84 protein-coding genes (2 of these 84 cut by a window edge) are annotated in these 115343 nt (G+C 36.9%); 35 read left to right on the top strand and 49 right to left on the bottom strand.

What is annotated here, in order from left to right; all coding sequences use genetic code 11:
• The 3 genes from ACRDEC_RS00725 to ACRDEC_RS00715 all read right to left on the bottom strand — a co-directional run.
• Positions 1–580, bottom strand: the 5' end (the start) of a protein-coding gene (locus tag ACRDEC_RS00725) for a PH domain-containing protein (protein WP_431496417.1). The gene continues 941 nt to the left of window position 1, outside the view; only the first 580 of its 1521 coding nucleotides appear in the window; the start codon lies at positions 578–580; its stop codon lies beyond the left edge, outside the window.
• The gene (locus tag ACRDEC_RS00720) at positions 580–1095 is read right to left on the bottom strand and encodes a PH domain-containing protein (RefSeq protein ID WP_431496416.1); all 516 of its coding nucleotides are present in this window, start codon (positions 1093–1095) and stop codon (positions 580–582) included. Before ACRDEC_RS00720 ends, ACRDEC_RS00725 begins: the two co-directional genes overlap by 1 nt.
• Positions 1096–1183: 88 nt before the next feature.
• Entirely contained in the window at positions 1184–2023 is an 840-nt protein-coding gene (locus tag ACRDEC_RS00715; RefSeq protein WP_431496415.1) for a 1,4-dihydroxy-2-naphthoyl-CoA synthase, read from the bottom strand.
• Positions 2024–2093: 70 nt separating this feature from the next.
• Between ACRDEC_RS00715 and ACRDEC_RS00710 the strand changes: the two genes are divergently transcribed.
• Together ACRDEC_RS00710 and ACRDEC_RS00705 are read left to right on the top strand one after the other, a co-directional pair.
• A complete protein-coding gene (locus ACRDEC_RS00710; RefSeq protein ID WP_431496414.1) occupies positions 2094–3212 on the top strand; it encodes a C1 family peptidase in 1119 nt (372 codons plus the stop codon).
• Positions 3213–3418: 206 nt separating this feature from the next.
• Positions 3419–3613, top strand: coding sequence for a hypothetical protein (locus tag ACRDEC_RS00705; protein WP_431496413.1), 195 nt, complete (start codon positions 3419–3421; stop codon positions 3611–3613).
• Positions 3614–3921: 308 nt separating this feature from the next.
• Here ACRDEC_RS00705 and ACRDEC_RS00700 read toward each other — a convergent pair whose 3' ends face one another.
• From ACRDEC_RS00700 to ACRDEC_RS00685, 4 genes are all read right to left on the bottom strand, one after another.
• A complete protein-coding gene (locus tag ACRDEC_RS00700) occupies positions 3922–4770 on the bottom strand; it encodes a CvfB family protein (protein ID WP_431496412.1) in 849 nt (282 codons plus the stop codon).
• A 102-nt stretch (positions 4771–4872) separates the two neighbouring features.
• Positions 4873–5214 carry a DUF2853 family protein gene (locus ACRDEC_RS00695; protein WP_431496411.1) on the bottom strand — a complete coding sequence of 114 codons (342 nt, stop codon included), beginning with the start codon at positions 5212–5214 and terminating at the stop codon, positions 4873–4875.
• Positions 5215–5306: 92 nt separating this feature from the next.
• Complete coding sequence (gene menD / locus ACRDEC_RS00690; RefSeq protein WP_431496410.1) at positions 5307–6959, bottom strand: 2-succinyl-5-enolpyruvyl-6-hydroxy-3-cyclohexene-1-carboxylic-acid synthase; 1653 nt, start codon at positions 6957–6959, stop codon at positions 5307–5309.
• Positions 6960–7050: 91 nt separating this feature from the next.
• On the bottom strand, positions 7051–7737 hold the full coding sequence (locus ACRDEC_RS00685) for a hypothetical protein (protein WP_431496409.1): 687 nt from the start codon (positions 7735–7737) through the stop codon (positions 7051–7053).
• A gap of 150 nt (positions 7738–7887) precedes the next feature.
• Here ACRDEC_RS00685 and ACRDEC_RS00680 point away from each other — a divergent pair, with 150 nt between their 5' ends.
• On the top strand, positions 7888–8385 hold the full coding sequence (locus tag ACRDEC_RS00680; RefSeq protein WP_431496408.1) for an N-acetyltransferase family protein: 498 nt from the start codon (positions 7888–7890) through the stop codon (positions 8383–8385).
• A 117-nt stretch (positions 8386–8502) separates the two neighbouring features.
• Positions 8503–10659: a choice-of-anchor I family protein gene (locus ACRDEC_RS00675; protein ID WP_431496407.1), complete on the top strand. Its 2157-nt coding sequence runs from the start codon at positions 8503–8505 to the stop codon at positions 10657–10659.
• Positions 10660–10735: 76 nt separating this feature from the next.
• Here ACRDEC_RS00675 and ACRDEC_RS00670 read toward each other — a convergent pair whose 3' ends face one another.
• Positions 10736–11953 (bottom strand): porin, encoded by a 1218-nt coding sequence (locus ACRDEC_RS00670; RefSeq protein ID WP_431496406.1) that lies wholly within the window; start codon positions 11951–11953, stop codon positions 10736–10738.
• Between the two features lie 99 nt (positions 11954–12052).
• Here ACRDEC_RS00670 and prmA point away from each other — a divergent pair, with 99 nt between their 5' ends.
• The 4 genes from prmA (at position 12053) to ACRDEC_RS00650 (ending at position 15213) form a co-directional block, all read left to right on the top strand.
• Positions 12053–12886 (top strand): 50S ribosomal protein L11 methyltransferase, encoded by an 834-nt coding sequence (prmA, locus tag ACRDEC_RS00665; protein WP_431496405.1) that lies wholly within the window; start codon positions 12053–12055, stop codon positions 12884–12886.
• Positions 12887–12957: 71 nt separating this feature from the next.
• Positions 12958–13233, top strand: a complete 276-nt coding sequence (locus tag ACRDEC_RS00660) for an ATP-dependent Clp protease adaptor ClpS (protein WP_431496404.1) — start codon at positions 12958–12960, stop codon at positions 13231–13233.
• Positions 13234–13241: 8 nt separating this feature from the next.
• On the top strand, positions 13242–14540 hold the full coding sequence (locus tag ACRDEC_RS00655; protein ID WP_431496403.1) for a sterol desaturase family protein: 1299 nt from the start codon (positions 13242–13244) through the stop codon (positions 14538–14540).
• Entirely contained in the window at positions 14533–15213 is a 681-nt protein-coding gene (locus ACRDEC_RS00650; protein ID WP_431496402.1) for a lysoplasmalogenase, read from the top strand. Before ACRDEC_RS00655 ends, ACRDEC_RS00650 begins: the two co-directional genes overlap by 8 nt.
• Positions 15214–15248: 35 nt before the next feature.
• Here the strand turns inward: ACRDEC_RS00650 and ACRDEC_RS00645 are convergent, their stop codons facing one another.
• Both ACRDEC_RS00645 and ACRDEC_RS00640 read right to left on the bottom strand, forming a co-directional pair.
• Positions 15249–15662, bottom strand: coding sequence for a DUF6691 family protein (locus ACRDEC_RS00645; RefSeq protein WP_431496401.1), 414 nt, complete (start codon positions 15660–15662; stop codon positions 15249–15251).
• A gap of 10 nt (positions 15663–15672) precedes the next feature.
• A complete protein-coding gene (locus ACRDEC_RS00640) occupies positions 15673–16230 on the bottom strand; it encodes a YeeE/YedE family protein (RefSeq protein ID WP_431496400.1) in 558 nt (185 codons plus the stop codon).
• Positions 16231–16298: 68 nt separating this feature from the next.
• Between ACRDEC_RS00640 and ACRDEC_RS00635 the strand changes: the two genes are divergently transcribed.
• Positions 16299–16751, top strand: a complete 453-nt coding sequence (locus tag ACRDEC_RS00635) for a 2-dehydro-3-deoxyphosphooctonate aldolase (protein WP_431496399.1) — start codon at positions 16299–16301, stop codon at positions 16749–16751.
• Positions 16752–16798: 47 nt separating this feature from the next.
• On the opposite strand, the gene ACRDEC_RS00630 is transcribed toward ACRDEC_RS00635, so the two are convergent.
• The 5 genes from ACRDEC_RS00630 to ACRDEC_RS00610 form a co-directional block, all read right to left on the bottom strand.
• Positions 16799–17101, bottom strand: a complete 303-nt coding sequence (locus tag ACRDEC_RS00630) for a c-type cytochrome (protein ID WP_431496398.1) — start codon at positions 17099–17101, stop codon at positions 16799–16801.
• A gap of 74 nt (positions 17102–17175) precedes the next feature.
• On the bottom strand, positions 17176–18201 hold the full coding sequence (locus ACRDEC_RS00625) for an MvdC/MvdD family ATP grasp protein (protein ID WP_431496397.1): 1026 nt from the start codon (positions 18199–18201) through the stop codon (positions 17176–17178).
• Positions 18202–18289: 88 nt separating this feature from the next.
• On the bottom strand, positions 18290–19264 hold the full coding sequence (locus ACRDEC_RS00620) for an MvdC/MvdD family ATP grasp protein (RefSeq protein WP_431496396.1): 975 nt from the start codon (positions 19262–19264) through the stop codon (positions 18290–18292).
• 51 nt (positions 19265–19315) lie between these two features.
• The gene (locus tag ACRDEC_RS00615; RefSeq protein WP_431496395.1) at positions 19316–19540 is read right to left on the bottom strand and encodes a microviridin/marinostatin family tricyclic proteinase inhibitor; all 225 of its coding nucleotides are present in this window, start codon (positions 19538–19540) and stop codon (positions 19316–19318) included.
• Positions 19541–19795: 255 nt separating this feature from the next.
• A complete protein-coding gene (locus tag ACRDEC_RS00610) occupies positions 19796–20728 on the bottom strand; it encodes a peptidylprolyl isomerase (RefSeq protein WP_431496394.1) in 933 nt (310 codons plus the stop codon).
• Between ACRDEC_RS00610 and ACRDEC_RS00605 the strand changes: the two genes are divergently transcribed.
• The 8 genes from ACRDEC_RS00605 to ACRDEC_RS00570 all read left to right on the top strand — a co-directional run bounded on the left by ACRDEC_RS00605 (position 20727) and on the right by ACRDEC_RS00570 (position 28627).
• A complete protein-coding gene (locus ACRDEC_RS00605; RefSeq protein ID WP_431496393.1) occupies positions 20727–21248 on the top strand; it encodes a GNAT family N-acetyltransferase in 522 nt (173 codons plus the stop codon). The genes ACRDEC_RS00610 and ACRDEC_RS00605 overlap by 2 nt on opposite strands.
• A 9-nt stretch (positions 21249–21257) precedes the next feature.
• Positions 21258–22058, top strand: a complete 801-nt coding sequence (locus ACRDEC_RS00600; RefSeq protein ID WP_431496392.1) for a class I SAM-dependent methyltransferase — start codon at positions 21258–21260, stop codon at positions 22056–22058.
• A gap of 14 nt (positions 22059–22072) precedes the next feature.
• A complete protein-coding gene (locus ACRDEC_RS00595) occupies positions 22073–22519 on the top strand; it encodes a DUF1569 domain-containing protein (protein WP_431496391.1) in 447 nt (148 codons plus the stop codon).
• Positions 22520–22644: 125 nt separating this feature from the next.
• Positions 22645–23322: a tRNA (guanosine(37)-N1)-methyltransferase TrmD gene (trmD, locus tag ACRDEC_RS00590; protein WP_431496390.1), complete on the top strand. Its 678-nt coding sequence runs from the start codon at positions 22645–22647 to the stop codon at positions 23320–23322.
• 201 nt (positions 23323–23523) lie between these two features.
• A complete protein-coding gene (gene rplS / locus ACRDEC_RS00585) occupies positions 23524–23874 on the top strand; it encodes a 50S ribosomal protein L19 (protein ID WP_135525370.1) in 351 nt (116 codons plus the stop codon).
• Between the two features lie 195 nt (positions 23875–24069).
• On the top strand, positions 24070–25293 hold the full coding sequence (locus ACRDEC_RS00580) for an NADP-dependent isocitrate dehydrogenase (RefSeq protein WP_431496389.1): 1224 nt from the start codon (positions 24070–24072) through the stop codon (positions 25291–25293).
• Between the two features lie 128 nt (positions 25294–25421).
• On the top strand, positions 25422–27797 hold the full coding sequence (locus tag ACRDEC_RS00575) for a TonB-dependent receptor (RefSeq protein WP_431496388.1): 2376 nt from the start codon (positions 25422–25424) through the stop codon (positions 27795–27797).
• Positions 27798–27802: 5 nt separating this feature from the next.
• The gene (locus tag ACRDEC_RS00570) at positions 27803–28627 is read left to right on the top strand and encodes a DUF4249 domain-containing protein (protein ID WP_431496387.1); all 825 of its coding nucleotides are present in this window, start codon (positions 27803–27805) and stop codon (positions 28625–28627) included.
• Between the two features lie 63 nt (positions 28628–28690).
• Here the strand turns inward: ACRDEC_RS00570 and ACRDEC_RS00565 are convergent, their stop codons facing one another.
• The 8 genes from ACRDEC_RS00565 to ACRDEC_RS00530 form a co-directional block, all read right to left on the bottom strand.
• Positions 28691–32986 (bottom strand): Ig-like domain-containing protein, encoded by a 4296-nt coding sequence (locus ACRDEC_RS00565; protein ID WP_431496386.1) that lies wholly within the window; start codon positions 32984–32986, stop codon positions 28691–28693.
• Positions 32987–33127: 141 nt separating this feature from the next.
• Positions 33128–34993, bottom strand: a complete 1866-nt coding sequence (locus ACRDEC_RS00560; RefSeq protein WP_431496385.1) for an OmpA family protein — start codon at positions 34991–34993, stop codon at positions 33128–33130.
• A 16-nt stretch (positions 34994–35009) separates the two neighbouring features.
• Positions 35010–35945, bottom strand: a complete 936-nt coding sequence (locus tag ACRDEC_RS00555) for a PorP/SprF family type IX secretion system membrane protein (protein ID WP_431496384.1) — start codon at positions 35943–35945, stop codon at positions 35010–35012.
• A gap of 64 nt (positions 35946–36009) precedes the next feature.
• Positions 36010–43113, bottom strand: coding sequence for a choice-of-anchor J domain-containing protein (locus ACRDEC_RS00550; protein WP_431496383.1), 7104 nt, complete (start codon positions 43111–43113; stop codon positions 36010–36012).
• A gap of 90 nt (positions 43114–43203) precedes the next feature.
• Positions 43204–49374 (bottom strand): T9SS type A sorting domain-containing protein, encoded by a 6171-nt coding sequence (locus ACRDEC_RS00545; protein WP_431496382.1) that lies wholly within the window; start codon positions 49372–49374, stop codon positions 43204–43206.
• Between the two features lie 447 nt (positions 49375–49821).
• On the bottom strand, positions 49822–50571 hold the full coding sequence (locus ACRDEC_RS00540) for a hypothetical protein (protein WP_431496381.1): 750 nt from the start codon (positions 50569–50571) through the stop codon (positions 49822–49824).
• A gap of 204 nt (positions 50572–50775) precedes the next feature.
• Positions 50776–51930 (bottom strand): tetratricopeptide repeat protein, encoded by a 1155-nt coding sequence (locus ACRDEC_RS00535; RefSeq protein WP_431496380.1) that lies wholly within the window; start codon positions 51928–51930, stop codon positions 50776–50778.
• Complete coding sequence (locus ACRDEC_RS00530; RefSeq protein ID WP_431496379.1) at positions 51914–53518, bottom strand: helix-turn-helix domain-containing protein; 1605 nt, start codon at positions 53516–53518, stop codon at positions 51914–51916. The genes ACRDEC_RS00535 and ACRDEC_RS00530 overlap by 17 nt, the downstream gene beginning before the upstream one ends.
• 390 nt (positions 53519–53908) lie before the next feature.
• On the opposite strand from ACRDEC_RS00530, the gene ACRDEC_RS00525 reads away from it, so the two are divergent.
• The 4 genes from ACRDEC_RS00525 (at position 53909) to ACRDEC_RS00510 (ending at position 58323) form a co-directional block, all read left to right on the top strand.
• Positions 53909–54571: a thiamine diphosphokinase gene (locus tag ACRDEC_RS00525; RefSeq protein ID WP_431496378.1), complete on the top strand. Its 663-nt coding sequence runs from the start codon at positions 53909–53911 to the stop codon at positions 54569–54571.
• 85 nt (positions 54572–54656) lie between these two features.
• Positions 54657–55613: a 23S rRNA (adenine(1618)-N(6))-methyltransferase RlmF gene (gene rlmF, locus ACRDEC_RS00520; RefSeq protein ID WP_431496377.1), complete on the top strand. Its 957-nt coding sequence runs from the start codon at positions 54657–54659 to the stop codon at positions 55611–55613.
• Between the two features lie 83 nt (positions 55614–55696).
• A complete protein-coding gene (uvrB, locus tag ACRDEC_RS00515; protein WP_431496376.1) occupies positions 55697–57685 on the top strand; it encodes an excinuclease ABC subunit UvrB in 1989 nt (662 codons plus the stop codon).
• Between the two features lie 2 nt (positions 57686–57687).
• Positions 57688–58323, top strand: a complete 636-nt coding sequence (locus ACRDEC_RS00510; protein ID WP_431496375.1) for a class I SAM-dependent DNA methyltransferase — start codon at positions 57688–57690, stop codon at positions 58321–58323.
• A gap of 547 nt (positions 58324–58870) precedes the next feature.
• Here ACRDEC_RS00510 and ACRDEC_RS00505 read toward each other — a convergent pair.
• The gene (locus ACRDEC_RS00505) at positions 58871–59272 is read right to left on the bottom strand and encodes an excinuclease ABC subunit B (RefSeq protein ID WP_431496374.1); all 402 of its coding nucleotides are present in this window, start codon (positions 59270–59272) and stop codon (positions 58871–58873) included.
• 91 nt (positions 59273–59363) lie between these two features.
• On the opposite strand from ACRDEC_RS00505, the gene ACRDEC_RS00500 reads away from it, so the two are divergent.
• Positions 59364–59795 (top strand): DUF1456 family protein, encoded by a 432-nt coding sequence (locus ACRDEC_RS00500; protein WP_431496373.1) that lies wholly within the window; start codon positions 59364–59366, stop codon positions 59793–59795.
• A gap of 69 nt (positions 59796–59864) precedes the next feature.
• Here ACRDEC_RS00500 and sucC read toward each other — a convergent pair whose 3' ends face one another.
• Both sucC and ACRDEC_RS00490 read right to left on the bottom strand, forming a co-directional pair.
• Positions 59865–61058, bottom strand: coding sequence for an ADP-forming succinate--CoA ligase subunit beta (sucC, locus tag ACRDEC_RS00495; RefSeq protein ID WP_431496372.1), 1194 nt, complete (start codon positions 61056–61058; stop codon positions 59865–59867).
• 111 nt (positions 61059–61169) lie between these two features.
• Entirely contained in the window at positions 61170–62720 is a 1551-nt protein-coding gene (locus ACRDEC_RS00490) for an FAD-dependent monooxygenase (protein WP_431496371.1), read from the bottom strand.
• A 212-nt stretch (positions 62721–62932) separates the two neighbouring features.
• Here ACRDEC_RS00490 and lysA point away from each other — a divergent pair, with 212 nt between their 5' ends.
• From lysA to ACRDEC_RS00475, 3 genes are all read left to right on the top strand, one after another.
• Positions 62933–64138 (top strand): diaminopimelate decarboxylase, encoded by a 1206-nt coding sequence (gene lysA / locus ACRDEC_RS00485; RefSeq protein WP_431496370.1) that lies wholly within the window; start codon positions 62933–62935, stop codon positions 64136–64138.
• Between the two features lie 328 nt (positions 64139–64466).
• The gene (locus tag ACRDEC_RS00480; RefSeq protein WP_431496369.1) at positions 64467–71786 is read left to right on the top strand and encodes a T9SS type B sorting domain-containing protein; all 7320 of its coding nucleotides are present in this window, start codon (positions 64467–64469) and stop codon (positions 71784–71786) included.
• An 82-nt stretch (positions 71787–71868) separates the two neighbouring features.
• The gene (locus ACRDEC_RS00475; RefSeq protein WP_431496368.1) at positions 71869–75981 is read left to right on the top strand and encodes a T9SS type A sorting domain-containing protein; all 4113 of its coding nucleotides are present in this window, start codon (positions 71869–71871) and stop codon (positions 75979–75981) included.
• Positions 75982–76037: 56 nt separating this feature from the next.
• On the opposite strand, the gene pafA is transcribed toward ACRDEC_RS00475, so the two are convergent.
• The 15 genes from pafA to guaA all read right to left on the bottom strand — a co-directional run bounded on the left by pafA (position 76038) and on the right by guaA (position 99473).
• The gene (pafA, locus tag ACRDEC_RS00470) at positions 76038–77648 is read right to left on the bottom strand and encodes an alkaline phosphatase PafA (RefSeq protein ID WP_431496367.1); all 1611 of its coding nucleotides are present in this window, start codon (positions 77646–77648) and stop codon (positions 76038–76040) included.
• Between the two features lie 90 nt (positions 77649–77738).
• The gene (locus ACRDEC_RS00465; RefSeq protein WP_431496366.1) at positions 77739–78680 is read right to left on the bottom strand and encodes an NAD(P)H-dependent flavin oxidoreductase; all 942 of its coding nucleotides are present in this window, start codon (positions 78678–78680) and stop codon (positions 77739–77741) included.
• 41 nt (positions 78681–78721) lie between these two features.
• Positions 78722–80338, bottom strand: coding sequence for a S8 family serine peptidase (locus tag ACRDEC_RS00460; RefSeq protein WP_431496365.1), 1617 nt, complete (start codon positions 80336–80338; stop codon positions 78722–78724).
• 56 nt (positions 80339–80394) lie between these two features.
• Positions 80395–81582, bottom strand: a complete 1188-nt coding sequence (mnmA, locus tag ACRDEC_RS00455) for a tRNA 2-thiouridine(34) synthase MnmA (protein ID WP_431496364.1) — start codon at positions 81580–81582, stop codon at positions 80395–80397.
• A gap of 113 nt (positions 81583–81695) precedes the next feature.
• Positions 81696–86432, bottom strand: coding sequence for a T9SS type A sorting domain-containing protein (locus tag ACRDEC_RS00450; RefSeq protein ID WP_431496363.1), 4737 nt, complete (start codon positions 86430–86432; stop codon positions 81696–81698).
• Positions 86433–86506: 74 nt separating this feature from the next.
• Positions 86507–87220, bottom strand: a complete 714-nt coding sequence (locus tag ACRDEC_RS00445) for a toxin-antitoxin system YwqK family antitoxin (RefSeq protein WP_431496362.1) — start codon at positions 87218–87220, stop codon at positions 86507–86509.
• A gap of 186 nt (positions 87221–87406) precedes the next feature.
• Positions 87407–88207: a pyrroline-5-carboxylate reductase gene (gene proC, locus ACRDEC_RS00440; protein WP_431496361.1), complete on the bottom strand. Its 801-nt coding sequence runs from the start codon at positions 88205–88207 to the stop codon at positions 87407–87409.
• A 99-nt stretch (positions 88208–88306) separates the two neighbouring features.
• On the bottom strand, positions 88307–90199 hold the full coding sequence (gene yidC, locus ACRDEC_RS00435) for a membrane protein insertase YidC (protein ID WP_431496360.1): 1893 nt from the start codon (positions 90197–90199) through the stop codon (positions 88307–88309).
• A gap of 126 nt (positions 90200–90325) precedes the next feature.
• Positions 90326–91936 carry a CTP synthase gene (locus ACRDEC_RS00430; protein WP_431496359.1) on the bottom strand — a complete coding sequence of 537 codons (1611 nt, stop codon included), beginning with the start codon at positions 91934–91936 and terminating at the stop codon, positions 90326–90328.
• Positions 91937–92625: 689 nt separating this feature from the next.
• Positions 92626–92856, bottom strand: a complete 231-nt coding sequence (locus tag ACRDEC_RS00425; protein WP_431496358.1) for a DUF3820 family protein — start codon at positions 92854–92856, stop codon at positions 92626–92628.
• Complete coding sequence (locus tag ACRDEC_RS00420) at positions 92853–93512, bottom strand: hypothetical protein (RefSeq protein WP_431496357.1); 660 nt, start codon at positions 93510–93512, stop codon at positions 92853–92855. The genes ACRDEC_RS00425 and ACRDEC_RS00420 overlap by 4 nt, the downstream gene beginning before the upstream one ends.
• Before the next feature lie 2 nt (positions 93513–93514).
• Entirely contained in the window at positions 93515–93919 is a 405-nt protein-coding gene (locus ACRDEC_RS00415; protein WP_431496356.1) for an OsmC family protein, read from the bottom strand.
• Entirely contained in the window at positions 93919–95868 is a 1950-nt protein-coding gene (locus ACRDEC_RS00410; RefSeq protein WP_431496355.1) for a LysM peptidoglycan-binding domain-containing protein, read from the bottom strand. Before ACRDEC_RS00410 ends, ACRDEC_RS00415 begins: the two co-directional genes overlap by 1 nt.
• Before the next feature lie 33 nt (positions 95869–95901).
• Positions 95902–97818, bottom strand: a complete 1917-nt coding sequence (locus tag ACRDEC_RS00405; protein WP_431496354.1) for a LysM peptidoglycan-binding domain-containing protein — start codon at positions 97816–97818, stop codon at positions 95902–95904.
• A 125-nt stretch (positions 97819–97943) separates the two neighbouring features.
• Positions 97944–99473, bottom strand: coding sequence for a glutamine-hydrolyzing GMP synthase (gene guaA, locus ACRDEC_RS00400; protein ID WP_431496353.1), 1530 nt, complete (start codon positions 99471–99473; stop codon positions 97944–97946).
• Between the two features lie 409 nt (positions 99474–99882).
• Between guaA and ACRDEC_RS00395 the strand changes: the two genes are divergently transcribed.
• Genes ACRDEC_RS00395 through ACRDEC_RS00385 form a run of 3 tightly spaced genes read left to right on the top strand, consistent with a single transcriptional unit; the run spans position 99883 to position 102599 of the window.
• Positions 99883–100893 (top strand): DHH family phosphoesterase, encoded by a 1011-nt coding sequence (locus ACRDEC_RS00395; RefSeq protein ID WP_431496352.1) that lies wholly within the window; start codon positions 99883–99885, stop codon positions 100891–100893.
• A 6-nt stretch (positions 100894–100899) separates the two neighbouring features.
• Positions 100900–101466 (top strand): gliding motility-associated peptidyl-prolyl isomerase GldI, encoded by a 567-nt coding sequence (gene gldI / locus ACRDEC_RS00390; protein ID WP_431496351.1) that lies wholly within the window; start codon positions 100900–100902, stop codon positions 101464–101466.
• Between the two features lie 26 nt (positions 101467–101492).
• Positions 101493–102599, top strand: coding sequence for a peptidylprolyl isomerase (locus ACRDEC_RS00385; protein WP_431496350.1), 1107 nt, complete (start codon positions 101493–101495; stop codon positions 102597–102599).
• A gap of 41 nt (positions 102600–102640) precedes the next feature.
• Here the strand turns inward: ACRDEC_RS00385 and ACRDEC_RS00380 are convergent, their stop codons facing one another.
• Positions 102641–103078 carry a hypothetical protein gene (locus ACRDEC_RS00380; RefSeq protein ID WP_431496349.1) on the bottom strand — a complete coding sequence of 146 codons (438 nt, stop codon included), beginning with the start codon at positions 103076–103078 and terminating at the stop codon, positions 102641–102643.
• 148 nt (positions 103079–103226) lie between these two features.
• Here ACRDEC_RS00380 and ACRDEC_RS00375 point away from each other — a divergent pair, with 148 nt between their 5' ends.
• A complete protein-coding gene (locus tag ACRDEC_RS00375) occupies positions 103227–103550 on the top strand; it encodes a winged helix-turn-helix transcriptional regulator (RefSeq protein ID WP_431496348.1) in 324 nt (107 codons plus the stop codon).
• Positions 103551–103553: 3 nt separating this feature from the next.
• A complete protein-coding gene (locus ACRDEC_RS00370; protein WP_431496347.1) occupies positions 103554–104120 on the top strand; it encodes a DinB family protein in 567 nt (188 codons plus the stop codon).
• A 56-nt stretch (positions 104121–104176) separates the two neighbouring features.
• Here the strand turns inward: ACRDEC_RS00370 and ACRDEC_RS00365 are convergent, their stop codons facing one another.
• Complete coding sequence (locus ACRDEC_RS00365; RefSeq protein WP_431496346.1) at positions 104177–105583, bottom strand: FAD-binding oxidoreductase; 1407 nt, start codon at positions 105581–105583, stop codon at positions 104177–104179.
• A 183-nt stretch (positions 105584–105766) separates the two neighbouring features.
• Entirely contained in the window at positions 105767–106978 is a 1212-nt protein-coding gene (locus tag ACRDEC_RS00360) for an MFS transporter (protein ID WP_431496345.1), read from the bottom strand.
• A gap of 144 nt (positions 106979–107122) precedes the next feature.
• On the opposite strand from ACRDEC_RS00360, the gene ACRDEC_RS00355 reads away from it, so the two are divergent.
• The 3 genes from ACRDEC_RS00355 (at position 107123) to meaB (ending at position 109415) form a co-directional block, all read left to right on the top strand.
• Entirely contained in the window at positions 107123–107530 is a 408-nt protein-coding gene (locus ACRDEC_RS00355) for an Rrf2 family transcriptional regulator (protein ID WP_431496344.1), read from the top strand.
• A 55-nt stretch (positions 107531–107585) separates the two neighbouring features.
• Positions 107586–108227 (top strand): NAD(P)-dependent oxidoreductase, encoded by a 642-nt coding sequence (locus tag ACRDEC_RS00350; RefSeq protein WP_431496343.1) that lies wholly within the window; start codon positions 107586–107588, stop codon positions 108225–108227.
• A 90-nt stretch (positions 108228–108317) separates the two neighbouring features.
• Positions 108318–109415 carry a methylmalonyl Co-A mutase-associated GTPase MeaB gene (gene meaB / locus ACRDEC_RS00345; RefSeq protein WP_431496342.1) on the top strand — a complete coding sequence of 366 codons (1098 nt, stop codon included), beginning with the start codon at positions 108318–108320 and terminating at the stop codon, positions 109413–109415.
• A 53-nt stretch (positions 109416–109468) separates the two neighbouring features.
• Here meaB and ACRDEC_RS00340 read toward each other — a convergent pair whose 3' ends face one another.
• The 4 genes from ACRDEC_RS00340 to ACRDEC_RS00325 all read right to left on the bottom strand — a co-directional run bounded on the left by ACRDEC_RS00340 (position 109469) and on the right by ACRDEC_RS00325 (position 112840).
• Positions 109469–110002 carry a hypothetical protein gene (locus ACRDEC_RS00340; protein ID WP_431496341.1) on the bottom strand — a complete coding sequence of 178 codons (534 nt, stop codon included), beginning with the start codon at positions 110000–110002 and terminating at the stop codon, positions 109469–109471.
• A 231-nt stretch (positions 110003–110233) separates the two neighbouring features.
• The gene (locus ACRDEC_RS00335) at positions 110234–110464 is read right to left on the bottom strand and encodes a hypothetical protein (protein ID WP_431496340.1); all 231 of its coding nucleotides are present in this window, start codon (positions 110462–110464) and stop codon (positions 110234–110236) included.
• Positions 110465–110485: 21 nt separating this feature from the next.
• Positions 110486–111394, bottom strand: coding sequence for a prohibitin family protein (locus ACRDEC_RS00330; protein WP_431496339.1), 909 nt, complete (start codon positions 111392–111394; stop codon positions 110486–110488).
• A gap of 66 nt (positions 111395–111460) precedes the next feature.
• The gene (locus ACRDEC_RS00325; protein WP_431496338.1) at positions 111461–112840 is read right to left on the bottom strand and encodes an MATE family efflux transporter; all 1380 of its coding nucleotides are present in this window, start codon (positions 112838–112840) and stop codon (positions 111461–111463) included.
• A gap of 138 nt (positions 112841–112978) precedes the next feature.
• Between ACRDEC_RS00325 and ACRDEC_RS00320 the strand changes: the two genes are divergently transcribed.
• A complete protein-coding gene (locus ACRDEC_RS00320; protein WP_431496337.1) occupies positions 112979–113452 on the top strand; it encodes a hypothetical protein in 474 nt (157 codons plus the stop codon).
• A gap of 148 nt (positions 113453–113600) precedes the next feature.
• Here ACRDEC_RS00320 and ACRDEC_RS00315 read toward each other — a convergent pair whose 3' ends face one another.
• Positions 113601–114476, bottom strand: a complete 876-nt coding sequence (locus tag ACRDEC_RS00315; protein WP_431496336.1) for a PPK2 family polyphosphate kinase — start codon at positions 114474–114476, stop codon at positions 113601–113603.
• 75 nt (positions 114477–114551) lie between these two features.
• Here ACRDEC_RS00315 and ACRDEC_RS00310 point away from each other — a divergent pair, with 75 nt between their 5' ends.
• Positions 114552–115343: the 5' portion of a DUF6929 family protein gene (locus ACRDEC_RS00310; RefSeq protein ID WP_431496335.1), read on the top strand. It continues 30 nt past the right edge of the window; the window shows 792 of its 822 coding nt (coding positions 1–792); its start codon is at positions 114552–114554; its stop codon lies off the right edge, out of view.

Here is a 115343-nt window from a genome sequence, read left to right as displayed (position 1 = left end):
AATTTGAGGTAATCCCTATTTTCAAAAGGCTTAAAAAGCTGATGTTAATAAACGGATGCGCTTCAGACGATACTACAGCCGGTCCTTCCGTTTCCTGAATTTCATTCTTTTTGTTTTTCCCATTTTCCAGCAGGCATGCTTTGAGTTCCAGTGCCAACCGATGTGAAATCGCCTTAATTTCTCCTTCTTTTTTAGTACTTCCGGCAGTATCCACATCTAACGAGTATACACCGATAATTCTTTGGATTAAAGATTGGCTGATATTTACCTGTTGAATTTTATTCAACTGAACAGTTGTTTTGGATTTATTGAAAACTCCTTCGTTAATGATGAATTCCTCGTTTTCATAATCCAGAAAAAAGGAAAAATTACGGTAACGCAGATACGCAAAAATGGCAATAACCAGAAAAACACCAAAGATTCCCAGCAAAAGAAATGCTGTATTGATTTGATTGAATTTAAAAATCCAAAACACTAAAATAGGCCATAACGCTCTTGCCCAACCTCTTATAGTATCAAAAAACATAACCAATACTCCAATTGGAGACTGTAGCTGCGGCCGGGTAAAATTGGTTTCCATTATAGTTGTTTTTGAATTTTACCCATCAAAAGTTGTTTAATATTTTCTGCCTGCGATTTTTCTATCCCCGGTATTTCAATATCACTGGAACTTCCGCCTGCAGTGAAAATCTCAATTTTGGCCAATCCGAAATACCTTGAAAGCAATCCCTCATGCAAAGCCACATGCTGTACTCTATTATACGGGATAACCACTGTATTGGTCGCAATAACCCCATATCTGAAAAGCACATCGTGATTCCTGAAAGCAAATGCTTTTTTCCGGAAACTGATTCTGGAAAAAAAGACTGAAAGCCCCAGAAAAATAATAAAAGTACAACCTACTCCCAATTGGAATCCTCCCAAATCCTCTACAAAATAAAGGATCGCAGCGGCAGCTATTCCTAAAATCAGGAAAAAAATAAGCCAGTACAGCAAAATTACTTTCCAATAATTAGGATGTAAGGAAGTAAATTGAACTTCCTCAAATTTAGGAAGAGCGCTGACATCTATTGTTTCGTTTGTAAAATTTTCCATTGAGAAAGTCTGTTTGATAATGTACTACGTCAGTTTACGACGATCTTGTTTTTGGTTTTTGCTTTACACTCCTTGGCTATTCTCCAAATTATGGCAGCCATTTTTTATCAAAATTAGGCTTGCGTTTTTCAAGAAAAGCATCGCGTCCTTCTTTTGCTTCTTCGGTCATGTATGCCAAACGAGTAGCTTCACCGGCAAAAACCTGTTGTCCCACCATACCGTCATCTGTCAGATTCATTGCAAATTTCAGCATTTTTATAGAAGTAGGTGATTTTGCCAGAATTTCCTGTGCCCATTCATAAGCAGTATCTTCGAGTTCTTCGTGAGGAATTACGGCATTGACCATTCCCATTTCGAATGCTTCCTGTGCAGAATAATTTCTTCCTAAAAAGAAAATCTCGCGGGCTTTCTTTTGTCCTACCATCTTAGCTAAATAAGCAGAACCATAACCACCATCAAAACTGGTTACATCAGCATCTGTCTGTTTAAAAATTGCATGTTCTTTACTTGCCAATGTTAAATCACAAACTACGTGCAGACTATGCCCGCCACCTACTGCCCAGCCTGGGACAACGCAGATAACCGCTTTTGGCATAAAACGAATTAATCTTTGTACATCCAAAATGTTCAGTCTGTGGTATCCGTCATCTCCTACGTAACCCTGATGTCCTCGGGCTTTTTGATCTCCACCGCTGCAAAACGACCAAATTCCGTCTTTAGAGGAAGGTCCTTCGGCAGAAAGCAGCACCACACCAATGGAAGTATCTTCTTGTGCATCATGAAAAGCCTGTAATAATTCGGCGGTTGTTTTGGGACGAAAGGCATTACGCACATCCGGACGGTTAAAAGCAATCCTTGCTACGCCATCGCATTTCTTATATGTTATATCTTCAAACTCCTTAACGATTTTCCAGTTTATGGTACTCATATGTAATAATTTTACCGTAAAAATAACTATTTTTTATGTTATCTTGCGGTTTCAAAAAAATTAAAATACAATGAAAAAACTATTTATTTTAGCTTCCTTACTGGGTTTTATTTTCTCAGGAAATGCGCAAAAATATGAATTTCAAACCGTTACTGACCTAGAAGCCTTACCTGTAATCAGCCAAGGAAATTCAGGAACATGCTGGAGTTTTTCAGCTTCATCGTTTTTAGAATCGGAAATTATTCGTCTGACAGGAAAGAAAATTGACCTTTCGGAAATGTACCAAGTAAGAAATACGTATCCGAAAAAAGCCGAAAATTATGTTATGCGCCAGGGGAAAGCTCAATTTGGTGAAGGTGGACTTGCTCATGATGTAATCAATTCCGTTGCGGATTATGGAATAGTTCCAAATACCGTTTACACCGGATTGAACGGCACTTATGAAAACCATAATCATGCCGAAATGGTTGCTGTAATTGAAAGTATGCTGAAAACATACGTAGACAATCCTGCTAAAAAATTATCTCCAAACTGGAAGAATGCGATTGCTGCCATTTTAGATGTTTATATGGGTAAAAACCCAACTGAGTTTACTTTTGAAGGAAAAAAATATACTCCGCAAAGTTTTTTGGCTATGACCAAAATCAACCCGAAAGACTATGTAACCATTACTTCGTTTACCCATGTTCCAAATTACAAATCTTTTATATTGAATATTCCTGATAATTTTTCAAACGGAAGTTTTTACAATCTGCCGCTTACTGAATTTATCTCCAACATTGATTATGCACTGGCCAACGGTTATACGGTAGAATTGGACTGCGATGTGAGCGAACCTACTTTTTCAGGTAAAAGCGGTGTAGCCGTGATTCCCGAAAACGAACAGGACAGCAGCGCTATTTTAAGCGAAATTAAAACCGAAAAAGAAATCACTCCGGAATTGCGTCAGCAGGAATTTGAAAACCTGACTACAACAGATGATCATTTGATGCACATTGTAGGGAAGATGAAAGATCAAAAAGGGACTATTTACTACAAAGTGAAAAATTCCTGGGGAACAGACGGAAAAAGAGTGGCAAATGGCGGTTATGTTTACATGAGTGCAGCTTATATGAGACTGAAAGCGATCTCTGTTCTTGTTCATAAAGATGCTCTGCAGAAAGGCACAAAACAGAATTTAGGCCTATAAAAACAACCTGAAAGCACCTGTTCTTTTAGAAAATTGTAAAGCAATTCGGCATTAAACCTCCTAAAATGTTAAAGTTTAAAAATATTCTTCCGTTTTAGAATTTTGTATTTCAAATTTACCTAATTTTAATGTACTGGAAATCAATATTTTATATTGCTTCCATATACTATAATTTTTCACTGATTTATTAACTAAAAAAGTATTTTTTGAAGAAAATTGTTTTAACTGCCGCTCTTATAATTGCACTAGGTGCATTGATTACAAGTTGTAATAAAAAAGTAGAAACATCTAACGATGAACCTGTAGCAACTGAGCAGATAGCTCCAGAAGTTGTTGACAGTGTGAAAACAGATACAGTAGCCCCTATGGTTGAACCAAAAGATTCGATTAGCAAAAAATAATCTTACGCTGCAATCTTTAAAATCATTATCAAACCACAGGCAACAAAGCGAATATCAGTTTTTACATTGAAATGATATGATAGAGTTGTTTTATGGCACAAAAAAAATCGGAATAAGAAAGAGAAGATATTAGAATTCAAATTCTCTAATGAAAGAAATTATTCCAAAAAAGTTTATTTAATTTTTTGATTTTAGTAAAGAATGTTATTATCCCTTTACGTATGTTATCGTTTATTTCAGCGATGGAATAAATAGAAAAATGCCAACCCAGTAGGATTGGCATTTTTTGTTTTTAGCTGGATTTTCGGTTACTTTATTAGATAAATCCCGTCTTCTTTTATTTCGATTAGTTTTTGCTTGTATAAAGTTCCAATAGCCTTTTTGAATGTCTTTTTACTCATTTTGAGTACCGTTTTGATGTCTTCCGGATGCGAGTCATCGTTTAGACGGAGAAATCCGCGGCTTGCTTTTAGTTCGTCGAGGATACTCTGAGCGCTGGGCTCTATTTTATCAAAGCCTAACTTAGATACAGAAACGTCTATTTTACCGTCCGGGCGGATATTTTTGATGTAACCGACAATTCTGTCACCGGTACGTAAATCATCGTATACTTCGTTTTTATACAAAAGCCCTTTGTGTTTTTCATTGATAATCACATTGATACCAACTTCGGTAATATGAGAAACGATCAAATCGACTTCTTCCCCTTCTTCCACAGTAATAGCATCGTTGTTCAGGAACTGATTTGTTTTACTGGAAGCTACCAAACGATTGGTTTTCTCATCCATATACATGTACACAAGATATCTTTTACCTTGTTCCATAGGTCTTGCTTGCTCTTTAAAAGGAACAAATAAATCCTTCTCCATTCCCCAATTCATAAAAGCGCCAACCTGATTCACATAATTGACACGTAAAAGCGCAAATTCATTCAGATAGATATAAGGTTCCAAAGTAGTGGCAACAGGTCTTTCTTCATGATCCAGGTACACAAAAACGGCGATTTCCTCTCCAATTTCAAATTGGTTGGGCACATATTTAACGGGCAGTAAAATATCTTTACTTGGATCTTTATTTTCCTCGGGCTTGCCTAAATAAAGACCGACCTTAGTTTCACGAAGTATTGTTAGTGTGTTGTATTTCCCTATTTCAATCATAATTCCAGTTTCAAAGTTGCAAAGGTACAAAGTTTGTAAGTTGTTCCAATAAAAAAGCGTTTCATTTCTGAAACGCTTCTGTATCTTTTAAAATCCCCAATCTTATTTGTACACGCTTTCTTTTTTGAAATGTACAGCGAGAAGATAATATACAACAGCTCTATATTTGTTTTTGTTTGATTTGCCGTATTTTTCCAGTACAGCATCAATTCCTTTATCCAAATCAGCACCATCTTTAAGTCCTAATTTCTTAATCAGGAAATTATTTTTCACGGTATCCAATTCCGATTGCTGTGTTCCGGAAACAGTTGCGGCATCAGCATTATAAATAGATGGACCACACCCAATTGTTACTTTTGTCAGTAAAGCCATATCTGGTGTAACACCACATTTTTCCTTTAAATCGGCCGCATACTTTACGATTAAATCATCTCTTTTGCTCATAGTAGTTAAGTTTATAATTTTAATAAGAATCTCAAATGTAGGGATTTTATTAATATTTCGGAAACAAATTTTGGCAAAAAAAATAGATTTTTTTAAGCTAAATTCTTAAAATAATCTAATAATAATAAATTGTTAACATTTGTTGGTGTGAAAATTTCTAAGATACTCGGTTTTCCTGATTTTAATATAGTATCTAAACTTGTTTCCAGAGATTGTACTGTGTTTGCAGTCTCATATTGGAACCCATACATGTTTGCCAAATGTTCAGCAGTCAGGTTGTGTGTTGTTTCAAAAAATGTGGTAAATGTTGCTGTTTCCTGATGTCCTGGCAAAATTCTGAAAATCCCTCCGCCTCCATTATTTACAAGAATAATTTTGAAATTCTTCGGAATGTAATTATTCCAGAGCGCATTACTGTCGTATAAAAAACTGACATCACCTGTAATCAGTATGGTTTCTTTACCTGATGCCACGGCTGCTCCAATTGCTGTTGAAGTGCTTCCGTCTATTCCGCTGGTACCTCGGTTGCAGAAAACGGCAACGCTTTTGTCTATTGCAAATAATTGAGCATATCGGATTGCAGAACTGTTACTGATCTGTAATTGGCTTTCTTTGGGGATTTTCGGCAACAACAACTCAAACGCTTTTAAATCAGAAAATGCTATTCCTGATAAATATTCCCGATGCTTTATCGCCCTAAACTCCCTAATTTCCATTGTTTTTTGAAGATAATCGCTGTGAACAGGCATTGTTTTGGATAAAAACTCCTCAAAAAAGGCATTTGGAGTCATTTCAAAATGCTGAGACAAACAATCAAAAGTATTGTACGCCCGAAGTTCATCGATATGCCAATGCTGAAGTGGCTTGTACTTTCGAAGGAAAGCCTTGATTCTTTTAGAAACAATCATTCCTCCTATGGTAATCAGGATTTCCGGCTGGAAGTTTTTAAAATCTTCCTCCGCGAAAGGAGTGATTACAGTATCGATATTGGTAATAAAATTAGGATGATGCACATTTGAAGTCACTTCTGTCATCACCACAACCGAATTATCATTCGCTAATTGGTCTAAAACGGCTTGTTGTATAAAATCAGGATCGCATCCACCTATGAGAATTAATTTCTTTTTGGCAGTATTCCATTGAGCAGCAAAAGGTGCAATATCAATTTTTGGCTTTTCTTCCGAGAACAATTCGATTAAATCAGGAGCAACAGAAACTTCTTCCACTGTTTCATATAAAGGTTCTTCAAACGGGACATTAATATGAACCGGACCTCTTTTGGCCACAGCCAAAAACAACGCTTCCTGGATTTTCAGATCGTTTTCCTCAGAAGGCAGTTCCGTCAGATTTGCGTTATGCAGGCAATGGTTGGCAAAAACGTTTTCCTGACGAATGGTTTGTCCGTCACCAATATCAATTTTATTATGCGGGCGATCGGCAGAAATAACTACTAATGGAATCTCACTATAAAACGCTTCGGCAACAGCCGGATAATAATTCAATAATGCTGAACCCGAAGTACAAAGCACCGCCACTGGCTGTTGCAGCTGTTGCGCCATTCCCAAGGCAAAAAAAGCGGCACAGCGTTCATCTGCAATGCTGTAACAGGTAAAAGCGGGATTATTAGTAAAACCGATAGTTAAGGGTGCATTTCGCGAACCAGGAGAAATTACAATATGCTGGAGTCCTTTAGCTTTACAAATTTCGAGTATGCTTTGAGCCAAGGGTATTTTTGGGTAAATCATGTTTTTAGCAGTTGCTGAAACGCAAAGTTACAAAGTTGTCGAGTGATTTCATTATAATTTATAAAATTAATGGGACAGTTCCATCAGCCGCTTAGTTAGGCTCACATTCTTCCTTTTCTTTCACAATCATAAATTTATAAAAGGTAAAATTAGATATTCCGTAAATAATGATGATGAGTTGTAAAAAAATTTGCTGCTTTAAGTAAAATCTATTGATAAAAAACAATCCGATCTGCACTACGAAGAACAAACAGCTAATGAGTAACCACAGACTTTTATTTCCGGGATTATAGTAATAATTTGAAACCGAAATACCTCCGAGCAAAGCCGTCAGAAGACCATTCAATATCCATAAATATATACTATTGGAGATTACATCCTTAACCAGATCAATCAGAAATAAGTGAACAAAAAGAAACGGCAGACCGGCAAGAATAGTCAGCATCCATTCTTTTTCCCGAATAGCCTTATAAATGATTACAATCATTAAAAAACGAAAAATCACAGAAGCCAGAGCCCCATAAAACATACTCGTTTCGGTACTTTTATTAAATAAAAGATAAGTAATCTGAAAAATAAAAAGCGCTAAAAAATAAACATAATCTCTTTTTACTGAAGTAAAATAATAAAGTAACAGTAAGACAGGAATCCTGATAAACCCGAAAAAACCTTTCAGTGGCTGGTAATCATAAAAAACAAAAAAACTGTAAATTACAATGGTTGTAAAATACAAAACAATCAATCCGTCTGACATCCTATTTTTTAGTAGCGAATCCATACTTAAAGTTAAAACTTATTTTTCACCATACCATAATTACCCGTCAAACTGCTGAAATTAAGCGTTATAAAACCGTTTTAACAACTGCTAATTCTTTTTTTGATGTTTGTGTTATATTTCTTATTTTTGATGTTCTAAACCCATCAGATTATGAGTCTTACAGTACGTCACGCCACCCTTCAAGACATGCCAGGTGTTTTGGAAATCGTAAACCATGAAATTTTACATACCACTTCGATTTGGGATTATGATGAAAGAACATTAGAAGAGCAGGAACGGATTTTCAACCAAACCAAGGAAAAAGATTTCCCTTTTATTGTTGGTGAGGATAATGGGAAAATTGTTGCTTTTGGTATGTACGGTCCTTTCCGTTTTAAGCAAGGCTATAAATTTACAGTAGAGCATTCGCTGTATGTACACAAGGACTTCATCGGAAACGGGATTGGCGCCATTATATTAAAAGGACTGATTGCTTTGGCAAAAGCACAAAAGCTGCATAGTATGATTGGTGTTATCGATGCGGAAAACGAAGGAAGTATTCATTTCCATGAGAAATTAGGATTCGAAAAAAACGGACATCTTGACGAAACCGGTTATAAATTCGGTAGATGGCTGGATTCTGTTTTTATGCAGTTAATTTTAGAATAGACCGAAATTTACCTGATTAACTTAAAGATAAACTTATACTAATTATAAGATGTTTTTAAATTAAACATTACTTAATCAGCAGTTTTGACATTTGTGTGAAAATATAAACCAACACTTATGTCCAAAAATTACCAAACCCCACTAAGAATAATAACGTTACTCCTATTTCTTGTAAACGGTTATTCCTGGAGTCAAACCGTTTCATTTGGTTCCAATTTTATTGTAACGAATGAAAATCAGGGAAATCTGAACCTTACTTTAAACTTGGTAAACCCAACGACTTCCTCCGTGAATTTAGTCGTAAAAGGCGTTCCATTCAGTACGGCTGATTCCAATGATTTTACTTTGGCAACGCAAACGCTAAACTTTACTTCAGGAAGTGCCTTAACACAAACCATTGTCGTTCCGATTATTGATGATGCCGTTGGTGAGCAACATTCGGAATATTTTGTACTGAGTTTGGAAAATCCATCAGGTCTTACCATTTCAGGAAACACTTTTACAACAATTTACATTAAAGACAATGACGAATCGGCTCCAGTTCCAAACCATTCAATTCAATTGGATTACATCGGAAGCTTTGACCCGTCAGGCGCCAGCAGCAGTACCTGCGAGATTGTTGTTCATGATCCTGCTTCCCAAAGATTATTTACCATCAGTGCCATTGCAAAAAAATTAGACATTATCAATTTTTCAAATCCAACCAGTTTAAGTATTGTAAATTCCATTGATATGACTCCATACGGAGGAATTACCAGTGTGGCTGTAAAAAACGGAATTGTTGCCGTAGCATCACCTAATGCAAATGAACAATTGAATGGCTCAGTCGTTTTTTTTGACACTAACGGCACCTTTTTAAAACAAGTAACTGTAGGTGCTTTGCCCGACATGATTACCTTTACACCTGATGGAAATAAAGTTTTGACCGCTAATGAAGGTCAGCCTAACGATGCCTATACAGTAGATCCGGAAGGCTCAATTTCTATTATTGATGTTTCAGGCGGAATTGCTGGTGTATCTCAATCGAGTGTAACCACTTTACTTTTTACAAATTACAATGCACAAGAAACAGCATTGTTGGCTTCTGGAATTCGAAAAACCAAAGCTTCCAGTACACTATCACAGGATTTGGAACCGGAATACATTACAGTAAGCGCCGATTCTCAAAAAGCCTGGGTAACTATTCAGGAAAATAATGCTATAGCAGAAATCAATTTGGCTTCTAATACATATGCCGATATTTGGCCATTGGGAACAAAAGATGTAAACCTTCCTGGAAACGGAATGGATATTTCAGATAATAACAACCAGACTTTAATTGCTAACTGGCCTATAAAAGCGTATTATATTCCGGATGGAGTTGCTAACTACAACGTTGCAGGAACTACCTATTTAGTAACCGCTAATGAAGGAGACGAGAAAGAATACACCGGACTAAACGAAAGAACCACCATAGGAGCTATATCGCTGGATGCAACAAATTTCCCACAAAGTGCTGTACTAAAAAGCAACAACAATGCCGGAAGAATGCGCGTGACCAATCTTAACGGAAATACGGATGCTGATGCCGCTTATGAAAACATCTACTGTTTAGGAAGCCGTTCTTTTTCCATATTCAATGCCGATACAAAATCAATTGTTTATGACAGCGGGGATGATTTTGAGAAATATACTGCTTTGACACCCGCAATCAATGCTGTTTTTAATGCCGATCACAGTGACAATATCAAAAAAGGAAGAAGCCGTGCTAAAGGGCCGGAACCTGAAGGAATAACACTTGCAGGGCTAAACGGGCAAACCTTTGCCTTTATCACTCTGGAAAGAGTTGGAGGAGTTATGGTCTATGATATCACCAATCCGAACGATGTAAAATTTACAGATTATAAAAACAGTCGTAATACTTCTGCTTATTCAGGAGATAACGGCCCTGAAGGCATTACTTTTATAAAAGCTGAAAATACTACTACAGGAAAGAATTATGTGGCGGTTGCCAATGAAATAAGCGGAACTATTTCGATGTATGAAGTAAATACAACTAATTTATCAAATCCTGATTTTTCAATGGAACCAAAAACATTTGTAATTTTCCCAAATCCGGCAGAAAAGGGAATTGTCTACTTTAACCGTGCTGCAAATTTTGAGTTATATGATTGCTCCGGAAAACTAATCCAGCAGGAAAAAAATGCATTAACAATAAATACCGCTGTTCTATCATCTGGTATTTATATGGTAAAAACATCAGAAGGAATTGTAAAGAAATTGGTAGTTAAGTAGTTGTGTGTTTTTCTTATCTTTACAATAAAGCCAGAAAGAGTTTCTTTCTGGCTTTTTCATTTTAGTTTCAAAACGATTAGATTCCGATTTCAATCTGGAAACGAACATACCAATTGTCTTTAGTTTTTCCGTTAAAGTAACTCAGTTTGTCATATGTAAATTCCGTTTGTACTTTAAAAGCGTGTTCCCAAACGTATTTTGTAACACCAAATGTGTATTCTCTAGTATTCGGAGCCAGATCTTTGATATTATTATTTGCCGACTGCGTTGAATAGCGCCCTATGATTTCATACATTGAAGGGAAAATATAACTCAACTGATAATCCATCCCGTTTCCAGTATAAACATAATTAGACTCCGTTATGTCATCAGGATTTACGGTTATAGGGTTCTTAGCATCTCTTTTCATATAAGTAGCCATGGCAGCCCATCCGTTATATTTTAGCATTGCATCAGCTAAAAACGATTTCATGGTTCTTTGTTCAAATAAATCATCACCTAGTTGTCCTTGGGTTCTTCTGGCGTGATTATTCTGATGATACACACCAGACAACATTAACTTAGGAGACTTTTCTCTGGCAAGATCACCTTCAAAATTAGCACCATCTTTAGTAAAAGCTCCTAAAGGGAACAATTCCAGTTTTCCTGTCACAGCAACACCATTATCCGGGCTTTTAGTCCAATTTCGCCCTTCTCCTGTTGTTACTGCAGTTTTTATATTATAAGAGAAAGCATCGTGTTTTTCATTCAAATAATACGCCTGGATACCAAAATCCCTGTCAATGTTAAATTTACCATTATTTATAGAACGATCTGTAAGCTGTAAAGCCCCCGAAGAGTTTACCCGCTGGCGGTTTCCAGGAATTTTTGTTTGACCAAATACTAAATTCCAATGCTTGTTAGGTCTGTAAAAAACCGCAGCATCACGAATAATATTAAGGTTTTCACCTTCTTGAATTTCTCCAACATCGCCCGGTGCAAAAGACAATTGAATTACGTACAAGTATTTTGGATTTCCGACATAACCATCAAAACGCAAACGCAAGCGACGGATTTGCCCATCATACGCAGCATCTTCATCCTCATTTTGAATATATCCAATTCTGTTTTGGATTCTGAAACGAATATTCAACTGGAACAAACTGTCGGCTGAAGTAATTCCCAGTCCTTTTCCATAGCTATAATATGGAAGAGCTGCTAATTTTAAATCGTTATCTTTAGTGGAAACTTTTATTTCCTGTGCCTGTAAAACAGTGATAAAGCACAAAGCAATAAAAAGAAAAAAATTTTTCATGTTAAGAAAATGTTAGTTGTGTGTTATTCGGTTGCAAAACTAATGTTATTAATTTCAGTCAATATTAAGTAATTGTTACCTTTGCGGAAATTTTTTGTTATGGAAAACATATATATAGGATATCATTTTTCGGTCGAGCCAAAAGAACCTGGATCAGAAATATTAATTGCAGAACTAGGTGAAAAGCCCTTTGAAAGCTTTATAGAAACCGAAACAGGGTTTTCAGCCTTCATTCAAAAACACTTATGGACTGATGATATTCTGAACGATATTTATATTCTTGGATCGGATGAATTTAAGATTTCGTATACGATTGAAGAGATCGAACAAGTTAACTGGAACGAGGAATGGGAAAAAAACTTCGAACCTATTGATGTAGACGGAACCTGTCATGTTCGTGCTCCTTTTCACCCAAAAACAGAGGCTCAATACGATATTGTTATTGAACCTAAAATGAGTTTTGGAACCGGACATCATGAAACGACGCATATGATGATTCAGCATTTGCTGGAAAATGATGTTGTTGACATGAAAACATTAGATATGGGTTGCGGAACGGCTATTTTAGCAATTCTTGCCGAAATGAAAGGCGCTCATCCGATTGACGCAATAGATATTGATAATTGGTGTTACCTTAATTCTATTGAAAATGCAGAACGCAATAATTGCAAACACATTTCAGTATACGAAGGAGATGCTGCTTTATTAAAAGACAAAAAATACGATTTGATTATTGCCAATATCAACCGAAATATTTTATTAAATGACATGCAGGCTTATGTAGATTGCCTAAACGAAAACGGGACGATTCTTTTTAGCGGTTTTTACGAAGAAGATATTCCATTTATTGATGCATCCTGTACTGAAAAAGGGCTTACTTTTGTTAAAAAACTACAACGAAACAACTGGGTATCATTAAAATATGTAAATTAGTAACAGCTTTAAGCAATACCAATCGTAAAACCTGAAAGCCAAAAATTTCCAATAATCCAGAAGTCAAAAAAATGGCAACTATAGAAAAAACACAAATTGAAGTTTCAGTACTTGAAGCTGTAGGTGTAAACAATGAAATCGTATTGTACAATGACGATGTGAATACTTTTGATCATGTTATTGAAACTTTAATAAGAGTTTGTAAACACGACGAATTACAAGCAGAACAATGTGCGCTTTTAGTTCATTACAAAGGAAAATGCACCGTAAAAACAGGTTCTTTTGACGAGTTAAAACCGCAATGCACCCAATTATTAGAAGCAGGCCTTAGTGCAGAAATTATTTAACTAAATTTATGGAAAAACTAGATTCTTTAGCTATTTACGGAAAAATATTAATCATAGCAATGCCTTGCTTTTTGCTGCTAATCGCTATTGAAAAAATATACGGTTATTACAAAGGCGTGAACTACGTTCCGATAATGGATAGTGTTTCGAGTATCAGTTCCGGAATGACAAATGCTGTTAAAGATGCCTTAGGTTTGAGTGTTTCTTTGTTGACCTACGAATGGTTGGTTACAAAATTGTCTTTGTTTACATTAGAAGCTTCTGTTTTAACCTATGTGATAGCGTTTATTGTGATTGATTTTTATGGTTATTGGAATCACCGATGGTCGCATCAAATTAATTTTTTCTGGAACAAACACGCGATTCACCACAGTTCAGAAGAATTTAATTTATCGTGTGCCTTGCGTCAATCAGTTTCTACCTTTGTTAACTTATTTACTTTTTTATTATTGCCTGCTGCTCTTTTAGGAGTACCTGCAACGGTTATTGCTATAACACTGCCTATTCAGTTTTTTGTACAGTTTTGGTACCACACCAGATACATTAACAAATTAGGGTTTTTAGAAAAAATTATTGTTACGCCATCTCATCACAGGGTACATCATGCTATTAACCCTGAGTATATGGATAAAAATCATTCTCAGGTTTTTATTATTTGGGATAAATTATTCGGTACTTTCCAAGAAGAATTACCTGAAATTCCAGCTGTTTTCGGAATTACAAGACCAGCTGAAACCTGGAATCCAATCAAAATTAACTTTCAGCATTTATGGGTTTTAATACGAGATGCCTGGCATGCCGAAGACTGGAAAGACAAATTCAGAATCTGGTTTATGCCAACCGGATGGAGACCGGAAGGTTTTGATGAAAAATATCCAATTCATAAAATTGATAACGTTTTTAATTTTGAAAAATTCGGAACCGAAAATTCCAATAAATTAATTTATTGGTCGCTTACACAAATGTTTGCCACTTTATTACTGATTAGTTATTTGTTTGACAATATTGCTAAAATCGGACTGCCCAATATTTTTGTTTATGGTACCTTTATTTTTGTCACTGTTTACAGCTACACAGAACTCATGGACAAGAATAAATTCTCATTCCTTTGGGAAATCATCCGTTATATCTTTGCCATTGGAATTATTACGTATTATGGAGATTGGTTTGGTTTAAATACCGTCATTCCCTTCGGAACTTATATTGTGATGACATACCTGACACTTTCTTTGGCTGTCAGCATTTATTTTGTTACTTTCGAGTTTAGAAGTCAAAATCAACCCATTTTAAATCCGTTAAATGAATAATTTTTTAAAGCATTTCCTTATTATAAGTACGTTTTATCTGGTTTTATTATTTTTAGGAAAAGACAGCTGGGCTTGGATTTTAAAGCCATTCTTATTGCCTTTTTTAATTTTGGCTACCTATAAAACAAACGATTTTCCAACAAAAAAATGGTTGCTTTCTGCATTGTTCTTCTCATGGGTTGGCGATGTCATCCTGATGTTTGCTGATAAAGGAGAATTATATTTTATTTTTGGATTGGTATCATTTCTTATTGCTCATATTTTATTTATTGTCCTTTTCGTTAAGCAGAGCTCGGATAAAAGACCGCTCAATAAAATTCTGTTTGGGCTTGGAATTACTATCATTTCGGCGTATTTGTATGGAATGCTTACCCTTCTTTACCCAACATTAGGCGATTTGAAGATTCCTGTTTCAGTTTATGCATTTACTATTTCCTTAATGCTTGTAATGGCGATCCGTGGTTCATTAACATGGAAAAAACCTATGAATCTGCTTATTCTCAATGGAGCTATTGCCTTTGTGACTTCAGACAGTATTTTGGCTATGAATAAATTTTACAGCCCATTACCTAATTCCGGTTTTTTAATTATGGCAACTTATATTGTGGCACAATATCTTATTGTTTTAGGGATTTTGAAACTAAATGAAAAAAAAACAGCATCTTCCTTATAGGGAAAATGCCGCTTTTTATTTTTCTGACTAAATTTTTAATGTGGCAGTTTGTCTTTCAGAATACCATATAAAAATGTACCTAATAACGCTCCGATTAAAATAATACCCACACTCATAAATCCTGCTCCTATCAATATAAAAATAGGTCCTGGACAAGCGCCTACTAATGCCCAGCCCAATCCAAAAATCAGCCCACCAATCCAATAACGGACAGATCCCTTTTCTTTATCTAAAATTTCGATTGGCAACCCATCAATATCTTTCAATTGTTTCCTTTTAATGATTTGGATTCCAATGACTCCTGTGGCAATAGCAACACCTATTATTCCATACATATGAAAGGACTGAAACTGGAACATCTCATAAATCCTGTACCAGGAAACAGCTTCACATTTCGTTAAGACTACTCCAAAGAAGAAACCGACAACTATATATTTTAGTAAATTCATTGCTTGATAATTAAAATAATAAAGGAAAGATAAAATGTGCCATAATCAAGCCACCTACAAAAAAACCTATCACGGCTTTAAGTGATGGCAACTGCAGATTGCTTAATCCCGAAATAGCGTGACCTGAAGTACAACCGCCGGCATATCTGGATCCGAAACCAATAAGAATACCTCCGATAAGTAAAATAAAAATCATTTTAGGCGATTGAAAAGCTTCGGTCCCAAACATTGACTTTGGAGCCAAACTTCCATTAGGAGCTTCTATTCCAAAAGTTGACAGCAGCGCTGACGTGTTCGGGTTTATAGCCACATTGGAACTATCAGATAAAAAATGAACTGCTACAAATCCGCCAAGCATGGCGCCGAAAACAACAGCTAAATTCCATCGTTGTGATTTCCAATCCCAATTAAAAAAGGGAACGTACTTTCCTACTCCAGTCATTGAACATAAACTTCTCATATTAGAAGACATTCCGAAAGTTTTTCCGAAATAAATCAGCATCAGCATAACCATTCCGATGAGAAACCCCGAAATAGACCAATGCCATGTATGTGTAATAATTTCCATGCAAATATTTTTTACAAAAATAACAGAATGTTCTTATATTTGTTACAATCAACCTAAAGATTTAATAAATGAAAAGAGTTCTGTCTGTTTTTTTACTTTTTGCAGTATTTACTTCTTGTATCAGCACAAAATCGACTATTAAAAATATTGATGATTCTATCCCAGGCCCTGGATTAAACGGGAAATATGATAGTTTTATCATCACTAAAAATGCTACAGATAAAAAGTACGGATACGATGAGGATTATCCTATAAATGTTGGGTTTACTTCATTGGAAGACGGCACTAGAAACCAAATACGCTTTTTGAATGCTTTGGCGGGTCCCAATGGAGAGAAAATAAAATTTGAATTAAAAGACAGCTGTTGCCCGTTTCCAACAAAAAAAACAGAAATGGGAGCAGGAATAATCGATATTTATGAAATTAGCTGGGAAGGACAAATCAAACCGGTTTTACTATATATAAATAAATTTGAAAAAGGTGAACTAATGATTCCCGTCGGTTTTACGGCCCGAAAATAAAAAAACCATCCTTACGGATGGTTTTTTTATGCTATATATTATAAAACTTACAGGCTTGCAGTAATATAATTATAAATCGAAGCTTTTTGTACATCTGTAATTTTAGCTTTTGGTGCCATACGGTCCAAAACAGAAACCCATTCTTCTTTAGTATGTCTAGTAGCTGGAAATAGTTTGTGGCATTTTACACAATTATTTTCATATAAATTTTTTCCTTCTGCTAATTCTGGAGCAAGATCAACTGCAACTGGCTTAACCTCAGTTACCGGTGCTGTTGTAACCACTTTTGGCGAACAGGAATAAATAATTACCCCCAAAATAGCAACTGCTAGAATTTTTGATTTAAACATATTTTTAAGTTTTTGATTTTGGTAAATATAAGAAAAAAGTTGGGTCTGAAAACCGTTTTTTCCTTTATCTCAAATTACAAAACATTACTATGGTTTTCTTCTAAAACAGGTGAATATCGTCTGAATTCTTTACCTATCAACACTTTAGCAATCTGATCAGAAATAGCTCCATCGATTAATCTGTCAAGCCAGAAAAATTCTCCAGCTGAATTTATTTCCAGAAAATAGCATTCATTTTCAGGAGTAACAATAATATCAATAGCACCATAGTTAATTTGATAGATATCCATCAATTGAAGTAATTTTTCTTTAACTTCCAAAGGCAATTCATACGGTTTCCAGTCTTGCAGCAACGTAACTCCTTCCCTTCTCCAGTCTAATTTTGCATTCTCCAGTTTTTGGGAATCAATGGCAAAAGAAAAAACCTGGTCTCCAACAATAGTTACTCTTAATTCCAATGCCTTTTCCAGTTTTTCCTGAAATTGCATCGGGCAATATTGTAAAGTATCAATATTTTCAAGATCTTCTTCTTTCATTATATTTGTAAATACAACATTTTCGATCCCATCTCTGGTAATAGCAAAAGCACTCTGCATTTTGGAAATAACTCCTTTTGGCCTTTCTTTGATAAAGCGTTTGGCTTCTTCGGGATTATTAGTAATACAGGTTTCCGGCACTTTCAATCCTAAATGAGAGGCAATTTTCATTTGTTCTTCTTTACTATCCAAACGTCTATATTGACTGAATTTACCAATTTGAAAGCAATTCAGGCTTTCCAGCATCCCAAACAAAGTAGCACGGACTTCTCCATGAACGCTACTTAAAAATTCACCTTCCAGGATAGACGACAAACCACTTCCTAAATTATGGCTTCTTCTGTACCATACCGCGGAAATATCATGGATGGACACCCTTTCACCTTTATAATCCAAGTAAACTTTCCATTCGTTATTTTCGTAGCAGCTGCTCAATCCGTAGTGAAGCGGATATTCGTCTACATTAAAACGTATTGGCACTGCATTATATTCCCGTAATTTCTTCGAAACAACTTCAATACATTCATTATCAAGCGAATGTGTAATAATTAATACTTTTTCCATAGTTTATTTATGTTCCAGCAATTGGCTGTTTTTTGGGTTTCTATAACGGTTAATTAATTTCTAATGTAAGCGCAGCAATTCTGGTTGTTTATCCAATTCTTGCTACTAATTTTTCAGCGATGGTTTCTCCAATCGGATAGTCCAGATCCCGCTGAATCATTCCCCATTCTCCTTGCGGATTTACTTCTAAAAACACGTACTGGCCGTCTTTTTGGCGAATCATGTCAATGGCACCGAAGAACAATTCCATTTTTTTCATCATAACAGTGAGCCTTTTACCGATTTCTTCCGGTAAGACGTACGGTTCCCATGCCAATGAAACATCATCTGCCACGCGCCAGTCTGTTTTTCCTTTTACTGACGTTTCTGCATTTATTTTTCCAGTAAAAAAAACGCCGTCAACATAGATGATTCTCAATTCGTATGCTTTGGCTATGTTCCGCTGAAAAATCATCGGGCAATACCCTAGCGTATCCAAATTATCCAAATCTGTTTCCTCTATAAGAGTGGTTGGAAAGAAAGGAGTATCTCCTGACATGCTTCTTGATAACGAACCATGCAATTTAGCAATCATGTTCCCTTTGCAAACCGAATAAAAAAAGTCTTTTACTTTCTTAGCGTCATTTGTAAAGAGGCTTTCGGGGATTTGCAATCCGGATTCATTGGCCAACCTCAGTTGTTCCAGCTTATTTTCAGCTATTTCATGATCCTTATTCATAGGATTCATCCAAGGGATATTTTTCAGCGATCCAAAAAACAAATTTCGCATCGTGGAATATTCCTGAACATAAATGTTGTGAAAAGAAGTATCCAAATCCTCAGGTAATGTGATTCCCCATAACTTTCTGTACCAGACCGCCTCAATGTCATTAGAAGAAAATATAAGGTCCGGTGTTTGGATGGTAACGGAAACTCCTTCAGAACTTCCGGTATAATCAAAATTCAATTTGTTTGAAAAATCATCAGAGTTAAAGCGATAAACTTCCTTCCCTAATTCTTTTAATCTTTTAATTACTATATCTACCGTATAATAATCGTTACTGTGGCTTATGCATAATATCATACTGAAAAAAATGAGCAATGACTGTAAAAATCATTGCTCAAATTCTATTTATTATATTTCAGTCCCAGCTTCATCGTTATCAGAAGGGTACTTCATTGTGTGTGCAATATCAACAGCAGGTTTTGTAATATTTCCTGGGCCGTCTTCACCGTCAGAAGGATACTTTAGCGTTTGCATAGGTGCAGATCCTTGAATTGTAGTTTGCTCTTCTTTAGAAATTTGATTTTCTAAGAAATTTGCGAAAAAAGGTTTTTTTAGATTTTCTTTGTTTTTCATGATAATAAAAATTTAATTGTGATTAATGTCTGATTTTACTTGCAAATAAATGACACGCTAAAGTATACTTTTTTTTAATTTATAAGAATAATTTTACGTTAATTTTAACCTTTAACAAGAAAATGTTTCGGCTAAAAATAGAGTAAAACAGGCTAATCACAAGATAATACACTAATAAAGAAAGAGTAACCTCTTTTGGCAAGGCATAAAAAAACTGCCTCTAAGGGCAGTTCATACTAAAAAAATGTGTGTTTCTTATTTTACATCCATTAATTCCACATCGAAAATCAACGTAGCATTTGGAGGAATAACACCACCGGCACCGCGAGAACCGTATCCTAAATGAGATGGAATCACAAAACGGGCTTTATCGCCTACCTGAAGTAAAGCAATACCTTCGTCCCAGCCTTCAATCACATTTCCTCTTCCTAATGGGAATTCAATTGGTTTTTTTCTTGCATACGAATTATCGAATACTTTTCCGTTTTCTAAAGAACCGGAATAATGCACAGCAACTGTTTTACCGTTTTCCGCTTTTTTTCCGTTTCCTCTTTGGATAAATTTATAACGTAGTCCGCTTTCCGTTTTTTCAAATCCGGCAGCAATTTTTTCCATGGCTTCTTCAGCAGCAGCTCTTTCAGCAGCTTCACGTTTTGCACGGGAACCTTCAAAAGTTCTGAAAGCCTCAATTGCATTCCATTTCTCAGCTTCAGCACCAACTTTTATTATTTCTACTGATTCAAGAATATCATCCTGAGCCACAGCATCAACTACATCCTGACCTTCAACCACATGTCCAAAAACAGTATGTTTACCGTCCAACCAATCTGTAGGTATATGAGTAATGAAGAATTGTGATCCATTCGTTCCGGGACCTGCATTTGCCATAGATAAAACTCCCGGCCTGTCGTGTTTCAGACTTGGATGAAATTCATCATCAAATTTGTAGCCAGCATCCCCTGTTCCTGTTCCAAGAGGACATCCTCCCTGAATCATAAAATTAGGAATAACTCTGTGAAATTTAAGTCCGTCGTAATATTTGTTCCCTTGTGGTTTTACTTTATTCTCTAAGTTCCCCTCAGCTAAGCCTACAAAATTTCCAACCGTACCCGGAGTTAAATCATGAGTTAGCTTTACTAAAATAGATCCTTTTGTAGTATTAAATTTTGCGTAAATTCCGTCTTGCATGGTTTATTTATTTAAATTTGAACTGCAAAATTACAAAATATTAAATAGAAGTCCTGACGAAATGGATATTAAAATTATCTCATACAATCCCAAGTTCAAATCTGATTTTATCCGTTTAAACAAAGCCTGGCTCGAAGAATACTTTTTTGTTGAAAAACATGATATTGATGTATTTGAAAACATTGAAGAAGTAATTTTAAATCCCGGAGGCGAAATTTTTTTCTGCTTGGTCAACAATGAAATAGCAGGAACCGTTGCCATGCAGAAAGTAAACAATAATGTATTTGAAATGGCTAAACTGGCGGTAGACAAGCCATTTCAAGGCCAGAAATTAAGCCACTATTTAATGGAAGCCTGCATTGCTTTCGCCAAAGAAAAAAAAGCAAAAAAAATAATGCTGATGTCAAGCACCAAACTGGACACAGCTTTAAATTTATACCGAAAATACAATTTTACAGAAGTTCCTCTGGATGAGACCGATTACCACCGTGCCGACATCCAAATGGAACTAATTCTTTAATTCTTTTTTATGAAAATTCCCGAAAATTATATCGAAATTAATAGAGCAGCATGGAACGAAAAAACAGCGGTCCATGTCCATTCCGATTTTTATAATCTAGACGGTTTTCTGGCAGGAAAAACCTCTTTAAACGAAATCGAACTGAATCTTCTGGGCGACATCTCCGGATTAAAAGTCCTGCATTTGCAATGCCATTTTGGTCAGGATAGTATTTCAATGGCAAAATTAGGAGCTAGCGTTACAGGCGTCGATTTATCTGATAAAGCGATTGAAACTGCAACTGAAATAGCTAAAAAAATGAATGTTTCTGCCCATTTTATCTGTTGTGATGTGTATAACTTACCCCAGTACCTTCATGAGGAATTTGACATGGTCTTTACCAGTTATGGCACCATTGGCTGGCTACCTGACCTGGACAAATGGGCAAAAGTAGTTTCCCATTTCCTCAAACCAAAAGGAAAGTTTGTTTTTGCAGAATTTCACCCGGTAGTTTGGATGTTTGACGATTATTTCAAGAATATTGGCTACAGCTATTTCAATGTAGAAACCATCATAGAGAATATCGAAGGGACGTATGCTGATAAAGAAGCACCTATAAAAAACCAGACCATCAGCTGGAATCATCCTCTAACTGAAGTTTTTTCTTCTTTGCTGGGAAATGGCCTTGAAATCAAATCATTTAATGAATATGATTATTCTCCTTATGCTTGTTTTAACGAAACTGAAGAATTTGAGCCTGGGAAATTCAGAATCAAACATTTAGAGAATAAAATACCAATGGTTTATGCCTTGGTAGCAACCAAAAAATAACTTTTACCTAAATTATGAAAAGCATTTTTGACTCCAATGACAATCAAGAATTGATTGAAAGAATTACCCGTTTAAGTTTCGATTCTCAAGCACAATGGGGAGTAATGACCGTTGACCAAATGATGTCGCATTGTATTGCTCCTATTGATTTTCTTTTTGAAAATCAACAGATGAAAGCTAATTTTCTATTTCGCCTTTTAGGCCGAATGATGAAAAATAAAATTCTAAACGAACCTGATTTCAAAAAAAACAGTCCGACTGCGCCTTCTTTTATCCGAACAGAAAGATATGATTTTGATGAAACCAAAAAAAAATTAACCGAAAAAGTGATTTCTTTTAAGCAAGGACATTCGGTTATAAAATCAAACAACCATCCGTTTTTTGGTAAAATGACTAATGATGATTGGGACAAATTAATGTGGAAACATCTAGACCATCATTTGAAGCAATTTGGGGTTTAGCCCTGATGACAGTGGAAATCCTTTTGCTTTTTCCTTTAAAAAGCAAAAGATTGAAACGAACAGCGGGAAATAGCTCCTGAAAAAACCTTGCAACTTTGTACCTTTGCAACTTTGAAACAAAAATTATGCGCATAGATATCATTACTGTTTTACCTGAATTACTGCGAAGTCCTTTTGAAGCCTCTATCATGAAGCGTGCTATTGATAAAGGATTAGTAGAAGTTTATTTTCACAACCTGAGAGATTATACAACAAATAAGCAAAAAAGTGTTGATGATTATCCCTTTGGAGGTGGCGCCGGAATGGTCATGACTGTTCAGCCAATTGATGCTTGTATTACCCATTTAAAAACCGAAAGATCCTACGACGAGATCATTTACATGACGCCTGACGGGGAAACATTGAATCAGAAAATGGCGAATACCATGTCAATGTATGAAAATATCATTATTCTTTGCGGCCATTATAAAGGAGTGGATCAAAGGGTTAGGGATCATTTTATTACGAAAGAAATTTCTATAGGCGATTATGTCTTATCTGGCGGAGAATTGGGAGCTTTAGTTCTTTCAGATGCTTTAATCCGTCTGATTCCAGGGGTTTTGAGTGACGAAACTTCTGCATTAACCGATAGTTTTCAGGACAATTTACTTTCTCCTCCTATTTATACACGTCCTGCGGATTACAAAGGCTGGAAAGTTCCGGAGGTTTTAACCAGCGGGCATTTTGCGAAAATTGACAAATGGCGTGAAGAAATGGCGTATGAGCATACGAAAAACAGAAGGCCGGATTTGTTGGAAGAATAATAAAAGGAGAAAGAAACAGGAAAGACTGATAATGTAACAAATATCGCTAAACAATTGATTTATTGACCGTTGCATCTTTCTTCTTTTTTCCAAAATACATTTGTAACTCTAAATATTTTTCTTACCTTTGCACCCACATTAGACCAACCTCTGGCGAAACCCGTGAATGTTGCTCTGGTTTAAATCATAATTTATATTATCATGGCAAATTTAATCGATTTCGTTAATAACGAATTATCTGCTAAGAAAGATTTCCCTACATTCGGAGCTGGAGACACAATCACAGTTTTCTACGAAATTAAAGAGGGTGAAAAAACAAGAACACAGTTTTTTAAAGGTGTTGTAATCCAAAGAAGAGGTACAGGTGCTACCGAAACTTTTACAATCCGTAAAATGTCTGGTGCTGTAGGTGTTGAGCGTATCTTCCCTGTTAACATGCCAGCTATTCAAAAAATTGAATTGAACCAAAGAGGTAAAGTTCGTAGAGCTCGTATCTACTACTTTAGAGAGCTTACTGGTAAAAAAGCAAAAATCAAAGAAAGAAGAAGATAATTCTGAAATTCTTACCTATAAAATCCCGAATCGAAATATCGAATTCGGGATTTTTTTTTGAAAAAATATAAAAACCCCATTTAAAATCTAATAAAATATTAAATTGATAAAAGTCATTGTTTCAATAGATTTTGAAAGAATTTTATCCTCGATTTTAGTATCTTTGTCATCGCAAAAATTACAAACTAAACAATTATGGCAAAAATAAAAGTAGCTAATCCAGTTGTAGAATTGGATGGCGATGAAATGACACGAATCATTTGGAGTTTTATCAAAGAACAGTTAATTCTTCCTTATTTAGATCTGGATATTAAATATTACGATCTTGGAATTGAAAGCCGTGAAGCAACTAAAGACCAGATTACAATCGACTCTGCAGAAGCTATCAAAAAATACAACGTAGGTATCAAATGTGCTACAATTACACCTGATGAAGAGCGTGTAAAAGAATTTAACCTTTCTGAAATGTGGAAATCTCCAAACGGAACCATCCGTAATATTGTAGGTGGTACTGTATTTCGTGAGCCTATCATTATGAGTAATGTGCCTCGTTACGTTCAGGGATGGACTAAACCAATCGTTATTGGCCGTCACGCTTTTGGAGATCAATACAAAGCAACAGATAAGGTTATCAAAGGAAAAGGGACTTTAACCATGTCTTTCACAAATGAAGCTGGAGAAACTACTTCATGGGAAGTGTATAATTTCAAAGGAGATGGAGTTGCAATGTCTATGTACAACACAGACGAATCTATTTACGGATTTGCTCACTCTTCTTTCCAAATGGCATTGACTAAAAAATGGCCTTTATACCTTTCGACTAAAAATACAATCTTAAAAGCTTACGACGGTCGTTTTAAAGATATCTTCGAAGAAGTATACCAACAGCATTATAAAGCCGATTTCGACAAAAACGGAATGACTTACGAGCACAGGCTGATTGATGACATGGTGGCATCTGCGATGAAATGGAACGGTGGATTTGTTTGGGCTTGTAAAAACTACGATGGTGACGTTCAATCGGATACTGTAGCACAAGGATTTGGTTCATTAGGATTAATGACTTCTGTATTAGTAACTCCGGACGGAAAAACTGTAGAAGCTGAGGCAGCTCACGGAACTGTTACACGTCACTACCGTCAGCACCAACAAGGTAAAAAGACATCTACTAACCCAATCGCTTCTATTTTTGCCTGGACAAGAGGTTTGGAGCACAGAGGTAAATTAGATGGAAACCAGGAACTAATCGATTTCTGTAACAAACTGGAAGAAGTTTGTATCGAAACTGTTGAATCAGGAAAAATGACTAAAGATTTAGCTAGTTTAGTAAAACCGGAAGGCTTAACTGATGCTGATTTCCTTACTACAGAAGATTTCCTTCAAACATTAAAAGTAAATTTAGATAAGAAATTAGCATAACTTATTTTTACATACTAATATAAAAGACGGTCAAATTATTGGCCGTCTTTTTTTTAATGAAATCTTAACAAATCTTTTGTAACAAAATACCCCCGTTTTCGTTCTAACAGGAAACTAAAATCAAAAACATGTCGCTTCAGAAAAAGTTACTCTTATCACTTTTCTTCTTTTTTGGATTATTTACTTCGTTTTCCCAGGAAAAATTCACACTTAGCGGTGTAATTTCAGATGTCAACAGCAATGAGACCTTAATTGGGGTCAGCATTTTTATTCCGGAAACAAAATCATCGGCAATAACCAACGAGTATGGTTTTTATTCGATTACCATTCCTAAAGGAGAATACACTATTTTAATTAATTATCTTGGTTTTCAATCCGTTGAAGAAACCGTTTCGCTTTCGGAAAATACCAAGAAGAATTTCAGCCTTAATGAAGAGAGTAAAAAACTAGAGGAAATCGTTGTCTCTTCAAAAAATACGGCCAATATCCGTAAACCTGAAATGAGTGCTAACAAACTCGCTATCGGAACCATTAAGCAAATGCCTGTGGTTTTGGGTGAAGTGGATGTTATCAAATCTTTGTTGTTTTTACCGGGTGTGACTAATGCTGGTGAAGGACAATCCGGATTTAATGTTCGTGGTGGTGGAGCCGATCAGAATTTAATTTTGCTGGATGAAGCAACAATTTACAATTCTTCCCATTTCTTCGGTTTTTTCTCTGTGTTTAATCCGGATGCCATAAAGGATTTAAAATTATACAAAGGAGGGATTCCGGCCCGTTTTGGAGGCAGAGCATCTTCGGTTCTGGATATTTACCAAAAAGACGGAAACAGCAATAAATTTAGTATGAACGGTGGTATCGGATTAATTTCGAGCCGAATTCTGGCGGAAGGCCCGATAGTGAAAGAAAAAGGTTCATTTCTTATTGGAGGACGTGCTTCTTACGCCCATTTATTCTTGAAATTAACGGATAATGAAAACAGTGCTTACTTTTATGATCTAAATACAAAACTGAATTACAAGCTCAACAAAAACAACAGTTTATACCTTTCCGGATATTTTGGCCGTGATGTATTTTCATTAAACAAAACCTTTGTCAATACGTATGGAAATTCTATATTAAATCTTCGTTGGAATCATTTATTTAACGATAAATTATTTTCAAATCTGTCTTTAATTTACAGTGATTATTATTATGGATTAACATTGGATTTTGCCGGATTCAATTGGAATTCAGGAATCAGAAACTACAATTTAAAATACGATTTTAAACATTATTTATCGGATAAAATCAAGCTGAATTATGGTGCCAATGCCATTTACTATGATTTCAACCCGGGAACTATCGAACCTAACAATGCGGAATCAGGAATCAATTACAGGCAATTGGATAAAAAATATGCTTTGGAACCTGCTTTTTATATAGATGCTGAACAGAATTTGACCGATAAGATTTCGGTTTTATACGGATTGAGATACAGCATGTTTTACCGTTTGGGAAATTCGACCGTAAATTTGTATACGGACAACCAAGCAGTGACGTATGATCCGGAACTTGAAATCTATGAAAAAGCAAAACCTATCGGCACTGAATATTTTGGCAAAAACAAAACCATTGCCAGCTTTGACAATTTCGAGCCCCGCTTTTCTGTTTCTTATGAATTAAACCCTGATCAATCTGTAAAAGCGAGTTACAACAGAATGGTTCAGTACTTGCAATTGGTTTCCAATACAGCCTCACCTACTCCGCTGGATGTATGGACACCAAGTGATAATTACATCAAGCCGCAAATTGCCGATCAGGTTGCTGTGGGCTATTTTAATAATTTTAAAGACGATGCTTATACTATTGAAGTAGAAAGTTTTTACAAAAAAATTAAAAACCGTATGGATTATATTGACGGTGCTGATCTGATTGCCAATGAAGCTATCGAGCAAGTCATTCTAAACGGCCAAATGCGTTCTTATGGCGTTGAGTTACTGCTTCGTAAAAATACCGGAAAACTAAGCGGTTGGATTGCATATACTATTTCTCGCTCGCAGCAAAAAACTCCTGGAAGAACTTCTGATGAAATTGGTATAAACAATGGTGATTGGTATCGTTCTGCTTATGATAAAACCCATAATCTGGCTGTTACCGGATTGTACAAATACACTAAAAAATGGAGTTTTGGCGCTAATTTCACCTTGCAATCCGGACAACCAGTAACGTATCCAAACGGTCAATATATGTACCAAGGTATTGTTATTCCAAGTTATGGGGAACGTAATGGCAACAGCCTTCCTATGTACCACCATCTTGATGTTTCGGCGACCTATATTCCTAAACCTGACAAAAACAAAGGATGGCAAAGCGAATGGGTATTTAGTATTTACAATTTATACAGCCGAAAAAATGCCGCTTCAATAGCTTTCAGGCAAAATGCCGATACTGGTGTAAATGAGGCGGTCAAATTATCAATTTTTGGGATGGTCCCATCAGTATCTTACAATTTTAAATTCTAATCCGTATGAAAAATATCCTCACTTATATTATTGTCATTGTAACTTCTCTTTCATTCATAGGCTGCGAAGATGTAGTCGATGTTGATTTAGACACAGCTCCTCCAAAATTAGTTATAGATGCTTCCATTAAATGGGTAAAAGGAACACCCGGGAATGAGCAAAAGGTAAAACTGACCACTACAACGGGCTTTTACAATTCTACAATTCCGACAGTTTCAGGTGCAACGGTTTTTATAACCAACAGTGCAAATACTGTGTTCAATTTTATTGAAACCCCAAACACAGGAGACTATATTTGTACCAATTTTACTCCTGTAATCAACGAGAATTATACCTTAACCGTAATTTCTGAAGGACAAACATACACCGCTTCCGAAAAATTATATGCTTCTCCTGAAATCGACGACATTGAACAAAGTATTTTTCCAGGTATTGGTGACGAACAGATTCAAGTGAAATTTTACTATCAGGATAATGGTGCTGAAGATAATTTTTATTTAATCGGCTTCAAAAACAGTAATATCACCTTTCCGGAATATGGAGTAGCTCCTGATGAGTTTTTTCAAGGAAATCAAATGTTTGGTTTTTATACCGATGAAGATTTAAAAGCTAACGATATCCTAGATTTGAGCTTACAGGGAATTTCTGAACGCTACAGTAATTATATGACCAAGCTTTTGAACATTGCAGGAACAAACGAAGGAAATCCTTTTACATCACCACCTGCTACTTTGAGAGGTAATATCACAAACCAGACGAATAAGTCCAATTATCCTTTAGGATATTTTAGTTTAGGGGAAACGGATACGGCCTCTTATGTCGTACAATAGCTTAACTATGATATAAAAAAACACCACTTTTTAAGTGGTGTTTTTTGTTTTTAAACTCAACAATTATCTTTTTAATGAGAAATGTGATTTGAATATTTTCTCCGACTGATTCTCATTGTATTTAATGGTAAACCAATAATCTGTGGCAGGTAATTCCTGTCCATTGAATGTTCCATCCCATCCGCCTCCTTCGGGTTTTATTATCTTGATTAATTTACCCATTCTGTCAAAAACATGAATTTCAGCATTTGACTGATTACCCAAAGACCAGATATTCCAGGTATCATGGTAACCATCGCCATTAGGTGTAAAGAAATGCGGGTAATCAATTGTGATAATATTTTTGATGGTAATATTGGTACATCCGTTTTCATCGTGAATCGTAACATAATGCTCTCCTGGAGAAACATAGGTAAATACATTACTTTCCTGGAAAGGGCCATCATCCAAACTATACAGATAAGATCCGCTTCCTATTACTTTTATTGTAATCATCTGATTGTCTTCAAAATAATTACTAACCACATAGGTAACATCTGCATCTAATGCGGGATAAGCAGCGGTTACTGATGTTGTGACTGTTGCCGAACAATTCGCTGCATTAGTTACAATTAATGTATAACTGCCTATTTGACTTGCTTCATATGAATTGGAAGAACCTACCAGAGATCCGTTAAAATACCATTCAAATGTAAGTCCTTGCGGATCCAGACCACTAATTAATGTAGCTGTGCTAAAAGGTGTATTGGTTACAGAATTCATACATATCACTCCTGTATTTACGTCAGGTTTAGGAATATCAAGAATACTTACTGTAGCTTCTCTAATCAATTCGGGACAACTGCCTGATGACACAATTTTATAATAAACCGTATAAATACCAGCCGTACTTGAACTTGGCGTTATTGCTCCAGTAGTACTATTAATTGACAATCCGGAAGGTACCGCAGAATAAACTCCTCCGGTTGTTCCCGTTTGAATTACATTAACCTGTCCTGCCAGTGAAATACAAAAAGGAAGTGTTCCGTAAGAAATTGTGGCATTCGGTCCATTCAAAATCGTTACTGTAGCCGGTGCACTTGTATACAACGGACATCCACCAGATGCAGCAACATTATATGTAATCTGATATATTCCCGGGGTACTTGCACTTGGTAAAATGGCGCCAGTAGTTAAATTAATACTCAATCCCGTCGCAGGAATGACTGTATAATAACCTCCTGAAGTTCCTAAAAAATTGACTGCTTGCTGAATTGACTCTGTAACACAATATGGACTATTGTATGCTATCATTGCAGAAGGCATTGGAGTTACATTTACAGTAACACTTTGACCTAAGACGCTATTACATCCTCCATTTACAATGTTTACCAGCGTAAATGTTGTTGTGGATGTTAATGCCGAAGTGATAGTAATTATACCTGAAGCAGGAATTGAACCTGAAACAGTATTTGAATTTTCAGTATAGTTTACCATTGCTCCCGGAGTACCTGTTATTTGAATATTTACAGTATTTCCTGAACATATTGTTGAAGCTCCTATATTTGAAATACTTGCTGCTGGAGCAGATAATACAGTCACTGTAACCGTATTGGAACAACCATTAACATTTGTATAAGTAATTGTCGCTGTCCCGGCTGAAACTCCTGTTACTAATCCTGTTGCACTTACTGTGGCCACATTTGTATCAGATGAGATCCATGCATTTATCACTGCTGGAGCTGCTGTACTTGTCAACTGGGTTGTTGCTCCCATACAAACAGTTACTATTCCGCTGATTGCTGGTAATGGATTAATTGTTACGACAGCAGTTGCAACACATCCATTATTATTACTATAAGTAATTGTAGCTGTTCCGCCTGAAATCCCAAATACTAATCCTGTTCCACTTACTGTAGCTATATTTGTATCAGATGAAATCCATGCATTCGCTGCGGCTGGAGTTCCCGAACCCATTAATTGTGTTGACAGACCTTGACAGGCAGACAATACTCCGCTTATGACAGGTAAAGCATTAATCGTTATAGTTATCGTATTTGAGCACCCATTGGTATCCGAATAAGTAATAACCGTAGTTCCTGCCGATACTCCTCTTACCAATCCGTTTGCATCAACCGTTGCGACAGCAGTATTATTGGACAGCCATGGATTTATAGCTGCTGGTGTTCCAGAACCTGTTAATTGCGAGGTTTCATTGGAACAGATAACATTTGAACCTGTAATACTTGGTGCTGTATATACAGTAAATAATACCGAAACTATACATCCTTTTGCATCCGTATATGTTATTGTTGAACTTCCTTGAGAAATGGCAGTAACCAAACCGCTTGCGTTTATAGTTGCCACAGTTGGGTTTGAAGAATTCCATGTGTTTGCCATTGGAACTTCTGATATTGTTAACTGAGATGTTGTATTGATACAAGTAGAAATTGTTCCGCTGATTGTTGGTAATCCATTTACCGTAACCGTTACAGTTGCCGGACATCCATTAGCTCCCATATAAGTAATTACTGCTGTTCCGCCTGAAACTCCAGTTACCAATCCGGCATTATTTACCGTAGCAACGCCTGTATTATCTGAAGTCCATGGATTTGCTGCAGGAGTTCCTAAACCTGTTAATTGTGTTGTCGTACTCTGGCATAAAGTTAAATTTCCACTAATAGATGGTAATGTATTAACTGTTACAGTAACTGTTCCTGTCTGTGGAAAAACGCAAGTTGGAGCTGTTGTTGAACTTGCACTAACTAAATTATAAACAAATATCCCGGGAACATTAGTAGGTACATTCACAGAAACGCTATTACCAGTTGTTGTAGTTATTGTTTGATTGGTTCCATTATTTATATTGTAAATAAAATTATATGGTGCATTTCCTCCCAATCCGGTAAATGTAATTTGAGGTGAAGGATCGTTCTGACATACATTCTGTGTAACTAAAATCGCTGTAGTTATATGCTCATTTACAATTATAATTTCGTTTATGTTTAATGTCCTACTGCAATTAGGAGCATTTGAATCTCTAATATCTGATATGTTTATTTGATTTATGCCAATAGGAAGACTTGGCAAATTTACTTGTTGTTGTCCAGAATTATCCAAGTTAACTGTTTGAGATGCATTGCTGTTTACAGAATAAGTAATCACTGCATTGGGTAAACCCGAAAATGTCAGAACTGCAACATCTCCTTCGCAAATTGGCGAATTTGTGGTTAAAGTTGGGGTACTTACGGTTGAAACAGTGACTGACACGGTATCGTTTTCCAATTGCGAACAGACCGCAATATTATTTGCATCTAATATTTTGGCACTAACTAAAGCATAAGTAGTATGGGCTGTGATAGATTGAGTTAACTGAAATGTTCCTGATGCATTCAGTAAAATGAACTGAACAGCTCCGTTATTTATAGTATATTCAACGGTTGCACCTGGGGTACCTGTAAAAGTAACTGTTACATTTTGTCCCGAGCAAACCTGTGTATTTGAAATTGAAATATTTGCACTTGGTACCGGATAAACCCTCAGATTAAAATCTGTAATAGTAGAACATCCTGATAAAGTATTCACCACTTTGGCATAAATTTTTTGTGGATTACTTCCATCATTGGCAATAATACCCGGTAATGGGGATATTCCGTCAACTGCATTGGCAAGTGACGTATAAAAATTAACGGTATTGTTCACTAAGTTAGGATTTATGTCATCCCTAACTGCATTAAGATCAAAAATACCTATGTTGGGTGAATTGCTGCAGGTTTTTAAATCCGGAATTTGGTTTGCTGTTGGCGGAATTGGAAAAGCTCCAGTTCCATTAGTGGCAGATCCTGTCCATTGAATTTCAAAACCTCCGTCACCTACTGGTCTATCGATGGCAATATAATAGGATTGGCCTGCTAAAACAGGGATAGACCTTACGTAACTATCTCCATTGCCCGGATTAGATAATCCAGGACCAACTTGCGTTACAGCTGTTCCTAAACTCATTCCAGTATGATTGTTATTTGCGTTCAGCATAGCCGGATTTGAAGTTGCGCATCGTAATGCCGGCCCCAAATTAGAACATCCTACATTAGGTCCATATACCCAAAAATCATAATCAACAGTAATACTAAGATCGTTAGGAATCAAATCAAAACCTAAAAATCCCGATTGTACAATATTAATCTTAAGCCAAATGGAATTATGTTCAAACCCACTACAAGCATTAGAAATTTCTTGTATAGTCCCGATTCCAGTTGCATTAGACCTAAAATTTCCATTCCCGCACACTGTAATTGCGTTCACACAATCATTGGGTGTATTTTGAGCAAAATTTGAATTTGCTAAAAATAATACTAAAAATAATACTAAAATCTTTTTCATTTAATCCGGTTTTTAGGGCAAATAACTAATCTCAAAATACAGAGACCAGTATTAGAAATTTAGATTAAATCCCTCGTGCTGTTTTTAGCAGACACGAAGGATTTCACAATTAAAAAAAACAAATAAACAACTTACCAAAAATTATTTTCTTACTATGATAAACTCAGAACGTCTGTTCTGTGCATGTTCTTCTTCACTGCAGTTTGAACCGCAATCAATCTTTGGAGAAGAACTACCGAAACCTTTTCCTTTGATTCTATCTTTGGAAATTCCTTTTGAAATCACATACTGAACTGTAGACTGTGCCCTTCTTTCTGAAAGATTCAGGTTATAAGAAGCACTTCCTTTAGTATCTGTGTGTGATTTAACCAATATTTCCATTGTTGGATGATCCTGTAATACCTTCACCAGTTTGTCCAACTCGGCTGCACCCTGAGAAGTAATGTTGTTTTTGTTGAAATCGAAATAAATAGCATCAAGCAATACTTCGGTATCGGTAATGATTACTTCAACCGGAGTTAAAGCTGCATTTACAACCGATTCTCCTGATTTTACACCCGGAACCGTAAAAGTTGCTGTATCGAAGTTCTCCAGAGTCACTTTAAAAGTATACTCTGTATTGCAATCAATACCATAGCTTACTTTTCCTTGCCCGTCCGATTCTCTGGTTGTAATACTGTTCCCTTTCGAATCTAAGATTGCCACAGTGGCATTGGACAATACTTCACTAGTTTTTTTATTGGTGATAAAAGCTATCGCTTCGGCTTTACAAACCGGAATAGCAGTATAAATGGCATCTGAACCGTTACGATTCGATGAAAAATAACCTACATTCAAACTGTTGTTTAAACTGAAAGAGAAATCGTCTTTCTCACTGTTCATCGGTTTACCAACATTTTGAGCTTGAGTATTTCCATTTAAATCAATTTTAAAAACATCCAAACCTCCAAAACCCTGTCTTCCTGATGAAGCAAAATAGAGTTGATTGTCTTGTGTTATAAATGGAAAATTTTCTTTTCCTGGAGTATTAACCGAAGCACCAAGATTTTCCGGAGCACCGTAACCATTGGAATTTATAGCTACTTTCCAAATATCAGAATCTCCAAGTCCGCCTGACATATTCGATACAAAATATAAGGTCTTCCCATCTGCACTCAAACTAGGATGAGTTACTGAATATTTAGTACTGTTAAACGGAAGAGCTTCTGCATTAGACCACGTACCATTGGTTTTAGTGGCTTTGTACAAACCTTGCTGTCCTATTTTAATTTGGCTCGTTTTATCGTATTTTCCTTCACTATGGCCGTCTCTTGCAAAAAACATCGTGTTGCCGTCTGCACTGATAGTTAGCGGACCATCGTGAAAAGGCGTGTTCAGTTCTTTCACTGCTTCTGGTTCCAATAAGCTTCCATCCGAATTACGCACTGAACGAAAAATATCCAGATAAGGCTGGCCTGTCCATCTGTCTGTGCGTTTTGAACTGTTGCGAGTACTGGCAAAATAAAGCACGTTGTCATTAGTCAGAACAGCTCCAAAATCACTTGATCCTTTGGTATTGATATTCGTTTGGCTCACATCAAACATTTTGGATTGGCTTGACAGGCTCGGAAAATAATTCGGATTTAATTTGTGTTCTTTGGCTCTAGCATCATTAGGAGACGAAGCGGCAAAAGCATCCATCTGACGGTTTGCTTCTTCATATTTTCCAAGAGTTTTAAGGCATTGTGCATAATGGTAGTATGTTTCTGCAGCAGCTTTTCCTTCAACGGCTTTAGCATACCACTTGGCAGCTTCCGCTGTATTGAATATATTATAATAGCTATCGGCCAGCTGTGTATAAACATAAGTATTCGCTCCTTTGCCTTGAGCAAGTTTCTGGTACTCGGCTATAGCGTCAACATACTGGTAGCTTTCAAAAAGTTTATCCGCATGACCGGTGAACTTATCCTGAGCTGAACCTGCAGTTAAAAACAGTAGCAGGCCCAATGTGATATATTGTCTTTTCATTTTGTTCTTGGTTGGTTTAGAAAAATCTTGGTGAAACGGATACTTTTTTACGAGAATTCAAATCAAACAGCAGCATAAACTCATGAGAAGCCTGTGTGGTCAGCTTCAAGTCAGAAAGAATACGATCGTAAGCGTACCCGATACGGATACTTGGAGAAATCGCATAATTTACCATCGCACCGTACGAATCATCCAGACGATAAGTTGCCCCTGCTTCAAACTTCTCAAAAAACAGAAAGTTCGCTGAAGCATCCAGAGAAACCGGCGCATTGAAAGCCGATTTAATCATCACAGAAGGTTTGAATTTAGTTGACTCTGAGAGATTAAAAACATAACCTCCGGTCAAAAAATAATGTTGAGTCTCACTTCCAAACTGATATTCCTGACCGTCTTCAGTAACATTAAGATGTTTACTCTTAAGCATATTTGGAACCGAAAAAGCCACATAGTAATTTTCAGAATGGTAAAAAACACCTGCCCCAAGGTTCAGGTTAGTATTGTTGGAATTCTGGCTAAAAGCAACATCACCCGAATGCTGTACATAACCGTTACCAATATCTGAAAACAGTCCTACTTTCTGCATTGTTGCTCCTGCTTTAAGTCCAAAAGCCAGGCGATGGTCACCTCCCAGGTTTAAAGTATACGAAAAATCAGCATACGCATTGTTCTCCTCAACAGGGCCAATTTTATCCGAAATAACCGAAAGACCCAATCCTACATTCTTTCCTACCGGAGCATGCGCTGACAGTGTTGCTGTTTTAGGAGCACCATCCATATTAACCCATTGCTGACGGTATAGAAGACCTATAGACAGGTTTTCTTTCGATCCGGCGTAGGCAGGATTCATAATATTCATATTATACATATACTGCGTATAATGCGGATCTTGCTGTGCATGCAGCCCTGAAGACAGCATACCCAATAATAACGAGGCTAAATATATTTTTTTCATTGTAAGCTCTGATTGCTTTATAGTAGCAGCCTGCCCAAAAGGGCAGTCTGCCTATAATTATTGATTAATATTGTCTGTTGATATATACCCAACCCGTAACCGTATTACCATTAGCCTTACGAATACTGTAGAAGTATGTCGCATCAGGCAATTCTTCTCCCGAAGAAGACAATCCGTTCCATTGGTTCGTGTAATTCCCTTTGAAAGAATAAACCTCAGTACCGTAACGGTTGTAGATCAAAAGTTCTTTGACATCCAAACCATTCAAATCAAATGAATCATTCGAATTATCATTGTTCGGAGAAATACCACGAGGAATCATTTTACAAGGATCATTTTCAAGAGTAAATGAAGCCTCAGCAATACAATTACCTGATGTGATAGAAACGCTAAAGTTTAATGGTAAACTAACTGATGGATTCTGGCTCAGATATTCATCTACGTTTAAGGTATCTGCATTTGTACCAATCACAAGATTATTATGGTCTTTCCAAATATAATCAGCTGTACTCGGATCAAAAGAAGCGTTAACCGGCAATGCTTTCAGTAATAACATGTGGTCTTCACAAACATCTTCGATTACAACAACAGGAGCTTCCTGAATTGTTATAGTGAAATTACTTGTTCCGCCTAAATTACAAGTTGCATTATCTTCAGCTACATTATAAGTTATAACATACGTTCCCGGAGTACTGTTTGAAACATTAACAGCACCAGTTACAGGATCAACAAGTAAGCCTATAGTAGGATTTACTGTAAAAGCACCTCCTGAACTAAAACCAGCATCAAGAGTGATTACAGGACTGTTTCCTGCCACACAATACTGAGTCTCATCATAACCGAATCCTACTACCGGAGTGATTTTTGGATTTACAACAACTTCAATTAAAGTTCTTGCACCGATACATCCGCCAGCATCAACTAATGCTACATAATAAGTAGTTGTCCCTACTGTAGTTGTTGATGGAATTGGAGCATTTGCATCTCCGGTTCCTACTACAGGATCAGTAAACCATTGTAAAGTATAACCCGCAGGTGCAGTTGCCGTTAATGGAGATGCAACCTGATTAATACAGTAAGTAACAGGAGTTGTTACAGTAGCAACTTCAGTAACCCCTTGATAGGTTATTGTCATGACTTTATCACAGTAGCGTGTTTTCCAATAATAAGTGTAAACACCCGGTACCGCGAATCCTGAAATAGCAGTTGCTGTACTTGCAGGATCACCTATACTGGTAACTCCCGGATTATTGGCATCAGCAATCCACTGTCCTACTCCAACCGCCTCAACATTCAATGATGTCTGAGTACAAGGCAATGTTGTGTCCTCTGTTAGAATATCTGTATTTGGTTTAAAGTTAGCCGCATCCAAAATATGCCCGATAGCATTCTCTTTAACACGGAAAATAAAACGTGTTGTAGTCTGACCATTAGGAATCGTATAGCTTCCTTTGATCAAATCCCAAATTAAACTATCAGCATGATCTTCTGCAATCACTGTAAAAGGTCCTGAAGGAGGTCCTGCAAACAATTGAAGGGTTGTACCTGTACCATTAGTTTGTCGTGTTGCACTTGCAAAACTGTAATCCATTACTTTGATTTCCGAAGTATCAAAATCTTTGTACAATCCTTTGATATTAGGATCATTAGGATCCCAAGCATCAGCACCATCCTGTGTCAATTGCAAACATTGTCCACCTGAATATGGCGAAACATCACCGGAATTGGATCCTTCCTGGAAGAACATTGTTCCCCAATCTGTATTAACCCTCCAGCCTGGTACCACAACGGCATCAATGATGGTAGTGATTCCGGTTACATGCTGCATTGGTAATTTTTCAAAACTGTAATTAAAAGCATTCATATTACAGATATCCGATGGTGTGCTGACACAAATATCGAATTGCTTCTCATTTGTTGCCGAACCATCATATTTCACCCTGATTTTATAAATAGTACCTACAGTTAATTCGGAAGAATATACGGTAACTAACGAATTATTCTCACTACACGCTTTTTCTACCAGAGAACCGTCCGGTTGCACTTCATATAAAGACAACATGATTTTAGGCCAGGTTCCTGTAAAAGAACTCGTATAATAGCTTCCAGGGTTGAAATTGCTTAATTCAATTGTCTGAACTTTAGAAGCTGCTACAAATTCGTACCAAATATCGCCGCCATTCAAGCTACCGCAAGATGTTGGAACATTTGATGGTGTTGCGCCTATGAAAGAAGCTTTGACACCTTGCGATACGCAAGCTTCAGAAGGGTTTACGTTAAGTCGGATGGCTGTAGTAGGTTCATCATTTCTAATGAATACTTTTGGTCCTGTCCAATAACTTTTATCGTTGGAACCACAAATTGCTCTTATAAAAAATTCATTCGTACCCGCTAAAGGATTATAAAAATCCGAAGCAACAGGAGTATAATTTGGCGTGTTTACAATAGTACCCGATTGAGGAATTGAGCCTTGTCCTAATGGCTGTACAAAAACTTCCCATTGTGTTTCTGAACCGCCAGGCGTCCAAGAAAGCACTCCTAAATTACTCACTGCCAAATCAGTAGGCTGTGGACAAGTAACAGCAGCACAGTTAGAAACTCCAGTATAAATATCAGTATTAATGGTTCCTAAACCAAGTGGGCTGGTCCAAACCACTGTTCCGGATTGATCCTTAATTACTGCTTGTGCTTCTGAATATTGAAGCCCGCTTCCCATTCCATTCCAATACAAGTTAAATTCAATACCAGAACATAAAAACACATGGTGATCCAACACTGTAGGTTGGTTTGGCGCATCTACAGGGAATTCAAGCGTTTGCAACACTACCCCGTTTTGAACCACATCTAATCCTTGGTACACTTGACCTGTATTACCATTGCTAAGTGAAATTGTGTATTCACATAAATTAGAAAGGTCACATTTTGTCAGAATTTCAATAGGACCTACCCATTCGCTTTGTGAACTACCGCTACAAACAGCTCTTATATACACCTGATATTTAGTGGATGGTGCAAGCCCTGTTATCGTATATGGATGTGCAGTTGTTGTTTGCAAATATTGAGGAAGGGTACTGCCTACCGGAGCAGGCGTACCAAATGGCTGTACTGAAATCTCCCATGTTGTTTCAGAACCGACTACTTCCCAATTAATTCCGGCAGTGGTGTCCATAATAGTGCTAACCGCTGCATTGATTACAGACGGACATGCCGGAATATCTTCTACAATTACATTATCGATAAAAGTATATTGACCTCTATAATTCCAAGGATTTGGTGGAAAATAAGGAGTATGGAACCCAATATTAATGTTTGTCGCAGTTGTAATATCATCTAAATTAATGACCATTTCGCGCACTTGCGTGTTATTAATGGTTTCATGAACGAATGTAACATTTAGTGGGCCCGCAGCTGTTATATCAGCATTTCCTGATATTGTTATGGCAGAACCATTGATAGCAACAACCGTTGAACCATATGGAATTACCCAACCTGGAATATCTACTCTATCTCCTAATTGTACTCCTTGAGTTGAAGTTAAAGTTATGATATCAGAACCTGCAACGGTTCCTGTAGCATCTGTTGGAATAACTGTATTATTCTCATATAAAAGTGAGAATTGATTTGTAGCTACTCCATTTACAGAAAGCATTACTTTTAAATCTTCTTCAAAAAAGTTATCAAGCACTTTATAGTAAAAACGCAACCTTTGACCCGCATGTGCCGTAAGGGTTGGTGTGATTAACCAATCATTATTATTACCGTTCATTCCGGTAAATAAAGCAGCCATCTGGTCACCGAAAATTGGGTTGGCCGGCTGGTTAAGGTTCCAGCTGTTTCCGTCTTCATTCGCATTAACAACTGTCCAGCAAGATTCTGTATTCGAATTAGAATCAAACGTTTCAAGGAAAGGTGTGGCCAATGGATTACAGGTAGTTTTGAAAGTAAACGGCCCTACCCATTCGCTGCTTTCTGTAGCATTACATACAGCGATAACGTAATACTCATAGTTTGTATCAGGCGTTAAACCTGTAGCATTATAAGTTGGAATTGCATTTACTGTTGTTCCTGAACCTGTTGGGATTCCTGAACCGGCTTCCTGAACTACAACTTGCCATTGAGATTCAGTATTTCCGATAGTCCAATTCAAATTCGCTGTTGTAGGAGTAATATTAGCAACTGCTAAATGAGAAGGGTTCGGGCAAGCCGGCGCGTCTTCAATTACGAAATCGTCAATCACTACGATTCCTGTTTCACTTGGATTAGCCATTCCCGGAGGAAGCCTAAAAGCAATATAAGTAGTTCCTGTTCCCGTAAGCAGAACAGCATCTTCCATAAAACTTCCATTGGAAAAATTGTGTGTAGGAATCAAAGTCGTATACGTACTGAAATCAGGAGTAGACGACATTAATACTTCAAAATTACCCCTTGGAGATGGGAAAAACGGAGAAGTCGTTACTCTGTATTTAAAACGTAACCTTTTGGTCCCAACAACATTAACCGGCGCACTGATTAGCCAATCATTATAGGTCGAAAAAGGTTCAAAAAAGTTAACAGGCTGCGGATAGATACTTGCTTCTGTCCCTGTGATCCTCCATTCTGCAGGATCGCCATCAACATTGTTAGTTGACCAACAGAATTTCTTCGTATTAGGATCAACGTCGTTAAAACTTTCAAAATAAGGTGTTGGCTGAGCAATACATAATGTATTAAAATTAATAGGCCCTGCCCAAGTACTTTGTAAAGTAGCCGAACAATAGGCTCTCACATAAAATTCATATCGTGTAGACGGATCTAATCCTGTCAAGGTATAAGGATTGCTATTAACAATAATCCCTGGTGTAGTAGGAACACCTGTGCCTAAAGGTTGTGCTACCAGCTCCCATTGGGAATTATTGTAACCGTTAGTCCAGGAAACTTCAGCTGAAGTAGAAGTTATAGAACCCGCAGTAACTACCGGATAACTAGGTTCTGAACAAGCAGGTAAATCTTCTACATATACATCATCAATATAAATCCAAGATCCTGTTTGTGTAGCTCCTTGCGGTAAGATCCAGGCAATATTGATATCTCCTGTAATATTAGGCAAAGGAACAATAGCTTCAATAAAATTATAAGCTGTCGTATAAGATGTCAAAGGAATTACGGTTGTAGTAAAATTTTGTGCACCAATACCAGTCGTAGAAATTTTCACTTCAAAAGAGCCCGGACCACCAGTAGGATTATTTACTATAAGTCCCCAGTTACCGTAGATATTATACTTGAATCGTAATCTTTTTTGAGTCACTCCATCCAAATGGAATTGTGGAGATACCAGCATATCGTTGGTGTTATTCTCTGCATTTGAAGTCCTCAATTTTGCCACAGGCTCACTAAAGCCATTCGGCCCAAAACCAAAAGAGTCACTGTCGTTATTCATGTTCAATTGTGACCAGCAATTATTCATGGTATCATCATCAAATCCTGTATAATAAGGTGGTGTCAAAGCATCACATGGTGTCCTGAAAGCATATGCTGCAGACCATCCTCCAGGTGTGCCGCCGCAAACTGAGCGCACATACACATTATAATTTGTGGCTGACGTTAGATTTATAACACTATTGTTGGTATTCGTTGCTGTAGGAGTTACTACATCTGAACCGGTAGGCGCGCCTTGAGCAACCGGTTTAACGATATATTCCCAGGCATTGACCAAGTTTTGGGGATTATCCCAAGAAAAAGTGGCACTCGTCTGCGTTAAATTAGTATAGGTTATCCCTGAAGGTATTGGACAAGAAGGTGCCGATAAAGTAAAAGTAAAGCAAATACTTGCCCCGTCCTGATCCGGATAATATTGAAAAGGCGACGAAATGACAAAGTAATACGTTTGTCCCGCCTGCATATAGATATTTTGAAGCTGGGAAGAAGTTACACTGGAAGGTTCTCCTGTAACAAGCGATCCCAAACAGTTTGCCGTAGTCCCAATGGCACAGCTATCAAAAATAAATACGCTTGATAAACTATTATAACATCCTGACGGGTAATTGATATTTACCGCCTGGCTAATATTTACAAGCCCTGAAGTAGTTGGCGTGTAAGATAAAAAGGCATGATCTCCAGACAACCAGTTTTGGGTAGAACCAAAAGGCTGGCAGCTTAAACCTTGCGAGTCTAAAGGAGTATAATTTTGAGGGTCATGAAACGTACTTAAATTAGTACTTAAAACATATGGTGTTGTTGTGATACTTGTTGGGACAACAATGGGAGTACCACAGTCTAATCCCAGTTTTGCAGTTGTAACCGGAAAAGGGCCGGCCCATGAACTCCCTGTTGTAGCATCACATATTGTTCTTATATATACATCATAAGTTGTCCCGTCTGCTAAACCTATTGCATTATAAGAGGTTCCTGTTACCGGAATTCCTCCTGTTGGAACATAAGGGGCATCATGCGGAACAATTTGGATTTGAAAATTACTTGCTGTTGGATGTATCCAGTTGATTACACCTCCATTTGCGGTCATCGTAGAAGTGATTCCCGTTACAGGAGTACAACTTGAAATTACTCTTACATTGTCTACAAACCAAGTATCTCCACTTGTTGCAGATGTTCCTGTTTGTTGTGTCACAGCAACAAAGGCGATATATACCGGTATTCCAGCCGGAATAGAAGGAACAGTAACTATTTTTTCTTCATAAGTTGTAGCCGAGACATTCAATTGGGCTTCCGTCCAGGATTGCAACACCACGTTAAAGCTGCTGATATCCGGCTGATTAGCTGTTGAAAGTCTTAGTTCATAAGTAGTTCCTTTATTGACAAAGCTGCCTTGTTTGGTATAAAACCTAATTTCGGTAATGTCTGTAGTCGAAAATTGGGGTGATATCAAATAGTATTCTGCTGTTACACCCGCAGTATTATTTAAAGCAGGATTTACCATAGCACCCGGTGTTCCCAAATAACCTCCGGTAGGAGTTGTCGGAACCCAGTTATTGGTCACTGTTTGATTGCTGGTAATTGCCCAGGTTGCAGGTATTCCACTACCAAAATCTTCTAATGGCAATTGCGCAAAAGCAGAATTTGAAAATAATCCAAATGTAAATATCAGCAAGATACTTATCTCAAAATTCTTCTTACGCTGAAGAAAAAACTTTGAAATAAATATCCAATTAGATATGGCTATTTTTTTTTGCATTTTTTTAATTTTTGTTGTTAAACATAAAATCCGTTGTAAAAATTAGGAAGTAAGACAATCTGGCTGACTGCCCTACTTCCCTGTAAATTGTTATTTTTTAATAACTCTAAAAAACTGAACGTTTTGTTCCGAGTACACTTTAACTAAATAAGTTGATGATCTAAACTCATTAAAATCTATTTGAACAGTAGTTGCATTTGCATCAATAATTCTTAGTTTTTGACCTAATAAATTATACAATTCAATTTTTGTTATTACGTCTTTTGCTGTAATAGTCAATTCATTTGAAACCGGATTTGGGAAATATTTTAAATCTGTAGTTTCAAAACCACCAATATTTAAACAACCTCCTTGAGCCAAAATTGGTAACCTTGGTCCTTCACATCCATTAACCGTTTGAGATACAAAATAGGTAGTGTTTAGAACCGCAGTCGTGCTTGTTGGTAAAACATTACCAAGTGCTCCGGCATCATACCACGTAAAAGCAGCTCCGCTTCCACCTGTAACTGTGAAATCAGCAATCGTTCCCGTTAAACAAGAATCTTGAATAGGAGTACCTGTTGGAGCCGGGATATTTGCTACAGTAGCAGTAACCGGTATTCTTACAGACTCACACATTTCATCATAAGTCAAATTATGGAAACAGTTTGTCGCATTAGCTGTAGTACTGATTGCATCGTTAAGTGCCGAAACATTACCGGTTAATTTAAGTGGTCCACTTGTTGGATAAGCGATTACAGCTGTACTGTTTCCTAACGTATTATTAGTTGTAACCAAACCATTAGTAGCCAATAATCTGTAACCCGTACCAACAGGGATATTATAGTTAAGCGTTACAACTTGTGATGTTGTACCAACAGTACCCGTTGCTAAAGTCGGAACAAAAATTACCGGAGCAGTTCCAGTAACAATATTACCTGCAGCATCATATAAACTGATCGTTATTGGTACCAATGATGCTGTGTTTTTAGGATAAACCGTAACTGTTTTCAATCTTAGTTTATTAGTAACATCAAAAGCAATACCTTTAAATAAAGCAGAAGAAACACTTGTACCGGTATATGCTGAAGTATTTACAAAACCAATTGATTCTGAACCAGAAGCCACATAATATGTAGTAGTTGAAGCTACACTAGGGCTATAAGAAGTTCCGGTTGCAACCAAATTACCATCTGTTGATGCATCATACCAATTCAAGATTGTACTACCTGAAGCAGTTAAATTAACAGTACCAGTAGCACAGATCGAAGCCCCTGTTGCACTAGCTGTTGATGATGCCACAGTTACCGCAACCGGAGTTGAGGCAGCTGTACTTGAAGAACAAGTTACATTACATTGGTACAAAGTATCCATAAAAGGAGTAGCAGCATAAGTAGCAGCAGTAGCACCAGCGATGTTAGTCCAGTTAGTTCCTCCATTTGTTGAACTTTGCCATTGGTAAGTTACACCTGCTCCTGTAACAGGAGTTGTTAAACTCAACGTAATGGATTGCCCTGAACAAGGAGACATAGAAGATGCAATAGTTGCTCCAGGAGCAGGAGTCCCAGTACAAGCAACACCTTGAGAATAGGCAAAGTTACCTAAGAAACCGCTTGTTTGCGGAGTAGCCAAATAAAGCGTTGGAGTATTTGGAGTAGCGAAATAAGCTAATTCAAAAGTTGTAGCAGAAGCCGGAGCAGAAACTAGATCATACACTCCATTTTCAGTAGCCGAATGCACTATGATATTAGAAGCAGTAATTAAGTTTGAACCCAATCTGGTATTGTATCCTGTAAAAGCACCTGCAGAACCTACTCTACTTACTTTCCATCTTTCTGTGCCTAAATTAGAACCGTTAGCAGCATTTACGGTACCGGAATTGGTATCGAAAGCCTCAGCCATAAGTTCCACACCACCGCTTGAAGCAATAAATATCGGAAGGTATTTACCATTTTTCCCTACTGGGAATAGTCTATATTGTGTAGAAGTGCTATCAAATCTGTTGGCGTGAACACACGGGCCATCAATATAGGTCGTGCTATTCCCTGTTGGTGCGTTGAAAGAACCTCCAAAATAGGTAGCGCTTGTAACATCTTCAATACCACAATATATTGGATACGCTGCAGAAGTGTGAAGAATACCATTCGTTAAAGTAACTGAACCCCACACTCTGAAATTAGGTACCTGTAATGTTACACCTGCAGGATTTGTATTGTTTATCGTTAAACCAGATAAAGCATAACCTGTTAATGGACCACTACTAAGTGACCATTGGTTGGCAACCCATGATCCAGAACCTGAAATCGTTTGCGCTTGCGTAGAAGGCACTGCCACACCATTGACACTATTTCCAAGATACAAAGGAGTTGATGCCCATGGAAAGTTAATCGTTCCATTATTTACAATATTACCACCTACATAAACAGTTCCATTAGCAAACGTTTTTCTGAAAGCACTTCCGGCAGTAACCGTTAATGTATTCTGAACGTTCATATTGTAAGTATTATTGATATTGTTGCTACTCACGTTCATAAATCTATTATTTCCGTCAGGAGCATCAACTGTTAAATTACCTAAAGAGAATAATCCTCCCAAAGCTTGGAACTGACAGTTGAATCCATTAGATATAAGAGCTGAATTTTGATTAGAAACACCATCACCTATTTGTAATGTATGGTTCAGTCCGGCTGCATAATTCGTCGTCGAAGCATAAATAAATGAACCGCTCGATTGGGTATTGAATGCATAAAAGTCCATAACTAAAGGAGATGGAGCTCCAGCTTGAATTGGTTCAGATAAAGTAAGTTTTGCATCCGATACATCTGTTACAAAGGTTCCTGGCTTAATACCTGCTCCCGAAACAGTCATACCAGCTGTGATTGCAGGGTTTACAGCTGTTAAAATTACAGCATAAGAACCCGGATTCACACCGGCAAAAGACAAGGTTTGAGGAGATGTAATTGGCGATGTAGCCAAACCGGTAACCGGTAATGATAACGTAATTTTAATTATACTGTTTGCAAAATCATTTCCACTAATAGCTATTCCAGTAATTACTGATCCAGCTTGAATACCAGGTCCTGAAACCCCTGTGCCCAAAGCCAAGTTTGCATTTGATGGATTCATTCCAAGAACCACCGAAGCACAATTATTTACCATAGAAGAAAAACTCAAAGGAGTCCCTGCTACAACTGGAGCAGAAACCGGAGCTGATAATGTTAAAGTAACCGGCGGATAAGGAAATCCAAAACTTCCGATAGTTATAGCTGTAATAGTTGTACCTGCTGGAATATTAGCATGCCCTGAAATTACTTGACCAACAGCAAAAACATTCGCGATATTTCCCATACTGGCCGAACTTCCGGTAATACTTCCATTATAAGTAAAAGTACCGGCTGCACCTTCTGTATTCAATGTGTAATTTCCAATAGAAGTCGCAGAAACCGAAGTTCCTATATTTACAAGAGGGTCAACGATGGTTATTTTACCACCTGTTAAATTCAAATTATTTGTTTCAATTTTACAAGAAGAGCCTCCAAAAGCAACCGAAGTCGCAATATCACCTGCATTATTACTGTCAATGATAATCTCACCACCTGACTGGTTGAAAAAACTTCCTGTTTTATAGGCAACAAAACCATTTACTTTTAAATTACCCCCAGTCATCGTATGCGTTCCGTAATTGAAAAAAGCAGCGTTGTTATCCGTACAACCTACTGTCATCGTTCCGGCATTATTTGTCAATGTACCTCCTTTAGCGATAATTACGCCAGCAGCATTGGCCGCAGCAGTTACAGTTACATTATGCCCACTAGCAATGGTAGCAATAGTACCGCAAGCAGGAACAACAGATCCAACCCATGTGGAAGGTGTATTCCAATCACCTGAACCTGCAGAAGTAATAGCTGCAGCTGTATTTAAAACAGACCCATTATTAACTCCTACATACACAGGAGCTGCTGTTAAATTAGCCAAAGACAAATCTTTTCTGAATACAAATGGCTGTGCTGTACCATCTTGATGAGTACCTGCCAAAGCAGCCGAAGCATTCATTAGTCTTGAAGAACCGTCTGTCGCTTCAAAAGCCCCGTTAGCATACACCCCAACCCTATGATTTCCAGCTGTAGTATAATAAACAGCTGCACCAGCAGGAACAGCATTCGCATCCGGAGTGGAGAAAACCCAGTTTCCGTTGTATCTTTTATTGATAGTGTAACTACCATCTGCAATTGAAAGACTTCCAGTTGCAGTACTTGCATCAGTATAAGTAATCGCTACTTCTCCAGCTGTCGTCGGACTAGCATCAGGCAATAAATACAATGATCGGTCTAAACCGGCACCGCTAACAAAAGGAAACCAGTATGGTCTATAATTATTATCGGTTCCTGGATATTCAGTTCCTGATTGTACATTTTTAGTATTGGAAGAAGATATCCATCTGGATACTGTACCATTGGTAAAACCATATCCGGCAGGAATGTTTACCGTATTTAAAGAGCCAAAACTTCCAAGAATTAATCTGTTCCCTGAAGTTACATTTACTCTACCTCTTGTTAAATTCAAACTGGATTTGATTCTGACACCATTGGCATTCCAGATTACATTTGTTGCTCCTGAAAATGTATTGGTCACTTCAAATTGATTTAATACACCTGCAACGTTGCTGAATCCATTTGTTCCTGCTAAAGAACCACCTATAAAACCAGCTGGATCAACAGTTATTGTTTGAAGTAAAGACCCATTCAATGTCAATCTACCCTGAAAGTTACCTGTACCTCCAAGGCTACTGTCAAATCTTGCCGCTGGACCTACATCAATATTGTGCCCAACTTTTAAATATTTACCATTGGTACCGTCGTGATTATTAAATCGAGCACCACCGGCAGCAATATTTATATCATTATTTACTGTAAATTCATCCATAACAGTACTGATAGCATACTGTACTAATGAATTTAATCCTGCAAGAATCAAATCTTCACATCCTGAATATCTTGAGTCAATCATAACTACTTCATTGTCACCGTCAAGAACCACAGCATCAGCAGGAGTAGGAACTTTACCTCCATCCCAAGTACTTGCCTGAGACCAAAGCCCGGAATGAGCACAGGTAATTTCTTCAGACATTCTTGAAGTAAGCGAAATATTATCAATTGCCGCAGGAGGAGTTGTTCCTGCCGATGTACCGTTTGTCCATACGAAAATCAATCTGAAAGGAATACCGGCAAAAGATTTAGGAATAAACGCTGTCGTTTTAGTAACGGATACCTGCGAATTAGAATTGAAAGAAAGCAATGTAGCACCCGGCCAGGAAACACCATGAGTAAAAGGAGAAGTTACCTGAGTATTTACACCTGTAACTGTTTGTGTAATAGGTGCAACCCATACTTGCCACCCAGCCCCGAAAGTTGGATCTGATTTTACGTCAAATGTCAACGTCATTGCATTTTCAGCCGAAGGAGCATTAGTTATATCTCTGTAGAAATAAACCGTTCTGTTCACTGGATAGCCCCCATAAGAATAGGATGCACCATTATCGTTTGTTATGTAAGCGGCATTACCTGAAATTGCTGCTGAAGTTGCTGTTAACGTTAAAGTTTGAGCAACTGCAAGCGAAGTTCCGTTGATTGTTGCCTTAGACAATCCCAATGTTGTTCCGTTAATACTGGCCACATAAGTGTCAGAACCAATAAAACCTGCAACAGGAGTAATTGCCATACCCACAGAAATATTTGGGTTTGCGGCAGCCAAAGTAACCGAATAAGTATTTGCAGAAATAGAAGCGTTAGTCAGCTGAGTTGTACCAACACTAATACTTCCGGAAGATTTTCCAAAACCTAACACAACACCCGCAGTACTAGCTGTGGCATTTTGCGATAAGGTTAAAGTAGTTCCTGCAATACTTTGCACAAAAGTATTAACGGGAATGTTATTTCCGTAAACTATCTGGCCTACAACAATGTTAGCATTAGCAGCGGTCAAAATAACCGTTCCTGAACCACTTGTTGTTGCACCTATAGATGTTATCCCGGAAGCAGCAGTTCCAACAGTCCATTTAATAGACCCTGTTCCCTCATTGGCAACAGTCCACCCATTTACTGCAAATGTATTTCCTGAATTAAACCCTCCGTCAGTTGTTGGATTAATTAATGTAGTTTGAGAAAACAAACTGTCGGAGAAGCAAAAAAGCGATGCAATCAGAAACGCACTTTGAAGCAGTCCGGTTCGCTTTTTAAAATCAAAGTAATCAATTACTTTGGTGAATTGTAATTTTTTTTGCATAATCATACATATTTTGGTTTAATAGATATGCCATAAAAATAATTACACCAATTCTATTAAACTTAATGTATGCCTTTGCAGTTTCCTGAATTTTTAAAGTTAAAATAAACCAACAATCCTTTTAAAATCAATGCCTTACAAGCTAAATTAACTATTAATTTACTTTTGTTTAACACACTTATGTTTTGTAGGTTTTTGATTACCTTATTATGTTTTTCTATTGATACTTTTTAGATTTTAATATTTGAAAAGGCTATAAAATAACATTGAAAAATTAAAATTAAAATATAGTTATAATAAAAAACAAAAAGTTATAAACATCACATTTGGTTTTAATTTAAAAAACAGATACAAAAAAGACTCAACTTGATTTTAAGTTGAGTCTTTTATAATACAATGTATTTTCAAAGCTAAAGTTTTAGAAAACCAAAGCCATTGTTATGATTTTTACGAGCCTAAGTATACAAATCCATTTAAAGCAAGATATGGATTCTGAATCGTTACAGGCTGCTGGGCAACATTTCCGTTAATAGATGATGTTGTATGACTATGAGCCCCAGCACTTGATGTATTAATTGTATTTGATGATGTTGCGAAAAATGTCTGTCCAAGAATATTAAGCAGAACGGCCGTTGGTGTTCCTGCTTGGTGTGTGTGGGCACCATCGGTACTAGTCGTTAAAGTAACATTAGGCAATTGATTTTGACTTATTGTTGCTGTAGCACTTCCTCCGGTAGTATTTAAGGTTTTTGTACCACTTACTCCAACAATATTTTTGTCTGAGATATTGGGCAAATTAGCACCAATACCTAGTGCTGTAGCTGCAGTTTGCTGACTGGCAGTCAGAGTACTTTTTAGTCTTCCGTTTAATAAAATCCATCCGTTATGATCCGCTGCCTGAAAGCCGTATTTTACATCACCTAAAGTAAAAACCTGAGCAGAAAGCGCATTCCAAGTACTACCACTATAACAATAGAATAAATTAGTTGTTGTCAGGTAAATCAATTGTCCAGCTCTATTTCCTGAAGAAGGCAAAACACTTACTTGTGGGATTGCAATACCTGCCTGAACAGTTGGTGAAGCAGGATTTACCTCCCTAACATCTAAAGTAGCTTGTGGAGTGGTAGTTCCTATCCCTACTTGAGCTTTAGCAAAAAAAGGAATTAAGATAAAAATAAAGAGTAGTTTTTTTTTCATTTCAAATTTGTTTTAGTTGTTGTTATGGTTTTGTTTTTGGGTTAGGTTTATGGATCTGAACATAAATATAAATATAATTGTGTCAGGTATCGCATTTTTAAGAATATCTTTACAAATTACCGAATTTAAAAAACCAATTAAAATATCTAAACATCTAATTTACAATATCTTAATAATATAAAAGCTTAAAAAAAACAATCTTCTTTAATGATTCTCATTTTGTAAGTTTTTAACTATTCCCTGCAGTTTTTCAATAGTTAATTTTGATCTTCTTATGGATAGGGCAAAGAGTACTACAACAAGCAGTAAAACGAAAAATAAGATTACAATGCCGGAAAAAAAGCTGGAAATATCACTTTCCAATTGCTTTTTCTCTTCATTTTCTTTTTCTTTTAATGAATCACTAACCGATTTTCTTTCCCGCCGCTTCAATTTAGATTGGGTTTCGAGGTAGTTCAGCCTATATTTCTGGTAATTATCCCATTGATTGATGGCCAAAAAATTCTCTGAAAGGCCTTTGTATATTTCCTGATTCAAAACCAAATCGTTGACATTGCTTGACATTGTAAGCGCATCTTGCAATAAGACAATCGCTTCGGTGTATTTTCCTTCTAAGGTATATACCTGCGCCAATCCTTTTTGGGCGAATGCCTGAAGACTATTTGCCTCAATCTGCTTGGCAAAATTAATTGCTTCCTGAAAACTTTCAATAGCCGCCTTATTATCAGACATCTGCATATAACAATTCCCTTTATTGTATTTGGCGATGCTTAATTTGCTTGCGTTTATCACCGAATTTTTAGACAGCAAAATTTCGTTAATTCCTTTATCAAAAAAAGTAATTGCAATATCACAATTCAGTTTTTCCTTGTAAATAAAGCCTCTTACAATATAATTGATTCCAAGATTAACGCGAACAGAATCACGAACAGGATATTCCAAGCACAATTGCTCTGACTGATCAAGATACTGGATTGCTTTATCATAAATTTTTAGCTGATGGTATTGGATTCCAGTTTTACTAATTATCGAAATTTTTAACAATTCATCATTCGACTGCGGAAGAAGCTGATTCGCCTTAATGACATACTCCAGTGATTTTTCATAATCACGCTTTGAAGAATAACCGTCAGAAATCAATTTATAGCCTCTGATTTTTATATCTACATCATTTCCGGCTTTGCTTACTACTTCTTTCCCGGCAGCAATTACCTTATCAGGATTTCCATACATTTCCGAAACGTTCGCTTTGAGAATACTGTCCAGATTTTTTGTGCTTTGCCCATAAGAAGCGCCTGTAAACATCGTAAGACTTACAAAAACAAAGAAAACAAAGGATAAATTAATGTGCAACCTCATGATGGCTATTTATTTGATTACCAATTTCTTTTTCGTTCTTAAGGAGTTCAATAAAAGTTATAGGAGCTATTCCTGTTATTGATTTGAATACGGTAGCAAAACTGCTGTGTGATGAAAACCCGCAAGTTTCAGCTAAATAACTGATCTTGTAATTCATAAAATTAGGATCGGATTTTAGCTTTTCAACAATATAATTAATCCGGAGTTTATTAATATAAGTATTAAAATTAACGTTATAATGCTTATTGATAATTTCAGATAAATATTTTGTATTGGTTTCGAATTGTCCTGAAAGCACAGCAAGAGATATATCATTGTTGGTATATCGAATGGAATTTTCAAATCGTTTGAGTTTATTTAACAGCGCCTGTTCCGTTTCCTGTGGAATAAATACCTTTTTACTCGTTTCTTTCTTTTCCGTATACCGGCTGACAAGATTATTCCTGGTCACTTCAAGATAATTGATGATCTCTCTTAACCTTTTTTTCTTCCAGTGAAATTTAAGCCAGAAAACAACACAACCAATCAGAACCAAAATAAATAATGCGATTGCTATATAAAATTGAATACTGTAATTTTGCTTTTTGGCCGCATAATTATTCTCATCTTCCTTCGTGATAAGATTGTAGGCTGTATTGACAGATTCCTGTTCGCTGTTTTCAATTTGAGTGCTTATTTTTAATAGATTGGCATTGTACCATTTATAATTTGCCTTGTCATTCAAGGCCAGATAATTAATTGCCAGTTGTTTGCTGATAGTTTCCATCAGATATAAATTATCAAACTTTTGTGCAATTTGCAATGCTTTCGAAAGCAATACAATTCCTTTTTGGTAGTTTTTATTATGGAAGTTAACACCAGCCAATCCATTCAATACAAAAATTTCAGCGAATTGATTTTTCTTATTGCTATTATCCAAAAGATGCTGGGCTTTACTAAAATAACGATTGCTTTTTTCAAAATCACCCAGCCCGCTATATATTTTCCCGAGATTAATGGTCAGCCATAAGTCCAGATCTGGTGAATCTTTCATGGCGATTTCAAATTCTTTGCTTTTATTTTCGACTGTCTTTAATGCTGCTTTATAATTCTGGCGATTAATGTACATAGCCGCTTTTTCAAGCGTTAAAAAAATAGTAGCCAAGTCCTTCTCGTCCTTCTCTTTTATATTTATTGCCTTCTGAGTTGCTTCTTCAAAATAACTTTCAGATTTTTCATCAAGATACAGAGATCTTAAAATCGCTGATTTGGCAAGCAGGATTCTAACCGAATTCATATTCGATAAATCCGAAACACCTTTGTCAGCGGCATATAAATAAATAAGGGCGTTACTATAATCTCCTTTCACTTTATAAATCTCGGCGATCAGCAAGTTGATTTCAGCACTTTCATTATCCGATGAACTGTTCTTTAATAAATGCAATCCGATTTTTAAGGCTTCATTAGGTTTAGAATGAACCAATTCCTCAAATTCATCGAATAAAGACTGTTGTTTCGACGGCATTTGAGCCACAATAGAATTAGAAGATAATACTATTGCAAAAAAGAGTAGAATTAAAAAATTAAACCGAACTCTGTTGTATTCCATTTGACTTTTGTCTTTGTTTTATAATACACTTTTGAAGGTAAAAATTCACACTACAAATGTACCGATTATTCGAATAAAGCCAAAAAGCATTTTGAATTCCGGCGCAATAAAAAATTTCGGCTGAAATTAAAAAAATAGAAAATATTTTTGTCTTATACAAGTATTATTCCATAAAAAACATTTCTTTTACACAAGAATAATCAACATTTTAACAAATTTACAAGTCAGAAGATATTTAACTTCTCCAACCTATTTTGTGATACTTTGCCAAAATCAAAAAAGTCAGCCAAAAAGATTCCTTTTTATCGTTTTAAAATGCTTTTGTGTTTTCCTATCTTTACCACAGATTTCCAAAATTTTTACCTTTAAAATTCTAATTCCCAGCTTTAAATGTCTTCACATCACATAGTTCGCGACGATCAGGAACCGGCATTAATAATCGCTAATGGTGCTTCCTGCAGTGAAGAACTGTTAGGGCAACTGCTGGAATGGTCTCCTTTGGTAATTGTCTTGGATTCAGCCATCGAAAGAGTTTTGGAACTAGGCATAAAAGTCGATGTATTATTAGGTGATTTCGACCGTGGTTTCGATGCTGCATATTATGCCGAAAAACAATATCCTATTGAAATTGTTCACACTCCCAATCAGGATAAAACAGATCTTGAAAAAGCATTCGACTATTTAATAACAAAAGGACATAAAGCGGCCAATGTTGTCTGGGCGACCGGAAAACGTGCTGATCACACCATTACAAATATTACCAGTATCGTACAATATCGTGAAAAACTTAAAATTGTAATTTTAGATGATCATTCCAAAGTATTTCTGCTGCCCAAACGATTCGAAAAATGGTATACTGCAAACACTCCAATTTCTTTAATCCCTATTGGAATTGTATTGGGCATAACTTCTGAAAACTTATTTTATCCGCTCAAAAATGATAGTTTAACCATTGGTTACAGAACAGGAAGCAGCAATCATGTTTCTAAAGACGGAATTGTAGTAATTGAATACAAGGAAGGTGATTTAATGCTGATGGAATGTTTTGATTAATAAGTCAAAACAAGCACGAATCAAGGGCAATTGTTTTCTCTGTGTTCCGTTTTTTACAGTTATCTTTGTACCGAATCACACGAAAATGAAACCCAAAACAACTACAGAAAAAACAAGTTTACATCCCAGAAATCCGCATAGGTTTCGGTATGATTTTGAGCAATTGATTTCAAATTGTCCTGAATTAAAAAACTTTATCACCAGCAACAAACATACAACTGAAGATTCAGACATAACTATAGACTTCAGTAATCCGGATGCGGTAAAATCGCTCAACAAAGCGCTGCTGATTTCTCATTATAACATTCAAAATTGGGATATTCCCTCCAGTTATCTTTGCCCGCCAATCCCTGGCCGAGCGGATTATATCCATTATATCGCTGATGTATTAGCCGAAACCAACAACGGAATTATTCCCAAAGGAACAACGGTTGAAGGTTTGGATATTGGTGTTGGTGCCAACTGTATTTATCCGATTATAGGAAATTCAGCTTACGGATGGAGCTTCGTTGGAACTGATATCGATGAAAATGCAATCCAAAACTGTAAAAAAATAATACAGAACAATCCAAAATTAATAGAAGCCATCAGTTTACAATTACAAACTGAATCCCGATTTATTTTTAAAAATATCATCGCTCCTGAAGATAAATTTGCCTTCACCATCTGCAATCCGCCGTTTCACGCTTCCGCAGAAGAAGCAAACAAAGCAACAACCCGAAAGGTTAATAATCTGCAGCACGTCAAAACCAGCAAGCCTGTCTTAAATTTTGGCGGACAAAACGCCGAATTATGGTGTAATGGAGGAGAAATAGGTTTTATCACACAAATGATTTACGAAAGCGCGAAATACCCTCAGCAAGTGCTTTGGTTTACCACTTTAGTATCCAAAAAAGAAAACCTGACTTCTATTTACAGGACTTTGAATAAAGTTGGCGCTGTCAAAATAAAAACAATCGATATGGCTCAGGGCCAAAAAACCAGCCGGTTTGTCGCTTGGACTTTTTTAAATGAAACACAGCAGAAAAACTGGACGTTTTAAAAATCGGTATAATTACAAGACTTATTTTTTTTAAAATAAAATCTCAGTAACTTAGTCGTCCAGAACTCAAGCAACTTCTAACAATGAAATTCCAAGTCGTTTCCGATTATAAACCTATGGGTGACCAGCCACAGGCTATTGAAAAATTAGCTAAAGGAGTTATCAATGGTGAAAAATACCAGACTTTACTCGGTGTTACAGGTTCAGGAAAAACCTTTACCGTAGCTAATGTTATTGAAGAAATACAGCGGCCAACACTTGTTTTAGCGCACAATAAAACGCTGGCTGCGCAATTGTATTCGGAATTCAAACAGTTTTTCCCGAATAATTCAGTGCAGTATTTCGTTTCTTATTACGACTATTATCAGCCCGAAGCTTTTATTCCAGTAACCGGTGTTTTTATTGAGAAAGATTTGTCTATCAATGACGAGTTGGAGAAATTGCGTTTAAGCACTACTTCTGCCCTGCTTTCAGGTCGTCGCGACGTTTTGGTAGTTGCTTCTGTTTCGTGTTTGTATGGTATCGGGAATCCGGTAGAGTTTCAGAAAAATGTGGTTTCAATTGAAAAAAATCAGGTTATTTCACGCACTAAATTATTGCATCGCCTGGTGCAAAGTTTATACTCCAGAACAGAGGCTGAATTTACGCCCGGAACTTTTCGGATTAAAGGAGATACGGTAGACATTTATCCGAGTTATGGCGATGAACCGTTCCGAATTCATTTTTTTGGAGATGAAATCGAAGAAATTGAAGCTTTTGATTCAAAAACATCACAGGTTTTAGAAAAATACGAAAAACTAACCATTTACCCTGCCAATATGTTTGTGACTTCTCCCGATGTGCTGCAAAATGCCATTTGGGAAATCCAGCAGGATTTAGTCAAACAAGTAGATTATTTTAAAGAAATCGGCAAACATCTTGAGGCCAAACGACTCGAAGAAAGGACTAATTTCGACTTAGAAATGATACGGGAACTAGGCTATTGTTCAGGAATCGAAAATTATTCAAGATACCTGGACGGAAGACAACCAGGAACGCGTCCTTTCTGCTTAATCGATTATTTCCCTGATGATTACCTGATGGTGGTTGATGAAAGTCACGTTACCATCTCGCAGGTTCATGCCATGTACGGCGGTGATCGCAGCCGAAAAGAAAATCTGGTCGAATATGGTTTCAGACTTCCTGCAGCTATGGACAACCGTCCTTTAAAATTTGAGGAATTTGAAAGCATGCAAAACCAAGTGCTCTATGTTTCAGCAACTCCAGCCGATTATGAATTACAAAAATCGGAAGGTATTTATGTAGAACAAGTAATTCGGCCAACAAGTTTATTGGATCCTGTAATTGAAGTACGTCCAAGCCTGAATCAGATTGATGATTTAATTGAAGAAATACAACTCCGTTGCGAAGCTGATGAACGAGTTTTGGTTACTACTTTAACCAAACGTATGGCTGAAGAACTGACTAAATATTTAACCAAAGTTTCCATTCGTTGCCGATACATTCATAGCGACGTAGATACTTTGGAACGTGTAGAAATCATGCAGGATTTGCGTAAAGGTATATTTGATGTTCTAATTGGGGTCAACCTCTTAAGAGAAGGGCTGGATTTACCCGAAGTTTCTCTGGTTGCTATCCTGGATGCCGATAAAGAAGGTTTTCTTCGCAGCCACCGTTCCCTGACTCAAACTGTAGGACGTGCGGCTCGTAACGTAAATGGAAAAGCCATTATGTACGCAGATAAAATCACGGCAAGTATGCAAAAAACCATCGATGAAACCAATTATCGCAGAGAAAAACAAATCAATTACAACACCAAACATAATTTAGCTCCAAAGGCATTGAATAAAAGCCTTGGTAATGCTTTAAACAAAAACTCAGTCTCTTCACAATATTTTGAAAATCAAGCCATAAAAGCAGCTGAACCGGAAAGTCTGTATTTATCAAAACCGGAAATCGAAAAGAAAATCCGGGATCTTCGCAAAGCCATGGAAAAAGCGGCAAAAGATCTGGATTTCATGCAGGCAGCTAAATTGCGTGATGAAATTAAAGTATACCAGGATAAGATGTAACTATGGACAAAACTAAAATCGCTGTAGACGTATTCAATAAATCAGCAAAAGAGTACCAGGACAGATTCATGGATGTGGATTTATACAACGATTCTTTCGATATATTCTGCAGCAGCGTAACTAAAGTGAATGCCGAAGTCTTAGAACTCGCTTGTGGTCCCGGAAACTGCACCAGATATGTAATAAAGAATCGTCCTGATTTCAATATTTTAGGAACTGATCTGGCACCGAATATGCTTGAATTGGCTCGAAACAACAATCCGTCAGCAACCTTTCAATTAATGGATTGCAGGGATATTCTTCTGCTCAATAAAAAATACGATGCCATCCTATGTGGCTTCTGTCTGCCGTATCTTTCAAAAGCTGAATCGGAAAAATTAATTGATGATGCAGCAACGATTTTAAACCCAAATGGAATTTTGTACATCAGTACAATGGAAGAAACCGAAGACAACAAATCAGGCTTTAAAAGCTCCAGTTCCGACGAATACAGAGCGTATATTTATTACCATCAAGCCGATTACCTGCTAAATGCCTTAGAAAAAAACGGCTTTAAAATCATCCATTTTAAACGTCAGGATTACCCAACTACTGATGGCACAAAAACCGTTGATTTACTAATAATAGCCCAAAAATAAAACCAGGAATCAAAAGATGAAAACGGCAATTTAGCTGGATTTAGCCGAAAAGAAGATTATGATTAAAATCCTGTAAACTAAGTTGAAGCACTTGCTTTGTAAGTTGAAGCACCTACGTTATAAGTTCTCGCGGTTGCATTGTAAGTTTTAGCGTCTGCGTTATAAGTTTTAGCACCTGCATTGTAAGTTCTCGCGGTTGCATTGTAAGTTCTTGCGGTTGCATTCTAAGTTTTAGCACCTGCATTGTAAGTTCTCGCGGTTGCATTGTAAGTTCTTGCGGTTGCATTCTAAGTTTTAGCACCTGCATTGTAAGTTCTCGCGGTTGCTTTGTAAGTTTTAGCGTCTGCTTTGTAAGTTTTAGCACCTGCGTTGTAAGTTCTCGCGGTTGCTTTGTAAGTTTTAGCGTCTGCTTTGTAAGTTTTAGCACCTGCGTTATAAGTTCTCGCGTTTGCATTCTAAGTTTTAGCGTCTGCGTTGCAAGTTTTAGTGCTTTCTGTTGCAGATTTCTTTACTCCAGCCGCAATATTCTATCTTTCTTTATAAAATTCTAATTGTGCTGCTCCTGAAAAGCACCCACAACAATCGCAGGATCAATCATTTTATTCGAAGAAGACTCCATCAAAGCCAGAATACGCTTCATCGCACTCGGATTAAGCCCCATATTAATACCTATTTCATTAATCGCAATTCTTTCTCTTTCATGCAAAATACCATCGCAATGCATCAACAATGCCAATCGGTAAAAATGAAGAATTCTGTGAAACTCGTCTTTTACAACCACAAATTCATTTCGCCTGCTGAACAAGTCCATAAAAGTATCTTTATCCACATTCAATTCCTGTGAAACCAGTAAGAGGAAATCATATTCGCGATCATGCAGTTCTCCATCAATTACCGCAAATGCAATCATTTCAGAAAGCAGACTTATTTTTTCTTCGTAAGAATCCATGCTTGTATATTTTCGGCTAAAATAAAATTAAAATCGGAATCAAAAAAGCACCAACCGATTTTATGTATCTTTGCCCAAAATTTAAGTCAATATGAATAACAACGATATATTCAAAAAACTACGTGTAGCTCTTCAGTTGCGTGACGATCAGATTGTGGAAATTTTAGAATTGGTCGATTTCAGAATGTCAAAAGGAGAATTGGGAAACATCTTCAGAAATGAAGATCACCCTAATTTTATGGAATGTGGAGACCAAGTACTGCGTAACTTCCTAAATGGTCTGATAATCCATCTGAGAGGCACAAAAGAAGATCCTAAGAACGCTATAGATGTCATCAAGCAGAACCAGGATACTTTAAAGCAAAATAAGACAGAGAAACCTAAATCTGATTTTAAACCGGCTCCTAAAACGGATTTCAAGAAAAAAGCGGGAACAAAACCTAAAGCAAGTAAAAAACCTGCACCGAAAATTCAGGTAGTTGAAAAGGTAAAATTCAACAACGGAAAGAACAAGAAAAGTTAATACTTCTTCAAATAAAAAAATCCCGAGAGTTATCTCGGGATTTTTTATATCTATAGCATTCTTAAATTCTTAAGATAAAGCAGCTTTTACTTGATCAGCAGCTTCCTGGAATTGTACTGCAGATAAAATTGGCATACCTGAATTATCAATTAATTCTTTAGCAATTTCTGCATTTGTACCTTGCAAACGAACGATGATCGGCACTTTAATAGCGTCTCCCATGTTTTTGTAAGCATCTACCACACCTTGAGCTACACGGTCACAACGAACGATTCCTCCAAAGATGTTGATAAGGATTGCTTTTACGTTTGGATCTTTCAAAATGATTCTGAAAGCCAATTCTACACGTTTAGCATCAGCTGTTCCACCTACGTCAAGGAAGTTAGCCGGCTCATAACCTGCATATTTAATTAAATCCATGGTTGCCATTGCAAGACCTGCACCATTCACCATACATCCTACTGTACCATCAAGATCCACATAGTTTAATCCTGCCGCCTTAGCTTCTACTTCAATGGCATTTTCCTCACGGATATCACGCATTTCAGCTAAAGTAGGGTGTCTGTATAAAGCATTGTCATCCAAATTTACTTTGGCATCAACAGCAATAATTTTGTTATCCGAAGTTTTCAAAACCGGGTTGATTTCAAACATAGAAGCATCAGATCCGATGTATGCTTTGTATAAAGAATCTACGAACTGCACCATTTCTTTGAATGCATTTCCTGATAATCCTAAATTGAAAGCAATTCTTCTTGCCTGAAAACCTTGTAATCCAACTGATGGATCGATTTCTTCAGTGAAAATTAAATGAGGTGTGTGCTCAGCAACTTCTTCAATATCCATTCCACCTTCAGTAGAATACATAATCATGTTGCGTCCTTTACCTCTATTCAATAAAACTGACATATAAAACTCTGAAGTTTCGCTTTCACCTGGATAGTAAACATCCTCAGCAACCAAAACTTTGTGTACTTTTTTACCTTCTGCAGAAGTTTGCGGAGTGATTAATTGCATTCCAATGATTTGTTCTGCCAATTCTTCTACCTGCTGTAAGTTTTTAGCAAGTTTAACTCCTCCACCTTTTCCACGACCACCAGCGTGAACCTGTGCTTTGATAACATGCCATCCTGTTCCTGTTTCTGCTGTTAATTGTTTTGCAACAGCAACCGCTTCCTGTGGGTTGTTGGCAACGTAACCACGTTGAACTTTCACACCGTAACTGGCTAATATTTCTTTTCCTTGGTATTCGTGTATATCCATAATGAAGTTTTTGACTTTTTAAAGTGGCACAAAAATAATAAATTCCAAATGAATATTCTAACTGATTTTTGTTTTTTATTTGACCATTTTTTACCCTTTACGGTTTCTTTTTTACTCTTGGAATAAAAAGTAGCGGCTCAAATAGTTTTTTACTTCCGTTTCTTTGAATGAATCGAAATGATAGGCGATATAATTATCAGGACGGACCAGAATAAACAAGTCCTTTTCTACACCAAGTTCCGTCCAGCTTTTGGTTAAAGGATAAACAATTATTTTTATCGGAAAAGGAAAAACGGTCTTTATTTTTTGTTCTGTTTCCGGTTCCAGCACCTCGTTTGAGAGGTATAAAAGATGGAACATCGGTTCAGAAAACAGCATATAAAAAGGGATTTCCAAATGCGCATCGGTAATATAAGGCAATCTATCTCCCGCTTGAAAAAGCAACCGCTGACTGCTGGTTGACCAAGACAATGATTTTCCCTGGTAATTGTACCATATTTGTGAAGCCGTCCTGAAAAGTACAGGCCGGATTTTTCCGAAAGTGAAAACTTTACTAATCAAACGGATGGCAATATGCTTTCTGAACTTGGCAACGAACCAATTATCACTTGTCATCAGATTGAACATCCTGTCTGTGAATTTCATCAGCCATTTTGCAAAAGGCAAACGTTCTTCGTTGTACGTATTCAATAAATCATTTTTCGCGTATTTTTTCAATACAAATGCTACTTTCCATGCAAGATTATAGGCATCCTGCAAACCTGTATTCATGCCTTGTCCTCCGGCAGGACTGTGAATATGCGCACTGTCTCCAGCCAAATGGACTCTTCCTTTACTAAAATTATCCACGCAACGATGGTGTAAATTATAAACCGAAAACCAGTTTACTTTTTCAAATTCTATCGGAATGCCAATAGTTTTCGCTACTTCCTTTTCAATATCATCAAAACTAACATCATCTTTATCGAAATAAGCTCTGGGCAAAGTTCCCAAAACCCTGTAATACCAATCTCCTTTTAAAGGAAAAAAACCACAGAAATCTTCATCCGAAGGAGAAATAATAAGATTATTGTGAGGCAGCTTCCAGTTCATGACAACATCCGCCACAAAGAACCTGTTTTCGTAAGTTCCTCCATGAAAGTTAAAATTAAGCTGATGACGCAACGGACTTTTGGCACCATCGCAACCAATTAAGAATTCGGCTCTGATCTCAATAGTTTCTCCGTTCTTTTTAGCCAGGACAATGATTTCCTTTTCGTATTCTTTTAAAGAAACAAATTCCGTTTCCCAATGTACATCCTTCCCATTACTTTTAAAATTCTCATATAGGAGCTTCTCATTATCGCTTTGTTCAAAAGCCAGCAGATACGGAAAATCAGTCATTCCTTTTCCGATTTCCCCAACTTTGACTTCGGCTTTAAGGATTCCTTCGGAATACAGACAAAAAGAACTCATTATGATTCCGTTTTCGACGACAGTATCAGAAAGTCCCAATTGCTGGTATATTTCCAGACTTCTTGCGGTAACTGCGATAGCCCTGGACTCTATTGTGGGTCCTATTTTCGAATCAATAACAAGGCAATCAATCCCGAAACGCTGTAACTGATTTGCTGCCATTAAGCCCGTTGGCCCAGCGCCAACTATTAGTACCTGTGTATCCATATTTTGAGATATAAGACTGATTACCAAACCTTATTTCATCTAAAATTACTGATTTTTTAATCATTAAAAGATAAAATTGTAGTATATTTCATCAGGAATAAATTAGTAAACATTTAAAATAATAACATTTTGTTATAATTTGTTATAATTTGTTTATTTTTTGCATAAAACAAATTCACAACATAATTTTGCCTTCAAATAAAATAATACTCATGGAATCTCAACAATTACTTTCAATTGAATCTGAATTTGGCAGTCCGTTATATGTTTATGACGCCGAAAAAATCGAATCGCAGTACAATCGGTTAGCTAATGCGTTTTCCAAGGTGGAAAAATTGCGTATCAATTACGCAGTGAAAGCCTTGTCGAATATTTCGATTTTAAAGCTCCTCAAAGAAATGGGCTCCGGACTTGATACAGTTTCAATACAGGAAGTACAGTTGGGGTTGCATGCCGGTTTTACTCCGGACAAAATCATCTATACTCCTAATGGTGTTTCGATGGATGAGATAGAAGCCGTGACAAAATTAGGCGTTCAGATCAATATTGACAATTTGTCCATTTTAGAACAATTTGGAACAAAACACCCACAAGTTCCTGTGTGCATCCGAATTAACCCGCATGTAATGGCTGGAGGAAACTCTAACATATCTGTGGGACATATTGACAGCAAATTCGGTATTTCCATTCATCAATTGCCACATGTGCTGCGTATTGTCGAAAATACGAAAATGCACATTAACGGAATCCATATGCATACCGGTTCCGATATTCTGGATATTGAAGTTTTCCTTTATGCTGCAGAAATTTTGTTTGAAACAGCGAAACATTTCAAAACCTTAGACTTCATTGACTTTGGAAGCGGATTTAAAGTACCTTATAAAAAAGGAGATATTGAGACCAATGTAGAAGAATTCGGAAGAAAACTGACCAAACGATTCCTGGCTTTCGAAAAAGAATACGGTCGTGAACTTACTTTAGCTTTTGAACCGGGGAAATTTCTGGTAAGTGAAGCCGGTTCCTTTTTGGCCAGAGTAAATGTTGTAAAGCAGACTACTTCTACCGTATTTGCAGGGATAGATAGTGGTTTCAACCATTTGATCCGACCAATGTTGTATGGCTCTGAGCATTATATTGAGAATATTTCGCATCCGAAAGGGAAAGAACGTTTTTATACCGTTGTAGGTTATATTTGCGAGACAGACACCTTTGGTACCAACCGAAGAATTTCGGAAATAAAAGAAGGCGATGTCCTTTGTTTCAGAAATGCCGGTGCTTATTGCTTTTCGATGGCTTCCAACTACAATTCGCGATACAAGCCAGCCGAAGTACTTTGGAAAGCCGGCAAAGCCCAACTTATCCGTGCAAGAGAAACTTTTGAAGATCTGCTGAAAAATCAGATTGAGATTGAATTATAAATTCACACACAACTACTAAACCACCCTACTGTCTGTATGCATTGCAGCGGTAGGGTTTTTTATTATCCTTTGTTTCTATTATATTCTTTTCCGTAAAAACTCCATTACTCTGCGACAAAACAGTACCCTCGGCATCAGAATCTGAAAACCCGACAACAGCTCCAAAACCCTTCTGGATACCTCAAAAAATCAGGCGCAAAAAAGGAATTGAAATTACTAAATAATTAAGGATCAATTATTTTATCCTTAAGGTTTTATGTACGATTTTTTTTACCAAAGTAAATTTGTACTTTTGCTTTTTGGAATAAAAAACTTACATTATTACATTATGAAGATAAAGTTAACTTATTACTTATTTTTCTTTTTAGACCTTACCCTTCAGCTCTATTCACAAACCAATCCAAGTGTTGTCATTACAGACCATAACAACAATACCGGAACGATCCCGATAGACTGCGATTACCAATTCAAGCCCATCAAAAAAATTGAACTGACTGCCAGTTTTCCAGACCTTAAAACAACCACTGATTATAGCGTTGCTCAAGTTGCGTACCATCAGAATGGTAATTATTCGGACGGAACACCTATTGTATTTACAGGAGATGATACCTGGAGTACGGCAATTCCTATTGGATTTTCCTTTTGCTTTTACAACAATAATTACAATACTGTAAATGTAGGAGATAACGGAATCGTCCGTTTTGGCTACAACAGCAGTCTTCCTGAAGGATCTTTTTCTTCGATAACCAACACTACACCCAGTCCTTCATTGGTTAAGAATGCCATCTTTGGAGGATTTCAGGATATGCTGAACATCCCAGCCGGTTTTGGATGTGCCCCGGGAGAAAACTGCGGAACAGTCACTTATGTTACGACAGGTACGGCTCCATTCCGAATATTTACAGTCAATTATAACGAAGTAAATCATTTTAACTGTACGGGATTTAACGGGAGAAAATCGACTTTTCAGATTGTTCTATATGAAACCACCAATGTTATTGAGATTAATGTCAAATCGAAACCCATCACCTGCAATGGGAATATAAGTGCCAATGGAAATGCCAATTCGCTATTAGGCCTTAACAATTCTGACGGAACTATAGGAATTTCTCCTCCGAACAGAAATACAGGAGTATGGTCAGCCATGGACGAATCCTATACATTTACCCCAAATGGTGCCAGTGCTACAACGGTACAATGGTTTAATGCCGGAGGTACTCTGTTAGGCACTTCCAACCCAATAGAAGTGATTCCGACCGGAAATACACTGTATACGGTAAAAGTAAATTATGCTACTTGTGTACCTCAGCAATTACAGAGTTCGATAGACGTTGTTTATGATTTGGATTATCCGGTAGCGCCCAATGTCGTCGGGAATTTCTGTGATACGACTGCTCCATTTCCAAGTGAAATTATTGATGTGGAAAGCCTTTTGATTCCAGAACCAAGCATTATAAAAACCATTTATAACACACAGGCAGAAGCCGATGCGGATAGCAATGCACTGACAGGAGTGAATGCTTATTTAATGACTGCCTCTACTAAAACATTTATTTACAGAGAAACCATTGGCGACTGTTATGCTACAGGGACTATTACTTTAAATTTATTCCAAACCCCAGAAATAGGCAATCAGATCTTATACGTTTGCGATGCCAACAATGACGGATCGGAAACCGTTACACTTTCCAGTTTGACTTCCCAAATTATAGGGTACCAAAACTGGATGGGCATCAGTTATTATCAGAACCAGGCCAATGCTATTGCGGGAACCAATCCATTTAATACCGTTACTGTTTTAAGCACACCCGGTTTTTATGATATATACGTCCGGGCTTTTAATCCGGGTAATCCTAATTGCTGGTCAGTAGCCTTGATTACGATAAGAATAAGCCCGAAATTAGAATTGGCACCCGTTGCTTCGTTTTGCATTAACGACCCTGATTTTAATTTAAGTGAAATTCATGATCTGACCACCATTCCTTTATCAATAATTACCGGTCCGGCTACTGTTGGTGATTTGACTTTGGGTTATTATATCAGTTTAGCCAATGCTCAAAACAGTACAAATCCTATTGGAAACCCAGGCAATCATGTTGTTTCAATCCCTTCTCCTTCTGTAGATACTACCATTTACATTACAGCCAATTATAATGGCTATTGCCAGACTGTCGTTCCGGTCACTATTTCGTTTTGCGAAGCCGAAGGCAATGACGGCGGCGGCGGCGGTGGTGGCGGTGGAAACGGAGGTTTTGGCGCCTGTCTTGAAGCCGGAGATCCGATTCCGTCTTACGATTTGAATCTGGTTTATACCGCAGCCATGAGTCCTATTACACCTGTTCCGGCACCTTTAGGATTTTATACCACGCTTGTTGGAGCACAAACTCAGGATTCGGCTGTACAATTGACCGCAGCAGCAATCGCTAATTTTGTTCCAGTGTCTCCTTTATCAGAAGTTTGGGTACGATTTAATGATGCCAATGGAATCCCGGGTATTAAACGAATATTCGTTCCTGTAAAATTTGTGAAGCATGAAAATAAAGACATTGAAATTTGTGATATTTACAACAATGGTTCCGAAACCGTAGCCTTAGCTCCTTATATAGCAGAAATCCAACTGGAAAATCCCGGAGAAACCGTTACCTGTTTTGCCACACAAGCCGATTATACAGCCGGAACAAACCCGATAACTTCCATTAATGTAATCGCTCCAAATACTATCGTTTATGTCAAAGTAAGTTCTTACGGCTGTGATTCCAATTACGACTTAAATTTTATCCTTACTCCTTTTGATGTAAGAGTTCCGATACTTGAAAAAATATGTGATATTAATTCGGACAATTCGGAACCTTATAATTTGGCCGCATTGATTCCGAGTTTAATTACCGGTTTTACCAACCCGACATTAAGTTACCATTCGACCTTAAACGGCGCTTACAATGAAACCAATATCATACCGAACAACACAACGAATTACCCTGTAAATACCACAACAACCGTATGGGCCAGAATTGAAGAAGACCCTGCTATTCTGCCGAAAACCTGCCCTACCATTCAGGAAATAAACTTTGATTTTTATAATTCTGTTTCAGTGAATACCATTGGAACCATTGAAGTTTGTGATACTGACAATGACGCTCATGTGGTACTAAGCAATTTAAATGCTATCGTTGCTTCGATTGTCAATGAGATTCCCGCAGAACCCATTACTAAAAAGCTCTATTACAATTTGGCCGCAGCCCAGACCAATGACCCCGTTTATGAAATTTTACCAGATTGGGACACCTTTGTTTACGATTCCAATGTATTAGGCGTTAACGGAATCATTTATTTGTACCTGAAAAATGACGTTACCGGTTGTGAGCGTATTGTTGCCATCAATTTACAAATGAGATCCTTCCCGTTGAGTACAAATTCAACCGTAAGCCTTTGTGATTTTGAGAATGACAACAGCGAAACCGTTGCCAATATGAGTTTTTTCAATCCTCAAATTACAGCTAATTATTTGTTATATACATATGCCTATTTTCTAAATTCGGCGGATGCCAATGCGGGAACTCCTGTCCTGCCTTCGAATTATACTCTGCACGACGGAAACATTGTATATGTGAGAATAACAAGCGGAAATCAAGCAGATTGCGTGAAGGTCATCCCAATTGAAATCGATTTTAAACGAGCACCAATTGTCACCAACATAACCCCGGTTATATGCGACAACTTAGGAAATGGAACGGAGACAGTTAATTTGAATTTTTATCAGAATCAGATTGTTGCGGTTCCTTCGGATTATACCTTCAAATATTATGACATTCAAAATAATGCTTTACAAGATCTGAATGCTTTCAGCAACTTTAATGTCCTTAATTATACTATTGCTTCTTTTGATGCGACCAATTTATCGGCACCGATATATGTGAGAGTGATAAGCAATACGACAGGATGTGTTTCCATTGCTACCATTACGTTTAAACGTTATGATGTTATTGAAGCTTATGATGCCATTTCCTTCTCGTGTGATATTTCGCTTACGAATGAATTGCAGGGAGTATTCAACCTGACTACACTGATACCCAGAGTAGGAACAAACGGTATGATTGCGAATCCTTCCAATTACACGATAAGCTACCATACGACTCCGGCTGATGCCAATGCGGGATCAAATCCGATCAATACGCCTGGAAATTATACTGTATACGCCAATCAGACTTCATATGTATACGTCCGTTTTGTTGATACGACCACAGGATGTTATACCGTAAAAAGAATCGAACTGCAGATTTACAACCTGCCAAAATTTGTAAACAGTACTTATGATGTATGCGATGATAATCTGGACGGTGTTTATACGCTGAATCTGGCTTCATTGAACGGTACTGTAGTAGAAGATCCGACACCTTATACTTTTCAGTATTTCTTATCGGAAACAGATGCTTATGCCAATAATAATCCGATTGCAAATTTCACCAATTTCATTATTAATTTAAATGAATTCCCGAAAACCGTTTATGTAAAAGGAACCAACAGCAATAATTGCAGTAAAGTAAAAAGTGTTGTATTGGAACACAAACCGGAAGTTCCTTTGTTGAGTAATTCAGTAACACTTTTGGAATGCGACCCTAATAATGACGGTGTTGCAACCTTTAACCTAACAGAAGCCCAAGCATTGGTAACCAATCAGGCGGGCATTGCTTTTACATATTTTACTTCGATACCTAATTTACAGGCCAACAGCAATAGTATTTCAAATCCGACCGTTTATCAGAATCTGACTCCTAACCCAAGCGTTGTTTATGTACGATTGTCATCACCAGCCAGTAATTGTGATGCCTGGGCAACGATTACCTTGCATCCCTTTTATCAGGAATATGCATTGCCTGCTCAGATTACCCTATGTGACAATAATGCTGACGGAACAGAAGAGGCCGATTTAGACCAAATCGTTCTGGATGTTTTGCTGGCGATTACTCCTTCAGACATTACTTTGGAATTTTATAATTCTGCCGCCAATGCAGCTTCGGGGGTCAATATTATATCCAATTCCCATACTTATACATTTACGAATTTCAGTACGCCATTATTCGTTAAGATAACCAATATTGCTACCGGTTGCCCAATTATAAAAGAACTTCATTTTATCACTCCGCAGCCTATAGTATTGACACCAGCCAATGTCAGCTTGTGTGATTTTGACCGAAATGGCAGTGAGGCGATTCATTTGATAGATTATTTCAATTTGATGTCTTCCGTTTCAAACACTTATACTGTAACAAGCTATCATTCTGAATTGGGTGCTAATAATGCAACTGCAACGGATCAGGTATCCAATAGTAATTACTTTTTAAATCAGCCTCAAAAAACATTCTGGATACGTTTTCAGGATGCTAACGGATGCTATTCGGTTACCAGTTTGGAAATTGATATAATTCCTTTTCCGAATTCGAACCTACATCCGAATCCTATTGAACTTTGTGATACAACCAATCCGGGAGATGTAACCGAAACATTCGATTTGACCCTCAATCAGAATTATATTGTAAACGGAAGTACGGATCTTGTAACCTATCATACGTCATTACTAAATGCTCAAAACGGAAATAATCCAATTGCAAATCCAGCGGCTTATCCAAGTCCAACGGCAAGTATCTGGATCCGAATAACGACAAATCCTGTCAGCAGCATTACAAACTGTGCGGTTATTGTAGAGCAAAAAATAAAAGTAATTCCGCTGCCAACTCCAAACATGAATCCTGTTTTATTACAGAAATGCGACATCAACAACACCGGAGACATGATGGAATATTTTGATTTAAGCCAAAATACTGCTGCTATTTCAAATGGAAATCCGACTTATTTGTTATCGTATCATACAACTCAAGCTAGTGCACAAACTGGGACAAATCCTATAGTCAATCCTACGCATTATCTGAGTGGCACCAATTCGATCTGGGTCAGAGTAACAACAAACACTCCTACTGCCCTCACATCCTGCGTCATTACGGTAGAACAAAAACTGGAGGTAGTTGCGTTGCCAACTCCGAAATTAAACCCGCTTCCTATAGTAATATGCGATGACGTTAATTCAGGAGATTTGAAAGAATTCTTTAATTTGACTGCCAATGAAAATTATATTCGAAATGGCAATTCGACTTATATCATAACGTACCATCTTTCTTTATCCGATGCGCAAAATGCGTTATCTCCTATTGCCGTTCCTACAAATTATGAAAGCCAGACAAGAAGCATTTGGATAAGAATAGTAACCAGCCCTGTGAGCAATTTAACATCCTGTGCTATTGTAATTGAACAGAAACTGATAGTAAATCCGCTACCGGTTGCCGGAGTTATTTCCGATTATTACAGTTGCAGTAATTCTAATACAACCTCAGCAACTTTTTATTTAAACACGAAAAATAATGAAGCGCTTTCGAATCAGAATTCGGCTCAATTTTCCGTAAGCTACCATGAGACAGAGCAACAAGCAAAAAATAGCACAAACCCATTACCGCTAACTTACATTAGTGTAACTAAGACCATTTGGGCAGGAATTAAAAATAATACCACTGGCTGTATTGCTGTTTCTTCTTTGAAATTAATAGCAGAAACCACCACGACAGCAACACAACCAGATGTATTGCTCACTACACTTTGTGATACCGATGAGGAAAACAATGGACTGACAGAATTTAATTTATCCGATTTGAATTCGGTTATTTTTGGTCCGAATCAGACAGATCCGAATTATGAAGTGCATTATTATGCCTCGGAAAGTAACCTTACCAATCATTTTCCAATAACAGATCCGGCACATTTTATCAATACCCATAATCCTCAAACAGTTTATGCCTTTGTAGTAAACAATGGAACCGTAAATAAATGTTCCGCTGTTGTTTCATTCGATTTAAAAGTGAATTTATTACCGGAACCAACCCCGAACGGAGGAACGGTCTGCTATGATCAAATCACCGGAAATCTGGTTAGCAGTCATATTATCGATAGTCATTTGAGTGCCAACACACATACTTTTGAATGGTTTCAGGAAACTAATCCGATAGCGAATCAGACAGGCGCTACGCTTGAAGTAACCGTTGCCGGTGATTATTTTGTAATAGCTACTGAAATTCAAACAGATTGTGAATCTGAGCCGGCTATGGCTACTGTTATAAAATCGGAATCAGCCGTTGCCAGCGCAAGAGTAGAATATTCGTTTAATGATGTTGTCAATATTATAGTAACCGCCACTGGAATTGGAAATTACAATTACCAATTAGACAATAATCCAATACAGCAAAGCCCTTTGTTTGAAGATGTATCGCCAGGAACACATACGATCAGTGTTTTAGATTTAAATGGATGTAATAACACTGTTTTAGAAGTTATTGTACTGAATTACGATAAATTCTTTACACCGAACGGAGATGGCTATAATGATTATTGGCAGATTGAAGGTGTCTATGACCAACCGGAAGCTAAAATTCACATTTTCGACAGATATGGTAAGCTTTTAAAGCAATTAGACCCTAGGGGACAAGGATGGGACGGAACTTTCAATGGATCTAAAATGCCTGCTGATGATTATTGGTTCACTGTAATTTATATCGAAAATGGAGAGCAGAAAGAATTCAAATCTCATTTTGCCATGAAAAGATAGTATTTAAAATAAAAATTAGAACAATCATTCAATAAAAACAAGAGTACACAAACAAAACTACTAATTAATTAATCCTTTATCTATGAGAAAGTTTACATTCAAACCTCCAAAAATTGTAATGACATTATTTTTTCTATGTAGTCATTTTTTAATTTTTGCACAAACACCTACTATTGAACCTCGTTTTAAAACATTTCAGACAGGGACAGCATTTACTGCTATTGCTGTAGATCAAAATAAAAATGTTTGGGCAGGAACAGATCGGCAAGGGGTTTATTTTTTAAATCAGGACAGTCCTACCAATACTTTTACCTTAACCTCCTTAGGTACTGCACCCACCCTGGCTTCCTTAAGAATACAGACAATGGCTGCAGACAAATCCGGAGGCATCTGGGTTGGCCATGGCGGAATAAACACATCTAACGCCCAAGGAGGCGTTGAGAAAATAACCGTCGCTACAAATGCAGTACAACATTTATCTCCGGACAGAGACGCCAGAGGGTTTACTTTTTTACAAAGAGATGGTCTGGGTACTGCTAATGCTCAGCAAGTTGTGGTGGATCCTTTCAATAAAGTCTGGATTGCACATCGGTATCATGATTTAACATCGTCTCCTGATTATATTGTTACTCCGGGTACGTTTTCTTCCAGAATGGCGAATGCTGATGGTGATAAATTCAATGCTGTGAGTACCTGGCAGGATGTTCAGACAACAAATGTTGATCCTAATTTGCCTTACCCTGCTTTTACATACAATCCGACACCTTCGCAAACAGCACAGTCAAGAACCTGTAATGCTATATCTGCTGACAATGAGTCCATGTGGGTTAGTGTATTTCCTTATACAACACATATAAGCGAAGTATTTTTACCTTCCAGATTATTACAATATGAGTTAGATGGTACTTTTGTAAAGTCCTATAAGGTTCAAGATGCTAAATTTACTCTTGGAGGAAATTTCCATGGAGTATATGCTAATAATGCCAAAGGAGTCTGGGTAACAACAACTATTGTCAATAATGGTTTTTCCGTACTTAAAGAAGGAAGATGGTATAATATAACTTCAGCAGCTCTTATGCCACCGGGAACACGCTTCAATAGAGCGGCTATCTGGGGGGACAACTTCGGGAAAGTATATTTAGGGACGAATAACGGATTAATTGTTTATGACGGTATGGGACCGGTTAATTCTGCTGATTCTTACACACTTTATACAAAAACAGAATATACCTCTTACAGAAGTGTTCATGACCCGAATATGTTATCAAATGATATTCTTGCCGGAATAACCGAAGGCGAAGAAAGACCTTATTTTTCATGGATTGTGACCTCTTCAGGTATTATGAGAAGCTTTATTCCGCAAGGAGATGTTATGGTCTATCATATTAATGATAAAAACACTCCTTTCTATCAAACTTCAAACGGAAAGCAAAATTATATTCCGATTGCCGAATTGAAAGTAGCTGACGGATATTATCCAGGGGATGAAGACAAACCTGCTTTTGCTGCTGATGGTACGGAATCGAGTGTCATCAAGTACAAAACCGACCTGGCTGTAGAGTTTTATGAATATAACAGTAAATTTAGCTTTGAAATAAGAAAACAGAGCGGTTCTTTTCCTTCTGAAGTACCCGGAACCAATGAATACATTGATCGCTATGGTGAATTTATTTTAAAACCTCTTTCTTTTTATGGAAACAATGTAACTGCTGAAGATTTGGAATCTGTAGAATTCATATACAGGCACCCTAAATACATCAATCCTGACGATTTATCAAGCGGCAAAAATTATGCTGAATACGAATTGCTGATTTGGGACAAAACAGACGAATTGAATCCTCATATTATCTTTCAATACCCTATTAAACTTTCGTTACCACCCATTTTATTAGGACATGGAGTATGGACAGATGTAGGCTCCCTGGCAAAATTAGAAAGTTATCTTATGTCAAAAGGATATAGCGAATATGAGCTATTGAAAGTGTGGAGAAAAAATAAGGAAGACGCAGAACATCCTTTTGAAGCTGATGCCCTTGTTATTCCTAACGCGATAAATGAGTTGCGAAATAAAGCAATGGGCAGAAAAGTCTCTGCCGGCAAGGTAAATGTAATTGTACACAGTAGAGGTGGCTTGTATACACGTGCTTATATTGAAGGTATTTCTCCTCAAACCTATTACAAAGACGACATTAATTCCTTAATTACACTGAACACACCTCATTCAGGTTCTCATGCCGCAAATGCTGCCATGGACAAGCGGATTGCCATCCCAGGAATCAATATTCCAATAATGCTACCAATTCCATTATTGATTTCGCAAAATTTATCTGTAATTAATTTTAGTCTGACCGATCCCGTTCCTGTGAGCCAGTTTGTAAAACCTCTAGTCCCGGATGCAGATGAGGTAGACAATTGGGGAGCAAAAAACCTTATGGTTGAAAACGATGTACTTTCGGGTTCCTATAATCGTGAAACGGAATTTGTAAAAAATTTGAACAAACCTGAAAACTTGCAAAAATTAACCACTGCTCAAGTGCCTATACATGCAGTCGCAACCACTTTCGATTTGTGTCAATTAAGCCCAATTTTATGCAATGGTGAATCTAATTTTGATGTACCTATAGGCTTAAGAGGAAGCGCCTTTTGGTTGACATTAACTAAAGAATCTATAGAATTCCTTTTAGATCAGGGAGTCCAAAGCCTAAGTGATTTTGTTAAGTACCTGTACGGAAACCAAACCAATGACGTCGTAGTTCCCAGCAGTAGTATGAAGGCTGGGTTAAATTCGCAATTCATTAGTACTCTTTCTGGTGAAAATATTGCACATTCAAATATTACAATCAATCCTGGTGTAACAGAAAGCATACCTGTTCACGATAGGATTTATACCTTATTGAAACAAAATCCGAATGCATCCAATAGTAATTTTACCAAAAATGGTGTTACTCCTCCGGCATTAACCTATAATTTCCTGCCTAACCTTCCTCCTGCGTCTTCGAACAGACTAGATGCAGCTGATAATTCGGATAAAAAGATTGTTATCAATCCGGAATCATTTCCAACTCTAATGAATTCAGGTGATGCAGTTACTTTCAAAGTATATCAGGAAAATTTGGATAAAATCATGATTGCCTATCAGTATCCTGGAATTGAAGATATTTTTCTTTGCAGAAAAGTGACCGGTTTAGCTTTTGAGAACAATTTTACATTTAACATCCCTCAAGAGTTTTTTGGAAAATTTACTGTAACTGCTTATGGGTTCAGTGATGGTAAATTAGTTGCTAAACATATTGTAGAGCCTTCTTTTCCTGTGCAGTTACCACAAAGCATTACTTTACAAAGCATCAGGTTTTCTAAATCTGAAGAAACAATACCGGAACAGAGTCAGTATATTTTTGAATTACTAGGAATGTACAGCGATGGTATTGAACGTAGAATAAATGATTTAAATGGTGTTGTATTTACAATAGGCGATCAAAGTATTCTGCAGCAAATAAACAGCAAGATAATAAAAGGTCTTATTCCTGGAGAATCCACTTTTAAAGCTACTTTAGGCAGTCTTAATACTACAATTAGCATATATGTAGAAGAAAATCCATCTTTAAGACAAAGCATCATTACCGATTTTTATGGTCAATATGATACTCCAACAAGCCCGATACATCTAAAATGGAATACCTACCACGAATACCGGTCTAAACACTTTACTTTAGAAAGAAGTGAAAATAACGATCAGAATTTTGTGGAAATTAACCAGCAATTAGGCCGAGGTACCTATTATAATCCTACCAACTATACTTTTACAGACAATACGGCTTTAGAGCATGTTTTTTATCGTTTGAAATTATACAATCTTGATGATGAATTAGTTTACAATCAAATAATTGAGATAAACAGAGCCGTCTTATCTAACGGAACACATCAAATGGCAGCACCTAAATTAGAGCTTGTTCCTAATCCGTTAACAACGTATACCGGCAGTTTGCTGGTACAGGATTTACCGTTGGATAATGAAGCTGTCCTTACCATTTATGATATTAACGGCAAAATGGTTTGCAGTAAAAAATGTACTATTGTAAACGGTGATCAAAAAATAGCTTTTGAAATCCCAACCGGAGCTAAAAATGGAATTTATCTTGTTCAGTTAAAAACAAAGAGCTTTAGTAAAACTGTAAAATTATTGCTCAACTTATAACATCATTAACTATAAAAAAAGCTGCCAATGGCAGCTTTTTTCTTTTTTCAATCTTTTTACTTTAAAATTTCTTCTAAAACATTACTTTCCGTTCCATTAGGGAAAGCTACTTTTATTTTTTGCGCAATTGTTGGTGCAATTTGTGTAATTGCTTTCTTATCGTGAGATTCTCCTTTTTTAATTTCCCATCCATAAAAAAGACAAGGAACGTGTGTATCGTAACTAAAAGGAGTTCCATGAGAAGTTCCTGTTGCTCCATACTCAATATAGGCCGGCTTATCTAATATAACTAAATCTCCATTTTGAGTTGCATCGTATCCTTTTGCAATGAAATTCAAATAATAATCATTTCCTGAATTGGCAAGAATTTCTTCTTCTGTATAAACTCTTTTAACCTGTTCCTGAGTCATTAGGTATTCTTTGAAACTCTGCTTCACTTTATTCATTTCCAAACCATTGGTTTTCATAATTGCTCTATTGAAAAACAAATTATAGTTTCCATAATCCAAAACCAAGTCAGCCCCAAATGTATCCGTAGAAAACTTTCTCAATCCTTTTTCAATATCAGAAGGCAAGATATTTTTTACATTGTATTTGTTGTCTTTTAAGAAAGTAGCGTTTTCAGCACCAGCATGATCGGCAGTTAAAAATAACAGATAGTTTCCTGCTCCAACATTCGTATCAAGGTAAGTTAAGAAATCAGCAATAGTTAAATCAAGACGCAGGTAAGTATCCTGTAATTCTATCGAACGAGGTCCCTGACCATGTCCAACATAATCTGTAGACGAAAAACTCACAGTTAAAAAATCAGTAATTTCATCTTTTCCTAATGCTTCTTTTTCAATCGCTTTTTTAGCAAAATCTTCCAGCAAATCATTTCCATAAGGCAATAAACGAATAATTCCTGCATCTGCTTTTGCAAACATTTCTTTTAAATTATAAGGAAAAACAGGTTTAACCCCATTCACTTTACTTTCATACGGATTATCATCAGCAAGACTTTCGTTATAAACTGAAATCGGTTTCAACAGATCCCATCCTTTATCGATGTAAGTCATATAATGTTTTTCACTATTGTATTGAGTAACCCAATCCGGTAATTTCACACCATAAAATGTACTTGAAACAAAAGCTCCTGTTTTACTGTACCAAAATGCCCAATTCGCAAAATGTCCAGCCGGTAGAATAGCACCACGATCTTTAAGGCTCATCCCGATAACTTTCCCTTTAAAATTAGTTGCAAGTCGAAGTTCATCAGTAATTGTAGTAGTTAACAGGTTTTTAGGCGACATTTTTCCTTCTGCTTCAGATCCATCACCAATCGTAGTTACTGATGCATCGTCTGTACAATACATTTCTTTGCCTAAACTACGGCTAAACCATTCGTTACCAACAATTCCATGTGTTTCAGGTGTTGTTCCTGTATAAATTGAAGCATGCCCCGGAGCAGTATACGTTGGCATGTAGTTGTAATGCATGTTATGAAAGGTATAACCATTGTTCATCAACCTTTTGAAACCATTAGCTGAAAAATCATCTGAAAAACGATATAGGTACTCCATTTTCATTTGATCAACCACAATTCCTACAACTAATTTTGGGCGTTTCTCCTGAGCAATACCTGCAAAAGAAACAACAACACTTAGTAGAATAATTATTTTTCTCATTTTTATTTAATTTTGGCAAAAATACGTAATTGCCGTTGTAATTAAAAAAGTCCCAGATTAAAAGGACTTTTATTTTTTAAAGAATTTTGTTTATAGTAATGAGGCTACTTCTTTCGTTGCAGCTTCAAATTCAGCAATCATATCGTTTACAATGTTTTCCACTGGTTTTATGTCGTGAATTAAGCCTGCAATTTGTCCTATTTCGAGTTCTCCTTCCACTAAATCACCTTCAAACATTCCTCTTTTAGCACGGGCTCTGCCTAACAACGTTTTTAACTCATCAGTTGTGGGACATTTTGCATATAATTCCTGAACATCGTTGTAAAACTTATTTTTAATCAATCGGACCGGAGCCAGTTCTTTTAAAGTCAAATGCGTTCCGCCTTCTTCTAACTCTACAATTGTTTGTTTGAAATTGCTGTGTGATGAACTTTCCGTTGAAGCCGCAAATCTTGAGCCTACCTGTACACCGTCTGCACCAAGAACCATGGCAGCAAGCATACCTCTTCCTGTTGCAATTCCACCGGCAGCAATTAACGGAATTGAAATTTGTTCTCTTACCATAGGAATCAGCGTTAATGTTGTCGTTTCTTCACGACCATTGTGTCCACCTGCTTCAAAACCTTCGGCTACGACCGCATCAACACCAGCCTCTTGTGCTTTCAATGCAAATTTGGAACTGCTCACTACATGCACTACAGTAATTCCTTTTTCTTTCAGGAAAGAAGTCCACGTTTTTGGATTTCCAGCCGAAGTAAATACAATTTTGACTCCTTCTTCGACAATAATCTGCATGATTTCCTCTATATTTGGATACAGCATCGGTACATTTACTCCAAAAGGCTTATCTGTTGCTTTTTTACATTTTTGAATATGATTCCGCAGCACATCAGGGTACATTGATCCTGCTCCTATTAAGCCTAAACCACCTGCATTACTTACTGCGCTTGCTAATTTGTAACCACTGTTCCAAATCATTCCACCTTGAACAATTGGATATTTAATATTGAAAAGAGATGTTATTTTATTCATTGAAATACGTATCCGGTTTGTTGAATAATCGGATTTTTAAATTAATTTTTGATGATTTTTCCATTTCGCTTTCCTCCTGCCGAAGCAATCGTATAATAATAAATACCGCTGCTTAAATTTTGTAAAGAAATGTTCTGAATTGTATTATTGATATTTTGACTGAAAATAATTTGTCCTAAATTATTATGAAAAACAATTTCGGCACCGACACTGGCAGTAGGAATTGAAATAGTTACAAAATCATATGTTGGATTTGGATACAAATTGAATTTTTCTTCTGAATGACTGGAAACCGATAAAACAGCGTTGAGTGCCTTTTGAAAGTCAGGTATCCCATAACCATAATTGTTATCCGGTGTAGTAAACCTATCTGCTGATTCTTTTACCAATTGAATTATCTCCGAATTTGTTTTTGCCGGAAAAGCAGACCAAAATGACGTTATTGCTCCTGCTAAAATAGGACTGGCGAACGAAGTCCCATTATTTGTACCAATTGTACCTGTTTGTGTTGCCACGACTGAAGCAACTCCCATAGCCATTACATCAGGTTTAATCCGACCGTCAAAAGAAGGGCCTATTGAACTGAAATTTGCTTTCACTTCAGCTGCATTTACTGCACCTACAGAAAAACTTAGGGCAGAATCCGATGGAACTGAAATATGTGGATTGGCTGAAGTTCCTGAATTACCAGCAGAAGTGACGCAAATCATTCCACGGGTAAAAGCAATATCCGCAGCACGTGAAATAAATGACGTTGTTCCATTCATATCGGCATAATCATAACTATAATTCGGATTATCATAAATAAAATATCCCAAGGACGTGTTTATGACATCTACACCTAAATTATCAGCCATTTCGGCAGCTTCAACCCAATTACTTTCTTCTAATGGGCTTTCGCTACCTACATCTTCAGTAATAAATAAATAATACTGAGCATCTGGTGCTGTTCCAACTAATTGTCCGCTTACATAACCTCCCATATCGGACAATACTTGTGTTCCATGTTGATACCCTGTATATGGATTTGCCGAATCATTTACAAAATCATATCCGCCTAATATCAATCCGTTATCTCGTAACCGCTGAAATGGAGCCGTAGTGTTTACTCCCGGAAATCCGGCATCCATAATCGCAATGATTTTTCCTGCGCCCGTATGGTCTTGCTGGTGCAAAATATGTCCGTTTAGCATTTGAATCTGATTGGAAGAAGTTCCATAATCATAATTAACCTGAATGTCCAGAAATTTGTTCGAAACTTTAATATTTCCTCCTTTGATTGCTTTGCGTCCGCCCGGATTTAGGGAGTGATTAGCATATTGAATATGATCAACAAAAGACAAAGCGGTTAAAGCACTGATATCTGTTTGAGTTCCCCTGATATGCAAAGCATTAAGCCATTTTGACTTAGTCAAAACAACAATTCCGGCCGAAGCGGTAATCTGATCTATATAAGGCTGATGCAAAGGCACATCTTTGATATCCAGAGCAATGTTTTGAGCTGTCCTTCTGTCTAATGCTCTTTGAGAAAGCATTTGCAGTGGGTTATCATAATAATATTGAGCATTTGGTTTTGCATTAAAGAATATCCACGCATCTTCTTGTGAAAATGAGGTTATCGAAATCAAACCGAATATAAGCAGTAGTATTCTTTTCATTGCCCGTAAGTTTGGAATACTCCAAAGATACATAAAGCGAATTAAAAACTAAAATTTTATGAGATTACACCTGAACCAATTAACTCATCATCAATATGCCAAGATACAAATTGCCCTTGAGTAATTGCTGACTGTGGAGCATCGAATTCAACGTACATTCCATTTTCAAATTGATGTAATGTCGCTTTTTGTAGTTCCTGACGGTAACGAATACGTGCCATTACTTCCCTTTTTTGACCATTGGTTAAAGCCAAATCAGGACGAATCCAGTGAATTTCATCCTTAGCTACAAATAATGCTTTTTTAAATAATCCCGGGTGATTGTGGCCTTGACCGGTATAAATAGTATTGGTTTCCACATCAGTAGCAATAATAAATAAAGCTTCTTTTGTACCTCCGACATTTAGTCCTTTTCGTTGCCCAATCGTAAAATAGTGTGCACCCGGATGCTTCCCGACAACTTTAGCAACTTCTGGAGTATAGTGGATATTTGTCGCTTCAAACGCTAATTTTTCTTCAATAGAATCAAAATTGATTGCTTTTTGACTGTAAATTTCATTATTGGCATCCACCTCAAAAATCAAACCGTCTTTGGGTTGCAGCTGTTGTTGTAAAAATTCAGGCAGACGAACTTTTCCTATAAAGCACAATCCTTGAGAATCTTTCTTTTCAGCAGTAATTAATTCCATTTTTGCAGCAATTTCACGCACTTGAGGTTTTGTCAATTCACCAATAGGGAATAATGATTTAGCCAATTGATCCTGAGATAATTGACATAAAAAATACGACTGATCCTTATTATCATCAACACCGGCAAGTAACTGATATACGGGTTTTCCTTCTACTTCAATTTCACCTTTGCGGCAATAGTGTCCGGTCGCTACATAATCAGCACCCAATGAAAGTGCAATTTTCATAAAAACATCAAACTTGATCTCCCGGTTACACAAGACATCAGGATTTGGTGTACGTCCTTTTTCATATTCGCTGAACATATAGTCCACAATTTTTTCTTTGTATTGCTCACTTAAGTCAACCGTTTGGAAAGGAATGTCTAATTTCTGAGCTACCAGAAGTGCATCATTACTATCTTCCAACCAAGGACATTCGTTAGAGATGGTAACAGAGTCGTCATGCCAGTTTTTCATAAAAAGGCCAATAACTTCATAGCCTTGCTCCTTTAGTAAATAAGCAGCAACACTAGAATCAACACCTCCTGAAAGACCAACAACTACACGCTTCATAATAAATTGAATTTAAGAGTGCAAAGGTAGAAATATTTATTCTTACAATTTCAAATCAAAAACAAAAGCCACCATAATATGGTGGCTTTTAACAAAAGTTTAGATAAAAATAGTTACTCTTTGATCACTTTAATCATTTTTGAGACGTCTCCAGAGGATACTTTCAAGAAGTAAACTCCATCGGCTAATCCTGACATATCTATTTCTTCTTTATTGGCATTTAATTTTTTCGTAAAAATCTGTTTTCCAACAATATTATAAATGATAACATTTGTCAATTTCTCAGAATAAGACAATTTTAAGATATTCTCAACAACAGGGTTTGGATAATAAGTCAGAGAGTTTAAATTAAATTCTTCATTTCCTAAGAAAGTTTGTACAGTAATAGCTACACTTGCTGTACTTTGACAACCTGCAATCGTTTGAGTTGCATAATAAGTAGTGTTATTTGTCACTACCGTAGAATTAGGCAACGGATTTATTGCTGATGCAGCGTCAGAAGCTGAAGCATACCAAATAATACCTGTTCCGACTACAACAATGTCAGCCAATGTTTGTGTAGAAGCCAGTGATTGTGGAGATACTCCCGTAGGTGCCACTGAATTAATGGCAAATATAAATGGGTCACTCGCACATCCGAATGTTCCTGCATTATAATCTGAAACAATTAAAGTATGTGTTCCTTGACTTAACACTCCTATAGTAGGTCCAAAATTAGATCCATCGATACTGTAATAAGGAGTATTAGGCACATTTAGCAATATTGGCGTTACAATAGTAGGTCCACATGGAATATTTGCTGTAACTCCTGTAATAACTCCTTTAATTGGAATAGTCACTGTGATATCTGTTGAAGATGTTGCATTACCGCATCGATCCTGAACACTTATTCTGTAAACTCCACTGGAATTAATAGTGAAAGTACTGGAAGCATTATAAACTCCAAAAGTCGTACAACCGGCACCATTACACATTGCGTAAGTATAAGGACCTCCATTACCTCCTCCTCCAAATCCGGCTATGGTAGCTGATCCGGAACAATCTAATGCAGTACTCGTAGTTATGGTTGGTGTTGCTGCTAAACTTCCTAAAACAATATTCGCTGAATCAGTATTTGTTCCACAGGCATCAATTGCTCTTACAATGTAAGTTCCAGCTGCCAATCCTGTAAAAATTGTACTGGCCTGCGGACCTGTAATTACTGTCATCGTTGGCTGATTCACCAAAGTATAAGTAATTGGTAATGAACCTCCTGTTGAAGACCCTATGATAACACCGTTACTTCCACTTGTACAAGATCCTGTTGCAGTTCCGGCAGAAGTAAGCGCCGTTACAGCAGAAGTAACTGTTGCTGAAACACTTCCAATCACACCACATCTGTCAATAATTCTAACTGTATAAGTAGCTGCGGCAACGTTATTGAATACCGGACTTGCCTGCGGACCAGCAATCAGTACTGTATTTCCTGAGTCATACAAAGCATAACTGAATGTTCCTCCGGCTAAAGTAGCCCCGGTTCCTGGAGTTGCCGTTATTCTTCCCGTAGAACCAGCTGCGCACGAGGCAATTGTTGCAGCAGTAACTGTAGGAATTGCCGAAGCCGGGAATAACAATGCAACTGCTGAAGTCGTAATATTACCACAAGCATCTGTAACACGAACAAAATAACCGGTTGCGTTTGCCGCTATTCCATTAAATGTTGTTGCTGTTTGCGGACCTGCCACAACTGCTGCCGAAACGGCATCAATTAAAGTATAAGAATAAGGGGCTAATCCTCCTGTTGCAGCTGTCGTCACCTTAATAACTCCCGTATTACTGCTTGCACAAGAAGCTGTCGTAGCACTTATTACCGCATTAGCAAGGGCTGCCGGAGCATTAATTGCAACAGTTACTGTTGATGTATTTCCGCAAACATCAGTTACACGTAACGTATGTGTTGGAGCTCCTGCTATAGGTACCACTAAAGGAAATATATTGCTTGCTTGCGGAGCTACAATTTGTGTTGTATTAGTAGCATCATATAGAGCAAAAGTATAAGGCCCTCCACCACTACCTGCAGGAATTGGTCCTCCTGGAGTAAAATTCTGTGGATTAGTCACAATAATTTGAGCATTATAATTAGAGCCACTGCAAGATACTACTGATCCTCCGGCTGCAGGAGTAAAAGCTCCCGCTGAAGTGATTGTAGTCGTAGTAGTACCTGTTAAACCACACTGGTCTGTAATTTGTACTGTATAAGCTCCTGCCTGTAATCCTGTAAAAATTGGTGACAACTGGTTTGGTCTTATAGTTGGCGAAGGAGCAATTAAAGCAAACTGGTAAACACCACCTTGATTGGCCGTAGTCGATAAACAAGTGATTGTACCGCTGCTTATAGCACAACTGGATGAATTAGTCACTGATAACGTTGGTGCAGTTGCAGTACCAATTACTAAAGGTGCTCCTATTGTAACTTGTGTACCACAAGCATCTGTAATCATTACTGTATAGCTTCCTGCTGGCAGATTATTAAAGATTCGGCTTGATTGCTGGGCTACAATAAGAGTTGATGGAGCTGCTAATTCATACATATAAGGCGCTAACCCGGTAGTAGGCTGAGCCACGGTAATTTGCCCTGTTGACAAAGCTCCGCATGAAGATACTACTGCAGACCCTGCCGGGAAGGCTAATACGGTTGGCGCACCAACTGAAACTACTCCGGTAACTGGTACACCACAACCATCATACATTCTTACTGTATAAGATCCTTGATTTAACCCGGTAAATATTGTGCTGGTAGAGTTAGCTACATTACTTCCTTGAACAGGTCGTATCGCTCCACCCGGACTAATCAGTTCAAATGTAAATGGGCCAATACTACTGGCATTCGGAGCCACAGTAATAGTTCCCTTAGCTGAAGCAGCACAACTAGCAACTACAGTAGTTGCAAATGAAGGTGCTGAAGCGGCATTAATTGTAACAGCAGCTGTTACCTGCACACCACAGGCATCTGTAAGACGAACAGTATAGGCACCCGGAGGTAAATTCTCAAATAAATTACTCGCTTGGGCAGGTCTTAATGCAGGTGATGGAGCAATCAATTCAAAAGTGTATGGAGAACCTCCTCCAGCAGCAGAAATCTGAGCCTCCAATGAACCTGTGGATCCATTTGGACATGAAGGAGTTGTAAAAGCCGTTCCGAATGTAGGTGCAGCCGCTGTTCCAACTGAAACATTTGATGTTCCTATGTTACCACAAGCATCTTTCACAGCTACAGTATATACTCCTGGAAATAAATTTTCAAAAACAGAACTGTTCTGGAATGGTCTGCTGATAGGTGAAGGTGAAATTAAAGCATATTGAAAAACTCCAGGTGACCCATTTCCACTCAAACCTGTTGCTGCTGTTGCTGTTACATTTAGTGTTCCGGTAGCATTGTTTGCACAAGAAGCACTGGCAATTGCTGTTGCTATAGGCGCGGTACTTGGAGACACTGTAAAAGTTGCTCTCCTCTTTTTACCACAACCATCACTAGCCTCCAAAGTATATACTCCTGGTAATAAATTATTAAAAGTATAATAATAATTTGCTGTAACCGGATCTCTCAAAACTGTAGGCTGTGGCGCTACCAATACAGGTGAACTGTTAACCAGTGCCAATGTGTAGGGAGGAGTCGTACCATTAACCATAAAAGTACCAGTTCCAGTAGGTAAACCTGCGCAGGAAGACTGAATATTCTGAATGGTTAGACCTATTGTAGAATTTGTAGCAATTTGTGTCAAAGTCACTGTATTTGTAGCTGCTTTTCCGCAAGCATCAGTTACTTTGATGGTATAACCTCCCGGCTGTAATGCAGTAAAAACATTAGAAGATTGCGAAGGCCGTATCATAGGTGATGGAGAAACAAGCTCATAGGTATAAGGTGGCGTTCCCCCTGTAACTCCCGGAGTTGTTGCTCCAATTTCAGTAACAGTAATTGTCCCTCCATTACTGTCTGAACAAGATGGAGTTAATAAAATCCCTGCCGTATTTACAGTTGGTGGAGAATCATTAAAGACTACTTTTTTTCTGATATCCGACTTACAGCCATTATTATCTGTAGCAGTAAGAGTCGCATAATAGGTACCTTGAGTGGCATAGGTATGGCTTGGACTTGTTGCTGTTGAAGTCAATCCGTCACCAAAATTCCACAAATATGTATTAGGCAAAAAGGTAGAAGCCGAACTATTTGTAAATGTAAAAGCCCCTGCACATGCTGAAGAATTCGTAATGGCAAAATTAGGCTTATTATCGAAAATTCCCGGTGAAGAGTTCAGATTAGGACTCTCAGGATTATCCGTAAATTGTATACTGAACAATAAGGGAGTGGTGTTACTGAACTGGTCAACTATAATTACATACCAGTTTCCACTTACTACATCCACTCCAGGGTTAAATTGGGTTGCCACATAATTAGGACTGGCCATACCCGTTCCTCCTGGAATTCCAAAAACAGTTGCTGTCCCTGCAAAATTACAGCTTAATTGTGTTTTTGCATCACAATTTGCTACTCCAGGCGCACCTGATAAAGCAAATAAACTCCAGTCGAAATCTGAATTACTGGGTAAACCATCCGGAGTGAATGGCCGAATCACAAAGTTGAGCTTACCATTGGCTTTAGCCTGAAAAGCTACCCAAATACTGTTGTGCTCAATTCCACCACAGGCAAGTTGTTCTAATTTGGAACCAACTCCGCTTGGATTAAACGATTGAGTATTTCCGCAGACAACCACAGCGCTTGAGCAATCAGACTGTGACCATCCATTGGAAAACATCAATGTCATCAAAAATGCAAAAAAGACATTTTTGGAAAAAGTAATTGATTGTTTCATAGATTTTTTCTTACTAATTTAGCAAAAGAAAATCATACAATCATAAGATTTTATTAAAAATAATATTAAAAATACTATTTTTTAACTTTTAAGCTTGGTTTTCCGTAACCATTTATGGTATCTGCGTTCATTTCTCTAACTAATTTGCCTTTCTCAAAATATTGCCAGATTCCCTTCTTTTTGTCATTTTTAAATTTACCGCTAATAACAATATTTCCAGCATCATCGTAGACTTTATAAGGTCCTTCCATCAATCCTTTGACAAAAGTGGATTCTTCGATAAGCTTACCTTCCTGATTGAATTTTTTTGCTAAACCGTCCTTTAAGTTATTCTTATACAGGATTTCTTCACCCAAAACTCCATTCGAATAAAACACTTTTCTGACACCTTCTATTTTATCATCAACATAATTTTCGGTTGACATGACAGTCTTGGCATTTTTATGGTAATACTTCCATAAACCCTGACGAAGTTTATTTACAATATTTCCTTCGCTTACCTTGTTCTTCTTTTCATCATAAAAAATAGTATATGCCTTCCCTTTGCCATCAAACTCTCTTGTAGCCATGACAATTTTCTTATCACTGTTTGCGTAATAAGTAAACACCCCTATTTCCTTACCGTGGTTGAACTTTCCTTCATAACGAAGCAGTTTAGAATCATCATAGTGTCCATTCCACAATCCGTGACGTTCCCCTTTGGAGTCTAACTGATTTAACTTTTCCTGAGCACTTACGGCAAAAGACATAATCATTATACACAATATAACCAACTGTTTATTTATCATCGTTTTATTACTTTCTTAATTATATAACTTCAATTTCTGTTTTAAATTGCATTCTTATTTCTGTCCAAAGTTACTATTTAGAAATAATAAATAATTCTTTATTAACAAACTATTGACGGATTCTGCCAAAAATGACATCCAGAAAGATGTTCAGTATTTACAGAATATATTTCACATTTACTATTCTTAAGCACCTAATTCTATAGCTCGTTGATTTGCACTACACATAGCCTGAGCAATTATTTTATCCAATTCATGAGTATCAAAAACCTTGAGTGCACTTTCTGTAGTTCCTCCTTTTGAAGCTACTTTTACAATCAGTTCTTCATTAGATAAATTACTCGCACTTTGCAAATTAATTGCCCCGAGAAAAGTCTGGTGTACTAAAACTTCGGCTTCAGAGGATGAAAAACCAAACTCTTCAGCCGCTTTAATCATTGCGTTCATAAAATAAAACACATAAGCCGGTCCACTTCCTGACACGGCTGTCGCAGGATTTATTAAAGATTCGTTCTCTGCATAAATTGATTTTCCTGTGGTGTTGATTAAATTCTGAATGATAAACAAATCCTTTCTATCAGTTTCAACTGAAGCTGAAAAGACAGTCATCCCCAACCCTATCTGCGTACTTAGATTTGGCATAGAACGAATTACTTTTTCTACCTGAAGTTTTTCTTTAATTTTTTCAATAGATACTCCTGCCATAACAGACAATACCACCTGTTCTGAAGATATCAGACCTTTCAATCCTTTAGCGACTTCCTCAAAATCCTGAGGTTTTGTGGCTAGAATTAAAATGTCAACTTCAGCAATTTTTGAAGAAGCTGTATGCTGAAAATTTCCCATCGGAATTCCGAAAGTCATTTCGGGTGTGGGCAATGTTCTTGTTATAACCTGAATGTCATCATTTTTAATGAATCTTGACTTGATAAAACTACTGGCAAATGTTTTGCCTAAATTTCCAAAACCGATAATAGCAATTTTCATACTAACTTCTTTTAAAATTAAACAAATAAAAAATCCCTGTTTCAACTCTTTCACAAGAATCAAAACAGGGATTGTATTTTTTTAGGAATATTATTCTAACTATTTATTCCCTTTCGCTTTTTTCTGCTCTTCAGCCTGTTCCATAGCTTGTTGTAATTTTTGCTGGAACTTTCCGGGTTTTTTAGGTTCTTTTAATTTATTTTCCTGAATCTTAGCATGAATCTTATCGCTATCTACGATATAATTCTTGATAACAAACATAATACCGATTGTAATTAAGTTTGAAATAAAGTTATACAAACTCAATCCTGAACCATAGCTGTTAAAGAATATTAACATCATGATTGGCGAAATATAAATCATCATTTTCATGATTTTACCCATATCCGGCATACCTTCTTGCTGTGGCGCTGCCATTTGCTGATCTCCTGTCGTCATTCTCATATAGAAGAAAATAGCGATAGCAGCAAGAATTGGAAACAAACTTACGTGGTCTCCATACAATGGAATATTGAACGGCAATTTAAATATCTGATCAAAAGAAGACAAATCATCAGCCCAAAGGAAGCTTTTTTGTCTTAATTCAAAAGCAGAAGGGAAAAACTGGAATGAAGCATACATAAATGGTATTTGTATCAGTGCCGGTATACAACCCGCCATTGGATTTACACCTGCTTTATTATACAACTTCATTGTTTCCTGTTGTTTCTTCATTGGATCTTTAGAAAATTTCTCATTCAGTTCCGTAATCTCAGGACGCAGCACTTTCATCTTTGCCTGAGATAAAAATGACTTATATGTAATTGGAGACATGGCCAATTTTATAATTATTGTAAAAATTATAATAGCAATACCATAAGAAATATAAGAACTTAAAAAGTCAAATAAAGGGCTGAAGATAAACTTATTAATCCATCCGAAAATTCCCCATCCTAAAGGAATTATTTTGTCAAGGTCTTTGTCGTATTTCTTTAAAGTGGTGTAATCTGTTGGCCCGAAATACCAATTCATTTTATAGTCAATCTCTCCATTATTAAATGCCAATGGAACATTTGCTTTAAATTGTTTGGTAAAAACGGTGTCAATTTTTTCGTCATTTACTAAATTATCCGAGTGCAATTTTGAAGTAGTAAATGGTTTATCAGTTAATAAGATTGAAGAAAAGAAATGTTGTTTAAAAGCAATAAAACTTACTTTTTCAGGAGTCTCTTCACTATCTTTCCCAAGACCTACATTATTAATTTTCCCATCTTCATATTCATAACGGATGTCAGCATATCTGTTTTCATAAGAAATACTTTTCTCGTTTCTGTATGATTTTAAGCTCCATTCCAAATCCAATGGTTTTGAAGTGTTTAATGCTTTTTTCAACCCTTGTGACTGAAGGTCAAAACCAACCATATAATCGTTTGGCTTTAGAATATATTTATATTCCAAAAACTCATTTGGTCCTGCTTTAAGCTTCATTGAAAGCACTTGATCTTCTCCTGCTTTTGACAAAGTAGGCTCAAAAAACAAGTCTTTGGTATTCAAAACTCTGTTATCCTGAGTTTGAAGCTGGATATTTAAATTGGAATTGTTATCTTTTATCAGTGCAACGAGCTGCCCTGAATCTTTAGAAAACTTTTTAAATCTCTTAAGAGTAACTTCAGTAATATATCCTCCTTTATTCGCAACTTTAATCGATAGCAATTCGTTTTCAAGCGTTGTAAATTCGGCTTTTGCTGATGGCAAAGTCGCAGAATAAGCAAAATTTCCTAATGATGATTGCAGTTTGGCAACCTGTGCCGAATCAACAGCTACATTATCTGCAGCAGGAGCGGCAACCGTAGTAACTTCTGCTTTTTTAGCTTTTTCAACTTGTTCCTGTTTGGCTTTTTTAGCATCAATTTCAGCTTGAGTTGGCTGGTTGTTGTACATGATCCACATCATGATACCAAAAATTAATACAAAACCAATAATTGAGGTAAGATCTAATTTCTTTTTTTCCATTTAATTACAATTTTGCTTTAAGCATTAGGCTTTAAGCGTAAGCATTCTGTTAGTCTGTAAAACGTTTCTTTTGTTACCAAAAAACAATTCGACTACTATAATCATGGCATTTTCATGCCGAATTCATTATTGTTTATGTTTGACGGCTGCCTCCACAAATTTCACAAAAATAGGATGCGGATTTGCTACTGTACTTTTGTATTCCGGATGGTATTGAACACCTATAAAGAATGGATGATTTTCCAATTCCACTACTTCTACCAAACCTGTGTCAGGGTTAATCCCAGTAGCTTTCAATCCTGCATTCTCCAATGCTTCCAAATATTCTCCATTAAATTCATAACGGTGGCGGTGACGTTCTAAAATATTAGATTTCCCGTACACTTTATGTGCCAGCGTGTTTTCTTTCAATTCACATTTCCAAGCACCTAAACGCATCGTTCCTCCTTTGTCAGTAATATTTTTCTGCTCTTCCATGATACTGATTACCGGATTTGAAGTACTTTCATTCATTTCAGTTGAATTAGCATCGGTATGGCCTAAAACATTTCTTGAATATTCGATAACAGCCATTTGCATTCCCAAACAAATTCCAAAGAAAGGAACATTATTTTCTCTTGCATAACGTACTGTTTCGATTTTTCCTTCTATTCCGCGCTCTCCAAATCCGGGAGCAACTAGTATGCCATCCAGATTTTTAAGCTGATTTTCTGCCGTTTTGGCATCTAAATATTCTGAATGAATGCTGATCACATTCACTTTTGTCTCATTTGCGGCACCTGCGTGAATGAATGCTTCCAAAATAGATTTGTATGAATCCTGTAATTCCACATATTTTCCAACAAGTCCGATGTTAACTTCGTGTTTTGGATTTTTAAGTTTGTGCAGAAACTCATTCCATTGTGATAAATCCGGTGCTGTTCTCTCCGGTAAGTCTAATTTTTTCAATGCTACCCTGTCTAATCCTTCTTCCAGCATTAAATTAGGAACATCATAAATAGTAGAAGCATCAATAGATTGAATTACCGCTTCTCTTTTCACATTACAGAACAATGCTAATTTCTGACGTAAATCTTCCGATAGTTCGTATTCTGTTCTACAAACCAAAATATCCGCTTTGATACCGCTTTCCATTAATGTCTTTACGGAATGCTGTGTTGGTTTTGTCTTCAATTCTCCAGCCGCAGCCAAATAAGGCACCAATGTTAAGTGAATTACAATACTGTTATTCTCACCTAATTCCCAAACCAACTGACGCACCGATTCGATATAAGGAAGAGATTCGATATCTCCGACTGTTCCTCCTATTTCTGTAATCACAATATCATAATCGCCGCTTTTGCCAAGCAGTTGCATGCGTTCTTTGATTTCGTTGGTGATGTGAGGAACAACCTGAACCGTTTTTCCTAAAAATTCACCACGACGTTCTTTTTCAATTACTGAAAGATATACTCTTCCGGTCGTTACATTGTTCGCCTGTGATGTTGGTACATTTAAAAATCTCTCATAGTGACCTAAATCCAAATCCGTTTCAGCTCCATCATCTGTTACATAGCATTCTCCATGTTCGTAAGGATTTAACGTTCCCGGATCTACGTTGATGTATGGGTCGAATTTCTGAATTGTCGTTCGGTAACCTCTTGCCTGCAATAATTTTGCTAAAGAAGCTGCAATAATTCCTTTTCCTAAAGAAGAAGTCACGCCGCCTGTAACAAAAATATACTTCGTTTGATTCATTGTATTGTGTTTATTGTTGTGTTGTTGTTTAAAAACGCGCAAAAATACAATTATAATTCGATTATTAGATTGTTGAATTATCAGATTTTCAGAAAATAACGAATAATTAACGTATCACACCTAACTATCTCTTTTCCATTTATTTATAAATTAAAATCTTATCGAAGATACAAAACAAACTTTAGATTTTATATTCTTGTTTCGGATGGAAACAGGGGATTTCAAAAGTGAAATAGGCTATTACAGAAGGAAATATTCGATTACAGAAGCGAAATGAATTTTCACAGAAGTGAAATGAACAGTTACAGAAGGAAATATTTGATTACAGAAGCGAAATTTACTTTCACAGAAGGGAAATAGGTAATTACAGAAGCGAAATGTATTTTCACAGAAGTGAAATGAACAGTTACAGAAGGAAATATGTGATTACAGAAGCGAAATAGGAAATTACAGAAGGAAATATTCGGTTACAGAAGCGAAATACACTTTCACAGAAGTGCAATAGACAATCACAGAAGGAAATATTCGATTACAGAAGCGAAATACACTTTCACAGAAGTGAAGTAGATCGTTACAGCAGTAAAACGGAAAGGTTTTAGGGCGGTTAACTCTTCGAAAGAAATTTTTCTTGTAGAGAAATTATGCTCTTTGCTCTATTCTCTTTCTTCTATTTTCTTTTGTAATTAAATTTACGGTTTCGGAAAGTTTCTGCGGATATTTCTCACGAGTTCTTCAAGTCCGTTGAGTTTGAGCTCATACACCAATTGGAGTTGTTCTCCCAATTGTCCTTTTGGAAAACCTTTATTATGGTACCAAACCACATAATATTCCGGCAGATCAATAAGAAAATACCCTTCGTATTTTCCGAAGGGCATCTTAGTATGTGCAAGTTTAACTAGCAATTGCTGTTGATTATTCAATTGTAGTTTACTTTTTTAGCAATCCAGATAACTGACCAGATGATTAAAAATACAATTCCAATACAAAAGATTCTTTTTCCGTGTTTGCGGTCAGAAGTCGAGTAGCTGTATACTCTTTCTCCGTTTGGCAATGTTTTCTTTAAAGTTAACAGGTACCAGCCCGTCAGCACTCCTAAAAAACCGCCCAAAACAGCAAAAACATATCCGAAAAATATCCATTCTGTTTGTTTTTCTTCGGGTTTGGAAAGTTCAATCAGTCTTTTTCCTTCGAAATTCTTAATTTGTTCCGGAGTAATTTCGACACCTCTTTCCTTTAATATTTTCAAGGCCAAAGCAAAATTAAAATCTCCCCACTCATCCTTTTTAAAGACCACTTCTTCCAGCTCCACTTCTGAAAATCCAAATAAAAAATAATCTTCTTCTACCTCATCCAATTCTCTTTCGGAAATCTCCTCTGATAATTTTCTGGCTTTTTCAAAATCGGATTTTTTTACCTTTAAAAGATACTCAATGGCAAACTGACTGTTTCCTAAATTAGAATCCAGCGAATTCCCCGTATCTTCAATTAATGAATCGATATTGTTTTCCTTCAGAATCTCGCTTAAAGAAAGAAGATCTTCTTTCTTACCAGACCTTTGAAATGTTAAGAATTCCATATTTACTGTTTCCAATTAAAGGTAATTTCCTTATCAATATCCGGATTCAAGCTTAATAAAACCGGGCAATTCATCCCTGTTCTTTCCAGAATTATTTTTGTTTTATCCTCTGCAGCAACTGACATATTTAAAACCAATTGAAGTTTAGCTATTTTTCGGGGTTCGGCCTGCATAATTTTGGTAACTTCTACAGTAGAACCGGTTAAATCAACATTTAAATCTCGTGATTTAATAGCCATGATGGTCATCATACAGCTTCCCAAAGAATTTGCCAGCAGGTCAGTTGGCGAAAAAGCCTCTCCTTTCCCGTTGTTATCCGTGGGTGCATCAGAAAGGAGTTCCGTTCCTGATTGTATATGTATAGACGATGTTCTTAAATCGCCTAAGTAAGTCACTTTTGATGTCATTATTTTGCTTCTTTTATGGTTAAATCAGTATCATAATATAAAATGTATACTCCTTTATTGGTATAACCGCCATTGGTATCCGGTGCATAATAAAATTTATTTTCCACTTGTTCTGTTGCAGCATCGTTTAATGTTTCAATGAACGGTTTTTCCTGAACTAGGCGCATTAAAACATCAAATGTCACGTCGAAACCACGAGTGGCAAACTGATTTGGATAGACTTTATTTTTCTTTTTAAAACTGTTGTCTAAAATAGCGGCTTGTTCCGAATCGTTAACACGTGCCACCGAAGGGTAATGCATTTTTAACTTGGTCAAACGGTTCATTTGAATTTCCTCGTAGTCAAGCGCTTCATTTTCACCTAAAATTACCAATCTGACCTGATACTCATTCAAAACGTTTAACAAGGCACTGGTTGTGCTTAAAATAAGGTTGGTCCGTTCGGTTTCCATCACAACAAAATTAATTTTGTCCTTAACTAAAAGTGACTTCAGCTGTGCCACGTCTAAAACACTGCTTTCATTGAAATTGGCAAATAAAACATCTTTATGCTGTTCTGAAAGATATTGCTTAACCGACATTTTTTTAGGATCAACCACAGCGATGATGTTACCTCCTGCCGCATGCATAAAGTCGAACATAGCATTTTTAACTTCATCCGAAGAAGGCGTTGCCTGAATCAGATTAGGAAATTTCTTGTCATAATCCTTAGACAAAGGAGAAATAACCGGAACATTGGACAGGTTTAGCAACTCAGCTGTTTTTTCCACATTGTTTTGATAAAATGGTCCGATAATCGCATCCATTGTTCTCAAATTATTATTCTGAATTAAATTGTAAATATTTGAACTTGATTTGGTTTCTTCTGAATCTAAAATCGTCACATCGACATTGATTCCCATTTTATTAACCGAATCTATAGCCATTAAAGCACCGGCATAAAAATCAAGGGTCATGTTAAGGAATTTGTCTTTTTTCAATCTGGCTTTGGTCGAATTTAAAGTATCCTGATCCAATTTTGTTAAATTAAACGGAAGCAGCAAAGCCAGTTTCTTATTCCCTTGTTTTGTATAGGTTTTTGTTAAATCCTTATAGTCTTTCTTAGGGATTGAAGCAGTTATTTTGGCAGGGATTTTTAGTATCATTCCTTCCTGAACACCATTCTTTAATTCCGGATTTAGCGCAATCAATTCTTCTTGTGTGATTCCGAATTGACCGGACAGACTGTATAACGTTTCTTTTGGTTTTACCGTATAGCCGGTTTCTTCCGGTTTTTGACTGATTTCATGAGCAACTATTTGTGATGCAGTCGGTTTTCCGCTTATCAATAATTTTTGGCCTATAGGCAAATCAGTAACGATTCCCGGATTTTGCTTTTCCAGTTGTTCTACCGTAATACCATATTGTTTTGCGATACCGTATTTGGTTTCTTTTGGTAATACTTCGTGATACACCGGAGCTTTGGAACTATTTTGAACGATTGGTTTTACTGGTACAGGTTCCGTTTTTTTGACAGGAAGTTTTCCTTTAATAGTTAACATCATTCCTACTTTCAAACCGTCTTTTAAGAGGTCTGCATTATTCTTTTCAATATCCGACATAGGGACATTATATTGCTTGGATATACCGTACAAAGTTTCCTTCGGCGCTACCTCATGACCTACATACGCTGATGGTTTTGCTTCTGTTTTAGTTTCTTTTTTGGTTTCTTTTTTGGTTTCTTTTACCTCTTTCTTGTCTGCCGGTTTATTCGGGATTAGTAAAAGGGTATTTTCCTGAACTCCTTTTTGTGCATCCGGATTGAGCTTGTAAATATCCGGAAGACCTACATTGTATTTTTTTGAGATCTGTGCAATTGTCTCCCCCTTAGCTACTTTGTGTTTTATCAGATTTTGACCAAAGACAGCAGTAAAACTCAAAAAAACCAACCATACAAACATGTATTTCATTTTATTTCTTTTTAAGATTTAATCGCTGTAAAGTTATTGTTCCTTTTGGACTTGTACAATAAATAAATTCCCAAATAATTCTTTATTTAATTTCTGGTTATACTCAAAAATAGCTTCATCAGCAGTATTAAATATTTTAGTGTACACGTAATACGAAAGGTTATTCACATTATAAAAGAAACTCGTTTTTGTTTCTCCGCTGTCCGATAATTTTATGGCAAATGCATCACGGTCCTTTGCTTCCTGAAAAACGCCGGCAATCAGGTAATAACCATTTTGAAGATCATTCAGGTTTTTGATTACTTCTATTTTTGTCAGTTTGTTTTCGTCTACCGTTTTATTGCTTAGATTTTTTCTGATATCTGCTGCATTTACGGTTTCCTGAGTTGTCGAAGCTACGTCTTTATCGTTTTCAGCCGCATTTTTCTGATAACGCTGTAATTTTACCAAGGCTAATTTATCATCATATTCGCGAGCTTCGGAACTGTAAAAAGTTGCTTTTGAAATCTTACGCTTCAATTCATTGTTTTTCTCAGAACCAATCAAATCAATTTTTGTCAGCAATTGCGAATTTTTCTTTTCGCTCTCCAGCTGTCCTTCACTCAACTTCCCTATTTCTTCCAGCGAAGCCAAGTCTTTGTCTGACAGGCTTTCTCTTACTTTCTTCTTGTATTCGTGGTTTTCCTGTACGGTGATGCGCTGTACTTTAGACATGATACCGGTGTAAATCTTGCGGTTTTCTGCCAAATCCTTTTTCAATTGAAGAATCAGCTTGTTCGTTTCTCCAATATTCTGATACGATTCCTTCTCTAGTTTTCTGGACTCTTCCAATGTTTCAACTTCTTTATTTTTAAGTCCTTCCAAATCATTTTCCATTGTAACAGCAAGTGAATCGAGTTTACCTATTAAAATATCCTGAATTTTTTTATTGGCATCAAGTACTAATCTTAATTTTTCAACAGAACCAGTTTTGGTTTCATCAATGGCATTCAAATTGATATTCAATTTGTTTAACGTAATCATTTTCTTGTTCAGTTCTTTTTGAACCTTCAATCGGTCTTCCAGATCTTCAATTTTAGCAGTTTGCCCTTTTGCTTTTTCTGCCGCGGCCTGTTTTTCGGCTAATGCTATCATCAGCTCCTCGTTTTCATTCTTTGCTTTGATGATTGATTTATTGATAGCTAACTGATTGCCTTCAACCAATCCATTGATGATTTCCGGATTTTGCATTTCTAATTGTTCGATTGTTATTCCGTACTTTTTTGAAATGGAATATTTTGTTTCTTTCGGTAAAACGATATGGAAAACAGTTTCTGCATTGATTATTCTTGCAGCACCGCTAATTGTTTTTTTCTTGTTTGGAATGGCTATTTTCTGTCCTATTTTTAATCCTTCCTTTAGTATTTCAGCATTCAGCTCATCCAAATCCTTAACCGAAACATTGTATAATCTGGCGATGCTAAACAATGTTTCTTTGGGTTGCACTTCATGAAGATTCCCAGTCAGAACACCTTCCTGTTTTGCATTTGACGTCATTTGCACCGGGTAATTTTGTGGAATCTGAAGCGTCTGCCCTTCTTTCAATCCGTTTGCCAGAATTTCCGTATTGGCTTTTTCCAGTTCATCAATTGATATATTATGCTGTTTGGCAATACCGAACAGCGTTTCTTTAGCAGCTACTTGATGCTGCGTATATACTACAGAATTAACATCGTTCTTTTTTAATAAATAAGAAATGGATTGGTGATTCGGAATGATCAGCATCGTGTTTTCCTGCAGTCCTTTTTCTGCACCCGGATTCAATTGTAAAACCTCCTTTTCAGAAACATTGTATTTTTTGGAAATCAGCCCGATAGTCTCACCTTGAAGTACCGTATGCTTAAATGATTTTTCTTGCTGAGCAAACGCAACAGTAGACACGCCCAAAAGTAGGAGTAATAGTTTTTTCATGGGTCAGTTAGTAATTTTTGTTCAATTTATTTGTTTGTTTTTTGGCTGGCCCACTTCTTCTAAAAAAAATAAGCCGTTACAATATAAAGATTAGTAACGGCTTTTTTAACATTTTATTATACAATTTATTCCCACTCAATAGTTGCAGGCGGTTTCGAACTAATGTCATAAACGACTCTGTTTACCCCTTTCACTTTATTGATAATTTCATTCGATATTTTCATTAAGAAATCATACGGAAGGTGTACCCAGTCAGCAGTCATACCATCTGTGGATTCTACGGCACGAAGCGCTACTACTTTTTCGTATGTACGCTCATCACCCATAACACCTACACTGTTTACAGGAAGCAAAATTGCTCCGGCCTGCCATACTTTATCGTACAAACCATACTCTTTTAACCCGTTGATAAAAACCGCGTCCACATCTTGTAAAATCTGTACTTTCTCAGGAGTGATATCGCCTAAAATACGAATAGACAATCCAGGTCCCGGGAAAGGATGACGGCCTAACAATTCAGGATTGATTCCCAAAGAAGCTCCTACTCTGCGCACTTCGTCTTTAAACAGCATACGCAAAGGTTCTACAATTTGTAATTTCATATAATCCGGTAATCCTCCCACATTATGGTGTGATTTGATTGTTGCCGATGGGCCTTTAACCGAAACCGATTCAATAACATCAGGATAAATAGTTCCCTGTGCCAGGAATTTTACATCTTCTATTAAGTGTGATTCGTCATCAAAAACCTCGATGAATACTCTACCTATAATTTTACGTTTCGTTTCAGGATCAGAAACTCCGGCTAATTCAGACAAGAATCTGTCAGAAGCATCTACTCCTTTTACGTTCAATCCCATTCCTTTGTATTGTTCCAACACGCTTGCGAATTCGTTTTTACGAAGCAATCCGTTGTTTACGAAAATACAATACAGGTTTTTACCAATGGCTTTGTTTAGCAAAACCGCTGCTACTGTAGAATCGACTCCACCAGAAAGACCAAGGACAACTTTATCACCTTTTATTTTCTCCTGCATTTCGGCTACGATTTCTTCTACAAAAGCGTTCGGAGTAAAGTTTTGAGGAACCTCAGCAATTTTAACCAAAAAATTCTCCAGCATTTGCTTCCCATCAGTAGAATGATACACTTCCGGGTGAAATTGTATTGCGTACGTTGTTTCACCTTCAATACGGTAAGCGGCATTTTGCACATCTTGCGTACTGGCAATGCGGACACCACTTGTAGGCAATTCTTTGATAGAATCACTATGAGACATCCAAACTTGCGAATTGGTATTTACACCTTCAAAAAACGTTTCATTATCTTTAATGTAAGTCAGATTCGCACGACCATATTCTCGGGTATTGGAAGCAGCAACTTCGCCACCGGAAAAATGAGCCAGATACTGCGCTCCGTAACAAACTGCCAACAAAGGCAATTTACCGCGTATTTGAGTCAAATCTGGGTGCAAAGCATCTTCAGCACGAACTGAAAAAGGACTTCCGCCAAGAATAACTGCTTTATAACTGGATAAATCATCAGGGATTTTATCGAAAGGGAAGATTTCGCAGAAGATATTTAATTCGCGAACTCTGCGGGCAATCAATTGTGTGTATTGAGACCCGAAATCTAAAATAAGGACGTTGTGTTGCATGTGCAAAAATAGACATTTCTGTAAAAATTAAAAGCCTTAATGTTTGAAAGATTGAAGATTTTTTTCAGTCTCTTATGTATTTTTAAAATGTCTGCTTATTTTCCGAACCCAATCCAGTCATTGTTTTTATGTTTTTCTATACCGTTTTTTAAAAACAATAGTCAAACACAACCCTCACAAATTGCTGCCTATTACCGAAATAATGCTCAATGCTAAAGAAATTAATATCTATAACAGAATATATGGTTTTTATAAGACCAATGATAACTTTAGTATGTTTTTTTTATATTTTGGATATGGAACACTTTATATCGATAGTAAATAGCACCAAAAAAAGCCGGAAGCATACACTGTTAATTTAAGATTTTTTTAAATTAATAATTCAAACTAAAATCTGTATTTTCGCATCATGATGAATGAACCTGATATTGAAGCTATCAAAGTACTGCTGGCTTCCCCAAAGAAAATAACAATTATTCCACACCGAAATCCTGATGGTGACGCCATGGGATCAACATTGGCATTGTACCATTTTTTAGTACAGCAACAGCACGATGCCGTTGTTTTATCGCCTAATGAATTTCCTGATTTTCTGGCCTGGTTACCTTCTTCAGACAAGGTGGTGGTTTTTGAAAAAGACATCGAAAAAGGTACCCAAAGATTGCAGGAATCCGACCTTATATTTACTCTTGACTTCAATGCATTGCACCGTGTAGGCGACACAATGGAAGCCGTATTGAAAACCTTAGACAAAACTTTTATTATGATAGACCATCACCAGTTCCCTGATGGTTTTGCCAAATATACTTTTTCAGATACCAGCTATGGTTCTACCTGCGAAATGGTATACCATTTTATACAACAACTGGATTTGGGTAATTTAATCGATAAAACGGTTGCTACCTGTATTTACACCGGTATTGTAACTGATTCAGGTTCGTTCCGTTTTCCAGCAACAACCAGTACAACCCATCGCGTTGTTGCAGATTTGATAGACCGAGGCGTAGAAAACAGTGCCATTCATAACCAACTGTTTGATACGAGTTCTTACAACCGCCTTCAGTTGCTTGGCCGCGCCCTTCAAAACATGAAGCTGATGCCGGAATACAAAACATCTTATATTACACTTTCTCAGAAAGAACTGGACCATTTCAATTGTCAGAAAGGAGATACGGAAGGAATTGTTAATTACGGTCTTACTATTGATGGTATCGATTTAACTGCTATCTTTATCGAAAATAAAGACGAAGGAATTGTAAAAATATCATTCCGCTCTCAAGGCAGTTTTGACGTGAATCAATTCTCCAGAAGTTATTTTGGCGGTGGCGGACACATTAATGCAGCCGGAGGAAAATCGGTTAAATCATTACCGGAAACCATTGCAGAATTTGAAAGGATTGTCAAAGAAGTAAAAAAATAAGGAATTATGAAGGCACTAAAAATAGTGGGCTGTTTATTACTCGGAATGAATTTGGTTACCTGTTGTACTCCAAAGCAGGAAGCACGCAGACCAATTTCGCATGCTTCAGGTGAATTTATGAAACAATCTATCGAGCGAAATAAAAAACTCAACGAAAGCGAAGAAAGCATTATTGAAGCTATCATTAAAAAAGATACCGCCGTAGATTATATTTCTTCTACCAAAGGCTATTGGTATTTCTACCACAAAAAAAATGACGGGGCATTGGTCAAACCTGCAAAAGGAGATGTAGCCTTTTTTGATTATGAAATTAAAGACCTGAAAGGCAATATCATCTACAGCCAGAATGAATTAAAACCCCAACGTTATCTGGTCGACAAGCAAAACATTATGATTGGCTTAAGTGACGGTATTAAATTAATGAGAAAAGGAGAAAAAGTAACTTTTCTATTCCCTTCCCACATGGCTTTTGGGTATCATGGCGACAATAACAAGATAGGTACTAACAAACCTTTGATGTGTACGGTAACACTGAATGACATCAAACCCGAGAATGAAATTAAAATTGAGTAACCATAAATAATTAATTATTAACTAAAATGAATCGAATGATAAGTTTATTTTTTAGCTTTTTTGCCCTTTTCTTTTCTTGTAATTCTGAGCATGACAAATTACCTGATGGTTTGTATGCTGAAATGGAAACCAGCAAAGGAAAAATTTTATTACAATTAGAATACGAAAAAACACCTGTTACAGTAGCCAACTTTGTATCGCTTGCTGAAGGAAAAAACACTATGGTAAACCAGAAATTTTCAGGGAAACCATTTTATGACGGATTAAAATTCCACAGAGTTATTGCTGATTTTATGATTCAGGGCGGAGATCCTGACGGAAATGGATCTGGCGGACCAGGTTACAAATTCAAAGACGAATTCAGAGAAGACCTGAAAATGGATAAAAAAGGCGTACTTGCCATGGCTAATTCAGGCCCGGCAACTAACGGAAGTCAGTTTTTTATCACACACAAAGAAACCAATTATTTAAACGGCCGTCATACTGTTTTCGGACATGTAATTACTGGTCAGGAAGTAGTAGATAAAATCGCTCAAGACGATAAGATCATCAAAGTAACTATCATTAGAAGAGGTTCTAAAGCGAAGAAATTTGATGCTGCTAAAGTTTTCAAAGAGCATTTTGATATTGAAACTGCTGCCAAAAAAGTACAAGAGGCTAAAACAGCAAAAGTAAAAGCGGATAAAGTAGCTTATTTTGCTACAACTAAAAACGCAGGAACGAAAGCAGAATCCGGATTAGTGTACAATATCATACAAAAAGGCGGAGGTCAAAAACCAGCTGCCGGATCAACAGTTTATGTTCACTACGCCGGTTATTTTGAAAATGGAGATCTATTTGATTCAAGCTATGAAGAAGTAAATAAATTATACGGAAAATTTGACCCTACCAGAGCTGCTCAAAACGGTTACAAACCTTTCCCTTTTCAGGCTGGAAGAAAAGATGGTCTAATCCCTGGATTTTTGGAAGGATTGGAAAAAATGTCTTTGGGAGACAAATCCGTTTTATTTATCCCATCTAATTTAGGATATGGTGCGCAAGGTGCCGGTGGTGTTATTCCACCTAACGCTAATTTAGTTTTTGAATTGGAATTACTTGAGGCAATGCCAGCAGACAAGGCTCCTACAAAATAATTCAGACATATAAAAAAAAGCTCCCTTTTCGGGAGCTTTTTTTATGCCTTAAATTTCCAATCGAATTCGTCTTTGTCATTAAATACGGCACCCAATTCGAATCGGATTACCTGATCGTATTCTATCTGAAAAATCATCCAGTTGCTTTCGTTAAAATAATTATCAACAGTATCGAAGTTTTCTTTTTCCATTGATTTAATTCCTTTGCCTGCCAAAAGCTGTTCAATATCCGTTCCTGATTTCCCTATTATTTTCTCAGAAAACAATTCCAAATCCACATTGGAACTAATAACATAGCCAAAACGCAAATCCTCATCATCATAAAAAGTAAGACGCATTTTTTGAGCATTATAGAGATAAATGACATTATTATCATCGTCTTTGTATTGCTTATCCGGATTACCATAAAGCGCCACAACATCTTTTTGCTTCATACCGAAAACGAGCTGATCGATTCCTATTTTAGGGTTTATTTTCATTGCTGTAAATTTTAGGTAAAGATAGCACTTCCTTTTACAAGGAAAAACAATCTTAGCAGGTTGCATTATTTGGTTCAAAAAAAAAATAATGCTACATAATTTGTAGCATTGCTACATTTTATGTATCTTTGATCAAAATAATAAGATTATGGCACTACCAATACCCGGAAAACCAGTTAGGGGCTCAAAGTCAGGACAACCAATTATGGCTCTTTTCGATCTATTAGGAAGAAATTGGGCAATGGGTATTATCTGGAACCTGAACGAAGGCAGCTGTACTTTCAGAGAACTTCAAAGCCGATGTGAAACTGTTTCACCAACAACGCTTAATATAAGATTGAAAGAACTTACAAGCGCACATATAATAGAAAGAACACTGGATGGTTATACTCTAACGGCATTCGGGAAAGAACTATTCGAATTATTAAAACCCATAGGAAAACTAGCAAAAAGCTGGTCTGAAAAATTTTAAAAGATGACAACAACATTAAGAACAATCACAAAACCAAAAAAAGGAGAATATCCTCCGTATTCCAGAATTTATATGGAATTATTGAAGGATGACGGTTTACTATTGCATCACATGAAGGACAACTTCATTAAAATTAAAAAGTTCATTCAGGATCTTCCCGAAGAAAAATTGTATTACCGTTATGCTGAAGGAAAATGGTCAATTAAAGAAATTCTGGTTCATATTATAGACGATGAAAGAATTTTTGCTTACAGAGCATTGCGGTATGCAAGATTTGATAAAACAGAATTAAATGGGTTTGAGCAAGATGATTATGCCTTTTATTCAGACGCAGACGAACGAAGCCTTGATAGCATCTTCGAAGAATACGAAGCCGTCAGAAATGCAACAATTACAATGTTTAACGGGTTCCCCGAAGAAGCGTTTATGAGATGCGGAACAAGTGTTGGAAATATTAACAACAGAACAGTCAGAGCACTGGCGTACCACATTGCCGGTCACGAATTACGTCATATTAAAATAATTAAAGAACGGTATTTAAATTTACCAACTAACGATGGAATCCTATAAAACAGAAACCCCGATTGCTAGCGTTATCGGGGTTTTATTTATAAAAATATAAAATACTAATTCAGGTTATCTGGAAAAATCTTCCCTGGATTTAATATATTGTTTGGATCAAAAACTCCTTTGATACTCTTCATAAGCTGTAATTGTGTTTCGCTGAAAGCAATATCCATGTAATTCTTTTGCACAAAACCAATTCCATGCTCCCCGGAAAGAGTTCCTTTGAGAGCCACCGTCAATTCGAATATTTCCCTGATTCCTTTAGGCACTTCTGTTTTCCAATTGTCATCCGTCATATCGGATTTGATGATATTTACATGTAAGTTTCCATCACCCGCATGCCCATAACAAACAGATTTAAACCCGTATTTATTACCAATAGTTTTAATTCCCTGCAAAAGTTTCGGCAGTTCATATCGTGGTACTACAGTGTCCTCTTCTTTATAAACCGAATTGGATTTTACTGCTTCAGCAACGCTTCGGCGCATTTTCCATAACGTGTTTTTCTGCTCATCGGTATCTGCAAAAAGAATTTCATCAATTTGAAATTGCTCTACAACTCCCATAATTTTTTCGGCTTCCTTCATCAGAATCTCAGGATAATTTCCATCAACTTCAATTAACAGATGTGCTTGATGTTCCGGTTGTATAGAAACGCTTATCCCTTCGACAAATTGCAACGTCCAATCAATTGCATCCCGCTCCATAAATTCCAGTGCGCTTGGCACAATTCCAGCTCTGAAAATAGCTGAAACCGCTTCACAAGCTTCTCCTGCATTATAAAATGGAACCAACATTAAAACATTATGTGAATTTTTAGGCAATAGTTTCAGAACAATTTTAGTAATAATACCTAATGTCCCCTCACTGCCCACCATAAGTTGAGTCAGATTGTATCCTGTGGAGTTTTTTAATGTATTTGCACCAGTCCAAATGATTTCACCATTAGGCAAAACCACTTGCAGATTCAAAACATAATCTTTAGTCACGCCATATTTTACTGCACGGGCACCACCGGCATTTTCAGCCACGTTCCCTCCTATCCAGCAACTTCCCTGACTACTGGGATCCGGCGGATAAAACAATCCCTTTTCGGAGACAGTTTCACGCAATACTTGTGTAATTACAGCAGGTTCGACAGTAACTTGAAGATTTTGTTCGTCAATCTCAAGGATTTGGTTCAATCGTTCCATAGACATGCCTATTCCCTGATGAATACTCAATGCACCACCACTCAAACCTGTTCTTGCTGCAATGGGAACTACAGGAATTTTATATTCATTTGCCAATCTCATTACCGCTGAAATTTCTTGGGCAGAAGCTGGTTTTACCACAACATTAGGCGGAAAAACATAATCTTCAGTTTCATCATGACCGTAATGATTACGAGTCTCATCATCAGTAAAAACGAACGTTTCACCTAAAATGGCTGTAAGTTTTTCTAGTATTTCGGGAGTGATTTGCATTGTCATAAAATTGTTTAGTAAAAGTAGCAATTACAAAAGATAATTACAAATACTATTAGCCCCGATTGCTCCGCCGGATCACATTATTCGTGTGACAATTAAATGGAAAAATAAAAGTGAAGACAGGAAATCAGATAAATCCTAAGCGAATAACTTCTTCTTTCAATTAAGTACAAAAAGGGGTTATTTCTTCTTCAAATTGGGTAAAAAGTAGCAAATAGCACCGATAATAGGCAGAAAAGAACAAACCTGATATACATATTGAATAGAAGTCACATCGGCTAATTTACCGAGAAATGCAGAACCTAAAGCGCCCATTCCAAAGGCGAATCCGTAAAATAAACCGGAAACCATACCGAGTTTTTTAGGTAATAATTCCTGTGCATAAACCAAAATAGCCGGAAAAGCAGAAGAAATGATAATACCAATAACTACCATTAAAACATCTGTCCAAAAAAGACTAACATAAGGAAGCAGCAATGCAAATGGCGTAGCTCCGAAAACTGAAAACCAAATTACATATTTCCTTCCGATTTTATCGCCCAGCGGACCTCCCAATATTGTTCCGGCTGCGTAAGCAATCAGATAAATAAACATATGAAACTGAGCCTGTTTTATAGTCAAATGGAATTTATCAATAACATAAAACGTATAATATGTTGACAAACATGCCGAATAAAAAAACTTAGAGAAAATAACGATTAATAAAATCGCTATTGCCCAATTTACTTTCCCTTTTGATAAATCATGATAGGCTACAATTTCCTTTTTTTGGTTGGTTCTTAAAACCAAATGATCCCGGTACCAAAACGCAATCTTACTGATTATTCCCAAACCGATAATAGCAGCAATAATAAACCAAAGGATATATTTTTGGGAGTTAGGCACTACAATCAGAGCTACTAACAATGGACCAAGTGCTGTACCAAAATTTCCCCCAACCTGAAAAATTGACTGAGCCAAACCTCTCTTTCCGCCAGAAGCCAAGTACGAAACACGGGCAGATTCCGGATGAAAAATAGAAGAACCCGTCCCGATAAGCATAACGGAAATTAAAATCATATAGAAATTATCAGCAAATGACAAGGCAATGATACCCGCTAATGAAAATAACATACCATATATCTGGGAAAAAGGCTGCGGATATTTATCGGTGTAATAACCCACAAATGGCTGAAATAAAGAAGCCGTGAGCTGGAAAGCAAACGTAATTAATCCAATTTCCGAAAACGACAAATGGTAATTTTCCTTTAAAATAGGATAAACCGAGGGAATAATTGCTTGTATTAAATCGTTGAGCAGATGAGCAAAACTAATAGAAAAAAGTATGGGAAAAACGGTTTTCTGAACCAAATCTTTAGTCTCTATCGGGGAAGTTTTTGTTGTGGTGTGCATTTGAATACTTGAAAATGGCAATGCAAAAATACCACTAATGATTCTATGGAGAAGTTGGTTTTTCCTTTTTAACTAAACTTTATACTTTCATTTATTTGTGCAATACAATTTAATTATATATTTGCAATATATTTTATTACAGTTATGATTTCAGGTAAGTTTGCCATTACAACCCATATTCTGACTTTGTTAGCCAAATCCCCGGAGGATTATATGGCTTCGGAATATATTGCCGGCAGTTTAAACATACATCCTGTTTTGGTTCGCAAAGAAATAGCTAATTTGAGAAAACATAATTTAGTAGAAAGCAAAGAAGGAAAAAACGGAGGAACAAAATTATCCAAATCCCCTTCTGACATTACACTTGAAGAAATTTTTAAAATTACTTTCGACAAGGCATCATTGGGGTTTTCAAAAAACAAACCTAATCCGGAATGCCCTGTTGGAAAAGGGATAAATTCAAATCTAAACACTTTGTATACTGATCTGAATCTGACTGTAAGCAATCAGCTAAAGACAATTTCACTGGCTGAATTTGCTAAAAATTTTTAATGCTTTTTTTTATTTAAAACTGTAACTTTTTTTATTATATATTAAATCAAACACTATGAAAGTAGCAATTATCGGAGCAACAGGTTTTGTAGGCTCAAACATTTTAAATGAAATGGTAAACCGTGGTCATCATGTGACAGCGATTGCGAGAAATCCGAAATCATCAGACCGGATAAAATGGGTTCAGGCAGATGTTTTCAATACAGACCAATTAACAGAAGCGCTAAAAGGCAATGATGTAGTAGTAAGCGCCTATAATCCAGGCTGGTCAAACCCTGCTATTTATGATGATTTTCTGGCAGGTTCAAAAGCAATACAGGAAGCTGTAAAAAAGTCGGGAGTCAAACGTTATATCACTATTGGCGGAGCCGGAAGTTTATTTGTAGCACCCAACCTCCAAGCCGTTGACACACCTGATTTTCCTAAAGAATACTACGCAGCAGCAGCAGCTTTGCGCGATTACCTGAATATTATCAAGGAAGAGAAGGAATTGGATTGGACTTACTTCAGCCCTGCTTTCGAAATGCATCCCGGCATTACAACCGGAAGAACAGGGAATTACCGTTTAGGTTTGGACAATCCTGTTTTTGATGAGAATCAAAGAAGTATTATATCCGCAGAAGATGCAGCAGTTGTTATTGCAGATGAAGCAGAAAACCCAAAACACCATCAAGTTCGTTTTACGGCTGCCTATTAATTTACTTCGGAACATCATAAAGTGCACAATGTTGATTTCTTCTTGAACATTGGGCACTTTTTCCTTATTTTTACTCCACAATTTATTCTTGTGGCACAAAAAAAAACACATCCATCAGCACTAAAGGAGAACGACGGTATTACGCAGCCTGAAATTATCAGTACTTCATCTGTGGCTAAAATCCAGTCTTTTCGTAAAAAAATTCCATCCGCCGATGATTTGGTCAATGGTATTTTAAGCGGAAATAAGACCGCTTTGAGCCGAGCAATCACTTTAGTGGAAAGTACAAATATTGCCCATTTGGAAAAAGCCAATGAAGTCATTAAAGCCTGCCTTCCTCATGCCAACAAATCAGTGCGTGTAGGAATAACTGGCGTTCCTGGTGTTGGTAAGAGTACCTTTATTGAAGTATTTGGAAAATACCTGACCGGTTTAGGCAAAAAAGTAGCTGTTTTGGCTGTGGATCCTAGCAGTTCGATTTCACATGGAAGCATATTGGGTGACAAAACCCGAATGGAAGAACTGGTGAAAGATGAAAATGCATTTATCAGACCGAGTGCTTCCGGTGAAAGTTTAGGAGGTGTAGCCAGAAAAACCCGGGAGAGCATCATTCTTTGTGAAGCCTGCGGATTTGACACCATTCTTATCGAAACTGTGGGTGTTGGCCAAAGCGAAACGGCAGTTCACAGTATGGTAGACTTTTTTTTATTATTGAATTTGGCCGGCGCAGGTGATGAACTGCAAGGAATTAAACGCGGTATTATGGAAATGGCCGATGCGATTGTGATTAACAAAGCAGATGGAGATAACATTAAACGTGCCCAATTAGCAAAAACGGAATACAATCGTGCCTTGCATTTATTTCCGATGAAAAGTTCAGGCTGGTCACCAAAAGTTACAACTTGCAGCGCGTTATCCAATGAAGGGATTGATGATGTCTGGAACACTATTACCGACTATTTTACTTTGACCCGTGAAAACGGTTACTTCGATAAGAAACGAAACGAGCAAAATCAATATTGGTTATTGGAAACCATTAACGAACAGCTGAAAACTAATTTTTATAATCATCCAGCTATTCAAAGATTGTTGGAAGAAAATAAAAAAGCAGTACAAAACAGTGAAATATCTCCTTTTGCCGCAGCTCAAAGCTTATTGAATCTTTACCAAAACAAAAATAAAGATTAAAAAAAACAGTCCCAAAATACATTTGGAACTGTTTTCTCTGGGTTGTATTGCGTTTAATTTACCGCTACAGCAATCGTGTAAGATTCCCTGTCTTCCACAATTCTATAATTTCCTTCGCGCAATGTATTGGAATGGAAGCCTAAAGATTCGATAAATTGTTCAGGAATTGTCTGACCTTCAGGAATTCTGTAAGACAATCCATTTCTTAACAATGTTCTTTTATGTTCTTCAGTTAAAGCACTTTTGTAAATTTTCATTACAAAAGCTCCATCTATATTTTCAACTTTTACCGGAGTACCTTCCGGTAACGGTCGAAAAAAAGAAAAATTGACCCACACTATATTATGGCAAAATCCGTTAGGCTGGCTGCAATCTACATTGTGAGAACCCCAGGCACGTACAATAATAGTCCCATAATACCTGTTTGTCTCATCATGGGAAACCTCTTTAGAAGGTCCATCGGTTTTAACTTCTGAAACATTGTCTTTGTCACAACTTGCCATAAAAGCAGTTAAAAAAAGTGATACCAGCACTACTTTTACCCCCATAAAAGATACTGATTTGTTTGTTTTTGGTAATTTTTTCATAGTTTGTAATTTAATTGTCCCTACTCTTTGATTGGCTTTTCGGGTTACGCCGATTTTGAGTATATATCAATTAAATTATTTTTTGTTACCCTGATCTTATTTTTTTTCGAAAAAGAAATCAAATAATCACAAGTCCCACAATAAAAAAAGTTGCAAAACGACATATTTATCATTTTGCAACCCAAAATATTTCTGAATATAATTTTAGCAGAAACAGAAGCTTAAATACAATTATTCTTTTTCGTAGCGTTCCATTTCGCGGTCATAAAAAGCATTAGCCAGTTCGATCAATCCTTCCATTTCAGCATTAAGTTCCGCTTCATCAAGATCTTCCGCTTCTTCCATAAATTCGACTTCATCATCTTTCAAATTGATAATAAATCGAGGATAATCCAGATGAATGATAAAAATATCGTCCGGGAAATCAGTATTGTCTCCAAGTAAAAATTTTGGTAATTCCATTTTGTCTTATTTTATTTAAAATTATTTATCAGAAATAATAACAGGCGTATTTCCTTTCCCATTCATAAAAATAATTTTAGAATTGTTAGAAGTAGCGATTTCTTTCTGTGCTTTTATTTGTTCGTATTGTAATTGTTTGTCTGTAAGCCCTGAAGAAATAATTCTTTGATAATCAGCAATCCCTTGAGCTTCAACTCTTTTACGCTCTGCCTCTTGTTTTTCTTTTTGAAGTACAAAGATCATTTTTTGTGCATCCTGTTCCGCATTGATTTTAGATTCGATAGTTGTTTTTACAGATGCAGGCAAATTAATATTTCGAATTAATAATTGTTCCAAAATTAAACCTCTTGATTTAAAATCAGCTTCAATAGTCTTAAAAATACGCTGTTGAAATTCATTCCTTTTCGTAGAATACAACGCTACAGCATCATAATAAACTGCGTTATCACGAATACGTGTTCTAGTTATGGGACGGACAATTTTATCCGAATAATTTTCCCCTATTCCTTTCAAAATTTTCGGAGCGTCCTGAGGTGAGACCCTGTATAAAACGGTTAAATCAATAACTACCTCCAACCCGTCATTTGACAAAACCCGAATAGCATCATCGCCTCCTTTTAACCCTTCATCATGAATTGCTGACATGGTATAATTCTGTGTCTGAATATCAAAAGTTGTAATATCCAACAACGGATTTATGATATGCAATCCGCTTTCCAAAACATCTGGCTGTACTTTTCCGTACAATGCCTTTACTCCTACCTGACCTGCATCTATTTGTTTAAACATTGATAAAAAAATACCTAAAGCAATCACTAAAAATCCAATCGGTTTTAAAACACTGGAAAATTTAGACAACTGGTTCTGGTTATTTTTTAATGTAAAACCTGCAATAATAATTAAAACCCCGATAATAAGTAACAGTATCATTTTTTATGTTTTTAATTGTACGGTGATTATACGTAAATCCTTATTAATAGTTACATTATTACGTATTTATTCTCTGTTGTTTCTGATAAGATTTTTAGTTAGATTATTAAAACGCATATACAACAGGAAAGCAGCAACCGAAAGGCCGGCTAACAAGCCGATCCATATCCCGGTAGCTTTAAGTTCTGTATGCAATCCCAAATAGATGGAGATGGGAAAACCAATTATCCAATACGCCACAAAGGTAATATACATTGGAATTTTCACATCCTGTAATCCGCGAAGTGCTCCTAAAACTACTACTTGAATACCATCGGAAATTTGAAAGACCGCCGCGACTAGTATTAATTGGGCTGCAATAGTAACCACTTCTGAATTGTCCTGCAAACGCAATGAATTATCAGCATTGACAAACAGCTCAGGTAAATAATTATGGAAAATGATAAACATTAGTCCAAAAAATCCCTGTACTATAATAGCCAGTAAAAAGATGGAGCGTGCCACAATTCTTAGTTTTATGTAATCATTAATCCCTTTTTGATTCCCTACTCTAACCATCCCAGCCACGCTTAAACCGTTTACAAACATAAAAGTGAATGTCGCTAAACTCAATGCTATCTGGTTGGCTGCCTGACTGGTCGTACCAATACTGCCTGAAAGCCAAACTGCTCCTGTAAACAATGCTACTTCAAAAAACATCTGAAGTGCTGATGGCAATCCTAAACTGATGATTTTTTTAGTCATCGGTTTTCCTATTCCTTTGAGACTAAACCCATCAAAATACGGTTTGAATTTATCTTTCGATTTTAATGCAAAATGGATAAAAATCAACATAACAAATCTGGAAATAACCGTTCCGACAGCAGCGCCCAGCATTCCCATTTTAGGGAAAATCCAGAATCCATAAATAAAAATAATATTTAAGAATATGTGCACAACATTGCAGAGCAAATTAGCCCACATCCCATATTTTGTTGCCGATTTACCATCGGCGAATTGCTTATATCCTTGAAAAATAATCAATGGAATTAATGAAAATGCCACTAGGTCCAGAAACGGTTTTGCTAAATCTACTACTTCCTTTGGCTGTCCCATATGGGCGATTAACGGCTTCGCCAAATAAATGACCCCGAACAAGGAAAGGCCTAAAATGGTTGACAAAACCAATCCGTGATGAAAAACGCTTCGTCCTTTAACCAAGCTGTTTTCTCCGTCGGCTTCGGCAATTAAAGGCGTGATAGCAGTAGAAAATCCAATTCCCAAAGACATGGCAATAAAAACAAAGCTATTCGCCAAAGAAACAGCAGCTAACTCCGTTGCCCCTAACTTCCCGACCATTACATTATCGACGATACCCACAAGTGTATGCCCTAACATTCCCAGAATAATAGGATAAGCCAGTTTGATGTTTTCTCTAAATTCTCGGGTGTATGTAGAAAGTTTCATGCTTATAATTTGTCGCAAAAGTACACTATTTTATAGCTGAGTATAGCAGAAAATTAACCCTTGAAATAAAAAATATGCTATAACAGTATACCAAAATCAGGAAAAAGCAGTTTTAAAATAGAATCAATACCTACTTATATGAAACATAAAATTTTATTTCTTCTCGTCCTGATCTTTACTTTTTCTGCCTCATACTCCCAAAAAGAAAAAGGGAGTTTCCGCTTGGGCTATGGATTTAACGGTGGTGTTCCCACCAATAACGCTTTCAATTTCAGCCTTGGTGCAGATGGAAGACTTCAATATGATATTTCGATGAAGACTTCTTTCTCAGCCACGACAGGATATACCCATTTATTTAAAAGTACTGAGCATGACACTGGATTCATTCCTGTAAAATTAGGATTTAAGTCTTTTATAGGAAACCAAATTTATTATTTGGGAGAAGTCGGAGCTGCAATTGGTGTGAGCAAAGGCATGGGTACCTCTTTCTTATGGGCTCCCGGAATTGGCATTGCTACAAAACACATTGACATTAGCCTTCGATACGAAAACTACAACAGGTTTGATACCGGTCAGGTCTCGTTGCGATTGGCTTACGGTTATAAACTATAGTATGATCTGTTTAGGGTTTGCGTGAGGGATAGCAGCGGAAAGCCCACAGGAAATTGAAGCTCAGCGGAAATTGACGAGGACTTGCAGCGGATAGCCCGACCTCCCGATAATTATCTTCTTCCATAATTATCGGGAGGTCACGCCCAACTTATTTTTTCAACTGTTTTTTGTATTCGGCAAAGTTGGTTTTTACCTTTTCGTCGAGTTCCGGCTCCTTTATATCAGTATATTTTTGCATTTCTTCCCAAATAATTTTGGCGACCATATAGCGGGCCATTTCTTTATCGTCAGCAGGAATTACGAACCATGGCGCATGTTCTTTGGAAGTTTTATTGATTGTTTCTTCGTAGTAATTCATATAATCATCCCAGCGTTCGCGTTCTTTGAGATCCCCCGGTGAAAACTTCCAGTGGTGGGCTTCTTCTTCCAGCCTTCTGAGCAGACGTTTGCGTTGTTCTTCTTTACTGAGGTGAAAATAAAATTTCAGGACAATCGTACCGTTTTGTGTGATGTGTTTTTCGAAATTATTGATCTGCTCAAACCGGTTTTCCCAGAATTCAGGCTTGATATCTGCTGTTTTTTCTATTCCGGGAAGGTTTTCGAATAAAATATATTCCGGGTGTACACGGGTTACCAATACATTTTCGTAATGTGTACGGTTGAAAACTGCAAACTTTCCTTTTTCAGGAAGCGCCAGATAATGACGCCATAAATAATCATGTTCCAGCTCGGACGAATTAGGCGTTTTAAAACTATGCACTACTACGCCACGCGGATTAAACTCTTTGAAAACCTCACGGATCAGACCGTCTTTACCCGAAGTATCCATCCCCTGAAGGCAAATCAGCACACCATAACGGTTGTGTGCGTACATTACATCCTGCAATTCGCTCAGTTTGGCCTGAACTTTATCCAGCTTCTCTTCCTTTTCATCATCGCTTAGTGCAACCTTTAATTCGGTTGGAAAATCTTTTATTCTGAAATTTGATGTGATTTTAAAATCATCAGGATTAAATACAGCCATAATTTTTGATTTATATTTCTTTAATTTGCATCTCTTCTGTACTTCAGAAAATATTTGACGTACAATTGCTAATTTATGGAAAAAATTCAACTTACCGCTTTTTTGGATATCTGCGGAATTGGCTCTGCCTCAGGATTGGTATATTATAACAACTCCTTGTTTATGATTAGTGACAGTTCCGGGTTTTTATACGAATATGGCTTGGACTCTGCTCAATTACAACAGCATTCATTGATAAAAAACAGCACCCAAAACATTGCAAAGAAGCAAAAACCTGATTTTGAATCCATCACTTTAAAGGATGACAAGCTGTATGTTTTTGGTTCCGGTTCAACCAAAAACAGAAACAGGCAATTTATTTTCGATTTAAAAACACAGGAAGCCACCGAACATGATTTGACAGACCTTTATCAAAAAGTAAAAGCCTCAGCCGCTATTTCTGATGATAATCTGAACATTGAAGGTGCGCTGTTTTATAAAGACTGCCTGTATTTATTTCAACGCGGAAATGGCGCTAATTCTCAAAATGGAATTGCAATAATCGATAAGAACGAAAATGGTTCGGTTCGGTTTGTACCACTTCAGCTTCCTAAAATAAAGCATGTCGAAGCTACATTTACAGATGCTGTTTTAATGCATGATAAAATTTATTTTTTGGCTGCAGCCGAAGACACCGTTTCGACCTATGAAGATGGTGAAGTGATGGGATGTCTGATAGGCTGTATTGACACAGCTACTTTTCAAACTGATTTCACATACCAGATTACAGATTCTCATAAATTTGAAGGTTTAACGGTTTACAAACAATCTGAAGAAAAGATTATTTTTCTGTTGTGTGAGGATAATGATACCGAAGCTCTGGAATCA

The organism is Flavobacterium sp., from assembly GCF_050696275.1.
Taxonomy (GTDB): domain Bacteria; phylum Bacteroidota; class Bacteroidia; order Flavobacteriales; family Flavobacteriaceae; genus Flavobacterium.
The sequence above is the reverse complement of the archived record's forward strand: the minus strand, read 5'-3'. Positions and strand labels throughout refer to the sequence as shown.

What these genes read in the sequence shown, in the direction of transcription:
- ACRDEC_RS00720 (WP_431496416.1), bottom strand. Translation starts at nt 1,095, where the DNA reads ATGGAAAATTTTACAAACGAAACAATAGATGTCAGCGCTCTTCCTAAA.
- ACRDEC_RS00715 (WP_431496415.1), bottom strand. Translation starts at nt 2,023, where the DNA reads ATGAGTACCATAAACTGGAAAATCGTTAAGGAGTTTGAAGATATAACA.
- ACRDEC_RS00710 (WP_431496414.1), top strand. Translation starts at nt 2,094, where the DNA reads ATGAAAAAACTATTTATTTTAGCTTCCTTACTGGGTTTTATTTTCTCA.
- ACRDEC_RS00700 (WP_431496412.1), bottom strand. Translation starts at nt 4,770, where the DNA reads ATGATTGAAATAGGGAAATACAACACACTAACAATACTTCGTGAAACT.
- ACRDEC_RS00695 (WP_431496411.1), bottom strand. Translation starts at nt 5,214, where the DNA reads ATGAGCAAAAGAGATGATTTAATCGTAAAGTATGCGGCCGATTTAAAG.
- menD (WP_431496410.1), bottom strand. Translation starts at nt 6,959, where the DNA reads ATGATTTACCCAAAAATACCCTTGGCTCAAAGCATACTCGAAATTTGT.
- ACRDEC_RS00685 (WP_431496409.1), bottom strand. Translation starts at nt 7,737, where the DNA reads ATGGATTCGCTACTAAAAAATAGGATGTCAGACGGATTGATTGTTTTG.
- ACRDEC_RS00680 (WP_431496408.1), top strand. Translation starts at nt 7,888, where the DNA reads ATGAGTCTTACAGTACGTCACGCCACCCTTCAAGACATGCCAGGTGTT.
- ACRDEC_RS00675 (WP_431496407.1), top strand. Translation starts at nt 8,503, where the DNA reads ATGTCCAAAAATTACCAAACCCCACTAAGAATAATAACGTTACTCCTA.
- ACRDEC_RS00670 (WP_431496406.1), bottom strand. Translation starts at nt 11,953, where the DNA reads ATGAAAAATTTTTTTCTTTTTATTGCTTTGTGCTTTATCACTGTTTTA.
- prmA (WP_431496405.1), top strand. Translation starts at nt 12,053, where the DNA reads ATGGAAAACATATATATAGGATATCATTTTTCGGTCGAGCCAAAAGAA.
- ACRDEC_RS00660 (WP_431496404.1), top strand. Translation starts at nt 12,958, where the DNA reads ATGGCAACTATAGAAAAAACACAAATTGAAGTTTCAGTACTTGAAGCT.
- ACRDEC_RS00655 (WP_431496403.1), top strand. Translation starts at nt 13,242, where the DNA reads ATGGAAAAACTAGATTCTTTAGCTATTTACGGAAAAATATTAATCATA.
- ACRDEC_RS00650 (WP_431496402.1), top strand. Translation starts at nt 14,533, where the DNA reads ATGAATAATTTTTTAAAGCATTTCCTTATTATAAGTACGTTTTATCTG.
- ACRDEC_RS00645 (WP_431496401.1), bottom strand. Translation starts at nt 15,662, where the DNA reads ATGAATTTACTAAAATATATAGTTGTCGGTTTCTTCTTTGGAGTAGTC.
- ACRDEC_RS00640 (WP_431496400.1), bottom strand. Translation starts at nt 16,230, where the DNA reads ATGGAAATTATTACACATACATGGCATTGGTCTATTTCGGGGTTTCTC.
- ACRDEC_RS00635 (WP_431496399.1), top strand. Translation starts at nt 16,299, where the DNA reads ATGAAAAGAGTTCTGTCTGTTTTTTTACTTTTTGCAGTATTTACTTCT.
- ACRDEC_RS00630 (WP_431496398.1), bottom strand. Translation starts at nt 17,101, where the DNA reads ATGTTTAAATCAAAAATTCTAGCAGTTGCTATTTTGGGGGTAATTATT.
- ACRDEC_RS00625 (WP_431496397.1), bottom strand. Translation starts at nt 18,201, where the DNA reads ATGGAAAAAGTATTAATTATTACACATTCGCTTGATAATGAATGTATT.
- ACRDEC_RS00620 (WP_431496396.1), bottom strand. Translation starts at nt 19,264, where the DNA reads ATGATATTATGCATAAGCCACAGTAACGATTATTATACGGTAGATATA.
- ACRDEC_RS00615 (WP_431496395.1), bottom strand. Translation starts at nt 19,540, where the DNA reads ATGAAAAACAAAGAAAATCTAAAAAAACCTTTTTTCGCAAATTTCTTA.
- ACRDEC_RS00605 (WP_431496393.1), top strand. Translation starts at nt 20,727, where the DNA reads ATGGTTTATTTATTTAAATTTGAACTGCAAAATTACAAAATATTAAAT.
- ACRDEC_RS00610 (WP_431496394.1), bottom strand. Translation starts at nt 20,728, where the DNA reads ATGCAAGACGGAATTTACGCAAAATTTAATACTACAAAAGGATCTATT.
- ACRDEC_RS00600 (WP_431496392.1), top strand. Translation starts at nt 21,258, where the DNA reads ATGAAAATTCCCGAAAATTATATCGAAATTAATAGAGCAGCATGGAAC.
- ACRDEC_RS00595 (WP_431496391.1), top strand. Translation starts at nt 22,073, where the DNA reads ATGAAAAGCATTTTTGACTCCAATGACAATCAAGAATTGATTGAAAGA.
- trmD (WP_431496390.1), top strand. Translation starts at nt 22,645, where the DNA reads ATGCGCATAGATATCATTACTGTTTTACCTGAATTACTGCGAAGTCCT.
- rplS (WP_135525370.1), top strand. Translation starts at nt 23,524, where the DNA reads ATGGCAAATTTAATCGATTTCGTTAATAACGAATTATCTGCTAAGAAA.
- ACRDEC_RS00580 (WP_431496389.1), top strand. Translation starts at nt 24,070, where the DNA reads ATGGCAAAAATAAAAGTAGCTAATCCAGTTGTAGAATTGGATGGCGAT.
- ACRDEC_RS00575 (WP_431496388.1), top strand. Translation starts at nt 25,422, where the DNA reads ATGTCGCTTCAGAAAAAGTTACTCTTATCACTTTTCTTCTTTTTTGGA.
- ACRDEC_RS00570 (WP_431496387.1), top strand. Translation starts at nt 27,803, where the DNA reads ATGAAAAATATCCTCACTTATATTATTGTCATTGTAACTTCTCTTTCA.
- ACRDEC_RS00565 (WP_431496386.1), bottom strand. Translation starts at nt 32,986, where the DNA reads ATGAAAAAGATTTTAGTATTATTTTTAGTATTATTTTTAGCAAATTCA.
- ACRDEC_RS00560 (WP_431496385.1), bottom strand. Translation starts at nt 34,993, where the DNA reads ATGAAAAGACAATATATCACATTGGGCCTGCTACTGTTTTTAACTGCA.
- ACRDEC_RS00555 (WP_431496384.1), bottom strand. Translation starts at nt 35,945, where the DNA reads ATGAAAAAAATATATTTAGCCTCGTTATTATTGGGTATGCTGTCTTCA.
- ACRDEC_RS00550 (WP_431496383.1), bottom strand. Translation starts at nt 43,113, where the DNA reads ATGCAAAAAAAAATAGCCATATCTAATTGGATATTTATTTCAAAGTTT.
- ACRDEC_RS00545 (WP_431496382.1), bottom strand. Translation starts at nt 49,374, where the DNA reads ATGCAAAAAAAATTACAATTCACCAAAGTAATTGATTACTTTGATTTT.
- ACRDEC_RS00540 (WP_431496381.1), bottom strand. Translation starts at nt 50,571, where the DNA reads ATGAAAAAAAAACTACTCTTTATTTTTATCTTAATTCCTTTTTTTGCT.
- ACRDEC_RS00535 (WP_431496380.1), bottom strand. Translation starts at nt 51,930, where the DNA reads ATGAGGTTGCACATTAATTTATCCTTTGTTTTCTTTGTTTTTGTAAGT.
- ACRDEC_RS00530 (WP_431496379.1), bottom strand. Translation starts at nt 53,518, where the DNA reads ATGGAATACAACAGAGTTCGGTTTAATTTTTTAATTCTACTCTTTTTT.
- ACRDEC_RS00525 (WP_431496378.1), top strand. Translation starts at nt 53,909, where the DNA reads ATGTCTTCACATCACATAGTTCGCGACGATCAGGAACCGGCATTAATA.
- rlmF (WP_431496377.1), top strand. Translation starts at nt 54,657, where the DNA reads ATGAAACCCAAAACAACTACAGAAAAAACAAGTTTACATCCCAGAAAT.
- uvrB (WP_431496376.1), top strand. Translation starts at nt 55,697, where the DNA reads ATGAAATTCCAAGTCGTTTCCGATTATAAACCTATGGGTGACCAGCCA.
- ACRDEC_RS00510 (WP_431496375.1), top strand. Translation starts at nt 57,688, where the DNA reads ATGGACAAAACTAAAATCGCTGTAGACGTATTCAATAAATCAGCAAAA.
- ACRDEC_RS00505 (WP_431496374.1), bottom strand. Translation starts at nt 59,272, where the DNA reads ATGGATTCTTACGAAGAAAAAATAAGTCTGCTTTCTGAAATGATTGCA.
- ACRDEC_RS00500 (WP_431496373.1), top strand. Translation starts at nt 59,364, where the DNA reads ATGAATAACAACGATATATTCAAAAAACTACGTGTAGCTCTTCAGTTG.
- sucC (WP_431496372.1), bottom strand. Translation starts at nt 61,058, where the DNA reads ATGGATATACACGAATACCAAGGAAAAGAAATATTAGCCAGTTACGGT.
- ACRDEC_RS00490 (WP_431496371.1), bottom strand. Translation starts at nt 62,720, where the DNA reads ATGGATACACAGGTACTAATAGTTGGCGCTGGGCCAACGGGCTTAATG.
- lysA (WP_431496370.1), top strand. Translation starts at nt 62,933, where the DNA reads ATGGAATCTCAACAATTACTTTCAATTGAATCTGAATTTGGCAGTCCG.
- ACRDEC_RS00480 (WP_431496369.1), top strand. Translation starts at nt 64,467, where the DNA reads ATGAAGATAAAGTTAACTTATTACTTATTTTTCTTTTTAGACCTTACC.
- ACRDEC_RS00475 (WP_431496368.1), top strand. Translation starts at nt 71,869, where the DNA reads ATGAGAAAGTTTACATTCAAACCTCCAAAAATTGTAATGACATTATTT.
- pafA (WP_431496367.1), bottom strand. Translation starts at nt 77,648, where the DNA reads ATGAGAAAAATAATTATTCTACTAAGTGTTGTTGTTTCTTTTGCAGGT.
- ACRDEC_RS00465 (WP_431496366.1), bottom strand. Translation starts at nt 78,680, where the DNA reads ATGAATAAAATAACATCTCTTTTCAATATTAAATATCCAATTGTTCAA.
- ACRDEC_RS00460 (WP_431496365.1), bottom strand. Translation starts at nt 80,338, where the DNA reads ATGAAAAGAATACTACTGCTTATATTCGGTTTGATTTCGATAACCTCA.
- mnmA (WP_431496364.1), bottom strand. Translation starts at nt 81,582, where the DNA reads ATGAAGCGTGTAGTTGTTGGTCTTTCAGGAGGTGTTGATTCTAGTGTT.
- ACRDEC_RS00450 (WP_431496363.1), bottom strand. Translation starts at nt 86,432, where the DNA reads ATGAAACAATCAATTACTTTTTCCAAAAATGTCTTTTTTGCATTTTTG.
- ACRDEC_RS00445 (WP_431496362.1), bottom strand. Translation starts at nt 87,220, where the DNA reads ATGATAAATAAACAGTTGGTTATATTGTGTATAATGATTATGTCTTTT.
- proC (WP_431496361.1), bottom strand. Translation starts at nt 88,207, where the DNA reads ATGAAAATTGCTATTATCGGTTTTGGAAATTTAGGCAAAACATTTGCC.
- yidC (WP_431496360.1), bottom strand. Translation starts at nt 90,199, where the DNA reads ATGGAAAAAAAGAAATTAGATCTTACCTCAATTATTGGTTTTGTATTA.
- ACRDEC_RS00430 (WP_431496359.1), bottom strand. Translation starts at nt 91,936, where the DNA reads ATGAATCAAACGAAGTATATTTTTGTTACAGGCGGCGTGACTTCTTCT.
- ACRDEC_RS00420 (WP_431496357.1), bottom strand. Translation starts at nt 93,512, where the DNA reads ATGGAATTCTTAACATTTCAAAGGTCTGGTAAGAAAGAAGATCTTCTT.
- ACRDEC_RS00415 (WP_431496356.1), bottom strand. Translation starts at nt 93,919, where the DNA reads ATGACATCAAAAGTGACTTACTTAGGCGATTTAAGAACATCGTCTATA.
- ACRDEC_RS00410 (WP_431496355.1), bottom strand. Translation starts at nt 95,868, where the DNA reads ATGAAATACATGTTTGTATGGTTGGTTTTTTTGAGTTTTACTGCTGTC.
- ACRDEC_RS00405 (WP_431496354.1), bottom strand. Translation starts at nt 97,818, where the DNA reads ATGAAAAAACTATTACTCCTACTTTTGGGCGTGTCTACTGTTGCGTTT.
- guaA (WP_431496353.1), bottom strand. Translation starts at nt 99,473, where the DNA reads ATGCAACACAACGTCCTTATTTTAGATTTCGGGTCTCAATACACACAA.
- ACRDEC_RS00395 (WP_431496352.1), top strand. Translation starts at nt 99,883, where the DNA reads ATGATGAATGAACCTGATATTGAAGCTATCAAAGTACTGCTGGCTTCC.
- gldI (WP_431496351.1), top strand. Translation starts at nt 100,900, where the DNA reads ATGAAGGCACTAAAAATAGTGGGCTGTTTATTACTCGGAATGAATTTG.
- ACRDEC_RS00385 (WP_431496350.1), top strand. Translation starts at nt 101,493, where the DNA reads ATGAATCGAATGATAAGTTTATTTTTTAGCTTTTTTGCCCTTTTCTTT.
- ACRDEC_RS00380 (WP_431496349.1), bottom strand. Translation starts at nt 103,078, where the DNA reads ATGAAAATAAACCCTAAAATAGGAATCGATCAGCTCGTTTTCGGTATG.
- ACRDEC_RS00375 (WP_431496348.1), top strand. Translation starts at nt 103,227, where the DNA reads ATGGCACTACCAATACCCGGAAAACCAGTTAGGGGCTCAAAGTCAGGA.
- ACRDEC_RS00370 (WP_431496347.1), top strand. Translation starts at nt 103,554, where the DNA reads ATGACAACAACATTAAGAACAATCACAAAACCAAAAAAAGGAGAATAT.
- ACRDEC_RS00365 (WP_431496346.1), bottom strand. Translation starts at nt 105,583, where the DNA reads ATGCAAATCACTCCCGAAATACTAGAAAAACTTACAGCCATTTTAGGT.
- ACRDEC_RS00360 (WP_431496345.1), bottom strand. Translation starts at nt 106,978, where the DNA reads ATGCACACCACAACAAAAACTTCCCCGATAGAGACTAAAGATTTGGTT.
- ACRDEC_RS00355 (WP_431496344.1), top strand. Translation starts at nt 107,123, where the DNA reads ATGATTTCAGGTAAGTTTGCCATTACAACCCATATTCTGACTTTGTTA.
- ACRDEC_RS00350 (WP_431496343.1), top strand. Translation starts at nt 107,586, where the DNA reads ATGAAAGTAGCAATTATCGGAGCAACAGGTTTTGTAGGCTCAAACATT.
- ACRDEC_RS00340 (WP_431496341.1), bottom strand. Translation starts at nt 110,002, where the DNA reads ATGAAAAAATTACCAAAAACAAACAAATCAGTATCTTTTATGGGGGTA.
- ACRDEC_RS00335 (WP_431496340.1), bottom strand. Translation starts at nt 110,464, where the DNA reads ATGGAATTACCAAAATTTTTACTTGGAGACAATACTGATTTCCCGGAC.
- ACRDEC_RS00330 (WP_431496339.1), bottom strand. Translation starts at nt 111,394, where the DNA reads ATGATACTGTTACTTATTATCGGGGTTTTAATTATTATTGCAGGTTTT.
- ACRDEC_RS00325 (WP_431496338.1), bottom strand. Translation starts at nt 112,840, where the DNA reads ATGAAACTTTCTACATACACCCGAGAATTTAGAGAAAACATCAAACTG.
- ACRDEC_RS00320 (WP_431496337.1), top strand. Translation starts at nt 112,979, where the DNA reads ATGAAACATAAAATTTTATTTCTTCTCGTCCTGATCTTTACTTTTTCT.
- ACRDEC_RS00315 (WP_431496336.1), bottom strand. Translation starts at nt 114,476, where the DNA reads ATGGCTGTATTTAATCCTGATGATTTTAAAATCACATCAAATTTCAGA.